We start from the raw sequence: 84865 nt of genomic DNA on the forward strand, positions 1-84865 counted from the left end.
AAGTAAGTGGCTATGCAACGGCGGGGAATATCATAGGGGACTACGATAAACTTCCGGGCGATGCGCACCTGCCCCTTGTACTGCCCGATCAGATCGACCACCTGCCCGCTTTTTAGGTTAGCCTGGGCGATGTCCTCCTGATTCATCATCACCACCCGGCGCTCGTTGTAGATGCCCCGGTAGCGGTCGTCCAGGCCATAGATGGTGGTGTTGAACTGATCGTGGCTGCGTATGGTCATCATGACGTACTCTTCTGCGCCAAGCTGCTTGCCGGGCACTTCATTCTTTGTGAAAACCGCTTTGCCGGAAGGCGTGTCAAACTGCCGGTTGCGGGCACCATTGGGCAGGTAAAAACCACCCGGCTCCCGGACGCGTTGGTTGTAGTTTTCAAAGCCCGGCACTACCTTAGCGATAGCATCTCGAATGTGGTCGTAATTGCGGGCCATCTCCTCCCAGTTGACCCTGCTTTTGTCGCCCAGGGTGGCCCGGGCTAAACCCGCAACGATGGCAGGTTCGCTTTTCAGGGCGTCAGAAGATGGTTGGAGCACCCCCTGTGAGCTGTGTACGACACCCATGGAGTTTTCCACGCTCACAAACTGTGGCCCGGACTCCTGCAGGTCAATATCTGTGCGGCCAAGGCAAGGTAGGATGAGCGCCCGCTTCCCATGAATGAGATGGCTGCGGTTAAGTTTAGTAGAGACCTGTACCGTCAGGCTGCACTTTTGAAGGGCTTCAGCGGTGTACTCGGTATCGGGGGCAGCGGACAAAAAGTTGCCGCCCATTGCGAAAAAGACGGAAGCTTTTCCCTCGTGCATCGCTTTGATGGCATCCACCACGGCAAAGCCATGCTTACGGGGCGGTTCAAAACCAAATACGGCTTTGAGCTGATCAAGAAAAGCAGGGTTGGGTGCTTCCCAGATGCCCATGGTGCGGTCGCCCTGTACGTTGCTGTGCCCGCGTACGGGGCAGGTGCCGGCACCAGGCTTGCCTATGCTACCTTTGAGCAGTAGCAGGTTGACGACTTCCCGGATGTTTTCCACGCCATTCTCATGCTGTGTTAGCCCCATCGCCCAGCAAATGATGATTTTCTTTTTGCGCCGCAGCATTTCTGCCGCTGCTTTGATTTGTGCCCTGGGTACGCCCGAGGCTTGTACCAGATCTTCGAAGTCATGCTGCTTCAGGTCGGCAATAAAGGCTTCGTACCCTTCCGTATATTCTTGTATGAAGTCCCAGTCGAATACCGCGCCGGGTGCTTTTTGTTCTTCGTACCAGAGCTGCAGCAGCAGCGCTTTAAGCAGGGCAATGTCCCCGTTAATTTTAACCTGCAGGAACAGGTCGGTAAGTGCGGTGCCACCGGTCAGCATTTTGCCGGGGCGCTGCGGGTTTTTGAACTTTTGCAGTCCCGCTTCGGGTAGTGGGTTTACCGTGATGATCTGTCCGCCATTTTCCTTACAGCGCTCTAAAGCAGAAAGCATGCGGGGGTGGTTTGTTCCGGGGTTTTGTCCCATGACAATGACCACCTCGGCTTCGTAAAAGTCAGGGAGCGTGACGGAGCCCTTGCCGATGCCTACGGTTTGCGAAAGCCCCAGTCCACTGGATTCGTGGCACATATTGGAGCAGTCCGGCAGGTTGTTGGTGCCAAACTCCCGCACCAAGAGCTGGTAAAGAAAAGCGGCTTCGTTGCTGGTCCGTCCCGAAGTGTAGAAAATCGCCTGGTCGGGAGTGTCGAGGGCGCGAAGTTCCTGGCCGATCATTTCGAAAGCGGCTTCCCAGCTGATGGGCTCGTAGTGCGTACCGTCGGCCTGTAGCACCATAGGCTCAGCGAGCCGCCCCTTTTTGCCTAGTTCGAAATCGCTCCATCCCCGCATCTCGGCAACGGAGTGCTGTTGAAAAAACGCTTTGCCGATGGTCTTTTTCTGAGCCTCTTCCGAAATAGCTTTGATGCCATTCTCACAGTACTCTCCAAGCTTGGACCGTTCATCATCGGGGTCGGGCCAGGCACAGCCCGGGCAGTCGATACCCCCTTTTTGGTTGAGTTTGAACATGGTTTTGACCGCCTGCCCTGCTGCCATATAGCGGGTAGTATGAGTAAAGGCGGTTGTAATGCCCTTTATGCCCGCTGAAGTGGTAGCAGGCTTGCCCAGTTTCAATCCGGTAAATTCCAGTGGTGGCTGTGCCCCAGGTACCTTAATGATTGGCTTATTTCGGTGATCTTGCCCTTGCGCGTCCGGTTGTTGTTCCATTTTTTCCTCCTCGTCATTCAGTGATCAATCAGGGGCGTACAAATTACGAAATATTGGGGATTTAAGGGAGGTGGAATTGGTGCAGTAAGGTAGGACTATAGTACTGCTAACTATGAGGAGATCAACCTTCCGTACAATCTGGCTTCCCTTTTTTTGAAGAAATATTCTGGAAGGGTGTAATAATCAAGGACTTGAAGCCACTAAACAAGAAAAGATAAAGATTATGACATTTAAAAACGCGATTAGCCTTTTCAACCGATTGGTATCTGAAACAACCAGAAAGTCCGAAATAAAGATTTATCAGGACTTCATTTACCTACTTGAGGGCCTAAAGGAGAGAAACTTGGCAGAAGCAGAGGTTCAATTGATAGAGACAGAATTGGATACCCTTGATTTAAAGGGTACTGCTAAGAATAAAAAAAGGCATTACAGTAAAGCGCTTCGATACTTTAAGCAATATTTGAAAGATACGTTTTCCTTAATTGCCAAAGGATACTACACCAATTGGGGCATTACTTTAGGGGCCTTGACAGGGTTGCTTACTGGGATTGTATTTTTTATCGGTTTGGAGCGGTCCTTAGGTATATCTTTAGGTATCTCTATCGGAACTTTAATCGGACTAATTACAGCAAGTTATTTGGACACTCAGGCTAAAGCTTCAGGAAATTTGATTTGAGGTTTTTGAAAAAAGCATTTGCAAATATAAGAGCGTGAGCAGTGATTTTTATTCAATATCGATTAAGCCTTATTCTGCCATTATCATAAAGATATGCAGGGCTTACACGGATACTCAGGAAGATTTTGAGGATTACTATCAGGAGGTTTGTTTGCAAATTTGGAGAACCAGAAACAACTTCCGGGGGCAATCTGACTGGTCTACCTGGGTGTATCGGTTGGCATTGAATGTAAGCCTGACCATGCTAAAAAAGAGGAAAAACACCGAGCAGTACCTTACTGCTGAATCCTTGCCTGATGGATTGGCGGAGGACAGCCAGGCATTTGCTGATGAAGCGCTCAATCACTTGTATGGGGCTATCAAACGCTTATCAGAAGTAGACAGGGGCGTGATTTTACTTTATTTGGAAGAAAGGTCTTACCAGGAAATTGCCGAAATCACAGGCACGAACGCCAACAATATTGGGGTGCGTATTAATCGGATTAAGGAACGGCTGAAAAAAATGTTAGATGGAAAAGTCAATTGAATCAATTTGGAAGCAAGGGTTTTTAAGTAGCGATGCATTGGTTGCCCCAAAGCTGAATGATCTTTACAATCAAAAGTCGATGCATTTGATTGACAAGTTTAAAAGAATGTTCAAAATCAATCTGAATGCAATTATTGCAGGCTCCATAATGTTTTTGGTGTTTTCTTTTTTGATGGGCATTCCTTTGATGGGGGTAGGCTTTTTTTTTACCCTAAGCATGATCGTTATCGTCAACAGGAGGCTTTCGAAGGGATTGAATAAAATTGATAAGAGCGAAAGCAGCTATCACTATATTAAAGCTTTTGACAACTGGATGAAGCAACAGGTCAGCGTAAATAGGAAAATGGCCAGGTTCTATTATCCTTTATTCTTTTTATCAATAGCCCTTGGTTTTTGGCATTACCATTTTGACGGAAAACCATTAGGCGAAGCGGTCACAAATCAACTGGTTTCAAATTATCCCGGCATTGATCTTGTTTTTGGTGTGCCGGTATTCATCATCCTTGGTGTAATTGTGTTGATGGCCCTGCTGGCCTACCTCGGAGGCAGGATCTATAACTGGGACCTGAAAGTGGTGTATGGCGGGGTGTTGGAAAAACTGGATGAAATCATTGCAGATATGGAGGAATTAAGAAATTAGTGGAAAGTGCAAACTACTGCGGTGTTTTTTCTTAATGAATCAGGCCCTCACCCGTTCCGCCCCACAGTACACATTAAACCGCTCCCCCCGCAGAAAACCAATCAGCGTCATGCCGTGAGATTCTGCTAATTCCACCGCCAGGCTGGAGGGTGCCCCTACTGCTGCCAAAAGAGGCACACCCGCCATCGCTGCTTTTTGCACCAGCTCAAAGCTTAGCCGCCCGCTGACCATAATAGCCTGGTTGCGCATGGGGAAGCCCCCGGTACGCATAGTTTCCCCGATAAGTTTGTCCATAGCGTTGTGGCGGCCAACATCTTCCCGGAGCAGCATTAGTTGCCCGTTCTCATCAAAGGAAGCCGCCGCGTGGATGCCGCCGGTCTGCTCGAATAAGACTTGCCGGGCCGACATATGGTGTGGAAAGGCCTGGATTTGTACCGGGTTGAATACCGGAAAGCCTCGTTGCGGATAGTACAAATTGACCGTACTGAGCCTTTCGATGGAGGCTTTACCACAAACTCCGCAGCTGGAAGACGTGTAGAAATGACGGTTGAGCTGTTCGAAATCTACCGGCGTGTCGGGGGACAACTCGACCAGGAGGATATTCTTCGCTGATTCAGGTGAAAGCGCCTGCCCAATGTGCCGGACACCGACCACCTCCGATGCACGGCCGATAATACCTTCTGTAAAGAGAAAGCCCAGCGCCAATGCTTCATCCTGACCGGGGGTACGCATGGTGATGGACAAACTGCGGTGCTCGCGCTGGCCTTGCGGGCCAAAGCCCAGCTTCAGCTCCAGGGGTTCTTCACAGGCAACGAGATCTGCCTTTTCCTGCTTTTGGCCCTTTCGGAATTGCAGCACAGTTTTGGTCTTAATGCCGGTATTTGGAGGCATAGGCTGATTTTTCTGAAAAACACCGTAGGTGGAGTAGGGGTTCAGCCTTCAACGGTGCATCAGTTCAACATATACACTACAAAACCCTACTTCGGTAGGAAATCACCCGTCTGATTAAAAACGGATTGCACCAGTTGCTTGAAAGTAGCTGGTGCCTTTCTTTTTCAGAAAGTTCGATCCGACCTGCGACTTTACCATACTGTCTGCTCTGTAGTTGCCTCCATTTTCATTACATTTAGACAGCAATAACCTCTTTAACTAAAACCTCTTAAATGCGGCATTGGACGAAAGCACCATTACTGGCCCTGGCTTTTGGGCTGGCCGGGTGGAGCACTTTACAGGCACAGGCCCCTGAGGTCGGCAGGACTTCCCGTACGACCATTCCTGGCACTACTGTGGAAGTGGAAACCGTTTACCTGCCCGGTGGCACCTTCGAGTGGCAGCAGGGCGAAGTGGCTCAAACCGCAAAAGTAGATCCATTCTGGATAGGCACGTACGAAGTCACCCATGATCAGTTCAGCCTGTTTCAGCATCGGGAAGAAGATTCAGACGAGAGTGCCTGGGAAGGCGGTACTTATGAAGCTGATGCCGTGAGCCGGCCTACCCCGCCTTATATTGATGTCACCTTCGGAATGGGGCATGAGCCGAGGCACCCGGCGGTCAATATGACGCAGCAGGCAGCGATTCTGTTTTGCGGCTGGCTGTACCAAAAGACGGGCGAATTCTACCGCCTGCCCACCGAAGCCGAATGGGCCTATGCCTGCCAGTTGAGCACGCAAAACATGGAGGAATTGGACAGTCACGCCTGGTATTACGAAAACAGCGAAGAAACCTATCATAAAGCCGGGGAGAAAGCCCCTACCGGACTGGGCATTTACGACCTCCTGGGCAACGTGGCCGAGTGGACCCTCGATGCCTATACCGAACCGGAGACTGCCGGGGAGGAAGTGATCGACAACCCGTGGGCGGTGCCGGAGCGCCGCTACGGACGGGTAGTCAGGGGCGGCTCCTTTGATTCCGATGCAGAAGACTGCACCTGTGCGGCTCGTGGAAAATCCTCTATCCGCTGGCAGCAACGCGACCCGCAGATTCCCAAAAGCCTTTGGTGGAATACCGACTCGCCCTTCGTGGGCTTCCGGTTGGTAAAGCCGGCACAGCAGCCAAGCCCCGAAGAAGTAGAGGCTTTTTTCGGGAAAGCGATCAAGTGGTAATATTCCTAACCAGAAAAAAATGTACGACTATGCAAAATGATCAACCTTCAAAAATGAAACGCCGGGACTTTGTCAAGAAGACGGGCTTTGCTGCGGGCGGGCTCATGATGGCGCCTGCTATCCTTTCTGCCAAAGCTTACGTGGAAGGCAATGACACGATTAAAGTCGGTCTCATTGGTTGCGGCGGACGCGGTACTGGTGCGGCCCTGCAGGCCATGTCGGTTAAGGAATCGGTGAAATTGGTCGCTATGGCGGATGCCTTTCAGGACCGCCTGGAGGGCAGCTACAAGCAGCTGCAGCAGGAAATGCCCAACTACGAAATTGATGGGGTCCGTATGGACGTGCCGGCTGAACACCGCTTCTATGGCTTTGAGGCTTACAAACAGGTGATTGACCTGTGTGATGTGGTCCTGATTGCCACACCTCCGGGTTTCCGCCCTGCCCACTTCGAGGCGGCGGTCAAAGCCGGTAAGCATGTATTTATGGAAAAACCAGTGGCTACGGATGCTCCCGGGGTGCGCAAAGTGCTGGAAACAGCAGAACTGGCGAAAAAGAAAAAGCTGAACGTGGTGGTGGGACTGCAGCGGCATTACCAAAAGAAATACCAAAAGTGGGTCGACCTGCTGCACGAGGGCGCTATCGGTGACATCACCTCTTCCCGCGTGTACTGGAATAGCGGCGGCGTATGGGTGCGCCCGCGCAAACCGGGCCAAACGGAGATGGAATACCAAATGCAAAACTGGTACTACTTCAACTGGCTTTGCGGGGACCACATCAACGAGCAGCACATCCACAACCTTGATGTGGGCAACTGGGTGAAGCAGGCCTATCCGGTACGGGCCTCCGGCATGGGCGGGCGGCAGGTGCGCACCGGGCCGGAGCACGGTGAGATTTTCGACCACCACATGGTAGAGTATGAATATGCTGATGGCTCCTTCATGCACAGCCAATGCCGTCACATCAAGGGCTGCCCGACGATGGTGACGGAAGCCTTTCAGGGGACAAACGGTACGGCGCCAAAGCCGGGGGTCATCCTGACCCGCAGCGGGCATACTATCCTGGACTACAATGACCGAAAGGACCCCAACCCCTATCAGTACGAGCACGACCTGCTCTTCGAAACCATAGCCAATGGCGATTATAAATACGAAGATGCAGAGAATGGTGCGAAGGCAACTCTGACAGCCATCATGGGCCGCATGGCTACGTACTCCGGGCAAGTCATTGAGTGGGACGCTGCCCTGAATTCCGACCTCAGCCTGATGCCGGAGAAGCTGGCCTGGGACGCCAATCCTAAAGTAATGCCATTGGAAGATGGTGCCTACCCCATCGCAGTGCCCGGAGAAACCAAGGTGCTGTAGGATGTGGAAACTGCGCTTCCTGGTGCTTTGGCTCAGCTGTTTGTGGGTTGTGGCGGTCGGTGCGCAAGAGCGTTATACCTTCACGCACCCGCAAATGGGCACGGAATTCCGGATCATCCTTTATGCGGACTCCGATATCCTGGCCCAAACGGCTGCCCGGGCGGCTTTTGATACACTTGATGCCCTCAATGCCCGCCTGAGTGATTACGATTCGGAAAGTGAGTTGAGCCGCTTGAGTGGTCTGGACTCCGGTCGTGTGGTGGAGGTGAGCCGCCCGCTCTGGGAAGTGGTGTGGCAAAGTCAGGCACTATCGGCGCACAGCCAGGGCGCATTTGACCTGACCATCGGACCGCTGTCCAAGCTCTGGCGCCGGGCCTTCCGCCAACAGCGTTTTCCGGGCGTTGATCGTATTGAGGAAGCCCGGACGCAGGTGGGGTATCAAGGCATTCAAGTGCTGCCCGGTCAGCGCCTTCAACTACTGCGTTCCGGTGTCAAGCTAGACGCCGGCGGTATTGCCAAAGGTTTTGCTGTGGATGCGATGATGGAAGTCCTGCTCGCGCACGGTATCCAAAGCAGCCTGGTGGATGGGGGCGGAGATATCCGCGTCACGTCGCCACCGCCGGATGCACCTGGCTGGGCCATTCAGGTGCAGCAAATGGACAGCCTTGGACAATCCCAATCTGTCACCCTGCATCTTGCCCACTGCGCTATCGCTACCTCCGGGGATTATTACCGCTACCTCAGCTGGGAGGGGCAACGCTATAGCCATATTATTGACCCTCGTAACGGGCTTGGGGTGCAGCATGGTGCGCAGGTTACAGTGCTCTGCTCCGATTGTGCCACGGCTGATGCACTGGCGTCTGCCATTAGTGTGATGGGGCCGGGCGCGGACTGGGGAGGGCTGCTGCGGGTTTATCCCGATTGTGAGGGGTGGGTGGTGCGGAAGTTGGAGTGAACAATAGTTGTTGGATAACCAAAAGGCACTTACGAAGTGCTTTTCAACACCAGGACCTATGAAATTCATCGAAAACCAAGTATATCATGTATTCAATCAGGGCAATAACCGGCAGAAGGTATTCCTTGAGCATGAGCACTATCTGTTCTTCTTGAGAAAGGTACGCCGGTATATCTTGCCTCTTGCCGATGTACTATGCTATTGCTTAATGCCGAACCATTTCCATATTCTTCTTGTGCCAAACGAATTAGCGGCATTGCCGAGTAACGCGGTAAAGCCACGCATAAAAAGACAAGTCACAAATACAGCAATACAGCCAGAGCAGGACCGTCAGGAGAAGCTTAGTCAGGCCATTGGCACGCTTCTGAGCAGCTATACCAAAGCAGTAAATAAACAACGGGGCTGGTCAGGCTCCATATTCAGAGGAAAAACTAAGGTTAAAGATGGTTGGATTGAGGGGCCAATAACGCTGGAAGGACCAAACCAACACCTTTTCTTTAGGGCAGAAAACGGATATGCCCGGCAATGTTTTCATTATATTCATCAAAACCCGGTTAAAGCTGGTCTCGTATTAGGTGCTGTTGACTGGCCTTATTCTTCTGCTTCTGATTATGCAAACCTAAGACAGGGGTCATTGCCCAATAAAGAACTGGCTAGGAGTCTAGGGCTTTGGCAGCCGTGAGTTGGAAGGCACTTACGAAGTGCCTTCCAACTGCCAAGAGGGCCAACCGCCAAAAAGAAAATGAGCCCAGCATCCCTGCTGCGCCCATTTCCTCATCGTTATCGGTCTTGACTAACTTCTAATCCAGGTTTAGATATCCTTCTTCGCCAGATAGAAGTCTACCATTTCGTATTCTGTATTCTTGATGCGCTCGTCCATCTCTGCCAGAGTTTTGGGTGGAGGAACGATGGCTTTCTCACCTGGTTTCCAGTTGATAGGCAGGGCGCAGTTACACTCATCTGCTGTTTGCAGGGCGATCAGTGCGCGCTTGATTTCTTCCATGTTACGGCCCACATTCAGTGGGTAGTACATCATTAGGCGGATGGTGCCTTTAGGGTCGATAAAGAATACCGCCCGTACAGCAGCTGTAGAGCTCTCTTTGTCGTGTAGCATGCCATACAGTTGAGAAACCTTCATATCCAGGTCAGCAATGATCGGGAACTGGAAGTAAACGCCGGTTTTTTCCTTCACGTTGTTTACCCAGGCGAGGTGGGAGTGGATGCTGTCGATACTCAGGCCGAGCAGCTTGGTGTTGCGCTCGTCAAAGAACTGCTGGTCAACCGCGAAAGCGCTCATCTCTGTGGTACAAACCGGTGTGAAGTCGGCAGGGTGAGAGAAAAGGATCACCCAGCTGTCTTTGTTGTATTCGGAAAGCTTCAGTGGACCGGTAGTGGTAGAGGCAGTGAAATCAGGTGCCTGATCGCCGATGCGTGGCATTTGATTGATGGTGGTGTTATCTTCCATGTTTGTCTATGTTTTTAATTATTTGATAACACAAATCTATGATCATATTTACATGAATTGTGTGCCGGTCATCACACAAAGCATCAGGCTTTTCTATGGAGATATTGGTTAAAGCTATACTTTCGACAAGACGGCGTCCTCTATTTTTCAGTGCAACTAAGAATAATATTTTGACTCTTAATTGCTCAAATGTTGAACTGTTTAGAGATGCTATTTTAGCATCCAAATGGTCCTGATAGATAAACAGACTGATGCAGAACTTAACCCTAAACGCCTTTTGGTCCTGAAGGAAATACAGGTGAGACTATTCAGAAAACACACCCGCTTACTTTTCATACGGGTTAATGAGGCTTAGACCTTCAATATGCTTGAAGTCTTTGACATTTCTAGTGAGTAGTGTAAAATCATGAGCCAGGGCAGTAGCAGCAATGATTGCATCCGGGAGCTTGATTTTATGAGCTTTTCGTATTTCTGCGGTTTTTAACTTTATATTCTTTTCAAGCTCGAGGACCTGGGCGTCATGAATAAAGTCACGAAGGACTATTAAATCCTTCTCCAAATCTGTTTTCCAGCAGAGCAACTCTATTTCGGTGATCACTGAAATCGCAGGACTGGAATCCAGTAGGGTCTCATCGATGAACTTTTCAGCCGTGGGCGGAAATTATTGCTGCAAGTAATAAATAGCGGTATTGGTGTCCCAAAGATACTTTATTCCCATTCGCCTCTCAATTCGTCTAACTGTTGGTCAATCTCGCTTAAAAGCTGTTTGGACATAGCTCCTTTATACTTAGTCCAGTCTACAGGTTCTCTATGCTCTTCGGGCTTGCTGTTTCTCAAACGGATAAGCTCCAAAGACTCCATGTCCCGTAAAAGGTTCAGTGCTTTTTCGTTTATAATATCTACTGTGATAGTCCGCATATTACTGATCGTTAAATGAGAAACGGCTGTGTCACCCTATTTAGAAAGAACATAGAATGCAGCATTTCAACTATTTATACAGTCAACACAAATTTAGAATAAAAAGGTCAATGGCTCGCTCTTAAAGCTCATTCCTCAATCTTGATCCCCATCCGCTTCATCAAAAGCGTGGCGTTAAAGGACTGGCTCACGCCTTTCTTGAGCTTGTAGTCGAAGTGCAGCTCCCCGCCTTGTATTTCCACCTCAATGCGCAGGTTCTCAATAGTGCCATTGGCTTCGGCTTCGAGCTGCCCCAGTTCAAGGTCGTGTGTGGCAATAATGCCTGAGCCCCGGCTGCGGATGAGCTGCCGGATGAGCGCCTTGGAGCCGGTATGCCGGTCGTTGCTGTTGGTACCCTTGAGGATTTCGTCGAGCAGGAAAAAGGCCTGTAGCTGCGGTGGCTGATGATCGGCGGTGTCCTCCACGGCTTCAATGATAAACTTCAGCCGCTTGAGCTCGGCGTAGAAGGAAGATGTGCTTTCCTGCAAGGCATCCTGCGTGCGCATACTCGTGTAGACCTGCAGGGGAGGGAGGGTCATGCGGCGGGCACAGACCGGGGCGCCGCACATAGCGAGCACCATATTCAGGCCTACTGTTCTCAGAAAGGTACTCTTGCCTGCCATATTCGAACCGGTGATGAGCTTGATGTGCCCGTTGGTGGGCAGGTGGATGTCATTGCATACGCGCTTATCGCGGTGCAGGAGCGGATGGCCCAGGGCTTCGGCTTCTACCACGGCACTATTTGTGATGGCGGGGAAATTCCACTCGGGATTGTTGTGGTGAAGGTTGCCCAGGCTGCTCAGCGCTTCAAAACTGGCCATAGCTTCAAACCACCTTGGCAGATGCCCCTTGACGGCCGCTTTCCATTGTTCCAACCGGTAGACATACTGTAGTTCCCACAGCCCGAAGATGTTGAAGATAAAGGAAAAGGCATTGTACCGCACATTCAATTGCCGGATGATGTAAGACAGGCGGCGGATCATAGCAGAGGCAGGCTGTCCTTCGGTGGACAGCTCATCGTGGAGTTGGCGCAGGAAGGGGCTTTGGAAAGTTTGACCCTCAATGTGCTGAATAAGCTGTGCATAGTGGCGAAGGGCCATTTCCGCATGCGTTGTTTTTTGGTGCGTTTCGTTAACCCGCTCCACAAACTGCCGCAAGATAAGCAGGGCGGGCAGGTAGAGCAAAATGCCCAGGTACCAGGGCAGGTAGAGTGCCCAAATTACAGCGGCGGCGACCGACCAGACAGGAATGGCGTAAAGCGCCACGGCTACCCATTTTTTGTTGGTTAGAAAGGGGGGCTCCTTCATCCATCGGTGCAGGAGGCTGATTTGCTCGAGGTTATCCTCCGTTTCCAGTCCATACGCCTGAAAGTGCTGCCGCCAATCCAATATTGTTCCGAGTTCCTTCAGCCCCTCCTGCCGTTGTTGGATGGCCTCGGGCGCAGCCGGTTCGGCCAGCCATCGGGCAAGCATTTGCTGCCCCAGGGCAGTGACCGCCCGGTTGAGGTATTGAAACATGGAAAAAGGCCCGTAGAGGTCCAAATCTATGGCATTGGGATGGCTTTGATCCAGGAAACGAGTCCCATCATCGTAGTTGGAAAAATCGTGCTGCTCCACGGCAGCCTCCCAGGTATTGACTTTGGCGAGGTTGCGCTGATGCTGTTCTTCCGTCTTCAGCCGTTGGTGCCAGGTGACAAAGCGGTAAAAGCCTGCCAGAAAGATAATAATACTGCCCACACCGGCCAAAGCGTGCACCCCATTCCAGAGGAGTATCACCGCAGCGATACCACCCAGAAAAATCAGTAGGCGGATAATGGAAAGGCGGTTGTACCGTTGGTTTAGGGCATCAGCAGTCGATTCAAACTGAGCTGCGCGTTCGGTATAGTTGGGTCGGGTCATGTGGTTGAAGTATGATTAACGGGTGAGGGTGCTGGCCAGGCTCAGCAGCGCTGCTTCCGTAAATTTGGGCCCCATCAGCTGCATGCCTATGGGCAGGCCGGCTTCGTCCGCTCCGGCGGGAATGCAGATGGCCGGGATTCCTGCCATGTTTGCCTGCACTGTGAAAATATCGGCCAGGTACATCTCTACCGGATCAGCCGATTTATCGCCCAGTTTCCAGGCGGTGGTCGGTGCAGCAGGCATCATGATGAAGTCGTAATCCCGGAAAATGGCATCTGTTTTTTCTTTGAGCAGGCGGCGTACTTTTTGGGCTTTGGTGTAGTAGGCATCGTAGTAGCCCGCGCTGAGCACAAAGGTGCCAAGCATAATGCGGCGTTTCACTTCCGTACCGAAGCCCTCTGTGCGGGACTGCTGATAGGTAGACAGCAGATCGGTGGCATTTTGGCTGCGGTACCCATAGCGGATGCCATCGTACCGGCTGAGGTTAGAGGAAGCCTCCGCAGTCGTCAGCACGTAATAGGCCGGGATCAGGTAATCGAGGAGGTCAAATTCAACGCCCTCCACGGTATGCCCCTGAGCTTCCAGCTGCTGAATAAAGGACTGGGCAGTGGCCCTCACTTCGGGCTGTATGCTTTCGTGCTGCAGGGCGGCCGGGAAATAGGCAATGCGCTTTCCAGAGGGGGCAGTCTTGATCTCCGCCGCTGTTGGTACAGGCTTTTGGCTGGCCGTGCTGTCGTATTCATCTGGGCCGGCCATGATTTCCAGCAGTAGTGCTGCATCCTGTACCGAATGAGTCAGGGTGCCGATTTGGTCAAAGGAAGAGCCATAGGCCAGCAGCCCGTGTCGGGAAATCCGTCCGTAGGTGGGTTTCATCCCAATCACCCCACAGAAGGAGGCCGGCTGCCGTACCGAGCCGCCGGTATCTGAACCTAGGGAAGCCAGGCAGGTGTCTGCTTGTACGGCTACCGCAGAGCCCCCGGAGGAGCCACCGGGCACCCGCTCCGGGTCAGCAGCGTTGCGCACCGGCCCGAAGTGGGAAGTTTCGTTGGAAGAGCCCATCGCAAATTCATCACAGTTTACCCGCCCGATGATGATGGCATCTTCAGCGAGTAGCCGCTCAATAGCTGTAGCAGAGAAGAGGGATTCAAAACCTTCCAGAATCTTAGAACCGGCCTGAACACCATGCCCGGCGTAACAGATGACATCTTTGTGCGAAAGTACCATGCCGTACAGCCGGCCGAGTTCTCCGGGCGACTGCTGATAACGGGCGTCGAGGGTGCGGGCGCGTTCCAGAGCTTCCTCCGCGTAGACTTCTACATAGATATTCAGGTGAGCCTGCTGCTCAATCTGGTCAAGGTAGTATTCCACGAGTTGAGTGCAGGTCAGGTCGCCATCTTCAATAGCCGTACGTACTTGGGAGAGGTGGGTGAATTTTGGCATGGCGGATTAGTTAAGGATCTTTAAGGTCCAGCGGTTTTTATCCGGGCTTTCGCCGGGCTGCAGGATGGCAAAGTTACGTTTGCGAGTGCTGAGCTTGACTGCTACGCCCACGCCAGCCGTAATCAGGCTGTAACCGGTGATGCGGAAGTAGCGGTCGCTGTTAAAGCTCCCTTCGCCGTAATCAATACTGGCTAGCGGAGCAACGAGTAAAGCACCGGCAGCACCGGCAGCCATCAGGGCTTTACCGGCTTTATTCAGGCGCTCAACAGCCGGAGTGCGGTAACAGATTAAATGGACTTCTTCCAGAGGAAGACGGTAGGGTTGACGGCCGAGGAGCTCCTCATAATAGGTTTTATCTTCCCGTTGCAGCCCATTTTCAAAAATGTACTGCTTGGTTTCCTCTACGGGGAGAATTTGCAGCAGCCCTTTTTCCGGAGCCTGCAATGCACCGGTCAGTACCCGGTTGTTGGTACGGACCATCTGAGCGGCAGGCAACTCCAGGTGCAAATCTATTGTGCTGCCCGGCTTAAGGGTAAGGGAACGCCCGTTAGCAGTATTTTCCAACTGCAGCTCCTGCGCAATAGCAAGGCTGCCGATGGCACATAGCAGTAAGCTGAGGTAAAAACGCTTCATCACTTTAGGTGGTCTATAATGGCATTTAGTTGGAGGCCCTCCTGTTCGCCACTCGCCATGTTTTTGAACGCCAGTTCACCCGATTCCATCTCGCGGTCGCCAATAACGATGGTGTAAGGCACATTACGCTGATCGGCGTACTTCATCTGCTTCTTAACCTTGGCGGGCTCGGGGTAAAGTTCGGCATTGATACCCGCTGCCCGTACTTGCTGCAGGGCTTTGAAGGCGTAGCGGTGCGCCTTCTCATCAAAGGCAATGAACAGCAATTGCAGGGTATTGGCTTTGTCTTCCGGGAAGAGGCTGAGTTCTTCCATAACATCGTAAATGCGCTCCGCCCCGAAGGACACGCCCACACCGGAACCATTGGTCTTCATACCAAAGTTTTCAGTGAGGTTGGCGTAGCGGCCGCCTCCGCCGATGCTGCCCATTTTGATGTTTTCCTGCCCTTCAGCTTCCAGGTCAACGGCTACTTCGTAAATGCAGCCGGTGTAGTAGTTGAGCCCGCGGGCCAGGGTGATATCGAATTGGATGGTATTTTGAGTGTCGCCCAGATTGAGGTAACTGAAGACGGTTTCCAGTTCTTCAATGCCTTTGAGCCCGGTTTCGCTTGCCGCAAAGGTGGATTTAAGGGCTTCCAGCTCAGTGGTGCCCAGCATGGCCTCAATTTTTGCGATAGCGTCGTCTGAGATATCCCGCTTGTTGAGCTCTTGCTTCACACCATCCATGCCAATTTTATCGAGTTTGTCGATGGCGATAGTCATGTCCATGAAGCGGTCTTCAGACAAACCGGCAGCTTCTGCCATGCCTGCCAGGATTTTCCGGTTGTTGAGCTTAATGACCACCTTGAGCCCCAGCTTTTGGAACACCTCATCGTAAATCTGTGCGAGTTCGGCTTCGAACATGAGGGACTCCGAGCCTACCACATCTACATCGCATTGGTAGAACTCCTGATATCGCCCCTTCTGCGGCCGGTCGGCACGCCAAACCGGTTGAATTTGGTAGCGCTTGAAGGGAAAAGGGATGTCATTTTGGTGCATGGCCACAAATCGGGCGAAGGGCACCGTAAGGTCGTAGCGCAGCCCCCGCTTGGAGATGGAAGGGATGATTTTCACAGAGTCCTTAGCCTGCAGCGCCTGATCATCGGCTTTAGACAGAAAGTCACCGTTGTTCAGCACTTTGAACAGCAGTTGGTCGCCCTCTTCCCCGTACTTGCCGGTCAGGGTGGCGAGGTCTTCCATGGCCGGCGTCTCAATAGGCTGAAAGCCATAGCGCACGAAGACTTCCCGTATGGTGTCGAATATGTAATTGCGTTTGAGGACCTCAGCCGGGCCGAAGTCGCGTGTACCTTTAGGGATACTCGGTTTCATAGTCGTTTTTTCTAGAACGTGGAAGCGAATTGCTTCAGGAAGCGCACATCGTTTTCAAAGAAAAGGCGGATGTCGCCGATGTCATACAGGCGCAGCGCCTGCCGCTCAATGCCCATGCCGAAGGCAAAGCCGGTGTATTTGGTGGAATCAATGCCGCAGTTGTCGAGCACTGCGGGGTCCACCATGCCACAGCCCAGAATTTCCAGCCAGCCGGTGCCCTTGGTGAGGCGGTAGTCTTTCTCGGTTTCGGTGCCGAGGTAGACATCCATCTCCGCGCTTGGCTCGGTAAACGGGAAGTAGGAAGGGCGCAGGCGGATTTGCGCATCGGGCCCGAACATCTCCCGGGCGAAGTACAGCAGCGTCTGCTTCAGGTCGGCGAAAGAGACATTCTCATCCACATACAAGCCTTCCACCTGATGAAACTGACAATGGGAGCGTGCAGAGACGGTCTCGTTGCGGTACACCCGGCCCGGCGCAATAATGCGGATGGGCGGCTGTGTATGCTTCATCACCCGTGCCTGTACCGAAGAGGTGTGGGTGCGCAGGAGCATCTCCATGCTGTTTTGCAGGTAGAAAGTGTCCTGCATATCGCGTGCCGGGTGGTCTTCCGGCGTATTCATAGCGGTGAAGTTGTGCCAGTCGTCCTCAATTTCCCGGTCGTCGGCCACCACAAAACCAATACGCTCAAAGATGCGGATGATGCGGTTCATGGTCACGGCAATCGGGTGTCGGGACCCCAGTTCGATGGGCTCCCCCGGCGCGGTCAGGTCGATGTCTTTGACGGCTGCTTCTTCCGCAGCGGTTTCGAGCTGTTGCTTCAGGCTGTTGTACTTGGCCTCGGCAGCTTCCTTAACGGCATTAACCCGCTGCCCGTACTCTTTTTTCTGTTCGTTCGGGATATTTCGGATTTCCCCAAATAGTGCCTTAATGACGTTTTTGGAGCCCAGGTATTTGATGCGAAACTGCTCGAGCGCCTGCAGGTCGCCCGGCTGATCGGCCTCGATGGCCGCCTTCATTTCGTCTACTTTACTGAAGGTGTCTGCTGACATAGCGGTTCGGATATTTTTTAAGTCGATTAAAGAGCTGCAGATACAGTTTCTCTAAGACGCCCAAAGGTAGAAAAATTGTGGTAGATATGCTGCCCGGGGGCTTGTAAAAGGCGGGTTGGGGCGGGGAGGTGGGAACTTAACTGGCTTTACAGGAGTTTTGTGTTTAGCATAAATTTCAAACGGATTACTCATGGCAGAAGAATTGACCTGGGCAGAAATCAAGCAATTGTTTAAGGAGACGGACGCGAAGTTTAAGGAGACCGATGCGAAATTCAAGGAGACCGACAAACGCATTCAACAGGCTTTCGACTTATTCGAATCGCAGTGGGGGCGCCTCATGGAGTCTTTAGTGGAGGGTGATGTGGTGCGAATCCTTCAGGAAAAGGGCATCAGGATCAACCGGACCTCTACCCGCGTGAAAGGTACCTACGAAGGCCGGAGCTATGAGTTCGATATCATTGCTCATAACGGCAAAGAGATCGTGGTCATCGAAGTCAAGACCACCTTGCGCACGAAGCATGTCCGTCAGCACATCAAAAAGCTGCAACAGGTAAAAACCTGGCTGTCCGAATACCATGACCACAACGTGTACGGTGCTGTTGCCTTCCTCCGCGCTGAAGAGAACAGCGAAGATATGGCCGAAAAACGAGGCTTGTTCGTTATCCGCGCTACCGGTGATTCGGCTGCAATTATGAATGCGGAGGGGTTTGAGCCGCGGGTGTTTTAGAAAGGTAAAAAAAACAGCCGCCCCCGGTACCCGGAAGCGGCTGTCCAACCTGTCAATATATTTTTAATCTTCCATGATTAGTGGAGTAGCATAAGCATAGGTGAGCAGATCAAAAGTCGTCACAATGCCGATCAGCCGGCCTTTGTCCACCACCGGGAGGGCGTGGAAGAGGTTCTCCCGGAAGAAGCCGACAGCCATCTCCAGCGAATCATCAGGAGCGAGGGTCGCCACTTGCCGGGTCATGGCTTCTCCGGCCAGGAGGGAGCGCATGATGGCATCGTTGTACTCCTCACTTTTCTGGGTTTTGAACAGAGTGAAGCCGTGCAGAAGTCGATAATAATCAGACTTACTGATGATACCCACCACTTTGCCATCGTCTACCACCGGAATGTGGTGGATGTTATTCTTGCGGAAGATATCCTGTACATCGCTCATTGTATCGTTTGGTCCTACTGTGATTACAGGTGTGCTCATAATTTGAGCAACAGTGGTGGTTTTATCAGTCATGGCTGCTAATTTTTCAGATTTACAAATCTTCTTCAAATACTTCCTCCTGCTTGGCAGGGGTAGGCTCTCCAAACCGGTGGGAGAGCAGGTCGTGGGTTGTTATCAGGCCCATGAGCTGATCATCCTCTATGATGGGCAGGGCATGGAACTTGTTGGCCAGAAAAATATCTGCCGCCAGGCCTACCGTATCTTCGGGGTCCAGAGTAACGGGGTAGCGGGTCATGATGTCTGAAGCTTTCAGGCTTTGGTACTCTTTCTTAGAATACTGTTTGCCTGTGGTCTGAAGAGACAGCACATAGGAAAGCTTGAAAACATCTTCCTTGCTTATAATACCGATCAGGCGTTCGCCCCGGTCGACGACCGGAATATGGTGAAATTCATTTTCACGGAACAGTTCCTGAATGGCTTCTACGCTGTGGTCGGGACCAACCGTAGTAAGGCTGGTTGTCATAATTTCCCGAATAGGTGTGTCCGGATTCATAATGGCCGATTTTCTGTTAATTTAATAAGGTTATGACGGGCAAAGAAGGTTTGTGTAGACTGATAGTCGCCAAAGAGCCGAAGTACTTCGTTGTAGTGAGGTAAGAGGTCTCTGGCTGCGGTAGCTACATCGGCGCGGTCTGCCCGGTTGGTCGCTTTTGCGAAAGAATAGAGGGCTTCCGCCATTGCGCGTTGTTCGTATATTAGTTGTTTGACGGTTTGGTCGTCAAAGTCGTACAGTTCCTGGTCAAAAGGTTTTTGCATAATGTACTGCCATTCCAGGCGGAGTTCCTTGCCGAGGGCTGTAAATTCGCCCCAGTCCATAAGGCATAGCATTTCATCGCTGGCTGCTTCGGTGAGCATTTCAAGCCCGCCCTGGAAGTCGTACAGATCGTCCAGGTAGTAGTCGATGCCGTAGTGGCCGCGAAGGACCATCAGCTCATATTTGACATGCTCCAACTGATTGGCTGCGGTGTAGGGTCGGTTGGCATCAATAGCGTAATAAGCATCACCCAGCCAGCTGTCGATACGGCGCAGGGTCTCCTGCTCTCCCGGATACTGATGCGACAACTGACCGCGCAGCCGCCGCCACCGGAATTCGAGATAAAAGACTGCCTTTTTGGCGTCGTGTGTATTGGCCCGAAGGGTATAATCCAGTGCAGGTAGAAAAGCCTGGTCAAATTGCACCATACCGGTGCGCACATCCCGCCTGCCAGCGCTGGTCATCAGCAGTGCGGCCAAAAGCAGTATCGTGGTCCGGATTATAATTTTCATGATGCGTTGTTTTTGATGTCTTGTCCAAATGTATCCTTATTTTCAGAGCAGAGCTGATGATTTTTCTCATTGGTTGTCAATGACTTTGGTTAGTTAGAACGTTGCAGGATGGGTGAAAAAAAAGCACCGGTAACGCCACAATGGGGAACTCCCAAATGGCATTACCGGTGCTTTATGCAGACCGGTCTGGAAATAAAGAACCTACTGAATCGAGAACTCTACATCCGCAAACTCCCGCTCCTCACAGTCGTGATCCTTGCAGGCTTCCACTTCCAGGTGAAACTTGGTGCCCGCCGGGTAGGAAGACAGGTCAACATCCTGCTCAAAGCTGACTTTCTGATCATGCTCGTGCAGGTTGACCTCAATAATTTTATCGGATAAATCACCGTCCGGGTGAAGGAGGATGTCGATGTCGTGGTTGTCTTCGGTCGCTTCAATTTCAATATGGATATGCACATCACTTGCGTCTGCCACGACCTCATCCGCACCAGGCTCCAGGATATTAATGGTGATGTCATTGTCTCCATGATCGTGATCATGGTCATCATCTTCATCACAACCAGTGAAAACCGTTACGGCGAGCGCCAGCATAAACAGCCAGGAATACTTCAGCATTTTCATCTTTTGAGTTTTAATTTTAATGCAACGATGTTGCAAAAGTAGTACAGGAATTCCAAAGATGCAACACGGATGCAAAAAAAACGGCTGAGCAAGTGATGCCCAGCCGACAGAAAAGCTTAATTACACTCAAATTCTTTGAAGCTTACCGTACGCTTCCATCCGGGTTTTTCGACCAGCCAATTGTCCAGTCGTTATCCGGGCTTTCGATGGCGCCCTTAAAGTTGGCCGGTGCGAAGAAGCTGCCCAGAGTGGAAGGATCAAAGTCGCTTCCCGTGCGGGCATCGGGCACGAAGTCGTTAGCGCCCAGGCCTGGGATGGCTTCTTCAGAGTTGTTGAATGAGGGATCTGTGAAGAACGGCTCGGCATCATCGCGCGCCAGTTGGTCGCAGCCAAATACATTGGAGTAAGCAAAGACCACCGGGCCGTTGATGTCTGTGACTTCAGGCCGGCCATCGGTTTCATTGGCTTCGGCGCGGGTTGCCCAGGAAGGGATGCCAGTGATTACGGCATTATACATTTTGTTGCCACGGGAAGACCAGAAGCGGATACCATCGGGTTCGCCATCGGGCTCAAATTCTGCACCAGGCCCTACTACAGTTACGTTGGAGATCAGCGCCTCTGAGTCGCCACGCAGGTACATGGACTCTGCGCCTGCACCGGGTACTGTACTTACGGCAATGATGAACTGCATATTGCCAGTGTAGTCATCATCAGTGCGGTATTGGGTGTCTTCGGAGTTGGTAGCAATGAGGTGGGAAACATTCACATCGCCACCAGCAATGAAGATCGCCTCATCTGTACACTGCCATACTTGCACGTGAGATACCTGTGTGCCGTTGCCTACATCGTCCAGGACGAAAGCCCGGTCTCCGGCATACTCAATACGCAGGTACTGTACAAAACCGCTGTTGGTGCCTTTGCCCTGCCCTTCAATCTGGAAGTCGTTCCAGTCGCCGGCTTCAGGCTCTACGCCCGGGCGCAGCACATTCTCGCTGGTCATCACCACCGGAGCATCAGCGGTGCCGCGGATGTCGGCCGTACCAAAGACCGTTACGTCCATATCCACACCGGCCTGCAGATAGATGGTCACACCCGATTCAATCTGGAAAGTGGAGCCTTCCTCAAAGGAGATGTTTACATCTGGTGCAGGCTGAGCCAGGTAGTAAGAACGGCCCTCGGCGAACTTCACAGTTGTGCCAGCCGGAATGATACCATCCGCCGGGAGATCTACATCAAAAACAGAGGTGCCGCCAATATCAATAGCATCGTAAAGGTTGACGCTTACGCTGAAAGCTGCCGGAGCAGACTCCAGGTCCTGGGTGTTCACACCAATAAATTCGTACTCCACCAATTCGCCTTCCATCGCATCGGCAGCAACCGTTTGCCCGGTGTAGGTAAAGGTCGTGGCGTCCGGGTCCGGAAGGGTGATTTCCTCCAGGAAGCCGCCGCCGCGGTTAACAATGATGGAGCTGAGGCCGCCTTCTGCCTGAAGGCTGAGCTCTACGGTGATATCCTGTCCGGGCTTCAGGTTGACGAGGTTGTCGCCAACTACAGAAATTGCCGGTGTAGGAAATACGGTTTCGTCGTCATCGCCGCAAGCCTGAAAGAGGAACATACCGCCCAGTGCGAACAACAAAAGGGTGAAAAAAGAATGCTGAAGTTTCATGACAAGTGAATTTAGAAGAAGTTGAAATTTGAAATGGTTCTATCGTATCGTGCCGTCCTGGTTTTTGCACCAACTGCCGTCAGCCGTCCAGTCATTGGCTTCGTTTTCGACTGCACCAACGTATGGCGCAGGTGTAAACCAGTTGCCAAACCGGGCATCTGCTGCCGGATTGAACGGACTGGGTACGGAGCCCACAAAATTGCCGGGCGTAATGCCGGGCACGGGCTCTTCGCTCAGGTTGAAATCAGGGTTGGGCAGGAAGTAGTCAGCTGCCAGTTCGTCGTAGTTAGTCTTGTTGCTCCACGAGTGGATGTTACCAATTTCCATAGTGCCGTCGTCCAGCCTTTCCGGAGCTACATCTTCCACCCGCACGGCATCGTCCGGGTAGTTGGTGGCGATCATATTTTGGAAAAGCCCCATTGCGCCCCTTCTCACCCGGAACCCCCGCCGGGTACCATCTGCATCGGTGCTGCCGTTGCCGATCATCGTGACATTAGAGATATAGGTATAAGTGCGGGGTTCCAGTTCAAAATTGCTGGCATCGTTGCGCAGCTCCAGGGAGCGGGCGATATTGTTGAAATTGACCGGTATAATGGTGGCCGCAATGGAGGTCTGGAAAACCAGGAATTGCCCTCTGCCCCGCCAGCCGTGCTCTGCCCAAAGCCCGTAGGCCCCGTGGTCAGTCACTACAACATACTTGATATCCGCCCCGCCGCCTTTGAACCGGATCCCGTTATCGAAGCAATTCCAAACCTGCAGGTAGCGAATCTGCGTACCTGCACCTACGCCGTAAAACTGAATACCATCGGCATCACTCTTACCTGCGTACTCAATGCGTACATAGCGCAGGGAACCGGAACTTTCGCCCAGATTATTGCCGCCGTAGGTGAAGCCTTCCTCAAAGACCACTGCGGCCTGATTAGTAGGGGCATTGCCGTAGACAAATATGCCGCCCCAGTCGGCCCAGGCTGCGGTGCCGTCCAGTACACCCTGACTGGTGAAGACAATCGGGCTGTCTTTGGTGCCTTCGGCAATGATCCGGCAACCTCGCGTAATCGCCAGGCGGGAATCCTCCGTGCCATCGAAGGTGCGCATGAGAATAGTTGTGCCTGGCTCAATCGTGAGGGTGCTGTTGTCTTCCACCGATACCAGCCCGTTGATGAGGTAGGTATGCTGGGCTTCCAGAAGGATGTCGCGGTTAATGCGGCCGGTAATGACTTTCACCTCGGTACCGCCAATGGTCTCATCCGTAATGTCGAAGGGCGGCCCGACTACCACCTCAAAGGTAAAGGGTTCCGCAGTAGCGCCAAGCTGATCGGTTAGCTCCAGAGTGAAGTTTAGAGCCGTACCATCCGGGAGGTCTCCTACCAGGTAGCTGAAGTCATACTGGAAGATCAGGTCGTCTGCCGGGAAGTCGATATTGTCATAGGGTTCTCCGTCTTTTAGTACTTGCAAGGCGCCCAGCCCACTGATGGCCCGCAGCTCAAAGCTCAGGTTGACTTCCCGCCCCCGGTCCTGCCGGAAGGATTCCACCGGCACGAGAGGCTGAATTTCCGGGCCTTGTTTCTTAAAGGTGTTGTCGTCCTTTTGGCAGCCCAGCAAAAGCAGGGCCAGGCTTAACAGAAGTGTGGTATTTCGGATTATCATGGTTCTACTCGGTTATTATAATCTGTAAGAAAGGCCGAAGCGGTTCCACCAGCCTACGACTTCATACTGCGCAATGCGCTCTCGTATGCCCTGATAGACAATCACGGGGGCATTGGTCACATTCAGGAACTCCCCAAACAGGGTGATGCGGTCGGTAACGGCTACGGAGCCATTCAGGTCAACCTGCAGGCGCCCCTCCTGTACCAGGTCGTTGCGGGCTTCCCCGGCTACGGTGTTCAGGAAGGTACCGTTGTAGTTCAGAGACCCTTTTACAGAAAACTGCTTGTAGTCGTAGCTCAGGGCAGCATTCCAGGTATGCGTCGCCTGTCCGGGCAGGCTGATGTTGTCCCGGTCGCTGGTAAAGGCATCCGATTCGGTGAAGGTATAGTTGAAAAAGAGCCCCAACCCGTCCAGTGGTTTGGGCAGGAATGATAACGCGGCCTGTACGTTCATCTCAAAACCGTACACGACTGCGGTTTCCCCGTTTTGCTCCTGCCGGAACTGGAAGCCCGGGAACTCATCGTAGAAGGGATCCCCCGGTCGCAAAAAGCGCAGGTTGCGGCTAAATTGGAAATCATCGATTTGCTTATAAAACAGGCCACCGGAAATAATGCCCACGTTGCCCAGGTAACGCTCGGCCAGCAGGTCCAGGTTGATGGCTGAGCCCGGGCGCAGATCGGGGTTGCCGGCTTGTATGCGGGAGCCTTCCTCATCAATATTCAGGAAGGGAACAATGTCGTCGAAGTTGGCGCGTGCGTAGCTCCAGGTCGCGGCAGCCCTTAGATTGGTGAATTTGCCGAGGCTGTACTTCAGGTGGATATTGGGCAGCAAAAAGCTGTAATTCGTCCCATCGGTAATGGGAGTGGCATCTCCGGTAATATTATTGACAGAGAAGGCATCGTAATTGACCTCATTGGTTTCGTACCGCAGCCCGCCGAGCACCATGAGGTTCCGGAACTGAATGCGGGTCATGGCATAGCCGGCGATGATGTCCTCGGAAGCTTCGTAGGAAGCATTGAAGGAGTTACGGTTGGACCGGATAGGGTCGAAGACAAACAGGTTGTCATTACGGTCCACAAAATCCCGGTATTTCCCGGGGTCTATACCGGGGCCGAAACGTACATTGCCGTCCAGGAAGTTCTCATCCTCAAAATCACTGATGACGCTGGCAAAGCCTTCAGACTGATCGAGTACCCGGTTGGGGTCTGAGAAGTTGTTGACATCGCTGTCAAAAGACTTGACATTGGTCTGCCGCCGGTATTTCACTCCGGTCTTGAAGGTGGCCTGATAGGAACCAATTTGATAAGGCAGCTCATAATTGATTTTGGCTACACTGTTGGTGGCATTGATGTTGAGGGCTGACCGCTCATACCGGTTGATGTCCGTAATCAGGAAGGGGTCAAAGAACCCCTGTTCGCTACCGAGGGTCCGGAATCGAGCGAAGTCGGTGTAAATGCCAGAGGGGTTAAGGGTATAGAGGTCGACCCGGCTTTGCTCCCCCCGCTCGAAACGGCCAATAAGGGCATCTTCCACCCGCCGGCTATCAGCGTGGTAGAGCCCCCAGTCTATTGTGCCGCGGCCAAATTTGTGCTGTCCCTGCAGGTTGTAGGACAGGTTCTCAGAAAAAGATTCCGCCAGGCGGATATCCCGGCGCAGCTCTGCTCCGCGAATCGTATCCAGGGAGACCCAGGTGACTCCTGCAGATTCGTTGAGGAAGGTACGAAGGCGATTCCGCTCATCGGTATCGCCCCGGCGGGAGTACATGAAGTTGAAGATGATGTCAGAATTGGGCGAAAATTTGTAGTCCAGGGTGAGGGTAGCGCCCATACGTGTCCGTTGATTGACCAGGTCGGACACCTGATGATTTTCGATTACAACGGTGTCCCGGCCCAGGCCGAGCACAGGCGTATCACCGAATGGCGACCAAACGGCTTCCAGTTCGTCAGATTCGTTATCGGTTTCGAAGTAGCTCAGTCCGATGAGGGCACCGAATCGGCCGGTCCCCAGTTCTTCATCCTTCCAGAAGCGCCGTCCCGCCTTGAAGCGCCCGATGCCGTTGTAGCTTTGGGACATACTGTTGTAGCCCCCGCCGGCTTCGGCTTTCAGCTTGAGGTCCATGCCTGTAGCGGTTGGGGTACGCAGGTTGACGGTACCGCCGATGGCATCCCCATCCATATCGGGCGTGATGGCTTTGGTAATCTCCATGGAAGCCAGCTGATCAGCCGGGATGAGGTCGAGCGATTCATTTCGGGAGCCATCGCTCTGTGTAGAAGGCAATTGCTCGCCATTAATGTTGATGGTGGTAAAGTGCGTAGGCGTTCCCCGCAGCGAAACCGTGGAGCCTTCGCCCCGGGAGCGGCTGATATTCACACCGGGCACACGTTGCAGGGCTTCTGCCACGTTGAGGTCTGGGAACCGCCCGATGAGGTCTGCTGATATAACGTTGATGATATTGTCGGCAGAGCGCTGTTGGTTGAGCGCTTTCTTTTGCCCTTCCAGTTGGCCGCGCACGACGACTTCTCCCAGCACGGTGGCATTAAGGAGTAGCTTTACATTAGCATTCACCGTTCCACCGGCAGGAACGTCCACTTCAAGGGTATCTGTTTGGTAACCGATGTAGGAAACCTGAAGTTGCTGAGTACCCGCAGGCAGATTGGGCAGGCGGTATTCACCAGTTAATTCGGTAACCGTGCCCCGGCCGTTGCTCATGGCCATAACGGTAGCCCCGGGCAGCGTCTCGCCGGTGGCAGCATCTGTGACGATGCCAAAAACGGTGCCGGTTTGGGCACTCAGGGCAGCCCCTGCCAATAAAGGCATCAAGATTAGGAATAGGTATTTCATTGCTTACAAGGCGTTTAGGATCAGTAATGCGGCAGCCAGGATCAATAGCGTGACGAGCACTTCCACTACGGCGTTGAATCTCAACTTTTCATCCAGGTCGTTTTTATCTGAGCTCATCCTTCTCCTGTTTTGAGTTGATACAAATGTATGCCCGGCAGCAATAGGAGAATGGCACTGAGGTTACAGGGAGGGGTGAATACGTTGCCTGTGTGCGTAAAAGCGTTACAAAAGGCAGGTGACGGGGTTACTTCCCGGCTTGTTTGGCGTATTGAGAGGGGCTGAGGCCGTACTGTTTCTTGAAGCTTTTACCGAAATAGGCGGGGTCCTGAAACCCGACCCGGTAGGCGACTTCGCTCACGTTGACTTTGTTCTGGGCAAGCAGTTGGGCGGCATGTTTCAGCCGGATGTTGCGGATAAAGGTACTCGGAGATACATCGAGCAGCCCCTTCAGCTTGCGGTAGAGGTGTACCCTGCTGAGGTTTACCGCTTCAGCCAGTGCTTCCACACTCCAGTCCGGGTCATCGAGGTGAGTTTCTACTGCTGCCTGCACCCGTTGAAGAAGCTCCTCGTCGTAGCTGTTGAGCTGCAGCGCTTCGGTTTGTAAATCCGGCCCGTGGCTGTAGCGCCGCCGGAGGAGGTCACGCATTTTTAGCCGGTTTTGGATGCGGCTGCGCAGTTCCCTCATGATGAAAGGTTTGGCCAGGTAATCATCGGCACCGGTTTCCAGGGCGTGTACACGATCGGTATCTTCTCCCTTTGCGGTAAGCAGCAGGATGGGGATGTGGCAGTATTCGGGATCGGTTTTCAGCGCCCGGCACATCTCTATACCGTCCATTTCGGGCATCATGATGTCAGAAAGGATGAAATCAGGGGTGTGAGTCCGGGCTTTTTCCAACCCGCTGCGCCCGTTTTTGGCAGTCGTGATTTTGTAAGCTCCCGAAAGGTTGTCCCGCAGGTAACGGCGCAGGTCGGGGTCGTCTTCCACAATGAGAAGGTGAAGCTTGCTGCTGCTGTTGTTGTCCGGAGCAGCTTCAGGCTCATCTACGCTGAGTTGGTACTCCACCGGCAGCGGCTTCACGAAAGCGGATGCGACTGCTTCGTCTGCCTGCCCTATGGGGTTAAGCGGCAGTAGCACGGTAAAAATGGTGCCTGAATCCGGTTGGCTTCGGAGCTTGATGGAGCCGTTCATGGCTTCCACCAGCGACTTGGTTAGCGATAAGCCAATACCGGTGCCTTTGGTCTGTTCGCTTTTGTAGAAGCGTTCGAAGACTTTCTCGCGCACTTCCGGGGCAATGCCCTGACCCGTATCGGCAACGGTCAGTTGAACCTTGCCAATATCTGGTTTTTGCGATAGCGCCACCCGCACCTGCCCACCCGGCTTGTTAAACTTGATGGCATTGGAGATGAGGTTATAAATGATTTTTTCGAGCTTGTCTTTGTCGGCTTCGTACCAGGCTTCCGGCAGTTCATCTGCAAAATAGAGCTCAAGCTGATGCTTGGCGGCCTGCCCCCGAAAGGTATCGCAGATGTGTTTGGTCATTTGCCCAAGCGGGACAGGCTCTTTTCGCAATCCTACTTTGCCGGTCTCGAGGGCGTTGATGTCTAGCACCTGATTGACCAGCAGGAGCAGGCGGCGGGCATTGAAGTGCATGAGGCGCAACTGTTGCCCCAGCCAGTCTTCTGCTTTGTATTGATCCAGCACCTGCTCCAGCGGGTCAATGATGAGCGTGAGCGGGGTCCGGAACTCATGGGAGACATCAGTAAACGACTGAAGTTTAAGCTGATGGACCTCCTCCAGTTTTTCTTTTTCCAGCTCTTTGATGCGGATTTCGTTTTTGAGGCGGGCACTGCGCAGGTTGAGGTAGCGGAGCAGGTAGATGCCCAGCAGAATGACCAGGCTGTACAGCAGAATGGCCCACCAGGTGCGCCAGGGCGGGGCTTCCACAGTGATCTTCAGTTGGGTGGGCTCCGGGTTCCATAGCCCATCGTTGTTGGCTCCTTTGACCAGGAAGGTGTAGGTGCCTTCCTTGAGGTTGGTGTAGGTGGCCGATCGTTGGTTGCCGACCTCGTTCCAATTATCCTCCAGCCCTTCAAGCTTGTATTGGTAACGGTTTTGCTCCGGACGCAAAAAGTTGAGGGCTGTAAATTCGAGGGTAATGATGGACTGAAAATAGCGCAGCTGCAGTTCATCGGTTTGCAGCATGCTGGCGTTCAGCAGGCGGGTGTCGTCGCCCGGAGCTACATCTTTGTTGAACAGCTTGAGCGCGGTTAGATATACCGGTGGGACGTAGGTGTTGTCGGTCAGCGTAGCGGGGTCGAAGGTGACAAACCCGTTGCTGCCCCCAAAAAAAAGCTGCCCGTTGGAGGCGGCGAAGTACGCCCCCTCGTTGAGCTCTTCCAGCGGGAAGCCGTTGGTGTAGCTGTAGTTTCTGAAGCGTTGGGCCTCATTGTTCCACCGGCTAATGCCATTGATGGTGCTGGCCCAGATCTGCCCCTGCTGGTCTTCCAGGAGCCCCAGCACAGTATTGTTTTGCAAGCCGTGCCGGGTGTCATAGTTCTGGAATTGTTGGCGTTGCCGGTCAAAGCGGCTGATGCCCCCTCCCTTGGTAGCCACCCAGATTTGTCCCTGCTGGTCTTCCAGCACATGGGTGACATCATTGCGCGGCAGGCTGTTACGGTCTCCGGGCAGGTACTCAAAAGTAGTAATACGGCCGGTTTGTTCATTAAACAGCACCAGGCCCTGCCCAAAAGTGGACAGCCAGAGGTTGCCCAGTTGATCAGCATAAATGGCTTTAACATTTACATTCAACAGGTGCTGATGCAGTGCTTCGCGCATGGGGTAGTCTACGTACTGTCCAGATTGCGGGTCAAACTTATGCAGCCCACCGTGTTTATCCGTGCCAATCCAAAGGTAGGCACCTGCCGGAGCTATAGCATTTACAATGGCACCGGAAAGGGTAGGGAGGTTTGGGTTTTCGGCACCAAAGTGAGGGGTAAACCGGTTGGTTGTAGCATGATAGGTATGGAGCCCGCCTTTAAAGGTGCCGACCCACAGCTGCCCGTCCGGAGCGGCATAGAGCGATTTGATGGTCATGCTTCTGAGTTCATGCCCGGATTGGCCCCGCAGCCGCTGGAACCGCCGGGTTTGAGGGTCGAACAGGTTGAGCCCGCCTCTTTCCGTCGCTACATAGTATTGACCGTCTGGAGCTTCGGCAAAAGCGCTGACTACGTTAAAACTCAGGCTGTAATCCAATTCAGGCAGGTGGGTATAATGCTGAAAACGCTGATTGCCCGGATCGAAATAGTCCACTCCGCCAAAGTAGGTGCCCACCCAGATGGCGCCTTTCCGGTCTTGCAGGAGAGCTCGCACGGAGCCGTGGCTCAGCCCGCTGCTGGAGCGGCTGTCCTGCAAAATTTGCTGTATGGAGGAAGCCCTGGTGTCCAGTATGTTGAGCCCCTGGAAGGTGCCAATCCATAGCTTTTGATCGGGGGTGGCTTCGAGGCAGCGCACAAAGGCATTGGAGAGGCGCACTTCTGAGTCCGGGCTATCATCATAGTGGGCGGTCAGTTGGCCATTCTGATCGTAGGCGCATACCCCACCGCCGTAGGTGGCCACCCAAAGCGTGCCATCGGCAGCTTGTATGATGTCCTCTACCCGCTCGTTGCTGATTTGGCGCGCCGGGCTTTGGGCATTTGGAGTATAAGTAATGATGGTTTGCTGATCAGGCAGCTGGCAGAACAAGCCGCTCGTGGTTCCCACCCATAACCTGTCTTGCCGGTCGGCGAAGATTTTGGTGACGTAACGCTCTCCCACAGCTCTGGCCAGAGGGGTATTGGGCTGTTCAAAGGCATCCTTTTCCGGATCAAAGCGGAAGAGGCCATCATTAGTGCCGGCATAGAGCTGATTTTCAGGGCCAATCCACAAGCAGCGGGTCTCCTGATGAGAAAGATCGGGAAAAGTGTAGTTCCGGAACCCCGATTGATTGATCAAATAGCGGCTAACCCCGCCCTGTGTGGCGATCCAAATGTTGCCGAGAGGGTCTCCGGTGATATCATTGATGAGGTTGTTGCTTAGGGTGGTACTATCACCAGGTTGTTGCCGGAATACCTCAAAAGCATAACCGTCAAAACGGTTGAGCCCGTCCCGGGTACCCAGCCAGATGAAACCATAGTTATCCTGGTATACCGAAAGGACCGTGCTCTGCGATAACCCTTCGCCTACGCCATAGTTGATAAACCTGGGGCCCCCCAATTGGGCGGAAGCCTGGTTGCTAAACCCAAACAGGGCAGCCAGACAAATGGCAGTGTACAGCAATACCGGCAGGTCCCTGGTCATTATGATGGCTTTACCTTCCTGAGGGCTACTCGAAAAATGAAATGCACAACTGGTTTTGTTCCAACGTCGTATAAAACCAACCAAAGGGCAGGTTTTGAATGATGTTGGAGCAAAAGCTTTAAAAGTTGTGCATTTTATTTTTGCCCCACTACTAATTTAACCGTTTTCATGATAAAGAGGACTGCCGTCTGAGGGTGTAATGTCATTCGGGTCATGCGCTACCAAACGCCCGCTTCCACCCGAATCGGATGACCAGTAGCAGGCCAACAAAGAAAAAGATAACATACTCAAAGCGCAGGTACGAAAACACAATGATCCGCATCCGGTCTATGAACCACATAATGATGAGCGTGGACGCGATGATCATCACCAGCCCGCCCAGCTTGTCGAATCCCGGAATGTAGTCCAGATTGACGTTGCGCCGGATGATGAGCAGGGTGACGACCATGGAAATAATGGGCAGGACCTGCACAAATACATCCGCGTCCCAGATGCTGCGCCGTTCAAAGAGAAACTGATAGACCGAGACGGTGATAGAAAAAATACCCGGCACACAAATGAAGTAAATCAGCGTGGAGTAAAGGTATTTCCACGGTGCTTCGTGCCCTTTGTCCTGGCCCGTCAGCCCGGCCACAAAGGCCATGACCGGTATGATGGACAGGTAAACCAGTACATAAGTCGGATCGTTGGTCAGTACGTCAAAAAATTCCCTTAGTGTCATAGGTTTCGGATTATGGTCCGCGCAAAGATAATTATTTGCCTATGGCCTTTGCCGTAAAAGTAGCGCCTTTGACCTGCTGCCCGTCATCGGAGTAGCTCTGGTAAACGATGCCGGTAATGCCTGGGAGAAGGCGGGCGATTAAGTCCGGTGTCTGGTAAGCATGCCGTTTGCCGCCAAGGGTAGCCTGTAGCGGCCCTTGCAACTGGTCCAGGCAGGTGAGGAACAGGTGCCGTTTTTGCCCGGCGGAGTAGTTGGCCTCAGACTGAAGGGCATAGCGCAACAGGTCGACATCCAGCGTGCCGTAGCGTAGCGGCCCCTGCCATTCGTTTTCCTGATTGGTCTCTTTGGGGTTTGGGCTCAGGCCCCCAGGAATGCCTTCATTGCTCAGCAAACCATTGCCGTGCCGGGTTTGGTAAGCCCGGGTGATGCAAAACACTTCCGGCTCTGGTAGCCCGTTACGCCTTATAATAGCTTGTGCATTGCGGGAGGTGGTGTGGGCCCGGGTGACATTCGGGAAAAACCCGTGGTCCATATCCAGCAGAATGCCCTGACTGCCCTCAAAGATGAAGTCGGCTCCTTCGTACCGCTCAAAAAACCGGGATTCTGAGGTGAGGTGGATACGTTTTAGCACAGCCGGCAGCTGTTCCTGCCACGCCATGACCTCCTCTTTCCAGTCCTCTGCCGACAACAGCCCATTGGCTTTGCGCACGTAGTACTGCTCAATGGCTTTGAGTTTTTGCTGCACCACCACCGGGTAGGCCAGGTCCTGCGCAATGAGCCGGTAGGGCGTTTCCGAGTGCCGCGCAACGGTAGCGCCAAAGCCCACTCCGCAACTGCCATGCCGCTGACTGCGCTCAAGTAGCTGATTATACGCGATATCGTAAGGCGTGGTAACCGGGCATAGCGTATCCACAAAAATACGGGGCGGATAGCCCAGCTTTGAAAATGCCTGATACTCGCTCAGAAGGGCAGGGGGCGAAAACGTGCAGTACCGGCTCCAAAAGGTAGGCGCACCCTGAAAAGTGCCCGCACCAATGCCCGAGAATACATGCCGCTCTCCTTTGGGGCCTACTACCGTATGCCCTGCCTGATGGCCACCCGAGAAGCGCACCACAACGGGGTGCGCCGCCCGGTGGCTCAGATAATCGGTGGCCAGGCCCTTGCCTTCGTCGCCGTAGCCCAGCCCAATGACAATCTGTGTGCTCATAATGGAAGGATTGTAGTGTTAGAAGAGCGCTTGTTCCAGCCTGTGCCCGGAGCTAACGCCTGAGATACCTGTTGTGCGGCGGCTGGCTCGAAGCCTTCCATCGTTTGCTCAAATGGGTGCCCACTGACTACAGCTACCGTGGCGGCGATGAGCTCGGCCAAGGCATTGTGATCATTTAGGATCAGGGCGCGCTCCCCCAGCAGGCTTTTCCAGAAGCCGATCACTTCGGGGTGGTTGCGGTAGCCGGTTTCGTTGATGTGGATGTGGAAAACATGGTACATCCGCTGGGCTTCCCGGAGTAGGGTCGCTGCATCAAGCGTATGCTGGGGACGGTATCCCATGATGTGTTGTACCTGTTCGGGCGATAAGCGCTCCCAACTGGCTTCGTCCCCTACGGTGAAGAGGAAACCCTTCTGGCCCCGCTTTTCAAAGCAGTCGATGGAGGTATGCCGGCCCGCCAGCAGCCAGGCGAGGAGGTAGGACTCCTGCATTTGACCACCGCCTCCACCTTCCAGCCACAGTTTGGACAGTCCGTCGCTCAGCTCATCCGCTCCTGCCTCAAACTGCCCGGCCTGCAGAGGAGCCTGATCAGAGAGGTGGTCGCCAATGGCAGAGAACATGATGTGTGGACTCTCAACGCCGTGGGCAATTAGCGTATTCATAAGCGCGCCCAGTTTGTAGCGCACGAGCTGCTCCGGTATACGGCCCATCGAGCCCGTCACATCGAGGAAAACACCAATGGCTAAGGAATTAGGGTGCCGTTGCGAATCCCGGCTTTCCCGGACGCGAATCCCGTACGGGTTCACGGCGGCATTCATCCGCCGGTGGCGGTTGGCCTGAAAAATATCGTCTCTTGACTTGTTGGCATAACTTGCCCGGAGATGCCGGTAGGCATCACTCGACCATCTTGAGTAACCCATCTTGAAAGTTTTTAAGGATGAAAAAAATCCCCAGGGGCAATAGAAAATCTGTGTTTTTCCGGGCTGTATCCCAGTAAAAACATACTTAGTTTTGTTATTAAACTATCTATTGCACTACAAACATAACGACTCTTAGTTTAAAAGTCAAACTAAGTAGTCGAAAAATAAAAAAAAACAAGGTCGGAACAAGGTTGGCCTTAAAATCCCTCCGAACAGGCGCTTAGGGATTGCACAAAGCGCGCTAAAAAGTGAACTTAGCGCCGGATTAGTAAAAAATAGCTATTTTCATCACCAAACATAACAACTGTTACCATGTCAAGACTTGATTATGTCACTATTGCGATTGTAGCCGTTTGCGTAGCCGCGCTCGTCTATCTGATTTACATGACGACCAACCTGCTTGGCAACGGGCCGGATGAAGCGACTACCGCAGACCAAACGCCTGCAGAACAGGAAAGCACCTACGAAGACGATGCGTATTACCCCGAAGATTCCACAGCCACCTTTGATGATGGTTACTACAAGGATGGGGAGGCCGCTTCGGATGATGCAGGCGATTATTCCGGCGAGGACGGGCAAACCGGGTCTGAGGATCCCCGACCTGCGTATGAAGATGCGACGGATGAGTTGTCTACTTCTTCCGGCAGCCGTAGCACGAGCACCACCGGCAAAGCGGAGACCGATTATGCATCCGTAGCCAGTGGGCAATATATGGTGCTGGCTGGCACCTTCAAGTACCGGAATAACGCAGAGGATATGGTGAAAAAGCTAAAAGGTATGGGATACTCAGGTGCCACGGTAGAGCTTTTTGACCGGGGCCGGTATGCGGTTGCTTTGGTAAACCGTTTTGACGGGCTTGGCGAGGCAAAGGCCTTAAAGTCGGAACTCTCCGGGAAAGGGGTGGAATCTTATGTGAAGCAGAAATAAAAAAAACAGCCGCACTGACATTTAGCAGTGCGGCTGTATAGCCGGGTTGATCGTTTCGTCTCAAAAAACTTACGTGACTCCGGCAAAAATTGATTGAACACCCAATTGACCATGTTAGCTTCGAATTGATCTCTATCAACTCTTCTGCTTACACTACAAATGTAAGGGGGTTCTTCGGAGGGCTAAATGACTTCGCTCAGTGGGGCGGATGACTATTGTCACTGATTTAAATTTCCGGAGCGTTGTATCTGTTGCAATTGCTGTTCAATGCGCTCTGGAATAAGGGTGCCGTAAAGATCCTGAAAGGCTTCGAGGTCGTACCAGGTCTGGAATTTTTCCAAATACCATTCTTTCCCGTCTTTAATCATTTTGAAAGTACGTACTTCCTCGTCAAACTTTTCTTCCACATACTGCGGATTATTCGAGAATGGGCGGGTTTTGTAGGCGGATTTGCCGTTGAGCAAAAAGAACTCATCCCCGTTGAAATCCATTTCTGCATTGAAAATAGCCATCCGGTCATCGCACAATTGGTAAAAGCTGGCAATAGGGTCTGTACCGTTGAGCAGTGCCAGGACGGTTTGCCGCACATCAATAACGGTAATATAGGGGAAGGAAATAAACTGTTGATGGGTTTCGCTATACCCATAGCCCCCAAGTAAGTAGAGCAAGCCTTTGTCCTGATAATAGGATAGCCCCGTTGCGCTGATCTGTTCGCCCAGGCTCCCTTCGAAGCTGCTATTGGTGTAGGCACTTGCGCGTTTTTCGTTGAAGTCGATCAAAAGAATATCCAGGTTAGGGAAATCCCGGTAGTCCTGTTCAGAGACCTTGGAGCGGATGCTGCCGCCAAAAACCAGCAGGTAATCTTTGTATTGCCCTATGGCATACCCATGCATGTCTTCGAGTGTAGGATAGAGCTGTATGGCTTCGGGCGGTATGGTGCGCACGGTTTCTTCATTTTGAGCAAAACCCAGGCAGGCGCTTAGTAACAGGCCGGTCAATATCAGGATAGGTTTTAACATACAATCTGTAATATTTGGTTGGCCATAGAGCCTAGTGAAACAGGCAGGGGTGACAAAAGTCACTTTCATAGGCCAGAACAATCGGGAACATAATTTATTTATGGTATCGTTGGCTGTGTCACTCAAGATAGTCCCTTTTTTGAGAAAAATCAGAAAGGAGGCTGACAAAAGTCAGCAGAACTATGATGGGATAGCCCCAATTTTGAACGGTGGAAAGAGCTACACACGCTATTTTGCTATGCAGTAAATTGGTTCTAAATAACTCCGTGAATTTACCAGCTCAGGCAAACTGAACGCCATGACTAATACAGAAATACGACTTTTTGGGCTTGGCTGCAACCTTTCGCGGCACCTGCATGCGAATATGCAGAAAGCGGCTCATGAGTTGGGGATGACAGTAAGGATAGAAGAAGTTTCTGATATACAGGAGATGATGGACTTGGGCATTACGGCTATTCCTGCGCTACAAATTGGCGAGCGGGTGGTGGCAAGTGGTCAGGTACTTGAAGTAGAAGAGATCAAATCGTTGCTGAAGATTTAGCGTAATCTGAAATTTTCCGTGATTTATCGCAATCAACTTTCCGAAATTCACTAATTTTCGGTCTGTACTCCTATATTTCCTCCTCACGGACGGGGCTGGGTCACCGAGGCTTGTCCTGACGCAAAAGAAACCAACTTGACATGAAAAAAATCCTTTTCCCTACTGACCTTTCTGCGGCAGCAGAACGTGCCTTTATCTATGCTTTGCACATTGCAGACAACATGGGCGCTGAGCTCATCACGCTGCACGTCTACCAAAAACCGGAGGTCAGAGGTGGAGGGCTGCCACATACGCTTTCTGAATTTTACGAAAGTTATGACCTGGACGAATTCGAGAATTTTAAGGACTCCATCCCCGTCCTTCGTAATATTCAGCGTAAGGAGGGCTTCGAGTCCCTCAGCGTACAGCATTTGCTGAAATCTGGGCGTACCGTGGAAACTGTGCTTCAGGTGGCCAATGAGGAAAAGGTGGACATGATTGTGATGGGCACGACCGGTGCGCGTGGATTAAAAGAAATTTTCATAGGCAGTGTAGCCGGGGAAGTCTTGGAAAATGGCAACTGCCCGGTTCTGGCTATTCCTGAAAAGGCAGAGTTCGATGGTAAAATCGATGATATCGCTTTTGCTGTAAATTATCAGGATGAAGAAGTTCAGGCCTTTGAGCAAATAGCAGAGCTATGCCGGGCTTTTAACGCCAAAATACACTGTTTGAATGTAGACCTTTCCCATACAGAGGGCTACCGGCATGAAATGGAGGAATTCAAGGCCAAACTTCCTGCGTATCCTAATATTGAGTTCGAAGTGCTGCAAAGCACGGATATCCGGGAGGGGCTAACCCAATATATGGAAACACATAAGGTAGACGTGCTGGTGATGGTTACCCATAAACGGAACTTCTTTCAGGAGCTCCTGCGGTACAGTCATGCCAAGGAAATGTCCTACCACTGCAACATGCCCCTGTTGTCTATCCCTGCGCATACTCTGGATTAACCGGCATCAAGCAGCATGTCTTGAATGCACTGAACCAGCACTGCTTCAGTGTAGGGCTTTGAGATGTAGTCATTCATACCAGCATCAATGCATTTAGACCGTTCGCCCACGAGTGAGTGGGCCGTGCAGGCAATAATTGGCGTCTCCACCTTCAGGGCTTTCCTGATTTGTGCTGTTGCCTCATAGCCATTCATCTTCGGCATCTGCAGGTCCATGAGTATGATATCGTAGGTATTGGCTTTAGCCATTTCGACTGCAGCTTCACCGTCTTCTGCAAAATCCACAAGAGCACCGTTGTTTTTCAGCGCAAACGCACCGAGCTTTTGATTGAGCTTATTGTCTTCTGCCAGCAGGATTTTGACGCCTGCCAGTTTCAATTCTGATGAGGTATTCATAGTAGACGTTTGATTTTTTGGTGCCTTTGCTACAGGCAGGTTGAGGTAACACCTGAAAGTAGTGCCTTCACCGAGTTTACTTTGTACTTCAATGCGCCCTGCATACAGTTCTACGAGCATTTTTACAATGCTCAGCCCCAGTCCGGTCCCGCCAAAAAGTACCTCCCTGGGTTGTTCGGCTTGCTCAAAGCGATTGAAAATCCGCTTGATGTCGGTTTCAGAAATGCCAATACCCGTGTCGGAAACCTTAAAGCACAGGCTGGCTTGTTCGTCATCTATATCTTCAACTTCTAGTTCTACCGATACCGACCCTTCCTGGGTAAACTTCACCGCGTTAGAGATGAGGTTGACCAGGATTTGGTGCAGGCGGGTGGGGTCTCCCAGGATGTATTCCGGGGCGTTCATATCGATACTTGCCTTGAGGCGGACCCCCTTCTCCTCCGCATTAGACTGGCTGAGCCTGAGGGCGTCCTGCAGGACTTTCCGTAGTTTAAGGGGTTTCGATTCCAGGTCAATCTTACCGGCCTCAATCTTTGAAAGGTCGAGGATATCATTGATGATAACGAGTAGATTGTTGCCCGCTACTGAGATGGCGTCGAGGTATTCTTTCTGCGTATCATCCAGTTTGGTACGCTCCATAAGGTCAGAAAAACCAATAATGGCATTCATGGGCGTCCTGATTTCGTGGCTCATGTTGGACAGGAAGATATCCTTATGGTGGATCGCTTTGTGCAGCGCAGCATTTTTCTCCTTGAGCGGGGTGATGTCATACGCGATGGCGAACATCTGACCGGCAGCGGGGTCCGGCTGGCAATTCCACTGTACCCAGATGTAAGACCCATCTTTTTGGCGCAGGCGGCTTTCAAATTCAACAGTCGGGATGCCTTTGTTGAGTTTGGCCAGCTGCTCATAGGCCCGCTCTTGATCATCGGGGTGGAAGTATTCCATTAATGGCGTGGAAAGCACTTCGGCTCTTTGCCAGCCTAGCTTTTTAGTAAAAAATGGATTGACCTCCTGGCAGATCCCCTGCATATCCACGATACACATCAGATTGAGCGATTCATCAAAAAAGCGTTTGTAAATATGCAGGCGATAGTTGACCTTACGGCAATCGATAAGGCTCATAGCGGTCTCGGCAAGTCCTTGCAGCAAGTCGATTTGCTCCGGAGTTACTTCCCGAGGCTTGTCGTCAATGACGCACAGAGTGCCCAGACTGAGCCCTTCCCGGTTGGTAATGGGGTGGCCCGCATAAAAACGGATGTTGGGGTTGCCGGTCACGAGCGGGTTATGCTCAAAGCGCTCATCCTGTTGAGCATCCTGGATGATTAGGGTTTTCCCGTCCACGATGGCGTACTGACAAAATGAAACCTCCCTGGGTGTGCCCTCTATGTCCAGCCCGACTTTGGATTTAAACCACTGCCGTTTGTCATCAAGCAGGGTGATTAATGCGATGGGGGCCTTAAAGATATGTGAGGCAATACGGGTCAGGTTATCAAAATCCTTTTCGGCAAGAGTATCCATGATATGGTAAGACTCCAGTGCCTTTAGGCGCTCGTCTTCGTTGGGTGGGATAGGTAAAGAGTCAGACATCATTGTGCATTTTGCAGTGTCAGGGGGGTCAGCTTTTTAAGACCATGTTGGGAGTTTGCTTTTGAATCACATAGCCAAAGCTACGCAACCGACCTGCCCGTGTCTCGTCGCCTGTGGGCTTTGGGCACCGGCGACCGTACAAGACTTTGGCAGACGGGAGAGCAACGAAGTACAGGGCGAAATTTGGCAAATACAGCCCAAAGGGTGAAATCCTAACGCGCTCTAATATAAGCAATATATCTTGTAAATGCACGGTGTGGATTTAGGTTCAATTTTGGCCGGATAAGCATGTTAATTTTGATCGCCACTATTACCGGCTGGCCCGGTGTGCTACAGTGGAGGGCGCGGTGCCGAACGCTTCAGGGAGTTTGAGGTTGGGCGCTACTATGGCGAGCCCGATTTTAATGATAGCCAGGTGGTGGATGGTATGCTCAATATTGTAGACCAATTCGCGCTCTAGGTTGGTAGCTACGGTGAAGGGTACTTGTGTTTGCTGCAAATCACGGCACTGGAGCTGCAAGGGGCGCGCCTGCTCCAATTGTTGCAATTGGTCACAGATATGGTCGATGCGCTTTAGCGCCTGCCCGGGATGGGTCTCAACTTCGGGCGACCGCTGCCGTTTGCTGTAATCAATTTCTCCGCCAGGCTGTTGACTCTGCGCAATCAGGCACTCAAAAAACTCTATGTAATGACGGGTATGCTGGCCTATAGAGCTGTCTTGTAGCAATGGGGGTTGTTCCGTATACTGACGGGGGGTCAGGTGGGGGAGGTAGCGTTCTGCCTGCCGGAGTATCTGGGCTGCAGCCTGACTTAAATTCATAGATTTTACTTTGATTGGTCACGCCAAATATACTCCTACCTTAGGTTGGATTTAAAAAATAGGATAGGTTTTTGATGGTCCCGGCAAATTATTGACGGGTATGGCAGTCTCCGCTTCTTTGCTGCCGAAGCGGTGGCCTTTTGGTCAAAAAGCGGCCTCTGATCCCTGGTTCGGTTTGCAGTAGCTCACTATTTTATTAATGCAAATTTCTTTATATTGCACATCACATCGCATTAAGCGACTGAGTAACGGAAAGCACCCGGGTATCTTTTAGCACGGGGCTTCCGAATCGATTTTTTGTCTGATTCCTACCCTTGAAAACACCGAATCTGACGCATTCAGAGGCGTACAGGTTATACCTGTTTTACGTCTTTATGCTACCTGCAGTGAAGGTTGACTATTAATTTGACTAAATCGATTGCTCATGGTTTTTGCTACGAAAAAAGAAGATGTATACCTGCTGCAAAAGGGGCTTAGTGAGATATTCGGAGAGTTTGACCAGGCCCTGCTTGATTACCTGAAGCCGCACATTCAATGGGTTAAGTTGCACGGTAGTGACTATCTCTTTCAGCAGGGAGATGAGGGGGACGCTGTATTTTTTCTGGTTCGGGGCCGGTTACTGGCCTTGCGCAGTACCAGCTGCGAGGAAACCCCCAATGAGGTACTTGGAGAGGTGGCAAGTGGCGAAGTAGTGGGGGAAATAGCTGTGCATTCAGAGGAGCCCCGAATGGCCAGCGTGCTTGCTATACGGGACAGCGTTCTTATCAAAGTATCAGCGGAAGCTTATTTCCAAACACTTCATCGTTTCCCCCAGTTAGGCCACCGGATCACGAAGCGCATCATCAAGCGGCTGCGTCGGGATGATGAACGCCAGAATCAGGTGAAACGCCCGGCTACCCTGTTTTTGCTTGCCCTTCATCAGCATGAAGACTTTGAGGCCTACCTTGGTCAACTGCAAGGTGCCCTGGAAAAAGTAGGGGACGTGGAGGTGATAACAGAAGATATGGTCCGTCAGGCACTGGGTACCAACAGTGAAGAATCCCTTGATCTGGCTTCTGAGCGGGTTGGGCATTGGTTGGATGAGCAGGAAGCGGCGCATGATTTTCTCCTTTATACGGGAAAGCCTGACCGCAAGGATTGGATCCTGAGATGTATGCGGCAATCTGATCAGATTTTGCTGTGGGCGCACTTCTCAGCGGATTTCGCCCTGACGCCATTGGAACAACAAATGGAAGCCGCCTTTTCATCAAGCATGGCGCCTAAGATATTGGTGCTGCAGCATCCGGTTGGGGCTCCATTTCCAAGAGGGACGGTGCGCTGGCTGGATCAGCGGCCCTGGCTCGACCGCCACTTCCACATTCGTCAGGATAACCCCCGTGATATCCCACGGCTGGCACGCAGTATATGTGGCAGTGCGATTGGCCTGACGCTGGCGGGCGGAGGCGCAAAAGGCTTCGCGCACATTGGTGTGTACCGGGCTTTACAAGAACAGAACGTGCCGGTAGATATCGTGGGAGGGACCAGCGCGGGCGCTATGCTGGCTGCGGTAATTTCTTTTGACCGCAATTATGAGCAGACCGACAAATGCCTTAAAAGAGCTGCATTACATAACCCTACCAAAGATTTAAACCTGCTGCCGTTGATTTCACTGATCAAAGGCAGGCGTTTCCGGGATATGATCAGCCAGGCTATTGAGTGCCTGACCGGCTACCCGGATGTGGACCTGGCTGATTCCTGGATCCCGCTCCACGTGGTGGTCAGCAATCTGAGCAAAGCCAGGGAGGAAGTCTTTACCCGCGGTTCGGCGGTCAGGCTGCTTACTGCATCCGGAGCCGTTCCCGGGGTATTCCCGCCAGTACCTCTGGGGGATGACCTGCTTGTGGACGGTGGGAACTTCAATAACTTCCCGGTAGACGTAATGCGCAAAATGGGCGCGGGATCAGTCATTGGCGTGGACTTTCTGCTCAGCAAAGACTATAAGCTTGATTTTGATGAGGCGCCAAGCTCTTGGCAGGTACTGAAGGATAAATTCCGGCGGAAAAACAAAAAGTACAAAATGCCTTCCATGACCAGCATTATTACTAAATCTTCTCTTTTGTACAGCACGGCGCGGCGTAAAGAGACCATCCAATACCTCGACGTTCATTTTAACCCTAACGTACAAAGGTTTGGTTTTGCTTCCTGGAAAGCCTACGAGCATATTCGGGACGAAGGTTATCACCATGCCATAGAAATACTTAACGCTTTGCCCCCGGAAGAATTAAAAGCCCTGCAGACTGCGGATAGCGCAAAGCAAGAGTAGGGTGGAGCGCTGCGGAGGGGGGCGTTATGCCCTCCCGCGGCGCAACATACACTTAGCGCATGTTCGGAGCTCGTTCCTATTGCAAATCAACGCTTTATGAACCCTGCAAAAATGCGGGGCAAGCTCTGACTTCCTCACTAAATTTTCATTTAGCCCGCTAAACTCAAATTTAGTGATTGCCAGAACCGCAAATCCTTGATTTTCACGACGAAACCGCGCTACAAGCTCTTAGCCTGCTTCCTTTAAAAAAGGAGGTTGCTCCCATTCCACCGGGGTATTTTCAATCGCTTCTTTTTTGCGGCGCAGGTAGGTATTGGTCAGTTCCTTTTCCACTTTGATTTCCTGTTGCGTCCGGTACACGCTCGTCTCGGTGTCAAACCGGACTTTGTTCCGGATCGAATTATTCCGTAAGCTGACTTTTTCAAAGTTGTCCATCTCAAACTCATGCTCATAGTTGTAGAGCAGGTAATCATAGGGGCTGCGCGGTGAAATCAGCTTGACAAAAATGGGTGCAGTTTCCACAGCGATGAACAGCAGCATAATGAAAATACTAGCCCAGTAAATCGCTTCACTTTCCTGCCCCAACCGGTGCAAGGCTTCCATGCGTGCCGCCATGCCCCCGTATGCGCCCCGGTCTAGTCCGGCAATATCAGCTTTCATCAGGCTGTCTAGCTCGGCTACGGCATCCTCTTGCTCGGCAATGAGGGGCAAAGCTCGCGCTTTAATGGCCTGTAATTCAGCTTCAGCTTTGTCGGCATTTGCCTTTTTTGCACGATAGATTGGGCCCAGGTTTTTGTTGCCGGAGCCTCCCGTGCCGTCGGCCTCCCGCAGAGCCATCAGAGCAAGCGTGTCACGCAAGGCTGCCTGTGTGTTGATTTCCAACTGCAAATCCTCCAGGCGCTTCTGATGGTTTTGCATAGAGGCCTGGTACCGCTCCTGAATGATCGCTTCCTGGTCTTTGTAGACCTCCTGCTCCATTACGAGGAGCTCCGCATTAATTTCTTTCTCAAAGATCTTTAATTCCAAAGGTTTGGAAATAACCAATGCTAAAAGCACCGCCATCAACAGGCGTGGAAATGCGATGGCGAAGTCTTTCCAAAAAGTGCCCCGCTTTTTCATACTGGCTACAATATAACGGTCGAGATTGAAGATCATCAAACCCCAAACCATACCGAATAAAAAGGCGAAAAAATAGTTATCAAAGACAGTATAAACGGCATACCCGGCAGAGAAAAATGCCAAAAGCCCTGTGAAAAGGACTGTGCCGCCAATGCCAATGAATTTATTTTCATCAGATGGGCACTTTTCCAGAATGGAGGTGTCTGTTCCGGAACAGTACAGTAAGAACTGCTTGATCTTGGTCATAGTCGGGTGGTTTATTTTGAACAACAGGCGGTTAACGCCATTTAGCGCCTCAATCTTACATCCGGAATGAAAAATTATCCACTTTTTTCGATAAACCCTGGATGACTTTAAGATGGAAGGCACTCATTTGCTTGATACTCGGTTCCTGCAATGCTTGATTTGACGTTTTCCGGGGGGGGCAGGTAAAGGGAAATATCGTTCTGAGCGGCGTGAGCGACCGCGCCTCCACCTCCAAACATACTCTCAGTACCCCTCCAAACATGCACGAAGCAGCTTTGTAGCATTTCGGGGCTTGTAAAGCATGGATTTACAGTGTTTTTGAGCTTAAAAAAGTCTCTAAAATTACTCCCGGGTACAATTCAAATACAACCATTTGGGGTATTGTTTTTCACAATGTCAAATTTAATAAGCAGAACGCCCTGATCGGCTGCATTATTTATCCTTAAATTTAATAGAAAAAGCACAATAAATTGAACGTTTTATTTAGTTTTGTATTCAAACTGAGAACAAAATAAAGAGAGAATGGAATTTAAACAGCTTTCCCCCCTAGAACTAAGGGATCTTATTAATAAGTACAATTCAGATCTGAGAAAATTACAGTATCAGGTTTTGAAAACACAGGCAATGATCGATGAGCTTGAAGGCTACGCCGCTCAGGCAGAGGAAGTATTAGGACTGGATTTATCGATCACAAAGGAAGCGCCAGAAGCAGCTCCGCCTGCACCGGCTAAAAAAGCACCGGCTAAAAAAGCAGCAGCTAAAAAAGCGCCAACGAAGAAAGCGCCTGAGGAAAAGGCAGTAGCTGAAAAAGCCCCCGAAAAAAAAGCAACAACAGAAACAGCGCCTGAGAAACCCAAGCGCCGCGGTCGCCCACCGGGGTCTAAAAACAAAAAGACGGCTGCTAAAAAAACAAAGAGCGCCGGTACCCAAACAAAAAGTAAAGGCCGTGGGCGCCCACCCGGCTCAAAAAATAAAAATAAACCTACCGCAAGTAAAGAGAAAACCAACAAAGCCACGGCTACCAAAAAAACGAGCCCTCCTGCTAAAGAGGATGACGCACCTGGCTATCGCCTGTCAAATTGGGATGACTTTGTATTGAACAGCATCAAGGAAAAGCAGAAAGTGCTAACGACTTCAGATCTGACCAAAATCGGCGTAGCTAACCCCGACATTAAACTGGGAGCTGCTCAGATTAAGACAAAACTGAACGCGAGCCTCCACAAGTTGGCGAACAAAAAAGAGCTGCTGGCAAAGGTGGAGCACTCTGGCCGAGGGTTTGCCTACGCCCTTCAGGAATGGGTGAGCAAGTCCGGAGAGTTGCCTAAAAAATATGTAGAAGATTAGAGTTTATTAATGCACCACGCCTGAGCAGGCGCGTGCAACTCACTTGCTGATACGACAAAGCCACACTTCGGACATCCGGGTGTGGCTTTTTGTGTAAAAACAAAACCCCTGCAGCCATGAGCCACAGAGGTTTTTGTTCCTTAAAAAGTAGTTTGGTACCCCAAATATAGGGTTTGTGCCAACAAAAAGCAACTACGATGTCACAGTTGGTAAAATTTCTTGATGTGCTTGCGGACATAAATGAGCCGGGCAGTACCTACGGACAGGATGATGGGCGATAGCGCCAGTAAAAACCATCCCAAAGGACGGATTTCTTCCAGTGCTGCCATTTCCAGGATCGCAAAGCCTGCGCTCAGAAAAACAACGGCGGTACGAAAGTAAGCCAGGAAAGTACGCTCGTTGGCCAGCCGTGTACGTTCAATAGCCAAAATATCTCTGGTGATCAAAGTTGCCTTTTCACTCATTTTTTGCTGCAAAAATCCGGCTTTTGCGCATTCCCTTCAAGGCAGTAGATCACAAAAGGGCAACTTTTGAATTTTTTTGGGTATTTTTTGTATTTGTTTCAAAACTCAACTAGATTGCATCTGCAATGAATTATGGCGTAGCACATACCACCTTTTCTTCATCATTCCTGCCACCGTTCCCGGCAGGTGCTCGCCGACGTTCCCCTCGTCGCCCATAGGGGCGTCAACATCAACATATAACCCATTCAGGGTGAGGGTTTCTCCTTTGCCTCCCATTTTCCCTGGCGAAAGTTAAAACCAGATTTGTATCCATTGATCTGAAAAAACCATTTGGCTAATACACCGCCAAAAGTAAAATGTATCCATTTGACTCATGAAGTTTGATATCCAATTTGCTGATGCTTCCCACGAAGCCTACGCTGAAGAAATATGCCAGGAATATGCGGAATCGGCCCGCGCCCGGGGTACGGGTATCGCCAAGCGCGTACCTGAGTATATACGCACCAAAATGCAAAACGGCAACGCTGTGATCGCCCTGCACGAGGGGCAGGTCGCAGGCTTTTGTTACATCGAGGTCTGGGGCCACGACCGCTACGTTGCCAATTCTGGCCTGATCGTTTTCCCGCAGTACAGGCAGCATGGCCTGGCCCGGCAAATTAAAGGCAAAGCCTTTGAGTTGTCCCGGAATAAATACCCGCATGCCCGCCTGTTTGGTATCACCACGAGTATGGCCGTCATGCGCATCAACTCCGACCTGGGCTACCGTCCGGTGACTTTTTCCGAACTCACTCAGGACGATGCCTTCTGGGCCGGCTGCCAGTCTTGCCCTAATTATGACATCCTCGAACGCAATCAGCGGCAAATGTGCCTGTGCACGGCTATGCTCGCGCCTTCCAAAGAGGAGGCAGATGCCATGGCCTACGATATGACCGCTATGATTCTAAACCAACGTTAAATCCTTCAATAAACATGAGCCAACCACCTAAAGTGGTCCTCGCCTACAGCGGCGGCCTCGATACTTCTTTTTGCGTCAAGCACCTGACTGTAGATAAAGGCATGGAAGTGCATGCCCTTACGGTAAATACCGGCGGATTCTCCCCGGAAGAGCTGGAAGCGCTGGAACAGAAAGCCCTGCAGCTCGGCGCCGCATCTTACAAAGCTGTGGACGCCTTGCCCACCTACTACGATCAATGCCTGCGCTACCTCATTTACGGCAACGTGCTCCGCAATAACACCTACCCGCTGAGCGTAAGCGCGGAGCGGATGTTCCAGGCACTGGAGACCGTTAAATATGCCAACAGCCTGGGTGCGGATGCTGTCGCTCACGGCAGTACCGGCGCTGGTAATGATCAGGTGCGTTTTGACCTGGTCTTCGAAGTGCTGGGCAACAACCTGCAGGTGATCACCCCAATACGGGATATGCAGCTGTCCCGGCAGGAAGAAATTGACTACCTGAAAAAGTACGGCATCAACTGGCCCTGGGAGAAAGCAAAATACTCCATCAATCAGGGGGTCTGGGGTACAAGTGTTGGTGGCGCGGAGACCCTGACTTCGCATCAGACCCTGCCGGAAGAAGCTTACCCCAGCCCGCTGACGCAAAAGGAACCGGAGGAAGTAGCCCTGCATTTCAAAAAAGGGGAACTCACCGGACTGAACGGACATACTTACGAACATCCTCTGCAAGCCATTCAGGCCCTGCAAGAAAAAGCAGCCCCCTTTGCCATCGGGCGTGACATGCACGTAGGCGATACCATCATCGGCATTAAAGGCCGGGTAGGGTTCGAAGCCGCCGCACCGCTCATCATCATCAAAGCCCATCATTTACTGGAAAAGCACACGCTCACCAAGTGGCAGCAGTACTGGAAGGAGCAACTGGCCAATTGGTATGGTATGTTGTTGCACGAAGGCCAACTGCTGGAGCCGGTGATGCGCAATATCGAGACTTTCCTGACCGAAACACAGGCGACAGTAACCGGCAGCATTACCGTCAAACTCCATCCTTACCGCTTCGAGCTAATCGGTATTCAGTCAGATTACGATCTGATGAACAGTGGCTTCGGGCAATACGGCGAGATGAACAAGGCCTGGAGCGGGGAAGATGTCAAAGGCTTCACCAAAATCCTGTCGACTAACCTGAAAATCCACCATTTCGTACAGCAAAATGCACCAAAAGATGATTAACGCAGGCATCATAGGCGGAGCGGGCTACACAGCCGGAGAGCTGCTCCGCATTCTCATCAATCACCCGGATGTTGAAATCGCCTGGGTACAAAGCAATAGTCAGGCGGGCAAACCAGTCACCGCAGTGCATACCAGCCTGCTGGGCGAGACTTACCTCCATTTTCAGGCCGAAGCTGACTATGGCAGTGTGGATGTGCTCTTTCTATGCATGGGCCATGGCCGCTCGGCCAGCTTCCTTTCGGAAAATGAAGTGCCGGAGGAGGTCCGCATCGTCGATCTGAGCACGGACTTCCGGGCGGAAAGCGAAGACCACGACTTCGTATATGGCTTGCCCGAGCTGCAGCGCGACCGCATCCGCTCGGCTACGCGTATTGCCAACCCGGGCTGCTTTGCCACGGCGATTCAGCTGGCGCTGCTGCCTTTGGCTAAAAATGGCTTACTGGAGGATCATGTGCATGTACACGCCGTCACGGGCTCCACCGGGGCAGGGCAGGCGCCCACTCCTACTACGCACTTCAGCTGGCGCAATAATAATATCTCGATCTACAAGGCTTTCCGGCATCAGCATCTACAGGAAATTGGGCAGAGCGTACGCATGTTGCAGCCTGATTTTGATATGGACATCAACTTCCTGCCGCTGCGGGGCAACTTCCCCCGGGGTATTTACGCCAGTACTTACCTGTATACTGATCTAAAGGCGGTGAAAGCCACAGAGCTGTTTGAGGAATTTTATGCGGATTCTCCTTTCGTATTCTGCTCTCCCACCAATCCGGACCTCAAGCAGGTGGTGAATACCAACAAAGGGGTGCTTTACCTCGACTGGCATGAGGGCAAACTGTTGGTCGTTAGTATGATTGACAACCTGCTGAAAGGGGCTTCCGGGCAGGCGGTACAAAATATGAATCTGCTGTTTGGGCTGGACGAATCGGCTGGCCTGCGGCTCAAACCTTCTCAATTTTAAATCCTATGCAGCATTTTACCTCCGTACACGATGTAGCGGACCCGGCAGCGCTGGTCCAAAGTGCCCTGCAGCTCAAGCAAAGCCCGCCGGAAGACCTGCTTTCCATTGGGAAGCACAAGACGATGGTCCTCTTGTTTTTCAACCCCAGTCTCCGCACCCGCCTGAGCACGCAGAAAGCTGGCCTCAGCCTCGGCATGCAGGTGATGGTGCACAACGCCGGTCAGGGCTGGCAGCTGGAGTTTGAAGATGGGGCCATTATGAATGCCGATAAGGCAGAGCATGTGAAGGAAGCGGCGGGTGTCATCAGTCAGTATGCGGATATTATCGGTGTGCGCACCTTCCCCAGCCTGACAGACCGCGAGCGCGATTATCAGGATTTTATACTGGAGCAATTCAAAACGCATGCGAAAGTGCCGGTCCTCAGCCTGGAATCGGCTATCCGTCACCCCCTGCAGTCGCTGGCGGACTGGGTCACGATTGAAGAGCACCGGCCAACCCATCGCCCCAAAGTAGTACTTAGTTGGGCACCCCACCCGAAAGCCCTGCCCCAAGCCGTCGCTAACTCCTTCCTGGAGTGGATGCAGGTGGCCGATGTAGACCTTTGCCTGACCCATCCCGAAGGCTATGAACTGGCCCCGGAGTTTGTAGGCGATACGCCGGTCATTTATGATCAAAAGAAGGCTTTTGAAGGGGCCGACTTCGTATACGTCAAAAACTGGTCGCCTTACCAAGCTTACGGGCAGGTGCAAAATCAGGGCACCGACTGGATGATCAGCCCGGAAAAAATGGAGGGGACGAACAACGGCCGCTTCATGCACTGCCTGCCGGTACGCCGCAATGTGGTGGTGGCGGACGCTGTGATCGACAGCCCGCGCTCCCTGCATTTGCAGCAAAGCAACAACCGCACCTGGGCGGCGATGGCGGCGATTAAGGAATTACTGAAAAGCTAGAGAGATGCCAACACTTACTATCCTGAAAATCGGGGGCGCTCTGCTACAGGAGCCCGAAGCCCTCAGTGACTGCCTCCACTATCTCCACAAGCTGGAGGGGCATAAAATCCTGGTACACGGCGGTGGGCGGCGCGCCAGCCAAATCAGTAAAGCCCTCGGCATTACCCCGCGCATGCACGAAGGCCGACGCCTTACCGACGAGGCCACGCTGGAGGTGGTGACGATGGTCTACGCCGGGCTGGAAAACAAGCGCACCGTCGCCCAACTGCAAGCCCTCGGCTGCCCGGCCATCGGGCTGAGTGGGGCGGATGCAAATATTATCCTTTCGGAAAAACGGCGGGGCGGAGCTGTGGATTACGGCTATGCGGGGGACGTAATCAGCGTGCAGGCGGAGCAACTACAGGCTTTACTGAGCGCCGGCTTAGTCCCCGTCTGCTGCGCCATCACCCACGATGGGCAGGGACAGCTGCTCAACACGAATGCAGATACCATTGCCGCTTCCCTTGCTGCCGGGCTGGCACCTTATTACGAGGTGGAATTGCAGTACTGCTTTGAGCAGCCCGGTGTGATGCGGGATATCAAAGACCCGGCATCCCTCATCCCGTCCTTAAACCCAGACAGCTACGCTGCCTACCGGGCAGATGGTGTGATCGTAGACGGCATGGTGCCTAAATTGGATAACGCCTTCCGGGCGGTGCAGGCGGGGGCGAAGCGGGCGGTGATTGCGGATTTGGCGGGGTTGAAGGCTGGTGGGGGTACGGAGGTGGTTGACTAATCCATCTGTCTTGTTCCCCATCCATACCATTATTTATTTAATCTTCCTGATCTCTTTCTCCAGAATAGGAAGGTAGCGGGTAATGATAAGCCAAAGCACCTCATCTGAGACGGAATCGTATCCGTGAATTATCCGGTTTCGAGTATCTACGATTTTTCTGGAGTTACTGATTGAGATATTTGGATCTACCCTTAAAATTCGGCTCATAGCTTCGCCAATGATTTCAATATTTCGTTCTACAGCTCTTTTGGTCTTGATGTCTTTTTCAAATTCTGTATACGTGCCTGAGCTGGGAAGGAAATCATTTATCTCAGCAATCGCTTTTTCAATATCCTCAAGCCATACCTTTATTTCCTCTTGCATAAACGATGGCTTTTTGCTTGTTCACTAAACCTTTGAAAACTTTATTCCTAATGGAACGCTCTTCCAGCAGATCAATCTTTCTTTCAAATATTTTTTCTAGCTCAAACTTCAGATTGAAGTAGTTTTCTGCGTATTCGATAGGATCAGTTGAAGAGATAGAGACGACAAAATCAATATCGCTTTCTGGATTGAATTTAGAAGTTAAAATCGACCCAAAAACAGATAATTCATCGACTTCAAACAATGAGCACACCTCTTCCAGTACTTCACTTTGTTTGCGAATTAATTCTATACCCATCTCTTAACCTCTTTTAATTTGTTCTTCTACGCTATCGTCTATATTACTCCAAGCCCCAAATAAATCTTTCCACTCATGATCATTCCGTTTGTTTGTGGACTGATCTACATGAATACTTTCCGTGAGCTCCGCAATAAGCCTGAGGCGGAGGTCAATATTCAGGTGGCGTAGCATTGCCATATAATCCAGAACTAAGCGGTCTTCAGTTGACATAAGAAGTTGATTATGCTTTGGATATTAGACGATAACATACTGCTTAAGAACAGCTAGCGGCACCAAACAGTTCCCGCTTCTGCTCGCAGGCAGGAATTCAATCCATTATCTGCCACCTGCTTATTTAAAGTCATGCTCAATCCCCGCCTCCTTAATCAAATATATGCCATAGTCCCGTATGGCATGGATAATAGGGATGCAGGTTTTGCCTTTCTCTGTCATTGAATTTTCCACTTTTGGGGGGCAATACTGCGTATACTTCCCGGGTTAACGAAGCCCTCCGCTAGCTCCCTTAGCTGTGAGGTGAGTATCTTGTCGGTAATGTGCGGGATGCTTCGCTTCAACTCGCTGTAGCGCGTGACCTTGTCTTTTAGCCGCCACAGCGCCATGATCAAAGTTACAGTTTTTGATCTGTAATCGAGTCTGATCTATTAGGGGGCTAAAACAGCAATAGGTAAGGATTGATACCTCATATTAATATATTAATTTAGCATTAGTACCGTTCAAATAGAGTCACAACAACAACGTCTACAATGACTAACTGAAGACTCAGTACTAAATGAGACAGATAACAAGCCCGTCTGATTCGGGCAATTCTAACTACACTACCCTTACTCTTCGAACATAAATTTGATCAAATCCCCCTTAAATTACCGTCAAACTAGCCACAAAAGATATGAATACGCCACCACTTGCCGCCAATGCCATTGCCCTGCTGCGATCCCTCATCGCCACGCCTTCTTTCTCCCGCGAAGAAGAGAAGACGGCCGGGCTAATCGACCGTTTTCTGAAAGATGCAGGCCTAACTACGCACCAAAAAGGGCACAACATCTGGGCCTTCAACCGGCACTACGACGAAACCAAACCCAACGTACTGCTCAATTCCCACCACGATACCGTCAAGCCGGTGGCAGGCTGGACAAAAGACCCTTTCTCACCGGATATGGAAGAGGGCACGCTTTACGGCCTGGGCAGCAACGACGCCGGCGGTCCTCTCGTCAGCCTGATCGCCACTTTTTTGCACTTTTACGAACGGGAAGACCTGCCCTTCAACCTCATTCTGGCCGCTACAGCGGAGGAGGAGATCTCAGGTGCGAATGGCATAGCTGCGGTGCTCCCGGAACTCCCGGAAATTTCTGTAGGCATCATCGGGGAGCCTACGCAGATGCAGCTGGCCATAGCCGAGCGCGGCCTGATGGTGATTGATGCAGAAGTCACAGGTATCGCCGGGCATGCAGCCAGAAATGAGGGCGTCAACGCCATCTACCTGGCGCTAAAGGATATTGAGTGGATCCAACAGCACGATTTCGAGCGGGTAAGCCGCTTGCTGGGGCCGGTGAAGGCTACCGTGACGCAAATTAAAGCCGGCCATCAGCACAATGTGGTGCCCGACCGCTGCGACTTTGTGATCGATGTGCGCACCAATGAGCACTATACCAACGCGGAGGTGCTGGAATATCTGCAGATTCATACACAATCTATACTCGTGCCCCGCTCCCTGCGCCTCAACCCCAGTGGTACACCGGAAGACCACCCGCTGGTGCAGGCAGGTATCGCCCTGGGCATGTCTACCTACGGCTCGCCCACGCTCTCCGATCAGGCGCTCTGCCCTTTTCCTACCGTCAAAATAGGCCCCGGCGACTCCGCCCGTTCGCATACGGCGGATGAGTACATTAAGGTGTCGGAAGTGGAGGAAGGGATTGAGCGGTATATTAGGTTGTTGGAGGGGTATGTGGAGCGGGTGTAGAGAAGAGTTTAATTAATCCAGCATACCCAACAACTCTTCCAACGGCTCTTCAATATTAATCGCTTTAGCCTTAGCAAAGAAGTCTGCTTTGATTATCGGATGATAGTCTTGTTCTGCCTTCATTTCCTCAAGTGTGACATGCTTTCTCACTGGCTTTACGGAAGCCATATATGCAGGCATGCTTTCTAAAGACTGATTATCCTCCTCTTTTGATTGTCGGTTTTTCAATAGGAATGTTGACACCTCAAGCTCAGCCATCTCCGCAGCTTCCTGTGCAGATATGGTATGGTTTTTAAACAAAAAATGAGCAATCATTTCTTTGATCTGTCTACCTTCTAACTGGTCTGGTATTTTTAGCGTAAGCTCTTTCATCTCCTAAGTTTCTATTGCTAATAAACAAGAAACACTAAATTAGCCATTTTTAGTTCATTCGCCGCAGCACCTGTGCTCATAACAAGCAGCAATTATGAAACTCTGGCAAAAATCCTACACCCTCGACCAGCAAATTGAAGCCTTCACCGTAGGGCAGGACCGCGAACTCGATGCCTACCTGGCGCCCTGGGATATCCTCGGCTCTCTGGCGCATGTGCAGATGCTCACTAAAATCGGGCTGATTACCGAAGAGGAACTGACCCAGCTGCAAGCCGCCCTGCGCCGACTGTATAGAAAGGCAACCGAAGAAGGCATGGCCGTGGAGGCAGGCATGGAAGACATCCACTCCCAGGTGGAATATATGCTGACTGAAGAGCTGGGCGATATTGGCAAAAAAATACACGCAGGCCGCTCCCGCAACGATCAGGTGCTGGTGGATCTGCGGTTGTACTTCCGCTCGGAGATAGAGGAAGTCACTCACCTCATGGGCGAGCTGTTTCAAACCCTTTTACAGCTTGCCGAACAGCATAAAGACATTCTGCTGCCCGGCTACACCCACTACCAGGCGGCTATGCCCTCCAGCTTCGGGCTGTGGTTTAGCGCTTACGCGGAAAGCCTGGTGGACGACCTGCGGCTGTGGCAGGGTATTTATCAAACCATCAATCACAATCCGCTTGGCTCAGCGGCCGGTTACGGCGCCTCCTTCCCGCTCGACCGTCGCATGACCACCGAACTGCTGGGGTTTGAAGACCTGAGCTACAACGTGGTGCATGCTCAGATGGGGCGCGGCAAGTCCGAACAGCAACTGAGCTACGGCATAGCGGGCACTGCGGCTACCCTGGGCAAGCTCGCTGCCGACGTGGTGCTTTATGTCAGCCAGAATTTTGCCTTTTTATCCTTTCCGGACGAGCTGACGACCGGCTCCAGCATTATGCCCCACAAGAAAAACCCGGATGTGTTCGAGCTGCTGCGCGCCCGGTGCAACAGCCTTCAGGCCCTGCCCGTTCAAATCAGCCAGTTGACCGCCGGTTTGCCTTCCGGCTACCATCGAGATTTCCAATTGTTGAAAGAAGCCATCTTCCCTGCCCTGCAGCAGCTTAAGCAGTGCCTGAGCATTCTCAACTACGCCCTGCCCCACGCCCGCCCGGCGGAGCGGCTGCTGGAAGACGAGCGCTACCGCTACCTCTTCAGCGTGGAAGCGGTCAATCAGCTGGTGCTCGAGGGCAAGCCCTTCCGGGAAGCCTACCAGATTGTGGGCGGACAGATTGCTAACGGCAGCTTCGAGCCACCCCGTGAGCTGAAACACACGCACGAAGGGAGTATTGGGAATTTATGCCTGCCGGAAATCCGGACGAAGTGGGAACGTACCGCTCAGGGCTTCCCCTTTGAGCAGGTTGAAAAAGCCATTCGGCAATTGGTACAAAAAGGTTAATCAAAATAGTTCGTCGTAAGCGTCCGCTGCGTTTTTGTACCACTCAATCATACGATCGTGTGCCTGAGCCTGGTCAAATTCGCTCACATCCCATTTTTCGAGGCCCGTCCATTCCACCATACCTTCGTGGTCTTCGTGCTTAGGGTCGTTGATGGCTTCCACCAGGTGGTAGTAGCCCCAAATACCACCGCAATCTTCGGTCGGACAGGCGCCTTCACCTTTGAGTAGCTTAGGGTAGGTTTCGCCCGGTTCTGCTTCCAGTACTTTCTGTACCTCTACGGCGTGTTCCCACCCATCTCCGAAGTCATATTCGTAGATCAGGGTGTCGCCTTTGGCGCTAAGGTAGTCTTGTACCTTTTCCTCGCGGCCGTCCTGCGTCTCATCCATATCGAACTCGTCTGGCATTCCGATGCTGAAATTTCGCCGCCGATCGGTAAAAGCATGCAGATGGCTGTTGGTCCAGCCCATGGCACCCTGTATAATCGCATGCAGCTGCTGAAAGTCCAGCCCTGCCGGGATTTGTAACTGCCGCCAAATGGAGGGCTTTTGGGAGCCCATCAGCGTTATTTTGAGCTGAAAAATGGTTTGGCTCATCGGGTATCCTCTTTTTTTAACTGTGATTGCAAAATTGCCTTTTGGGAGTGTCCGAGTCAAGGCATAAAGTTAACTTTTAAGCAATATCAAAACCTTACCTTTGTCAAAAACTGCATTACGCGATATGAAAAAGCTACTCTTCCTTCTCGCCACTATCCTCGTGGTACAGAGCTGCAACAACAGTTACCAGCAAATAGCCATCCGTAAAAAGCCGAAAAATGTGATCCTGCTGATTGGGGACGGCATGGGGCTGACGCAGATGTCTACCGCTTTTTATTATCAGGATAAAACACCCAGTTTTACCCGTTTTCAGCATATTGGTTTGCACCAGAATGAACCCACTGACGCTACGATTACCGACTCGGCGGCCGGGGCAACGGCATTTTCAACTGGCTATAAATCCTACAACAGCGCCATCGGGGTAGATAAAGATACGATTGCCCGGGAGACGATCCTCGAGATGGCTGCAGCCCGCGGTCAGGCTACCGGTGTCATCGCTACTTCCTCTATTACCCACGCTACGCCGGCTTCCTTTTTCGCGCATGTTGCAAACCGCGGCATGGCGGACGAAATTGCGGCTCAGCTATCCACAGCGCCTGTCGATTTCTTTGCGGGTGGAGGCATTGAGTTCTTTGCCCGCCGTAAGGATGGCAAAAATTACCTGGATTCTCTTGCCGCTTACGGTTACCTGGTGGATACTACTGCGCTTGCCAGGCCTGCAGCCTGGGATTATAGTAAAAAGTATAGCTACCTCCTGGCTTCCGATGGCATGCCAAAAATGTCAGAAGGCAGGGGAGACTTCTTACCTGATGCTACCGCTATGGCTATTGATTTTCTTGCTCAGGACAAAGGCGGCTTTTTCCTCATGGTGGAAGGCTCTCAAATTGACTGGGGCGGGCATGCGAACGATGGTGATTACATCATTGAGGAAGTAAAAGACTTCGATAAAGCGATTGATGTGGCGCTGGATTTCGCTGAAAGGGATGGGAATACATTGGTTATCGTTACCGCTGACCACGAGACCGGCGGGATGTCGCTTTCTGCCGCAGAGGTGCGCATGCAGCGGACTTATGAGCACCTTCAGCCCACCTTTAGCACCGGCGGCCACTCTGCCACGCTCATTCCGGTTTATGCCTATGGGCCTGGCGCAGCTAAGTTCCAGGGTATTTACCAAAACAACGATATCTTCAGTCTGATGCTGCAGGCGCTGCGCTGGGAATAGGGTTTTAAGGCATGTTATACGCCCCTCGGGCACAATAGACTTGATGCGTCGGGGATCATTACAGGGTTAAAATAGCGCTGCCTCTTCCTATCCCGGTTCTACCGGGATGCCTTTTTTCAGTCCATTAGCTCAGGCTAAGCTCCTGAAATACCGGTTATTACCGGGACGTGTGGTTGAAAATAGCTCATTTTCCCCACTGCACTGATCCGACGCATCAAGTCTATTGTGCCGGGGGGAGTATATAAAAAACGCCCGGTACAGGCTTCATTGCTGTACCGGGCGCTGCTATTTCAATAGCAACGAGCTCCAAACAAGCTCTAAGCTATTAGTGCTTAGCGGCTAATGACCGCTCGTTCTACAAACTGCCGGCCGTCTTGTGTCAAACGGATCAGGTAGGTGCCCTCAGGCAGTTGATTGGTCTGAATCGGGAAGGTATTCGCCCCGGTTGCAGCCTGTTCGGTGAAAGCCTGCAGGGTACGGCCCATGAGGTCGAGCAGTTCGACTTCCACTGCCCCAGCATCGGTTGCCCGGTATTGCAAGTGTACCAGGTCTTGTGCCGGATTTGGGAAAATACGGAAGCCTGCGCCTTTGCTCAGGTCGTTGCTTTCCAGGCCGCTTGCGTTGGCCAGCCCTGTACCATTATCTTCCCCTGGCAATGAGGAGCCAATGGTAATGGTATAATCCTCTACCTCACCGTACGGGAAGGCTTCGCAGGAAGTAGGGTAGGCGTTATACTTCATGGCTACCCGCAGTCGGGTGGTGCCAGGCGTGGCGCTGGAAGAGACACTCAGGGTGCCCGACAAGGTGCCGGTGCCCGAGCCTTGCCCGATTTGCTCGCCTGCATCTGTGAAGTCCCCATCCCGGTTGTAGTCGACCCATAAGCGCCAGTATTCCGTATAGGTAGAACTGGAGAAGCCAGGGACAAGGGTAACGGATACAGTACCGCCGGGCGTCAGTGCCGTGGAGAGGTTGGTATAATCGCCGTAGCCGCCATCGTTACCAGAGTTGTTGTTGATGCTGCCAAACTGCAGGCGCTGAATCCATTCGAAGGAGCTGTTGTTGCCCTGAGAGCCGCAGTAGCTTGGCGGTGGCGGCGGTGGGGTACTGCCCACGCAGAAATTAGTCGTTTCGCTGTTGGTGAAGTTGCCGCCAGAGGCCAGTACAGTACTGCCATCAGTGAGGCTGTAGGAACCATTGCCATAGGCACAGCAGATGCCATCACCGTAGCTGTCGAAGATGGTGAAATCGTAGCAGCCGTTGGGCAGGCAGAGGTCTTCAGTGACCGTGGAGCCAGCGCCGCTGTACGAGCCGCCGGAAGCTACCGCTATACCGCTGCTGTTGAGGACTTCCCAAGTGGTCTCACCGGGGTAATTGTCCAGGTTGATGGTCAGGGTTACCTCGTTGTCGTCGCAAGCGGGGCCACCACCGCCGCCGCCATCACAAGCCTGCAGGCAGGAAGCATTAGACACGCGGTTGCGGATGACATTACCAGGCTGTGGCCCGAAGCCCAGGTTGAAGTTAATACCTACGCTTTGTACATGGCAGTAGCTCATAATAGTACCGCCGTTGCTTGGGAAACCGGGAAGCGAACAAGAGCCTTCAGTACCTCCGGCGCAGCCATCAATTGCGGTGTTGTTGCCGTTCCAGACGCAGGCGTGGGTGTGCCGTGAGCCGAAGAGGTGCCCAAACTCGTGCGTCACCACCATAATGGTAAAGGAGTAGGTTGGTACCTGAGCATAAGTAGAACCGATAGAGGAAAAGCAAAGGCTGTTGTCTGGATTGCTGTTGCAAAGCCCGGAGAAACCAGCGGCGATACCCCCGCTTGCCTGATAGGAAAGCAAGTGCCCCAGGTCACCGTTCACCCCGTTGCGATAGCTTTGAAAGTCTGAAAGCATGCCAGAGCTGGAAGAACTGGAGTAAGGGCTCGTAGCACTCCAAACGAAAATTTCAGAGATCACGGTGTTGATATTCTCATTGGCGTAAAGCGTGGCCGCCTCGTTGGCAATACCAGTCACGTAGTTGGTCGCCCCTTGTGTACCGCCTTTATTTTGGAAGATGTCGTAATCTACTTCGTAGTACAGGCGTACACAATCGCTGAGGGCACGGGTGCCAATCTGTGGTTGCAGCTCCTCCCGGGTGTAGCCTACGCCATCATCCGGCGTACCGCACTCATAAGCCATTTGCTGCAGCACATCACTATCGTTGTACAGGATGTAGCGGGCTTCGTTCCGGTTGCCTTCGAGCTGTCCGAGTACCAGGTTGCCCGTAGCATTCGAGCTGAAGAGCCCCATCATACCGTCCTCGAAAACACTGAGGGAAGCTACTGAAGTTTCTTCGCCTTTGATGACCCCACGGTAGTGTACCCCGTAGTCTACCTCTGCCGGAGCTTCTGTTTGACTGTCGGTAACCTGGAAATCATCGGTGAACAAGTTCACTTTGACGAGCTCTATTTCCAGCTGGTTACGATGGGTGGAAGGCAGCGCAAACGTGATTTGGTCGGGCTGCTCGGCGTGGAGCTGCTGTACGATTTCGTCCCGCATTTCAAGCAGGTCGTATTGCTGCGGGGCTTCGTCCCCGAGGTTGGCTCTGTCTGCCGATAAGTCAAACGCCGTAACCGTTTGGAAGGCCGCGCCTTTGTTTTTTTCCGCCTGTACCAGCTCGGCAGGCTTCAGTATGCCTTGCCCAAACAGGGAAAAGGCGAGTAAACAATAAATTGTAGTGAGTAGAGATTTCATACTAATTATTAAAGAGGTTAAAGAATTTAGGTGTCTGTCTTTGCGCCTGCGCACAGGACTGCTGGGGCTGGCCCGTTTCCGTGGAAAGCAGGCAGCATAGGGCTGTACAAACCTGACACCGCATTTGCAGGTGTCAAATGCACAAGCAATACTGGACTTGATGATGTTAGCGCTTGCCGGGTATTCATCAGTTGGCTAAGCGTAGCAGAATTAATTTTATACGCGATTGGTTTTTGGCGGCACGTCTGCTTTGTGGTAGCCGTGCACGGCTGCAAAATCACCTCATTTAAAATCAAATATGCTCACTTTTGCTCAACCCTGAAGGCCTGAACAAGCGCACAACTGCAATTGCTGTCCTGAGTTCAAAACTCAGGCAGGCGTTACTATCCGATACTGTTTAGGTACATCAGTACCTGCGGGTGAATAATATCCTGTAGGAGCACAGGAGAGTGTTGGTTCTGGTAAGAAGCTGTAGTACTTTTCTAATACAACCAGGGTGTATATTAAAGTTTGGATCCAAAAGAAAAGCCCGGGGTTTATTTCGTCTCGACGGGGATAAATGTAACAAAAATTGATGTATGAGCAAAAAAAAAGGATAATAGACGTTAGTTTTTTTGAAAAAAGAGCGCTGCGGCTCCTTTGCCACAGCGCTCGAAATTCACACAATTAATGCCATGTCTTTACAGCTCGGGTCTGAGCGTATGTTTGGAGCACCTTTACGTTGCAAATCAGCGCTTCATGAACCCCCGCAGAAATGCGGGGCAGGCTATGGCGTCCGGTTTTTTCGGTCACTTAGCCCGCTAAACGCCCTCCAAAATCCCAACAAGCGCTAAAACCTGGAAACGGTAAATTTATCTACCCAATATTGCTGTCCGGCCTGTACCCGTACCACATAGGTGCCGGCCGGCAGTTGGCTGACATTAAGCTGCTGCTGTAGGGTGCCCGGCATCCAAACCGGGGTATTCACAGGCATTTGCTGACCGGTCAGGGAATAGACTTCCACACTTGCCGGTTGGTTTTGCGGGCTGCCGAGCTGTAGGGTAAGCATGTCTCCAACCGGATTGGGGAACAAGCTCAGCTCAGCCTGCGGCGTGCTTTCTTCCAGTGCGGCGAGAGGCGTGCCTAATCCAGTGCTACCGGCACAGTCTTCCCCTTCATAAATGAGGATATTCCGGAAGTAGGAATTGCCATTTCGGGGCGACCGGTCGTGGTCGGCCGCAAAGAAAAGATACTGGAATTCACCGGTATAAAACTCACCGATGGGGATGGTATACTTCTTCCAAATGGATCCGCCAGGGTAGTTGTCGTAATTGCCATAGCCCCAGTTTTGTACACCGTGTAGCCGGATCAGGCGGTTGGAAGAAATGCTGGTGTTCTCATCAAAGCCAATGCCATGGATTTCACCCTGACGGGTAGCACCGAACTCGAGTTCGATTACGGTATTGGGCGTTACCTCGTAGTTCACTTCAATCGCTTTCCAGGCGTTGTTCTGAATGCGTAAGACTTCTCCATCACTCAGCAGGTCGTAGGAACCAGCATCCTGAGGCCCGCCAAAAGAAAGGATGTCATATTCCGTGAAGTCAATGGGCAGGCAGTTGTTGTTCCCGGGTCCGGGTGCTTCCGTGGGCAGGCAGAAGTTGACTTCTTCGCCCGTACCGAAGGCTCCGCCCGTGGCCAGTAGCAATCCGCTGGTATCGATCAGGGTATAGAACCCTTCCCCGAAATCGCAGCAGATGCCATCGCCGTAGGTGTCCCGGATTTCGAATACGTAGCAGCCTTCCTTCAGGCAGAGCGTCTCGTTGATTTCGGTACCGTTGGTGGAGTTGGGGTAGGGGCCGCCGCTGTACTGCAGTTCACCGCTCGTGTCCCGGATTTCCCAGGTGGTTTCAATACCATAGGCATCAAGGACGATCGCCAGCTCAACTTCCTGGCCAGCGCAGGTATCACCGCCCCCGCCTCCATCGGTATCGCAGGCTTGCAGGCAGGAGGCATCAGCTACGGCATTGCGCAGCACATTGCCCGGCTGAAAGCCAAACCCTTTGCTGAAATTGATGCCAACGCTCCGCAGGTGGCAGTAGCTCATCATCGTTCCGCCATCCGAGGGCCATCCCGGAGAAGCGCAGTTCCCTTCCGTGTAGCCGGCACAGTCGTCGATTGCCGTATTATTACCATTCCAGGCGCAGGCGTGGGTATGACGGGCACCGAAGGAGTGGCCAAGCTCGTGTGCTACCACCATTACCGAGAAGGAATAGGTGGGCACATCGGCGTAAGTGGCGTTGATACTGCTGAACCCATGGCGTGGGGCGTAATCGTTGCACAAACCAGATAGATAGGCAATACCTCCTGAGGCCTGATAGCTGATCAGTTGCGCCAGGTCACCGTTAAAGGTGGGGCGCTCGTTCACAAACTGGGTCAGGATGACGTAGCTGTTGTTGCCGTTGTAGGGGCTGATCTGGTCCCAGAGCAGCATTTCTGACAACCGGATGTTGATGTTCTCATTGGCGTACAGGGTGGCCACCTGGTTAAACAGCCCGGTGATGTAGTTGGCTGCACCGGTGGTGCCCCCTTTGCTTTGTACCACGTCGTAATCTACTTCCAGGTAGACCTGCACACAGTCTCCGGGGCCACGCTCTTCAACCACGGGTTGGAGTTGTTCCGGGCGGTAGTCAGGCCCATCGTCTGATGTGGCACAGTCGAATGGCAGTTCTTTGAGGACATCATGGTCGTTGTAGAGGATATATTCCTGTGGCGACCGGGCTTCCTGCTTCTTGCCGAGCACCAGATTGCCCTGGCCGGGCGTGCTAATGAGCCCGATAACTTCATCCTCGAAGAAGCTCAGTGCCACCACAGAGGCCGGGTCGCCTTTTACCACGCCACGGTAATGAGCAGCGAGGGGCGCCTTCACCGGCTGCCCGGTGGAAGCGGCAACGGCTACGAAGCCTGAGCTGAGTGGATTGATGCGCACCAGCTCTAATTCAATAGATGCCGAGCGCCCTCTGTCGGGTAAGGATAATTCAAGCGCAGCGGGTTGCTGATGGACCAATGCGGAAAGCGATTCTTCGTCAAGTTGAAGCAGGGTGTAATCATGGGCCTCGAGTTGCCGGCCGGGTACGTAATCAGTGTGTTGAGAGAAGGTAAATAAGTTAAGCTGTTCAAATGCCGTACGTTCGTTTTTAGTAGTGTTTATTAAGTCAATGGGTTTGAGGCCTTCTTGCGCAAAAACAAGTAGTGACGCTAGCAATGCTAGCAGAGTAAGTGGGAATCTCATGTTGTAAAACGGTTTTTGGTTAACAATCGGTTCTTGTCCTCAATCAGTCGTATAGGCATACCGATCCTGTTTGCTGACAGTCCAGTCATTGTCAGCAGACGAGTATTTGTATAGTTTCCGGTCCGGCAGCTCTCAGTAGAGCCGGGACCGCTGGCCAGTTTGCACCCTTGAAATGAACCGTACGAACGGCATAGCAAGAGGAACATACTGACACTCGCTGCAGGGTAGGCCTCAGAAGCTTACGCCTCTAGAGCATGAAGCTTGCCCGTAGCTTGGTTTTCATAAGATTATGGTCTGAATGCAAATAGGTCTGCCTGATTCAAATCGACAAAAGGCATTTACTCAGTGCAGGGAGCCAATCCTGATGCCTGATGCCAATAATGTTGGCTGATCGCGATCGCAAAAGACGGCAGCTACAGGGTAGTATATACTACCGCTGTGATGTACCGTTTGCGTTTTCTCAAGGTAAGTTTGTATTGAATTTCGTTCTCAGAAAAGTGATAAGAAAGAATAACACCTTAGTCCCTCCTGCCGAAGCCTTCCTGGTAAAGGAGGGCTTTCCGGGCAAAAGGATTTTAAGCGGACTTGCTTCCCAAGCACTTTTTGGTTTGATGGACGATGCGGGTATGCCCCACAACTGATTAGGATGCCTCAAAGTTAACAGGTTTTAAACACATTAGCAAAGTATTAAACTAAAAAATTTTCTATATGAAAATTTTACTAAATTGTTTGGGCAGATGGCAATTTCCCGCACCTGCCGTTCGTTTCCATTGGTTTGTTGAGGTTGGCATAGGTAGCAAAGCAGGTCTTTTGACTTAAACATGCTTTGTAATCATCAGCCCGGGCGTATAAATCAGGCTTCTTAACGAGGCATTAACAAACTCTTATTGCCAAGCATAAAAAAGCCCCGGCCGCGTTCATTTGACGCAACCGGGGCTCTTTGTTTCTAAGAGCGTGTTGGGACTTTAGTAATCGGCCTGCAAACTACACTTTTTTGGTAGGCGATTCTTCTTCCTGAGGCTTATCCTGCCCGTTTCCATTAGCATGGCCCTCAGGTTGGTCTGCAGGCGCTTCGGGATGAACCTCTGTTGCTGTGCTGTCTTTTTTAGCAGGCTTCATATGGCCCGCAATATGGTCATCAAAACCGCTCTCGGGGTCATCTTCAGCTTCACTTGACCGCTTACCAAGCAAGCGCTCGACATCAGACTTCAGCAATACCTCTTTATCCAGCAGGATTTCCGCTAGTTTTTCCAGATCGTCCCGGTGCTCAGTCAGCAGCTCCTTTGCACGGATATACTGAGACTCCACAAGTTTGCGTACTTCTCCATCAATGAGAGAAGCCGTCTCATCGGAGTAAGGGCGTTGGAACTGATCCTGAGACATGCCGTAGAAGGAAACCTGGCCAACCTTTTCGTTCATGCCGAAAACGGTGATCATGCTGTAGGCCATTTTGGTCACCTGATCCAGGTCATTTTGTGCCCCGGTTGATATCTTGTTGAAAACAATAGACTCGGCAGCCCGTCCCCCAAACGTCATGCACATCCGGTCCAGCAACTGCTCGGTACGGGTAATGTATTCTTCCTTTGGCAGGTATTGGGCGTAGCCCAAAGTACCAACGCCCCTGGGCACAATTGTTACCTTAACCAGAGGAGAAGCGTGTGGCAGGAACCATCCGCAGATAGCATGCCCGGCTTCGTGATAGGCAATGATCTTCTTCTCATTGGGGGCAATGAGCTTGTTCTTTTTCTCCAGCCCGCCAATGATGCGGTCGAGGGCAAAGTTGAAGTCGTCCATATCCACGGCCTGCTTATTGCGGCGGGCAGCAACGAGAGCGGCTTCATTACAAATGTTGGCAATATCAGCACCCGCAAACCCTGGCGTCATTTCAGCCAGTGCATCTGCTTTGACATCTTCAGAGATTTTGATGTTACGCAGGTGGACTTTGAAAATGGACATCCGTCCTTTCAGGTCAGGCCGGTCAATACCAATCTGACGGTCGAAGCGGCCCGGGCGCAGCAGTGCGCTATCCAGTACATCCGGGCGGTTGGTGGCCGCCATCAGGATGACCCCTTTGTCGGTGCTAAAGCCGTCCATCTCCACCAGCAGCTGATTGAGGGTATTTTCCCGCTCATCGTTCCCGCCTTGCATATTGCCACGGCCACGGGCCCGGCCAATCGCGTCGATCTCATCAATGAAGATGATACAGGGGGCTTTTTCACGGGCTTGCTTAAACAAGTCACGTACCCGCGAGGCACCGACGCCCACAAACATCTCTACAAAATCAGAGCCGGAAATGGTGAAGAAGGGCACACCTGCCTCACCGGCCACCGCTTTGGCAAGGAGCGTTTTACCGGTACCCGGAGGGCCAACGAGCAGCACACCTTTAGGGATTTTGCCACCCAGTGCGGTATATTTCTTAGGGTTTTTCAGGAAGTCCACAACCTCCATAACTTCTTCTTTAGCTTCGTCCAGCCCGGCGACATCCTGAAAGGTGACGTTCACCTTACTGTTTTGGTCGAAGAGGGTCGCCTTCGATTTACCAATATTGAAAATTTGTGCACCCGGGCCTCCTGCACCACCGCTTACCCGGCGCATGATGAAAATCCAGATAGCCACAACGATGATAATCGGCAGCACCCACCCCAGTAGTGGCGTGAGCCAGTTCTGCCGGGTCTCAAAAGTAGGGTAAATCCGTTCAGACTCCGGAATTTCTGCCTGTTCCTGCGTGCTGGCCAACCAATCCTCAAAGGCTTCTACCGATCCGACTTCCAGCCAGTACTGATAGTTCTCTCCGCTGAGAGAAGACCGGCTCTCGGCATCTTTGTAGAACTCCGTCTTTTGCTCCAGCGCCTGCCGTTTGATGTAGATATAGCCCCGCTTTTGATTGACGACCACGAGCTTTTCCACGTCCTGATCGGCGATCATGTCACCAAGCTTCTGCCGGCTGACTTGCTCCATAGTGCCCTCCGACATGCTGTAGAAGTTCAGGGCGAGAAGGAACAGGGCGATGATGCCGTAAATCCAATAGGAATTGAATTTTGGCCCGGTCGGCTTGTCTTTATCTTCTTGATTATTCTTGTTCTCCATTAAAATATACGTTTATCGAAATCAGGAAGGGCTGCGCCCGGTCCTATCTGATTGTAATGCTTACTGCCTTAGCGGAGGCCCAAAATTAGGATATTTCCGCAATACGGGTGCTCAGAAGCACCATACCCGGGGGTATGTACTCCCGGAAATTTATGTAGTAACGTTCTTTCCGATATTTCGTTGCCAGAATTCGGCCAAGAGTGCTTTGCAGACTATAAACTCTCGTATTCTGTAACCCGTGCGTCACTCCAAAGGCTCTCCAATTCGTAAAAAGAACGGCGTTCTTTATGAAATACATGAGCTACAGTAGTGAAGTAGTCAATGCAGACCCAAAGCGCGTTTCGGTCGCCCTCCACGTGGCTGGCAAAAGTGTCCGCTTCTTTTTTTAGCCGCTTTTGAATGTGATCGGCAATGGCCTTTACTTGAGTATTAGAGTCGCCTTCGCAAATGATGAAGTAATCAGTAGGCGCATCTTCCAGCTTTCGCATATCCAGCTTGATGATGTTTTTACCTTTGATGTCCTGAATACTTTCAATGATCAATTCGTTTAGCGCCTCCGTAGTGAGTTCGCGTTGTTGAACTTTGGTGTGTGAATTCAAACTCAGGTTTTATTAATTTTGCAATGAAAAATTGAGGCATTTGGCCGTCAGGCTATAGCCCCGATGTATTATCAGGTTCTGAGGTGGTATAATCCCCTTCGGGCTTACAACAAATAAAATTATCAAATAATTTGCTCTTGCCTAACAAAAACACCCTTTTTATCGGAAAGGTTGTTCACGATTTTCAGGCGTTATCTTCAACCAACAGCTACGCACAAAACTTACTTGCAAAAAGCAAACCAATTGAAGGAACGGTCATTTCGGCAGCTACTCAAACGGAAGGCCGGGGACAAATTGGCAGTAAGTGGGAAAGCCCGGGGGGGCAGAGCTTGTCATTGAGTGTCATTTTGTACCCTGGGTTTTTGGTGGCCCGCAAGCAATTCGAGCTTAATATGGTGACCGCCCTTGCCCTGCGGGACACGCTGTCTGTGTACGCCCGGTCTACGGTATGGGTAAAGTGGCCCAATGATATTTATCTCGGTCATCGTAAAGTGGCGGGTATCCTCATTCAAAACCAGCTCTCCGGGCAACAGGTGCAGCATAGCATCATCGGTACCGGCGTCAATATTAATCAGCCTTCCTTCCCTCCGGAGCTGCCGGGTGCAACGTCGTTGTACCTCGATACGGGCAACAGGCATGACCTGCCTGCCGTCGCCTCCGCCTATCTTCATACTCTCGAACAGCGGTACCTCCAACTGCGGGGCGGGCAACACGTGCGCCTCAAGCGTGACTACTACCAGCATTTACTGGGCTATCAGGAACAGCGGACTTATCGCCTGCCCAACGGCGAGGAATTTGTTGCCGAAGCAGCGGGGGTTGATGAAACCGGGCGTTTGCTGCTCCGCATGGGAGGGCAGCTAAAAGCCTTCGGTTTGAAAGAAATTAGCCTGGTGCCAGATTATTCGTGATAACACGCAACAAATACCGTGTTTCGCTTTTTTCTTCAAAAAGGCTTTCATGAATGCACACCTGATCACAATAGGTGACGAAATACTTATCGGGCAGATTGTAGATACCAATTCGGCCTGGATGGGGCAGCAGCTCAATCTGAATGGGGTCAACGTCACGGGCATCTCTACCGTATCCGACGACGTTGGTGGAATACAAAGTGCCCTGGCACAAGGGCTTAAATCTGCTGACGTCGTCCTGATTACGGGTGGGTTGGGCCCTACCAAAGATGATATTACCAAAAAGGTACTGGCCGAATTTACCGGAGGGGGGCTGGTTTTCCATGAGCAGACCTATCAGCGCATCGAACGCTTCTTCCATCAATTGGGGCGGCAGCCCACCGAGGCGCATCGTTTGCAGTCATTCATGCCTGATAATGCAGTTTTGCTCCCCAACCGTATGGGGACCGCACCCGGGATGTGGTTCGAATTTGAGGGCAAGGTGATCGTTTCCATGCCTGGCGTGCCCTACGAGATGAAAGCCATTATGCAGCAGGAGGTCCTGCCCCGGATTAGGGAACGCTATCCAGTGGCGCGCATTGCACACCGGACGTTGCTGACGGCAGGAGAGGGGGAGTCGCGTATTGCGGAACGGGTAGCGGATCTCGAAGCAGCCCTGCCACCGCATATTAAGCTGGCCTACCTGCCTAACCTGGGGCGGGTCAGATTGCGGTTGAGCAGCCGGGGCAGCCAATCCACTGACTACCTGGACGAACTAGAGGGCTGGGCGAGCCGTTTCAGGGAAAGGGTAGCAGACCTCTTATTTGGAGAGGAAGAAGACCGGCTGGAAGCGGTGGTCGGGCAAATGCTCAAAGCGCACGGGTTATGGCTGTGTACGGCAGAAAGCTGCACAGGTGGGTACCTGGCTCACCTGATTACAAGTATTCCTGGTTCCTCCGCTTACTTCAGAGGAGGGATTGTAGCCTATAGTAATGCCCTGAAAATGGGAAAACTGGGGGTCAGAGAAAGCACCCTTGAGCAGGAAGGGGCGGTAAGCGAAGCGACGGTAAGAGAGATGGTCGCAGGCACACTGGCGCATTTCGGTGGTGACATCGCAATCGCTATTTCCGGCGTTGCCGGCCCGGGGGGCGGGTCTCCGGAAAAGCCGGTTGGCACGATATGGCTAGCTGTGGGCAATCGGAACGGAACGGAAACCCGCCTGCTACAGGCAGGAAAAGACCGGGAAAAAAACATTGAGTACACCGGTGCGCATGCCCTTAACTTCATCCGGCAGTTTCTCAACAAACATTATCCGGCCGCTGCTGTGGAAAACTAGACAGACCAAAGCAGCATTAGGGCCCGGAATGCAACGCTTTATTTGTTTTACAAGCGCGAAACGCCTAATTTTGCGGTCTGAAAAGGCACCGGTACTGACCGGCCAAATAGAACCAAAAACACACAACGAAAGAAAGAATTATGGCTCAAGTCGAACTGATCATGCCCAAAATGGGGGAAAGTATCATGGAAGCAACCATCCTCAAATGGGTCAAACAGGTGGGAGATACCGTGGAGGAGGACGAAACCATTCTTGAAATTGCGACAGACAAAGTGGATTCTGAGGTGCCTTCTCCCGTAGATGGAGTGATTCAGGAAATCCTGTTTCAGGAAGATGAAACTATTGAGATCGGCAAAGTCATTGCGATCATCGGTACGGAGGGTGAGGAAGCAGCGCCCAAAGCCAGCCCGAGCGTCAAAGAAACAGCCGAAGCTCCTGCAGCGCAGCGCACCAGCAACGGTGTGGAGCAGGCAGCGCCTCAGCCTGAGCCAGCCATGGTTTCAGCGGATGAGCCCGTGGAGCGTACCGACGGCAATAACCGCTTTTACTCTCCATTGGTACGTACCATAGCTGAAAAAGAAAACATCAGTATGGGAGAGCTGGAGCAGGTCCCGGGCTCCGGGCTGCAAGGCCGGGTCACCAAGAAAGACATTCTGGCCTACGTAGAAAACCGTACGAGCCAGCCTGCGTCAGCCCCTCAGGCGCAGCCACAGGAAACGGCTGCTCCTAAGCCGCCTAAAGCCCCTGCTGCTCAGCCTGCCGCTCCTGCTTCGCCTTCCGGTAATGTGGAGATCGTAGAGATGGACCGCATGCGCCGGATTATTGCCGACCACATGGTGAACTCCAAGAGGACTTCCCCTCACGTGACCTCCTTCGTTGAGGCAGATGTGACTAAAATTGTCAACTGGCGCAATAAGGTGAAGAAGCAGTTCCAGGAATCGCACGGGGAAAAAATTACGTTTACACCGATTTTCATGGAGGCGGTGGCAAAAGCGATCCGGGACTTCCCGATGATCAATGTAACCGTTGACGGCAACACAATTGTCCGGAAGAAAGACGTCAACATCGGTATGGCAGCCGCTTTGCCTTCCGGGAATTTGATTGTGCCGGTGATCAAAAATGCAGACCACCTCAATTTGCTCGGGCTCACCAAGCAAGTCAACAACCTGGCAGCCCGTGCCCGCGCCAATAAGCTCAGTGCAGATGAGATACAGGGGGGCACGTTCACGCTGACGAACGTGGGCACCTTTGGCAATGTAATGGGCACGCCGATTATTAATCAACCGCAGGTGGCTATTCTGGCAGTTGGTGCCATCCGCAAAAAGCCGGCCGTAGTGGAAACGGAGTACGGCGATCTGATTGCCGTGCGGCACATGATGTTCTTATCCTTATCGTATGATCATCGCGTAGTAGATGGATTCCTGGGCGGTTCCTTCCTGCGTAAAGTAGGGGACTACCTGGAGAACTTTGACGATATGCAGACGGTGTAAAATCCCAACAAGCCCTAAAGCCCCAACACGCGCTAAAAAACGCCCAGCCACCGCATCGAATGAAAAAGGGAAAGATAAAAATTGGCACATTCCTTGCATTCGATGCGGTTAAGCTTTATAATAGGAGTGTTTTTGCCCCCCAATCTGATGCGATACAAGCACATAAATGAATAACGCCTTGCTGTGCCCGATAGCTCATTTTGATGCTGTAGGGTTTGATAATTAGTAACCTGTCGACATTAACCCTGGGTAGCATTAGGCCTAAGGCCTGCTCCCGAAAACTATTAGGCGCTATGAGAATTTTGCTACTTGTCGTGCTATCAGCGATGGCAGGACATGTACTCAAGGCACAAACCTACAAAAAGGAAGAAGCCAAAGCATTCTTCGTGAACCAACGGTACGAAGATGCGCTATCTGTATTGAAGTCGGCCAACGCCTTGGTCTCGACTGATCAGGAAGCTCGCTTTATCCTTGCCGTGTGTTATTACCAGACCAATGACCTGGAACAAGCGGCTCAGTTGTTCAAGTCCATTGTGCGTGAAGAGAAAGACCCGTTCCCGGAGTGCTGGCTCTATCTGGGTAAGATCCGCCACGCCATGAATCAGTTTTCGGAAGCGGTAGACTACTATAAAGATTACCTGCGCCGTATCCGTTCCAATCATCCCAACCGGAAAATGGTTTGGGATGACATCCGCCGTTGTGCAACGGGAATGCGCCTACAATACCTCCCCTCAGAAGTTTATGCAGAGAACCTGGGGTTAGAAGTAAATGGCAGTGGAGATGAGTTTGCCCCAGTGCCCAGCCCCAACTACAGTAACCGGCTTTACTTCTCTTCTATGCGCAACGGTAATCTCGGAGGGCGCAGAGATGAGAATGGCATGCCAGACAGCCGCACCGGGCAGTTTTACAGCGACATCTACTCCTGCCGCTCAGCTACAGGCGGTGGCGGTAGCTGGCAGGAAGTCCGCTCTGTTGGTTATCTGGTCAACAGCACCCGCCATGATGTCTTGTTTGATTTTAACGCAGATGGCAGAGTGCTGTATTTCTTTCAGGGCTGGCGCAATGACGATGCCAAAATCCGGGTCGATACTTTCCAGACTGACCAGGAAGACCGCACCGTGAGCTCAGATGTTTTTAAGGGCCCCATCGCACCAACTTATGGGGACGAAGCCTTTTTCTTCGCGAGCGATTATCTGGTCTATTTTGCCAGCCGGCGGCCCGGAGGCTACGGCGGGCTGGACCTCTACCGACTCGAGTTTAAAGAAGGAGCGTGGGGGGAGCCTGTCAACCTCGGCCCTCAGATCAATACCTCCTACGATGAAACGACGCCATTTCTGGCACGAGACCGAATGACATTATACTACAGCACCAATCACCCCGACCTTAGTATTGGCGGGCTGGATGTGGTGAAATCAGTATTTAATCCAAACTCGGAGACCTGGACCCTGCCAGAGAATCTGCTCACAAAGATCAATTCCTCCGAAGATGATGCCTACTTCCGCATCGCCAAGGATGGGTTTACGGGCTTCTTTGCCTCTTCCCGGAAAGACGGGTACGGGCAACGCGACCTCTATGCGGCCCACTTCGAGAACTTCCTGCCCGAAATGGAACTCCGGGTCGATGACTATTCCGGTAACGTAGAATCCAAACTGGTAGAGCCTGAAATCACGGGCCCTCCCGAAGATATGGCCGCCAGCCTGGATGCAGAAGTAACGGAAGTGCCGAATGCAGAAATACAGGTTCCCAAAGTGGGAGAAAAACCCGCTCCTGAGCTTCCAGCTATTGGTGAGGAACTGCCGGTTGAACCACAGCTAACCACCGATATACCTGTTATCGAAGAAGGTGCGGAAATAGCTGGTATCTTCCTGCCCCCGTTTTATCTAAAAGAGGAGGCGTCACCGGCCCTTTCGGATAAGCAAGACGAACAGTTGCAGGAAATTACTGATATCATGCGCAGCAAAACCGATGCTTACCTCATCCTTACGGCTTACCAGCGCACGGTCGAAGACTCCAAAGGCAAAGTCGTCTTTACTGGTGTTCAGCAGGCCAAAGGTTTGGGGGAAGTGCTTCAGGATAAAGGTGTGCCCGCCGATCGTATTTTCATCAGAGGGCTTTTGTCCGATGAAGCCGCTGAAACGGAATGCGGCGTCGACTTCTCTTTTTATCTGCCGGAAGGGCAGGCTGCCACTACGGAATTGCCGGTTATAGGGTTGCGGTATGCCAATGCTGTGCCTGAGCACCCGGTACACGAGCGCCTGTTGTATAAGGTACAGGTAGGTGCACTGAGCGGTGCTTACAACACCAATAGTCTGGATGCGTATGAAAACGTTATGGTGGAGCGGCAATTGGATGGCCCGTACTATCGGTATACGGTGGGAGCGTTCACGAGTTTTACCGAAGCAGAGGCTTTTAAAACGAAGCTTCTGGAAGGTGCGTTTTCTTCCGCTTACGTGGTGGCCTACATTGATGGCCGCCGGGCAGACCAAATGCGCGCCCGCCGCCACATCATAGACTTTCCGGACCTCAAGGCTTACACCGATTAGTTAAGCCGAAGGGGGGCGATCAGAAAAAAGGTGGGGATGATAGCTTTGAACGTGGTGTTGTCCAGGATATTGACCATCTGAAAAGCACCATGCATTTTACCAATACCGGTAGAAAGGTCGCACCAGGAAGCATACCTGTGTTTGCCACCCGGCGGTAGTACCGGTTGCTGTCCTACTACGCCCTCGCCTTCCACTTCGCGCACATGCCCGTTGGCATCCCAGATAAACCAGTGGCGGTGAAGTAGCTGTACCGTTTCTTTACTGTTGTTTTCAATGGTGATTTCGTAGGCAAAAATATAGCGTTGTTGGGCAGGCCGGGAGTAGGCGGCCTGATAAGAAGGTTGTACGGTAATCTGTATGCCTTTGGTCGTTTGCGTTGCCATGTTCAGGCAGGCTTTATTGCGTCTTCAATAATTTGTTCTGCTGCGGTAAGCGCTTCCTGCAGGTTGTCATTGACGAGCACGATGTCAAACCGGCTTTCGTAGCTCAATTCCTCTTCAGCGCGGTCCAGCCGTTTTTTCAGATTGGCTTCGTCTTCAGTCCCACGGGCCGTAAGGCGGTTGCGCAAGGCATCCATAGAGGGCGGCTTCACGAATATCGCGATGGCTTCATTGGGGTAGGCCTGCTTGATATTGACAGCCCCTTTGACATCAATATCGAAGACAATATGTTTGCCCTCGCCCCAGAGCCGTTCAACTTCTCGTTTGAGGGTACCATAGAAAAGGCCTTCATAGACCTCCTCCCATTCTACAAAGCCACCGTTTTTAACCAGCGTTTTGAAGGTGTCAGGCGCCAGGAAGTAGTAGTCCTTCCCATCCGTTTCGTGCGGGCGTTTGGGGCGGGTGGTTGCCGAAATGGAAAAGGACAAATCTTCATAGTGATTCAGGAGATGCCGGACGATCGTGGTTTTGCCGGCCCCCGAAGGTGCTGCAAATAAAAAAAGCTTACTCATACGGTGTTCGCCACTTGTTCTTTTACCTTCTCCAATTCATCTTTCATTTCAACAACGAGCTTTTGAATAGAGGACGAATAAGCTTTTGCGCCCATCGTGTTGATCTCGCGCCCCATCTCCTGGCTGATAAAGCTCAGCTTACGGCCTTTGAGGGGTTGGGGTTTGTTAAGCTCTTCAATGAAATATTTGCAGTGTTGTTCCAGGCGTACCTTTTCCTCGGTAATGTCGATTTTTTCCAGATAGAAGAGGATTTCCTGTTCAAAGCGGCTATCATCCACTTTATCCTTACCGAGGTGCTCCTCCAGGCTTTGCCGCATGCGCTGCCGCAGCTTGGTCACCCGCTCTTCCTCTTCGGGGTTGAGCTGATGGAGGAGGTGCGCGATATTGTCAACTCTGAGTTGCAGGTCGCCTTTCAAAGCGTTGCCTTCTGCGGTTCGGAAGGCGGTGAACTTCTCAACAGCCAAGTCAAGCGCTTCTTTCACGGCAGCCCACTCTTTTTCGTCAATGCTATCGGCAGCGGTAGCTACGACAGAAGGTAAGCGGAGAATCGCCTGCAGCATATCGCCGTCCGGGATGTTGAGCTCGGAAGAGAGCCGGCTGAGCTCCCGGTGGTACTTCCGGAAGAGCGCTTCGTTGAGGCTAAATTCTTCGTCTCCGCTAGCGGAGACGACATCAATACTGACTTCAATTTTTCCACGGTGAACGCGGTCAGAAATGATCTTCCGCAGGTCGTGTTCTTTTTCGCGGTAATTTTGTGGGATTTTAGCCCGGATATCCGTGTACTTACTATTAAGAGAACGGAGTTCTACATTAATGGTCTTATCCTTAAAAGGGTGCGACGCGCGGCCGTAACCTGTCATCGATAGCAGCATATAACTTATTTTAGGTTGCTAAGAGCCTGCCTGGGGTTGTGGTCTTTGAGGCGAAAGCTAACACTTTTTTGATTAAAGGAGGTGCGAAAACCGGAGCCTGCACGGATGAGGGTTTTCGAAACGAAGGATAATCATAAAAATGCAGTTTGCCTCTAGCACCTGCCTGCTTGCCACAAGGCAGGCAGGCGAGCCCGTATGGGCAGACCGGTAACCAAAACCCCAGAAAGCGCTTAGCCCGGAAGGCAGGCTAGTACAGCCGGAGTTTTGCAATGCGCAAAGATAAAGAAAGGAATGGAAAAGTCGTTTTTTTGCTGTAACCAGTTGAGCGCGAAGCAAAAAAAGTAAAAATAAACTAAACATTTATTTTCGATTAAAAAAATAAATACCGAACTTTGCCCTTCGTTTTGAAAAACAAGGATTGTTATAACTGACTATAAACCAAGAACTAACGATGAGAAAAGCTGATTTGGTTGCAGCGATTTCAGAAAAAACAGGTGTGCCTAAAGTAGACGTATTGGTTACCTTGGAGACTTTCTTCAAAGAAGTGAAAGGTAGTCTTTCCGAGGGTGAAAACGTATATATCCGAGGCTTTGGCTCTTTCGTGATTAAAAAGCGCGCTAAGAAAATTGGACGCCATATCAAGAAAAACATAGCCATAGAAATTCCTGAGCATTACATTCCTTCATTCAAGCCTGCAAAAGTTTTTGTGGAACAGGTCAAAGAGAATGTAGATTCTTTGCCGGAGGAGGATTCGAAATAACTGTTAGCAGTATGACAAAGCTTCAGTGGTCGGTTATTGCAGGGGCTACAGCGCTGTTTTTGCTGCTTTACCTGGGCTGTGACCGAAAGCCGGAAGATATCGCAAGCCTGGAAACGTCCAGAGCTCTGTCCGTTGAAAGTACAGATATTAATTCGGTAATTGAGGAAGCAAAAGCAGCACTCAAGCCCGCACAAAGTTCGCTGATCCTGGGGTTAGAGCAGGACTTAGAGTCCACTCTTGAGGACAGCAACCGGGTAGTGCTTTATAAGGAATTGTCCGGAGAATGGTACCAATTGCAACGTTTCTCCATTGCAGGCTACTATGCACAGCAAGTTGCTGAGGTGGAAAATACCGAGGGCAGTTGGTCTATTGCCGGAACTACGTATTCCATTTGTACCCAACGAACAACCGACGACCGGATCAAGGCGTTTTGTACAGGTAGGGCAATACAGGCCTTTGAGAATGCCATTTCCCTGAGCCCGGACAACGTAGCTAACCGGGTTAATTTAGCACTGACTTACACGAATAACCCTCCGCAGGACAACCCCATGAAAGGGGTATTAATGCTCAGGACACTCAACCAAGAGGAACCGAACAACGTTTTAGTACTTAATGCACTTGGTCGTCTATCTATTCGTACCGGACAGTTCGAGAATGCTGTTATGCGACTGGAAGCGGCCTTAGATGCTGACCCGCAAAATGCGACAACCATCTGTTTACTGGCTCAAGCCTACGAAGGCGCTGGAAACGCTGAGCAAGCCACGGTGTTTGCTGAGCAGTGCCGGCAGCTGAGACAGTAACTATTTTCATACTTTGATTTATTCATTTTTAAAAGGACTCTGATTATGCCTTGTGGAAAGAAGAGAAAAAGACATAAGATCGCAACGCACAAACGCAAAAAACGTTTGCGCAAGAATCGCCATAAGAAGAAGAACAAGTAAGTGATTTTCGGTAGCTTCCGGGGCTGGGGTTCATTCCCATTCCCGGAAGCGGCATGTTTAGGCGTGGTATCGTACATCAGCTATGCCGTATGAAAGCCGTGGCTCGTTTTCTCCAAAAGGATACGTGATCCACAACCTCATACCCTATTCAGCTGTTAACCGCTGATCCATTTCAGATCAATACCTCCGGTTAAGGGGTGTTGAAAGAAGAAAGATAAAGACTTCTTTGACAGGTTTGTGACGACTTCATGGTAGGCCCGCATCAATTGAGTGGCTGCCGTAGAGCCTGCACAATCGGATTATTGAAAGCTGTAAAGAACCTCACGGCGCTGACTGCGCGCGTTGAAAGTAATAAAGAATTAGCCTCTAAATCAGGCTCATAAAAGAAAAGAAAGCAGCTTCCTTCCTGTCAGAGCAGACAATAACTTACTATATAGTAGCCCGTTGGTGCTGCAGACTTCAATTTCTAAAACAAGTCTTTGCAGCGCCTGTAGTGGCCTCTTCAACGGTTCTTTTCCACTGCTGTTCGTATCTCGCTTAACTGCTGATACCGAATTTATCTTTGACTTCCGCCTGTGACCGGTCAATTGCTCCCGTTTGGGTACAATATGAGCCTTGGTCACTTTGGCAGGAGCCCAAAAAAAAAACCGTGGAAAAAGAACTCATTATCAATTCCACCCCCACGGAGGTTCAAATTGCGTTGCTTGAAAATGGCAAGCTAGTAGAGATACACTACCAGAAAACCAACGACAATTTTACCGTAGGGGACATTTTTGTAGGGCGTGTCAAACGCCTTATGCCTGGCCTTAATGCTGCCTTTGTAGATATCGGGCACCCTAAGGACGCTTTTCTGCACTATACCGACCTGGGTCCCAAGCTCAAATCGCTCCTTAAGTTTACCAACGGCGCGATGTCGGGTGGGGTCAATACCCATACCCTCGACAACTTCAAGATGGAGCCGGAGATTATTAAGACCGGTAAAGTGGATCAGGTGGTCGGCAAAAAACAGCCTATTCTGGTGCAGGTGCTCAAAGAGCCCATTTCCACCAAAGGGCCACGCCTGAGCTGCGAACTGACCCTGCCGGGTCGTTACATCGTTTTGACACCATTCTCAAACGTGGTTGCCGTTTCCAAAAAAATAGCTAACGCTGAGGAGCGTAAACGCTTGCATTTGCTCGTGGAAAGCATCCGGCCGAAGAACTTTGGCGTGATCGTGCGCACGGCAGCGGAGGGTAAGAAAGTGGCTGACCTCCACGAAGAGATCATTCAGATCATGCAGAGCTGGGAAGACATCCACAAGCAGCTGCACAAGGCCAAACCACCACTAAAACTGCTGAGCGAACTGGATAAGACCTCGAGTATCCTCCGGGATGTACTTACGGACTCCTTCAACCGTATCGTGGTCAATGACAAGCAGATGTACCAGAATATCAGAGGATACCTGGAAAACATCTCGCCGGAACAAGTCAAAATCGTCAACCTGCACCGGTCGAATAAGCCGATCTTTGATACACACGGTATTACGAAGCAAATTAAGGCTTCCTTTGGGAAAACCGCTACGATGCCCAGCGGCGCTTACCTCGTGATCGAGCATACCGAAGCTATGCACGTGGTGGATGTGAATAGTGGCCATAAAATGGGGAGCTCCAAACAGGAAGATACCGTTATGAGGGTCAACCTGGAGGCTGCAGAAGAAATTGCCCGTCAGTTGCGCTTGCGCGATATCGGGGGCATTATTATTATCGACTTCATCGATATGCGCAAGGCGGAGCAGCGCAGAGACCTGATCAAAGCCATGCGGCAGTTTATGAAGAAGGACCGCGCACAGCATACCATTTTGCCGTTGAGTAAATTCGGGCTCATGCAGATTACCCGTCAGCGGGTACGGCCGGAGGTCAATATCAGTACCTCAGAAGTATGCCCCACCTGTAACGGAACCGGCAAAATCAATGCATCCCTGCTCATTTACGACGAGATTGAGCGCGACCTGAACTTCATCGTACAGTCCCGCCCGAAATCAAAAGTGAAGTTGCTGGTCCACCCGTTCATTGAGGCCTACCTCAAAAAAGGGTTGCCAAGCGTACAGATGCGCTGGTATATGAATTTCTACAAGTGGGTACGCATTCAGGCTAATAATGACTTTCACTTGACGAAGTACAAGTTTTACGACGAGAATGAAGATGAAATCCGACTGAACTAATGTTCGGGCAAAAGGTGAAGTGGTGAGATGCTTCACCTTTTGTATTTTTAGCACTTCGACAATTTTTGGGGCAACCACAAATCACGATAAGTGGGAAGCACGGCGCTTTCGGTTCCTATCACCTGCTCCTTGTCTACTGCATTGATCAAAGTGGGGGTATTTTCAAAATTGGACGCAAAAAGACAGAACACCATGTATAAGTTACTCATCCCATTATTCGTACTGTGGGCGGCGGTTTCCGTCACCATAGCCCAGGAAGCAGTTGTAGAAGTGAACCTGACGGGCTGCCAGGAGCCTTTGTCCCTGTTGCAGTTTGATGGCAGTCAGTTCTATCCGGTACAAGCTATAACCGAAGTCAATGATGACCGGTATCAGATCGGGCTGCCGAAGCAGGACGCTGCGTTTTTCTACATCGGTACCAGCCCCAGCAACATGACTCCCATTCTTTTAGGGGAGGAAGATACGGTGCGGCTCACCGGCAATTGCCTTAAAATCAGTGCGGCTAAGGTTAGCGACTCTCCGCTAAACGCCAACTACCGTGTACTCAAGACAGAGATGAACGCCCTGAAGCAGGAAGGTGTGGGCCTGATACGCCGCTATCAGTCTAAGCGGGACAGTGCCAGCCGGGCAACAGTAGTAGCCGATATGAAAGCATTGGACGAAAAAAAACTTGATCTGCTCCGGAAAGCGGAAAAACAGCATCCTCTGTTTGGCCCGATCGTGCGCCTGAATACTTACCTGAGTTACCACAACCATGGCGAAGGGTATGGCAATGAGATTGAATACTTTGCTAAAGAGTACTTTGGGCTGGCTGATTTTTCCGAGCCTGTATATGGGAAGTTGCCCTGGGTCTTCGAAGGCTTTAAGGAATATGCCAACACCCTGGCCAGCATCGGCATCAGCGCCGAGCGGCAGCAGCAGTTCATCGAACAGGCGATATCGGGCATGGAACCGGGCACACCGGTGCATAAGCTTGCCCTTTCAGGTGTGGTCTCGGCTTTGAAGCAAAAGAACGGTCAAAGCTTCACCTATTTTGCCAGGGCATTTATTGAGGCTTATAAAGAAAAGGACCCGGACGCTGCCGCCAGTATGTATGCACAGATCGAACAAATGAAGGCACTGCTGGAAGGAGGTACCGCACCAAGCTTCTCACAGGCTAAGCCGGATGGAGCTGAGCTGAGCCTTGCCGATTTCAGAGGCAAAGTCGTTTTGCTGGATTTCTGGGCAAGTTGGTGTGGCCCCTGCCGGCGCGAAAACCCGAATGTGGTGAAAGTCTATGAAAAGTATAAAGACAAGGGCTTTGAAATCCTGGGCATCAGCCTGGACAGCAACCGCGATAAATGGCTGAAGGCTATAGAAGCAGACAGCCTGACCTGGCCCCACGTGAGTGACCTGAAAGGCTGGCAAAATGAAGTCGCCCAACTGTATGGCGTCCGTTCTATCCCGCACACGGTGCTGATCGATGCCGAAGGGCAGGTCATTGCAAATAAACTTCGCGGGCCCGCACTCGAAGCTAAATTGGCAGAAATATTCGGAGAGTAAGAGCCTGCGCCTCTTCATTTAAAAAATCAGCATGAGCAAAATCCTCTACAACGTAACGGTCAAGGTAGACCACGCTATACACGAAGACTGGCTTCGCTGGATGCGGCGGGTACATATCCCTGCGGTCATGGAGACCGGTATGTTCATCGAGCACCGAATCTCCCGCCTTCTGGGCACCGATGAGGCGGATGGGTTCACCTACAGCATACAGTACCTGTGCCCGAACATGACAACCTACCAACTGTACCAGGAGCAATACGCCTACCTCTTGCAAAAGGACCATCAGGATCGCTACAAAGGTAAGTTCGTTGCCTTTCGAACCCTCATGAAAGTGTTGTAGGGGTAACTTAGTCTCGTTTTTTTATCTTTGTCGGCTATGCTGACCAAACTCGTACTCATTAACTCCTGTGCCTACAAAATGGCGGAGGTCGGATTCGAACACGGCCATTCCCTGCAATTGGTAGGCCCTAATAACGTAGGCAAGAGTTCGCTCATCTATGCCCTCAATTTCCTGTTCCTGGTCAATAAGCGACTGATGAACTTCAGCGGGCAACGTACAGCAGACAAAGAAACCCTGGCCCACTATTTCCCGAGCCCGGAGCGGAGCTTCATCCTCTTTGAGGTGAAAAAGCGGGACCGGCGCTACTGTATGCTGGTACACCGCAATGCTGACAACGAGGTGCTTTACACCCGTATTGACCATTCCTACCAAAGGAGCGACTTCTTTGAAGAGCAAGCCGACGGGCAGCACCTGCGCAGTTATAAAGAACTCATGCGCACGGTCGTAAAAGCCGGAGCCAAGGTGAAAAAGGTCGATCAGGTGCAGGAAATCCTCAAGCATATTTACCAGGTGGGCGACCGCAATGATGCAGTGGTATGGCTGACCGATAAGTGCAAAATAAGCGGTACCTACAACAGCTTCAATAAGGTCTACCGCTACCTCATCAATTCCAAACTGATTGATAACCGGGCACTGAAGGACATCCTGCTGATTGCAGATAGCCGCGATCAGGATGAGCTGAGCTATAGCCGGCAAAATATTCAACAGATCGACCGGTTGCGGTACCAAAGCCAGCAGTTGGCTGTCCTCAAAAATATTGAGACAGAGTTTAGCCAGTTCAAAAACCTGGTAGGGGAGGTGGAGGCCCACTACGAGCTGCTCTGCCAGCAAGCCGCCACTTTTTTCGCCAGTGCCAACCTGCGGCGGGCAGTACTCATGGAACAACGGCACCGCAAGAAACAGGAAATTGAAACACTGGAAGCCGAGCTAGCGGCTAAAAGCGTAGAGAATGACCGCATCAATCAGCAAAAAGGGCGGCTCGACTATGAGCTGCGCCAGCTGAAAGAAGCGGCAGCCCGCCTTGAACAACAACAAAAAGAAGCGCTGGAATTGCCAGCCGAAAGCCTGTTGGAGCAGCAGCTGCAGAACCAGCAAAGCCAGGTGGAGCAGCTTTGGTTCCGGCTGCAGCAGTATGCCGCACATGCCTCCCAGCCTACCGATCAGCTACAGCGCCGAATTGACCGCCTGGACCAGCAAATTCAGCGTAAAGTTGCCCAACAGACAGATATCAACGACTGGCTTGTCGCTCATCTGGCAAAAGAGGATACGCACCGCCGGCTGCTCAACAGCATCCTGCACCCCGATATCGCTCGTTTGCCCCAATCACAAATCAAAAAGCCAGTCACGAAGGCCACCCGCCTCATCGAGCTTTTCGATGGGCAAATTGAGCTGCCTGAGGACTTTGTGCTGCAAGAGGTTAGCAATCCTGAGCAACTGGCAGAGGAGGTCGCAGAACTACAGCAGGAGCGGGACCGCTATGCGCAGTTGATGGACACCGCACGGAACAGTGCCGAGCTCAAAGCCCAGCTGGAAGCTGCAAGAGCAGAACGCCAAAGGCTGGAGGAGGCCTTGCGGCAGGTCAGGACCTTGCCCGAAATCAAAAACGAGCTCAAAAACGAGCAGCAGGCTATCCGCAAACAGGAGAAGCAGCTTAAAATACTGGAGCAGGAATACCGGACGGTGCAGGAAGACCTGCAGCGCCGGCAAAGTGCGGTCCGGCAACTACAGGAAGAAGTCCTGAACATTGAGCAGTCTACCCGTGACCTCGAGCGCGATCAGCGGGAGATCGAAGAAATGAACTTGCCCACGATGGAGCCCAGTGCTCAGGAGATGGTGCGCACCCCGGAGGCTATCCGGCAGCTCTTTGCTCAAGTCAAACAACTGCGCAAGGAGATTGTCCAAAAACGGGAAGCCCGGCAACGCCTCTTCCAGCAACTCAAGGATAAGACCCAGTTTGACCTGGCCGACGAGCAGCAGTTCGTCCTGCAATTGGAGCAGGAAATGCTGTCCGTTGCCGATAAGCAGCAAAGTATTGAAAGCCTCCTGGAAAGCATCGCGGTGCAGTTTGCCAACCCGGCTCAGCGCTTCCTTGATGCTTACGAAGAGTTCAAAGCCTTCGTGCACCACGAGTTCAACCGCACCCTGGGCGAAATACAGATTTCCAACCTGGAGTCGCTGAACGTACTGCTTGAGCCCAACGAGCGCCTGCAGGACGACCTGCGTGCCATTGCCGAGCTTTCCCTGACCACCGATGGCCTCTTCCGCATGCCCGACCACACCGCCAAGCGGCTGGATATCCTGCGGGAGTACCTCGAAAAAGGGCAGGCTATCGCCTTCAGTGACTTGTTTAACCTGCAGCTGCGGCTTTCCATCAACGGTAAAGTCCGCTCCGTCAACCTGGGCCGGCAGGTGGAATCTGATGGCACCGACCGCATGCTGCGCCTCATTATCGTCATGGCGGTCATCAGCCGGTTGTCGCAGCGGAGCCCGGACAACCGGGTGGTCTTGTTTATTGATGAGATCGCCACCATCGATGGGAAGAACCGGCCACAACTGGTGGAGTTCTGCAAAGAGCACCACTTTTACCCCATTTTTGCCGCCCCGGATATTGTGGACGGCTTCGACCAGTACCTGCTCATTCAGCGGCAGCCCAGCGGGCAATTGGTGGTAGACGAGCAAAAACACGTCATTCAAGTAGCGCAAGCGGTATAGCATGATCTTAAAAGCAGAACCGGATAAGGCCCTCCGATTTCTCGAAGACAACTTCGGGCTGTTCCGTACGCTCTACCGCCTGCAACTGGAGCATAGTGTCATCAACCGGGAGCTCTTTGAGGAAATCACGGCTGATAAAGCCGACGTGATTGTCAAGCGGATGCTGGATTATAAGCTTGTCGTCAGTCAGCCCAATGGCTTCCGGATCAACGAGCCGGTACGTACATTTCTGGCTTTCCTGCTCAATGAGTTCAAACCGTTACTCCCCGAAGAACTGACCAAATACCGGCAGGCATTCCAGGAGTTGTTCAAAGGGATTCAGGCCTTTCGGGATGAAGATATCCTGATCCTGGCCGAGCGCCTCGATGCATTCTACGAGGAATTGCAAGAGTTTTTGGAGAACGTGGAAAGCAATACCAGCCAGCTGCTGCGCAACAGTCAGTACCTGAAGGCTAACAAAGGGGAAATACCATACAGTGAGCGGGTGCGGCGGGCCCGCCACCTGATCGAATATTACATCGAGCCGCTCAACCGAATCCTGAACGTCCAGAAAAAGCAATCCATTACCAATTTGCTGAATCAGGTATCTGCCTATGTGAACGTGGAGCGCTTCAACCACCCGCACACGGGTATCCGGCAACGCTTCGAGCGCCTGCATGAACTCCTTAGGGATGCAGAAGTGCGCATCCTCCGGCAGTCGCACGTGGTGACGCGGGAGTTGCTGCCCCTGATTGAGCGGCTTCAGACCGAGTCGGAAATCCTTAGTGGCTGGCTTTACTTTTTGGAGCGGCCGTTTTTGCACGAAGTTCCGGTGATGCCCGCCCGCCGGCTGTTTACCCTCACCGGCAGTAACGTTGGTGTGGGGCTGGAGCTATTCCTGCAGCAGTTTGAGCGCCGCCCGGCCGATATCGTCCTCAAGGATGAAGAGACCACCCCGGTCAATACCCGGCAGGTGTATTTCAACCGGCGGCTTTACCAGCAATCCCTGCAGGCTGCAGTGCCCGTTAGCAACTACTTTGAATGGTGCTATGAGATGATGGAAGCCCACGAAGCTATGCCGAGCACCGAGCGCTTCCTCAAAATTGGCAGCCTGCTTTTTGAAGAAGCTGATACGTATGATGCTGAATTTGGCGAAGGCCGCATACAGCTACAGATTGAGTCCGCCGTCTTTGACCTGCCTGTTATGGAAGTCCATTTGAAGGCTCAGGGAGAGACGGCTCAAAAAACAGTTCCCGTATGAATATCCAGACACCTGCCGAGCGCAATATGACCTTTCCTGAAGGACATCAGGATGTGGTGGAAGCCCTTCTGGTAGACGGCCGCTTTTTGCTGGAAGGCGACCCTGCCTTTATGACGTTGAAGCAGCATGTCGATTTCTACCAGGCTTTCTTTCAGGAGTCCTTCGGGCTATCCCTGCAGTACCAAAGCGAGTATGCCTTTTTGCAGAGCGGGCGCGATAGTGACCCCCTTTCCCGCGATGTGTGCATTTTTCTGGGGGTGCTTTGCTACGAACTTGACCGGGAGGGCTATAATTTACTGGAGCAGTTGTCTTTTCACACCCTCGAATTCGAACAGGTAGAGCAGATGTTTGAGTTGTCCTCCTTCCGGGAAGTGTTGGATGCCACCACTAATCTGCAGGATGCTCAGGCCCGCCGCAATTTCTACAACCGCCTGCAACGCCGGCGCATTATTGATAAACTGGATGACCAAACCTTCCGGTTTACTCCAGCCCATAAGTATTTTCTGGAGTTCGCCCGGTCGGTAGCCCGCTATAATCAGCGGTTGGTAGAGGAAGAAGAGTAAGCGCGTTTACACAGCCCCTCAGATGCATCATTTTAGAGCGTGTTGGGACTTTTGTCTTCTAGTCGAAAACTAACAATTTTTTGGTTAGACGAGGCACGAAAACCGGAGTTTAGCCTTAGCTAAATAGCCTGTCCCGCAGTTTGCGGGAAGGATTTTCGGGGCGAAGTATAAGCAA

The 84865-nt window shown here is 51.8% G+C and carries 72 protein-coding genes (1 of these 72 running past the window's edge); 33 read left to right on the plus strand and 39 right to left on the minus strand.

Features of this window, described 5'->3' with window-relative positions; all coding sequences use genetic code 11:
- On the minus strand, positions 1-2243 hold the 5' portion of the coding sequence (locus RIC19_RS22050; RefSeq protein ID WP_350180541.1) for an FdhF/YdeP family oxidoreductase. 100 nt of this gene lie to the left of the window's left edge; the window shows 2243 of its 2343 coding nt (coding positions 1-2243); it begins with the start codon at positions 2241-2243; the stop codon falls past the left edge of the window.
- Between the two features lie 223 nt (positions 2244-2466).
- Between RIC19_RS22050 and RIC19_RS22055 the strand changes: the two genes are divergently transcribed.
- From RIC19_RS22055 to RIC19_RS22065, 3 genes are read left to right on the plus strand one after another with little or no spacing between them, the layout of a single operon-like run.
- Positions 2467-2919, plus strand: coding sequence for a hypothetical protein (locus RIC19_RS22055; protein ID WP_350180542.1), 453 nt, complete (start codon positions 2467-2469; stop codon positions 2917-2919).
- A 34-nt stretch (positions 2920-2953) separates the two neighbouring features.
- On the plus strand, positions 2954-3445 hold the full coding sequence (locus RIC19_RS22060) for an RNA polymerase sigma factor (RefSeq protein ID WP_350180543.1): 492 nt from the start codon (positions 2954-2956) through the stop codon (positions 3443-3445).
- Entirely contained in the window at positions 3429-4085 is a 657-nt protein-coding gene (locus RIC19_RS22065; protein ID WP_350180544.1) for a hypothetical protein, read from the plus strand. Before RIC19_RS22060 ends, RIC19_RS22065 begins: the two co-directional genes overlap by 17 nt.
- A gap of 39 nt (positions 4086-4124) precedes the next feature.
- Here RIC19_RS22065 and fdhD read toward each other — a convergent pair whose 3' ends face one another.
- Positions 4125-4976: a formate dehydrogenase accessory sulfurtransferase FdhD gene (fdhD, locus tag RIC19_RS22070; protein ID WP_350180545.1), complete on the minus strand. Its 852-nt coding sequence runs from the start codon at positions 4974-4976 to the stop codon at positions 4125-4127.
- A 272-nt stretch (positions 4977-5248) separates the two neighbouring features.
- Here fdhD and RIC19_RS22075 point away from each other — a divergent pair, with 272 nt between their 5' ends.
- The 4 genes from RIC19_RS22075 to RIC19_RS22090 are packed head-to-tail and all read left to right on the plus strand — an operon-like array spanning position 5249 to position 9185.
- Complete coding sequence (locus tag RIC19_RS22075) at positions 5249-6187, plus strand: formylglycine-generating enzyme family protein (RefSeq protein WP_350180546.1); 939 nt, start codon at positions 5249-5251, stop codon at positions 6185-6187.
- A 29-nt stretch (positions 6188-6216) separates the two neighbouring features.
- Positions 6217-7548: a Gfo/Idh/MocA family protein gene (locus tag RIC19_RS22080; protein ID WP_350180547.1), complete on the plus strand. Its 1332-nt coding sequence runs from the start codon at positions 6217-6219 to the stop codon at positions 7546-7548.
- Between the two features lies 1 nt (position 7549).
- Complete coding sequence (locus tag RIC19_RS22085; protein WP_350180548.1) at positions 7550-8503, plus strand: FAD:protein FMN transferase; 954 nt, start codon at positions 7550-7552, stop codon at positions 8501-8503.
- Between the two features lie 58 nt (positions 8504-8561).
- The gene (locus RIC19_RS22090; RefSeq protein ID WP_350180549.1) at positions 8562-9185 is read left to right on the plus strand and encodes a transposase; all 624 of its coding nucleotides are present in this window, start codon (positions 8562-8564) and stop codon (positions 9183-9185) included.
- A gap of 129 nt (positions 9186-9314) precedes the next feature.
- Here RIC19_RS22090 and RIC19_RS22095 read toward each other — a convergent pair whose 3' ends face one another.
- The 8 genes from RIC19_RS22095 to pheS form a co-directional block, all read right to left on the minus strand.
- Complete coding sequence (locus RIC19_RS22095) at positions 9315-9968, minus strand: peroxiredoxin (RefSeq protein ID WP_350180550.1); 654 nt, start codon at positions 9966-9968, stop codon at positions 9315-9317.
- Positions 9969-10293: 325 nt separating this feature from the next.
- Positions 10294-10605 carry a type II toxin-antitoxin system VapC family toxin gene (locus tag RIC19_RS22100; protein ID WP_350180608.1) on the minus strand — a complete coding sequence of 104 codons (312 nt, stop codon included), beginning with the start codon at positions 10603-10605 and terminating at the stop codon, positions 10294-10296.
- 71 nt (positions 10606-10676) lie between these two features.
- The gene (locus tag RIC19_RS22105) at positions 10677-10886 is read right to left on the minus strand and encodes a hypothetical protein (protein WP_350180551.1); all 210 of its coding nucleotides are present in this window, start codon (positions 10884-10886) and stop codon (positions 10677-10679) included.
- Between the two features lie 128 nt (positions 10887-11014).
- The gene (locus RIC19_RS22110; protein WP_350180552.1) at positions 11015-12823 is read right to left on the minus strand and encodes a MutS family DNA mismatch repair protein; all 1809 of its coding nucleotides are present in this window, start codon (positions 12821-12823) and stop codon (positions 11015-11017) included.
- A 15-nt stretch (positions 12824-12838) separates the two neighbouring features.
- The gene (gene gatA, locus RIC19_RS22115; RefSeq protein WP_350180553.1) at positions 12839-14263 is read right to left on the minus strand and encodes an Asp-tRNA(Asn)/Glu-tRNA(Gln) amidotransferase subunit GatA; all 1425 of its coding nucleotides are present in this window, start codon (positions 14261-14263) and stop codon (positions 12839-12841) included.
- A 6-nt stretch (positions 14264-14269) separates the two neighbouring features.
- Positions 14270-14896 (minus strand): hypothetical protein, encoded by a 627-nt coding sequence (locus RIC19_RS22120; RefSeq protein WP_350180554.1) that lies wholly within the window; start codon positions 14894-14896, stop codon positions 14270-14272.
- Positions 14896-16263, minus strand: a complete 1368-nt coding sequence (gene hisS, locus RIC19_RS22125; RefSeq protein ID WP_350180555.1) for a histidine--tRNA ligase — start codon at positions 16261-16263, stop codon at positions 14896-14898. The genes RIC19_RS22120 and hisS overlap by 1 nt, the downstream gene beginning before the upstream one ends.
- Before the next feature lie 11 nt (positions 16264-16274).
- Positions 16275-17312 (minus strand): phenylalanine--tRNA ligase subunit alpha, encoded by a 1038-nt coding sequence (gene pheS, locus RIC19_RS22130; protein WP_502930854.1) that lies wholly within the window; start codon positions 17310-17312, stop codon positions 16275-16277.
- 190 nt (positions 17313-17502) lie between these two features.
- On the opposite strand from pheS, the gene RIC19_RS22135 reads away from it, so the two are divergent.
- Positions 17503-18039: a YraN family protein gene (locus tag RIC19_RS22135; RefSeq protein WP_350180556.1), complete on the plus strand. Its 537-nt coding sequence runs from the start codon at positions 17503-17505 to the stop codon at positions 18037-18039.
- 63 nt (positions 18040-18102) lie between these two features.
- Here RIC19_RS22135 and RIC19_RS22140 read toward each other — a convergent pair whose 3' ends face one another.
- The 11 genes from RIC19_RS22140 to RIC19_RS22190 form a co-directional block, all read right to left on the minus strand.
- Positions 18103-18546 carry a CBS domain-containing protein gene (locus RIC19_RS22140; RefSeq protein WP_350180557.1) on the minus strand — a complete coding sequence of 148 codons (444 nt, stop codon included), beginning with the start codon at positions 18544-18546 and terminating at the stop codon, positions 18103-18105.
- A gap of 19 nt (positions 18547-18565) precedes the next feature.
- Positions 18566-19027: a CBS domain-containing protein gene (locus RIC19_RS22145; RefSeq protein ID WP_350180558.1), complete on the minus strand. Its 462-nt coding sequence runs from the start codon at positions 19025-19027 to the stop codon at positions 18566-18568.
- Positions 19024-19800 carry a hypothetical protein gene (locus RIC19_RS22150; protein ID WP_350180559.1) on the minus strand — a complete coding sequence of 259 codons (777 nt, stop codon included), beginning with the start codon at positions 19798-19800 and terminating at the stop codon, positions 19024-19026. The genes RIC19_RS22145 and RIC19_RS22150 overlap by 4 nt, the downstream gene beginning before the upstream one ends.
- A gap of 201 nt (positions 19801-20001) precedes the next feature.
- Positions 20002-20421 (minus strand): hypothetical protein, encoded by a 420-nt coding sequence (locus RIC19_RS22155; RefSeq protein ID WP_350180560.1) that lies wholly within the window; start codon positions 20419-20421, stop codon positions 20002-20004.
- A 142-nt stretch (positions 20422-20563) separates the two neighbouring features.
- Positions 20564-22087, minus strand: a complete 1524-nt coding sequence (locus tag RIC19_RS22160; RefSeq protein WP_350180561.1) for a beta-helix domain-containing protein — start codon at positions 22085-22087, stop codon at positions 20564-20566.
- A gap of 39 nt (positions 22088-22126) precedes the next feature.
- The gene (locus RIC19_RS22165; RefSeq protein WP_350180562.1) at positions 22127-23734 is read right to left on the minus strand and encodes a beta-helix domain-containing protein; all 1608 of its coding nucleotides are present in this window, start codon (positions 23732-23734) and stop codon (positions 22127-22129) included.
- Positions 23735-23749: 15 nt separating this feature from the next.
- Positions 23750-26575 carry a TonB-dependent receptor gene (locus RIC19_RS22170; RefSeq protein ID WP_350180563.1) on the minus strand — a complete coding sequence of 942 codons (2826 nt, stop codon included), beginning with the start codon at positions 26573-26575 and terminating at the stop codon, positions 23750-23752.
- Between the two features lie 244 nt (positions 26576-26819).
- A complete protein-coding gene (locus RIC19_RS22175; RefSeq protein WP_350180564.1) occupies positions 26820-30911 on the minus strand; it encodes a hybrid sensor histidine kinase/response regulator transcription factor in 4092 nt (1363 codons plus the stop codon).
- Positions 30912-31122: 211 nt separating this feature from the next.
- Positions 31123-31632: a hypothetical protein gene (locus RIC19_RS22180; RefSeq protein WP_044219486.1), complete on the minus strand. Its 510-nt coding sequence runs from the start codon at positions 31630-31632 to the stop codon at positions 31123-31125.
- Between the two features lie 31 nt (positions 31633-31663).
- Complete coding sequence (locus tag RIC19_RS22185) at positions 31664-32839, minus strand: adenylosuccinate synthetase (RefSeq protein ID WP_350180565.1); 1176 nt, start codon at positions 32837-32839, stop codon at positions 31664-31666.
- Positions 32836-33759, minus strand: coding sequence for a hypothetical protein (locus tag RIC19_RS22190; protein WP_350180566.1), 924 nt, complete (start codon positions 33757-33759; stop codon positions 32836-32838). The genes RIC19_RS22185 and RIC19_RS22190 overlap by 4 nt, the downstream gene beginning before the upstream one ends.
- A gap of 312 nt (positions 33760-34071) precedes the next feature.
- On the opposite strand from RIC19_RS22190, the gene RIC19_RS22195 reads away from it, so the two are divergent.
- Complete coding sequence (locus RIC19_RS22195; RefSeq protein ID WP_350180567.1) at positions 34072-34686, plus strand: SPOR domain-containing protein; 615 nt, start codon at positions 34072-34074, stop codon at positions 34684-34686.
- A gap of 218 nt (positions 34687-34904) precedes the next feature.
- Here RIC19_RS22195 and RIC19_RS22200 read toward each other — a convergent pair whose 3' ends face one another.
- Positions 34905-35705, minus strand: coding sequence for a hypothetical protein (locus RIC19_RS22200; RefSeq protein WP_350180568.1), 801 nt, complete (start codon positions 35703-35705; stop codon positions 34905-34907).
- A 298-nt stretch (positions 35706-36003) separates the two neighbouring features.
- Here RIC19_RS22200 and RIC19_RS22205 point away from each other — a divergent pair, with 298 nt between their 5' ends.
- Together RIC19_RS22205 and RIC19_RS22210 are read left to right on the plus strand one after the other, a co-directional pair.
- Positions 36004-36246 (plus strand): thioredoxin family protein, encoded by a 243-nt coding sequence (locus RIC19_RS22205; protein WP_350180569.1) that lies wholly within the window; start codon positions 36004-36006, stop codon positions 36244-36246.
- Between the two features lie 140 nt (positions 36247-36386).
- Positions 36387-37235 (plus strand): universal stress protein, encoded by an 849-nt coding sequence (locus RIC19_RS22210; RefSeq protein WP_350180570.1) that lies wholly within the window; start codon positions 36387-36389, stop codon positions 37233-37235.
- Here the strand turns inward: RIC19_RS22210 and RIC19_RS22215 are convergent.
- Positions 37232-39220, minus strand: coding sequence for a GAF domain-containing hybrid sensor histidine kinase/response regulator (locus RIC19_RS22215; RefSeq protein ID WP_350180571.1), 1989 nt, complete (start codon positions 39218-39220; stop codon positions 37232-37234). The two genes, RIC19_RS22210 and RIC19_RS22215, sit on opposite strands and share 4 nt — an antisense overlap.
- 310 nt (positions 39221-39530) lie before the next feature.
- Positions 39531-40040 carry a DinB family protein gene (locus tag RIC19_RS22220; protein ID WP_350180572.1) on the minus strand — a complete coding sequence of 170 codons (510 nt, stop codon included), beginning with the start codon at positions 40038-40040 and terminating at the stop codon, positions 39531-39533.
- A gap of 424 nt (positions 40041-40464) precedes the next feature.
- On the opposite strand from RIC19_RS22220, the gene RIC19_RS22225 reads away from it, so the two are divergent.
- Positions 40465-42342, plus strand: a complete 1878-nt coding sequence (locus RIC19_RS22225) for a patatin-like phospholipase family protein (RefSeq protein ID WP_350180573.1) — start codon at positions 40465-40467, stop codon at positions 42340-42342.
- A 228-nt stretch (positions 42343-42570) separates the two neighbouring features.
- Here RIC19_RS22225 and RIC19_RS22230 read toward each other — a convergent pair whose 3' ends face one another.
- Positions 42571-43707 carry a DUF4407 domain-containing protein gene (locus tag RIC19_RS22230; RefSeq protein ID WP_350180574.1) on the minus strand — a complete coding sequence of 379 codons (1137 nt, stop codon included), beginning with the start codon at positions 43705-43707 and terminating at the stop codon, positions 42571-42573.
- Between the two features lie 522 nt (positions 43708-44229).
- On the opposite strand from RIC19_RS22230, the gene RIC19_RS22235 reads away from it, so the two are divergent.
- Complete coding sequence (locus RIC19_RS22235) at positions 44230-45051, plus strand: hypothetical protein (RefSeq protein ID WP_350180575.1); 822 nt, start codon at positions 44230-44232, stop codon at positions 45049-45051.
- Between the two features lie 200 nt (positions 45052-45251).
- Here RIC19_RS22235 and RIC19_RS22240 read toward each other — a convergent pair whose 3' ends face one another.
- Positions 45252-45515: a DUF202 domain-containing protein gene (locus tag RIC19_RS22240; protein WP_350180576.1), complete on the minus strand. Its 264-nt coding sequence runs from the start codon at positions 45513-45515 to the stop codon at positions 45252-45254.
- Positions 45516-45888: 373 nt separating this feature from the next.
- Between RIC19_RS22240 and RIC19_RS22245 the strand changes: the two genes are divergently transcribed.
- Genes RIC19_RS22245 through argB form a run of 5 tightly spaced genes read left to right on the plus strand, consistent with a single transcriptional unit; the run spans position 45889 to position 50382 of the window.
- Positions 45889-46470, plus strand: a complete 582-nt coding sequence (locus RIC19_RS22245) for a GNAT family N-acetyltransferase (protein ID WP_350180577.1) — start codon at positions 45889-45891, stop codon at positions 46468-46470.
- Between the two features lie 14 nt (positions 46471-46484).
- On the plus strand, positions 46485-47696 hold the full coding sequence (locus RIC19_RS22250) for an argininosuccinate synthase (protein WP_350180578.1): 1212 nt from the start codon (positions 46485-46487) through the stop codon (positions 47694-47696).
- Positions 47689-48657, plus strand: coding sequence for an N-acetyl-gamma-glutamyl-phosphate reductase (gene argC / locus RIC19_RS22255; protein WP_350180579.1), 969 nt, complete (start codon positions 47689-47691; stop codon positions 48655-48657). The genes RIC19_RS22250 and argC overlap by 8 nt, the downstream gene beginning before the upstream one ends.
- A 5-nt stretch (positions 48658-48662) precedes the next feature.
- Positions 48663-49607: an N-acetylornithine carbamoyltransferase gene (locus tag RIC19_RS22260; RefSeq protein WP_350180580.1), complete on the plus strand. Its 945-nt coding sequence runs from the start codon at positions 48663-48665 to the stop codon at positions 49605-49607.
- Between the two features lie 4 nt (positions 49608-49611).
- A complete protein-coding gene (gene argB, locus RIC19_RS22265) occupies positions 49612-50382 on the plus strand; it encodes an acetylglutamate kinase (protein WP_350180581.1) in 771 nt (256 codons plus the stop codon).
- A gap of 33 nt (positions 50383-50415) precedes the next feature.
- On the opposite strand, the gene RIC19_RS22270 is transcribed toward argB, so the two are convergent.
- The 4 genes from RIC19_RS22270 to RIC19_RS22285 all read right to left on the minus strand — a co-directional run bounded on the left by RIC19_RS22270 (position 50416) and on the right by RIC19_RS22285 (position 51645).
- Positions 50416-50745: a HepT-like ribonuclease domain-containing protein gene (locus tag RIC19_RS22270; protein WP_350180582.1), complete on the minus strand. Its 330-nt coding sequence runs from the start codon at positions 50743-50745 to the stop codon at positions 50416-50418.
- Positions 50717-51043, minus strand: coding sequence for a nucleotidyltransferase family protein (locus tag RIC19_RS22275; protein WP_282774331.1), 327 nt, complete (start codon positions 51041-51043; stop codon positions 50717-50719). The genes RIC19_RS22270 and RIC19_RS22275 overlap by 29 nt, the downstream gene beginning before the upstream one ends.
- Before the next feature lie 333 nt (positions 51044-51376).
- Entirely contained in the window at positions 51377-51478 is a 102-nt protein-coding gene (locus RIC19_RS22280; RefSeq protein ID WP_345894594.1) for a hypothetical protein, read from the minus strand.
- On the minus strand, positions 51475-51645 hold the full coding sequence (locus RIC19_RS22285) for a winged helix-turn-helix transcriptional regulator (RefSeq protein ID WP_350180610.1): 171 nt from the start codon (positions 51643-51645) through the stop codon (positions 51475-51477). The genes RIC19_RS22280 and RIC19_RS22285 overlap by 4 nt, the downstream gene beginning before the upstream one ends.
- A 287-nt stretch (positions 51646-51932) precedes the next feature.
- Here RIC19_RS22285 and RIC19_RS22290 point away from each other — a divergent pair, with 287 nt between their 5' ends.
- A complete protein-coding gene (locus tag RIC19_RS22290; protein WP_350180583.1) occupies positions 51933-53003 on the plus strand; it encodes a M20 family metallo-hydrolase in 1071 nt (356 codons plus the stop codon).
- Between the two features lie 12 nt (positions 53004-53015).
- On the opposite strand, the gene RIC19_RS22295 is transcribed toward RIC19_RS22290, so the two are convergent.
- On the minus strand, positions 53016-53375 hold the full coding sequence (locus RIC19_RS22295; RefSeq protein WP_350180584.1) for a hypothetical protein: 360 nt from the start codon (positions 53373-53375) through the stop codon (positions 53016-53018).
- A 94-nt stretch (positions 53376-53469) separates the two neighbouring features.
- On the opposite strand from RIC19_RS22295, the gene argH reads away from it, so the two are divergent.
- Positions 53470-54807, plus strand: a complete 1338-nt coding sequence (argH, locus tag RIC19_RS22300) for an argininosuccinate lyase (RefSeq protein ID WP_350180585.1) — start codon at positions 53470-53472, stop codon at positions 54805-54807.
- Here argH and RIC19_RS22305 read toward each other — a convergent pair whose 3' ends face one another.
- Positions 54808-55401 (minus strand): plasmid pRiA4b ORF-3 family protein, encoded by a 594-nt coding sequence (locus tag RIC19_RS22305; protein WP_350180586.1) that lies wholly within the window; start codon positions 55399-55401, stop codon positions 54808-54810.
- Positions 55402-55525: 124 nt separating this feature from the next.
- Between RIC19_RS22305 and RIC19_RS22310 the strand changes: the two genes are divergently transcribed.
- A complete protein-coding gene (locus RIC19_RS22310; protein WP_350180587.1) occupies positions 55526-56623 on the plus strand; it encodes an alkaline phosphatase in 1098 nt (365 codons plus the stop codon).
- Positions 56624-56955: 332 nt separating this feature from the next.
- On the opposite strand, the gene RIC19_RS22315 is transcribed toward RIC19_RS22310, so the two are convergent.
- The 4 genes from RIC19_RS22315 to rsfS form a co-directional block, all read right to left on the minus strand.
- Positions 56956-59358: a zinc-dependent metalloprotease gene (locus tag RIC19_RS22315; RefSeq protein WP_350180588.1), complete on the minus strand. Its 2403-nt coding sequence runs from the start codon at positions 59356-59358 to the stop codon at positions 56956-56958.
- A gap of 829 nt (positions 59359-60187) precedes the next feature.
- Positions 60188-62626, minus strand: coding sequence for a zinc-dependent metalloprotease (locus tag RIC19_RS22320; protein WP_350180589.1), 2439 nt, complete (start codon positions 62624-62626; stop codon positions 60188-60190).
- Positions 62627-63610: 984 nt separating this feature from the next.
- Entirely contained in the window at positions 63611-65713 is a 2103-nt protein-coding gene (gene ftsH, locus RIC19_RS22325; RefSeq protein ID WP_350180590.1) for an ATP-dependent zinc metalloprotease FtsH, read from the minus strand.
- 212 nt (positions 65714-65925) lie between these two features.
- Positions 65926-66312 carry a ribosome silencing factor gene (rsfS, locus tag RIC19_RS22330; protein ID WP_350180591.1) on the minus strand — a complete coding sequence of 129 codons (387 nt, stop codon included), beginning with the start codon at positions 66310-66312 and terminating at the stop codon, positions 65926-65928.
- Between the two features lie 137 nt (positions 66313-66449).
- On the opposite strand from rsfS, the gene RIC19_RS22335 reads away from it, so the two are divergent.
- From RIC19_RS22335 to RIC19_RS22350, 4 genes are all read left to right on the plus strand, one after another.
- The gene (locus tag RIC19_RS22335; RefSeq protein WP_350180592.1) at positions 66450-67220 is read left to right on the plus strand and encodes a biotin--[acetyl-CoA-carboxylase] ligase; all 771 of its coding nucleotides are present in this window, start codon (positions 66450-66452) and stop codon (positions 67218-67220) included.
- A 49-nt stretch (positions 67221-67269) separates the two neighbouring features.
- Positions 67270-68535, plus strand: a complete 1266-nt coding sequence (locus RIC19_RS22340; protein ID WP_350180593.1) for a competence/damage-inducible protein A — start codon at positions 67270-67272, stop codon at positions 68533-68535.
- A gap of 140 nt (positions 68536-68675) precedes the next feature.
- Positions 68676-70025, plus strand: a complete 1350-nt coding sequence (locus RIC19_RS22345; RefSeq protein WP_350180594.1) for a dihydrolipoamide acetyltransferase family protein — start codon at positions 68676-68678, stop codon at positions 70023-70025.
- A gap of 293 nt (positions 70026-70318) precedes the next feature.
- Positions 70319-72568, plus strand: a complete 2250-nt coding sequence (locus RIC19_RS22350; protein ID WP_350180595.1) for an SPOR domain-containing protein — start codon at positions 70319-70321, stop codon at positions 72566-72568.
- On the opposite strand, the gene apaG is transcribed toward RIC19_RS22350, so the two are convergent.
- From apaG to RIC19_RS22365, 3 genes are read right to left on the minus strand one after another with little or no spacing between them, the layout of a single operon-like run.
- Complete coding sequence (gene apaG, locus RIC19_RS22355; RefSeq protein WP_350180596.1) at positions 72565-72951, minus strand: Co2+/Mg2+ efflux facilitator ApaG/CorD; 387 nt, start codon at positions 72949-72951, stop codon at positions 72565-72567. The genes RIC19_RS22350 and apaG overlap by 4 nt on opposite strands.
- Positions 72952-72953: 2 nt before the next feature.
- Positions 72954-73520: a guanylate kinase gene (gene gmk / locus RIC19_RS22360; protein ID WP_350180597.1), complete on the minus strand. Its 567-nt coding sequence runs from the start codon at positions 73518-73520 to the stop codon at positions 72954-72956.
- A complete protein-coding gene (locus RIC19_RS22365) occupies positions 73517-74392 on the minus strand; it encodes a YicC/YloC family endoribonuclease (protein ID WP_350180598.1) in 876 nt (291 codons plus the stop codon). The genes gmk and RIC19_RS22365 overlap by 4 nt, the downstream gene beginning before the upstream one ends.
- A 451-nt stretch (positions 74393-74843) precedes the next feature.
- Between RIC19_RS22365 and RIC19_RS22370 the strand changes: the two genes are divergently transcribed.
- The 8 genes from RIC19_RS22370 (at position 74844) to RIC19_RS22405 (ending at position 84690) form a co-directional block, all read left to right on the plus strand.
- The gene (locus RIC19_RS22370; RefSeq protein WP_350180599.1) at positions 74844-75152 is read left to right on the plus strand and encodes an HU family DNA-binding protein; all 309 of its coding nucleotides are present in this window, start codon (positions 74844-74846) and stop codon (positions 75150-75152) included.
- A gap of 11 nt (positions 75153-75163) precedes the next feature.
- Positions 75164-75952 (plus strand): tetratricopeptide repeat protein, encoded by a 789-nt coding sequence (locus tag RIC19_RS22375; RefSeq protein ID WP_350180600.1) that lies wholly within the window; start codon positions 75164-75166, stop codon positions 75950-75952.
- 790 nt (positions 75953-76742) lie between these two features.
- The gene (locus RIC19_RS22380; RefSeq protein ID WP_350180601.1) at positions 76743-78293 is read left to right on the plus strand and encodes an Rne/Rng family ribonuclease; all 1551 of its coding nucleotides are present in this window, start codon (positions 76743-76745) and stop codon (positions 78291-78293) included.
- Positions 78294-78485: 192 nt separating this feature from the next.
- Entirely contained in the window at positions 78486-79835 is a 1350-nt protein-coding gene (locus tag RIC19_RS22385) for a TlpA family protein disulfide reductase (protein WP_350180602.1), read from the plus strand.
- A gap of 31 nt (positions 79836-79866) precedes the next feature.
- A complete protein-coding gene (locus RIC19_RS22390) occupies positions 79867-80175 on the plus strand; it encodes a DUF4286 family protein (RefSeq protein ID WP_350180603.1) in 309 nt (102 codons plus the stop codon).
- Between the two features lie 36 nt (positions 80176-80211).
- Positions 80212-82887 carry an ATP-binding protein gene (locus RIC19_RS22395; RefSeq protein WP_350180604.1) on the plus strand — a complete coding sequence of 892 codons (2676 nt, stop codon included), beginning with the start codon at positions 80212-80214 and terminating at the stop codon, positions 82885-82887.
- A 1-nt stretch (position 82888) separates the two neighbouring features.
- On the plus strand, positions 82889-84127 hold the full coding sequence (locus tag RIC19_RS22400) for a hypothetical protein (protein ID WP_350180605.1): 1239 nt from the start codon (positions 82889-82891) through the stop codon (positions 84125-84127).
- The gene (locus RIC19_RS22405; protein ID WP_350180606.1) at positions 84124-84690 is read left to right on the plus strand and encodes a condensin complex protein MksE; all 567 of its coding nucleotides are present in this window, start codon (positions 84124-84126) and stop codon (positions 84688-84690) included. Before RIC19_RS22400 ends, RIC19_RS22405 begins: the two co-directional genes overlap by 4 nt.
- The last annotated feature ends 175 nt before the right edge of the window (positions 84691-84865 follow it).

Source organism: Phaeodactylibacter sp. (genome assembly GCF_040219495.1).
Taxonomy (GTDB): domain Bacteria; phylum Bacteroidota; class Bacteroidia; order Chitinophagales; family Saprospiraceae; genus Phaeodactylibacter.

Bases quoted from the DNA above. Each gene is read 5' to 3' on its own strand.
- RIC19_RS22055 (WP_350180542.1), top strand. From the start codon at position 2,467: ATGACATTTAAAAACGCGATTAGCCTTTTCAACCGATTGGTATCTGAA.
- RIC19_RS22065 (WP_350180544.1), top strand. From the start codon at position 3,429: ATGGAAAAGTCAATTGAATCAATTTGGAAGCAAGGGTTTTTAAGTAGC.
- fdhD (WP_350180545.1), bottom strand. From the start codon at position 4,976: ATGCCTCCAAATACCGGCATTAAGACCAAAACTGTGCTGCAATTCCGA.
- RIC19_RS22075 (WP_350180546.1), top strand. From the start codon at position 5,249: ATGCGGCATTGGACGAAAGCACCATTACTGGCCCTGGCTTTTGGGCTG.
- RIC19_RS22080 (WP_350180547.1), top strand. From the start codon at position 6,217: ATGCAAAATGATCAACCTTCAAAAATGAAACGCCGGGACTTTGTCAAG.
- RIC19_RS22085 (WP_350180548.1), top strand. From the start codon at position 7,550: ATGTGGAAACTGCGCTTCCTGGTGCTTTGGCTCAGCTGTTTGTGGGTT.
- RIC19_RS22090 (WP_350180549.1), top strand. From the start codon at position 8,562: ATGAAATTCATCGAAAACCAAGTATATCATGTATTCAATCAGGGCAAT.
- RIC19_RS22095 (WP_350180550.1), bottom strand. From the start codon at position 9,968: ATGGAAGATAACACCACCATCAATCAAATGCCACGCATCGGCGATCAG.
- RIC19_RS22105 (WP_350180551.1), bottom strand. From the start codon at position 10,886: ATGCGGACTATCACAGTAGATATTATAAACGAAAAAGCACTGAACCTT.
- RIC19_RS22110 (WP_350180552.1), bottom strand. From the start codon at position 12,823: ATGACCCGACCCAACTATACCGAACGCGCAGCTCAGTTTGAATCGACT.
- gatA (WP_350180553.1), bottom strand. From the start codon at position 14,263: ATGCCAAAATTCACCCACCTCTCCCAAGTACGTACGGCTATTGAAGAT.
- RIC19_RS22120 (WP_350180554.1), bottom strand. From the start codon at position 14,896: ATGAAGCGTTTTTACCTCAGCTTACTGCTATGTGCCATCGGCAGCCTT.
- hisS (WP_350180555.1), bottom strand. From the start codon at position 16,263: ATGAAACCGAGTATCCCTAAAGGTACACGCGACTTCGGCCCGGCTGAG.
- pheS (WP_502930854.1), bottom strand. From the start codon at position 17,312: ATGTCAGCAGACACCTTCAGTAAAGTAGACGAAATGAAGGCGGCCATC.
- RIC19_RS22135 (WP_350180556.1), top strand. From the start codon at position 17,503: ATGGCAGAAGAATTGACCTGGGCAGAAATCAAGCAATTGTTTAAGGAG.
- RIC19_RS22140 (WP_350180557.1), bottom strand. From the start codon at position 18,546: ATGACTGATAAAACCACCACTGTTGCTCAAATTATGAGCACACCTGTA.
- RIC19_RS22145 (WP_350180558.1), bottom strand. From the start codon at position 19,027: ATGAATCCGGACACACCTATTCGGGAAATTATGACAACCAGCCTTACT.
- RIC19_RS22150 (WP_350180559.1), bottom strand. From the start codon at position 19,800: ATGAAAATTATAATCCGGACCACGATACTGCTTTTGGCCGCACTGCTG.
- RIC19_RS22155 (WP_350180560.1), bottom strand. From the start codon at position 20,421: ATGAAAATGCTGAAGTATTCCTGGCTGTTTATGCTGGCGCTCGCCGTA.
- RIC19_RS22160 (WP_350180561.1), bottom strand. From the start codon at position 22,087: ATGAAACTTCAGCATTCTTTTTTCACCCTTTTGTTGTTCGCACTGGGC.
- RIC19_RS22165 (WP_350180562.1), bottom strand. From the start codon at position 23,734: ATGATAATCCGAAATACCACACTTCTGTTAAGCCTGGCCCTGCTTTTG.
- RIC19_RS22170 (WP_350180563.1), bottom strand. From the start codon at position 26,575: ATGAAATACCTATTCCTAATCTTGATGCCTTTATTGGCAGGGGCTGCC.
- RIC19_RS22175 (WP_350180564.1), bottom strand. From the start codon at position 30,911: ATGACCAGGGACCTGCCGGTATTGCTGTACACTGCCATTTGTCTGGCT.
- RIC19_RS22180 (WP_044219486.1), bottom strand. From the start codon at position 31,632: ATGACACTAAGGGAATTTTTTGACGTACTGACCAACGATCCGACTTAT.
- RIC19_RS22185 (WP_350180565.1), bottom strand. From the start codon at position 32,839: ATGAGCACACAGATTGTCATTGGGCTGGGCTACGGCGACGAAGGCAAG.
- RIC19_RS22190 (WP_350180566.1), bottom strand. From the start codon at position 33,759: ATGGGTTACTCAAGATGGTCGAGTGATGCCTACCGGCATCTCCGGGCA.
- RIC19_RS22195 (WP_350180567.1), top strand. From the start codon at position 34,072: ATGTCAAGACTTGATTATGTCACTATTGCGATTGTAGCCGTTTGCGTA.
- RIC19_RS22200 (WP_350180568.1), bottom strand. From the start codon at position 35,705: ATGTTAAAACCTATCCTGATATTGACCGGCCTGTTACTAAGCGCCTGC.
- RIC19_RS22205 (WP_350180569.1), top strand. From the start codon at position 36,004: ATGACTAATACAGAAATACGACTTTTTGGGCTTGGCTGCAACCTTTCG.
- RIC19_RS22210 (WP_350180570.1), top strand. From the start codon at position 36,387: ATGAAAAAAATCCTTTTCCCTACTGACCTTTCTGCGGCAGCAGAACGT.
- RIC19_RS22215 (WP_350180571.1), bottom strand. From the start codon at position 39,220: ATGTCTGACTCTTTACCTATCCCACCCAACGAAGACGAGCGCCTAAAG.
- RIC19_RS22220 (WP_350180572.1), bottom strand. From the start codon at position 40,040: ATGAATTTAAGTCAGGCTGCAGCCCAGATACTCCGGCAGGCAGAACGC.
- RIC19_RS22225 (WP_350180573.1), top strand. From the start codon at position 40,465: ATGGTTTTTGCTACGAAAAAAGAAGATGTATACCTGCTGCAAAAGGGG.
- RIC19_RS22230 (WP_350180574.1), bottom strand. From the start codon at position 43,707: ATGACCAAGATCAAGCAGTTCTTACTGTACTGTTCCGGAACAGACACC.
- RIC19_RS22235 (WP_350180575.1), top strand. From the start codon at position 44,230: ATGGAATTTAAACAGCTTTCCCCCCTAGAACTAAGGGATCTTATTAAT.
- RIC19_RS22240 (WP_350180576.1), bottom strand. From the start codon at position 45,515: ATGAGTGAAAAGGCAACTTTGATCACCAGAGATATTTTGGCTATTGAA.
- RIC19_RS22245 (WP_350180577.1), top strand. From the start codon at position 45,889: ATGAAGTTTGATATCCAATTTGCTGATGCTTCCCACGAAGCCTACGCT.
- RIC19_RS22250 (WP_350180578.1), top strand. From the start codon at position 46,485: ATGAGCCAACCACCTAAAGTGGTCCTCGCCTACAGCGGCGGCCTCGAT.
- argC (WP_350180579.1), top strand. From the start codon at position 47,689: ATGATTAACGCAGGCATCATAGGCGGAGCGGGCTACACAGCCGGAGAG.
- RIC19_RS22260 (WP_350180580.1), top strand. From the start codon at position 48,663: ATGCAGCATTTTACCTCCGTACACGATGTAGCGGACCCGGCAGCGCTG.
- argB (WP_350180581.1), top strand. From the start codon at position 49,612: ATGCCAACACTTACTATCCTGAAAATCGGGGGCGCTCTGCTACAGGAG.
- RIC19_RS22270 (WP_350180582.1), bottom strand. From the start codon at position 50,745: ATGCAAGAGGAAATAAAGGTATGGCTTGAGGATATTGAAAAAGCGATT.
- RIC19_RS22275 (WP_282774331.1), bottom strand. From the start codon at position 51,043: ATGGGTATAGAATTAATTCGCAAACAAAGTGAAGTACTGGAAGAGGTG.
- RIC19_RS22280 (WP_345894594.1), bottom strand. From the start codon at position 51,478: ATGACAGAGAAAGGCAAAACCTGCATCCCTATTATCCATGCCATACGG.
- RIC19_RS22285 (WP_350180610.1), bottom strand. From the start codon at position 51,645: ATGGCGCTGTGGCGGCTAAAAGACAAGGTCACGCGCTACAGCGAGTTG.
- RIC19_RS22290 (WP_350180583.1), top strand. From the start codon at position 51,933: ATGAATACGCCACCACTTGCCGCCAATGCCATTGCCCTGCTGCGATCC.
- RIC19_RS22295 (WP_350180584.1), bottom strand. From the start codon at position 53,375: ATGAAAGAGCTTACGCTAAAAATACCAGACCAGTTAGAAGGTAGACAG.
- argH (WP_350180585.1), top strand. From the start codon at position 53,470: ATGAAACTCTGGCAAAAATCCTACACCCTCGACCAGCAAATTGAAGCC.
- RIC19_RS22305 (WP_350180586.1), bottom strand. From the start codon at position 55,401: ATGAGCCAAACCATTTTTCAGCTCAAAATAACGCTGATGGGCTCCCAA.
- RIC19_RS22310 (WP_350180587.1), top strand. From the start codon at position 55,526: ATGAAAAAGCTACTCTTCCTTCTCGCCACTATCCTCGTGGTACAGAGC.
- RIC19_RS22315 (WP_350180588.1), bottom strand. From the start codon at position 59,358: ATGAAATCTCTACTCACTACAATTTATTGTTTACTCGCCTTTTCCCTG.
- RIC19_RS22320 (WP_350180589.1), bottom strand. From the start codon at position 62,626: ATGAGATTCCCACTTACTCTGCTAGCATTGCTAGCGTCACTACTTGTT.
- ftsH (WP_350180590.1), bottom strand. From the start codon at position 65,713: ATGGAGAACAAGAATAATCAAGAAGATAAAGACAAGCCGACCGGGCCA.
- RIC19_RS22340 (WP_350180593.1), top strand. From the start codon at position 67,270: ATGAATGCACACCTGATCACAATAGGTGACGAAATACTTATCGGGCAG.
- RIC19_RS22345 (WP_350180594.1), top strand. From the start codon at position 68,676: ATGGCTCAAGTCGAACTGATCATGCCCAAAATGGGGGAAAGTATCATG.
- RIC19_RS22350 (WP_350180595.1), top strand. From the start codon at position 70,319: ATGAGAATTTTGCTACTTGTCGTGCTATCAGCGATGGCAGGACATGTA.
- apaG (WP_350180596.1), bottom strand. From the start codon at position 72,951: ATGGCAACGCAAACGACCAAAGGCATACAGATTACCGTACAACCTTCT.
- gmk (WP_350180597.1), bottom strand. From the start codon at position 73,520: ATGAGTAAGCTTTTTTTATTTGCAGCACCTTCGGGGGCCGGCAAAACC.
- RIC19_RS22365 (WP_350180598.1), bottom strand. From the start codon at position 74,392: ATGCTGCTATCGATGACAGGTTACGGCCGCGCGTCGCACCCTTTTAAG.
- RIC19_RS22370 (WP_350180599.1), top strand. From the start codon at position 74,844: ATGAGAAAAGCTGATTTGGTTGCAGCGATTTCAGAAAAAACAGGTGTG.
- RIC19_RS22375 (WP_350180600.1), top strand. From the start codon at position 75,164: ATGACAAAGCTTCAGTGGTCGGTTATTGCAGGGGCTACAGCGCTGTTT.
- RIC19_RS22385 (WP_350180602.1), top strand. From the start codon at position 78,486: ATGTATAAGTTACTCATCCCATTATTCGTACTGTGGGCGGCGGTTTCC.
- RIC19_RS22390 (WP_350180603.1), top strand. From the start codon at position 79,867: ATGAGCAAAATCCTCTACAACGTAACGGTCAAGGTAGACCACGCTATA.
- RIC19_RS22395 (WP_350180604.1), top strand. From the start codon at position 80,212: ATGCTGACCAAACTCGTACTCATTAACTCCTGTGCCTACAAAATGGCG.
- RIC19_RS22400 (WP_350180605.1), top strand. From the start codon at position 82,889: ATGATCTTAAAAGCAGAACCGGATAAGGCCCTCCGATTTCTCGAAGAC.
- RIC19_RS22405 (WP_350180606.1), top strand. From the start codon at position 84,124: ATGAATATCCAGACACCTGCCGAGCGCAATATGACCTTTCCTGAAGGA.